The sequence below is a fragment of the Streptomyces sp. NPDC001889 genome (genome assembly GCF_053594535.1).
This window is the reverse complement of sequence record NZ_JBSFER010000018.1, coordinates 1,499-115,310: the sequence shown is the minus strand read 5'-3', so window position 1 is coordinate 115,310 and position 113,812 is coordinate 1,499. Positions and strand designations below refer to the sequence as shown.

Annotated in this window: 99 protein-coding genes and 2 pseudogenes (1 of these 101 only partly in view); 34 read left to right on the top strand and 67 right to left on the bottom strand. The window is 73.5% G+C overall.

Features of this window, described 5'->3' with window-relative positions; all coding sequences use genetic code 11:
• The 17 genes from ACWCRA_RS21960 to ACWCRA_RS21880 all read right to left on the bottom strand — a co-directional run.
• Nucleotides 1–580, bottom strand: the start of a protein-coding gene (locus ACWCRA_RS21960; RefSeq protein WP_351553657.1) for an MFS transporter. Its footprint begins 977 nt before the window's first position; only the first 580 of its 1,557 coding nucleotides appear in the window; the start codon lies at nt 578–580; the stop codon falls past the left edge of the window.
• Nucleotides 581–834: 254 nt separating this feature from the next.
• Entirely contained in the window at nt 835–1,326 is a 492-nt protein-coding gene (locus ACWCRA_RS21955) for a hypothetical protein (RefSeq protein ID WP_451068381.1), read from the bottom strand.
• 795 nt (nt 1,327–2,121) lie between these two features.
• Complete coding sequence (gene hypE, locus ACWCRA_RS21950; RefSeq protein ID WP_451068421.1) at nt 2,122–3,111, bottom strand: hydrogenase expression/formation protein HypE; 990 nt, start codon at nt 3,109–3,111, stop codon at nt 2,122–2,124.
• An 88-nt stretch (nt 3,112–3,199) separates the two neighbouring features.
• Entirely contained in the window at nt 3,200–4,324 is a 1,125-nt protein-coding gene (gene hypD, locus ACWCRA_RS21945; RefSeq protein WP_351553666.1) for a hydrogenase formation protein HypD, read from the bottom strand.
• Nucleotides 4,321–4,584 (bottom strand): HypC/HybG/HupF family hydrogenase formation chaperone, encoded by a 264-nt coding sequence (locus ACWCRA_RS21940; protein ID WP_351553669.1) that lies wholly within the window; start codon nt 4,582–4,584, stop codon nt 4,321–4,323. The genes hypD and ACWCRA_RS21940 overlap by 4 nt, the downstream gene beginning before the upstream one ends.
• Before the next feature lie 14 nt (nt 4,585–4,598).
• Nucleotides 4,599–6,935, bottom strand: a complete 2,337-nt coding sequence (hypF, locus tag ACWCRA_RS21935; RefSeq protein WP_451068380.1) for a carbamoyltransferase HypF — start codon at nt 6,933–6,935, stop codon at nt 4,599–4,601.
• Nucleotides 6,932–7,858: a hydrogenase nickel incorporation protein HypB gene (gene hypB, locus ACWCRA_RS21930; protein WP_451068379.1), complete on the bottom strand. Its 927-nt coding sequence runs from the start codon at nt 7,856–7,858 to the stop codon at nt 6,932–6,934. The genes hypF and hypB overlap by 4 nt, the downstream gene beginning before the upstream one ends.
• Nucleotides 7,859–7,876: 18 nt before the next feature.
• Complete coding sequence (hypA, locus tag ACWCRA_RS21925) at nt 7,877–8,245, bottom strand: hydrogenase maturation nickel metallochaperone HypA (RefSeq protein WP_351553677.1); 369 nt, start codon at nt 8,243–8,245, stop codon at nt 7,877–7,879.
• A gap of 174 nt (nt 8,246–8,419) precedes the next feature.
• Nucleotides 8,420–8,524, bottom strand: a complete 105-nt coding sequence (locus tag ACWCRA_RS21920) for a DUF6893 family small protein (protein ID WP_451068378.1) — start codon at nt 8,522–8,524, stop codon at nt 8,420–8,422.
• Nucleotides 8,518–9,081 (bottom strand): hydrogenase maturation protease, encoded by a 564-nt coding sequence (locus tag ACWCRA_RS21915; protein ID WP_451068377.1) that lies wholly within the window; start codon nt 9,079–9,081, stop codon nt 8,518–8,520. The genes ACWCRA_RS21920 and ACWCRA_RS21915 overlap by 7 nt, the downstream gene beginning before the upstream one ends.
• Nucleotides 9,078–10,508 (bottom strand): hypothetical protein, encoded by a 1,431-nt coding sequence (locus ACWCRA_RS21910; protein WP_451068420.1) that lies wholly within the window; start codon nt 10,506–10,508, stop codon nt 9,078–9,080. The genes ACWCRA_RS21915 and ACWCRA_RS21910 overlap by 4 nt, the downstream gene beginning before the upstream one ends.
• Before the next feature lie 128 nt (nt 10,509–10,636).
• Nucleotides 10,637–11,290, bottom strand: coding sequence for a DUF6084 family protein (locus ACWCRA_RS21905; protein WP_351553684.1), 654 nt, complete (start codon nt 11,288–11,290; stop codon nt 10,637–10,639).
• On the bottom strand, nt 11,287–11,934 hold the full coding sequence (locus ACWCRA_RS21900) for a DUF5947 family protein (RefSeq protein WP_351553686.1): 648 nt from the start codon (nt 11,932–11,934) through the stop codon (nt 11,287–11,289). Before ACWCRA_RS21900 ends, ACWCRA_RS21905 begins: the two co-directional genes overlap by 4 nt.
• On the bottom strand, nt 11,931–12,419 hold the full coding sequence (locus ACWCRA_RS21895; protein ID WP_351553689.1) for a thioredoxin: 489 nt from the start codon (nt 12,417–12,419) through the stop codon (nt 11,931–11,933). Before ACWCRA_RS21895 ends, ACWCRA_RS21900 begins: the two co-directional genes overlap by 4 nt.
• Complete coding sequence (locus ACWCRA_RS21890) at nt 12,416–14,200, bottom strand: nickel-dependent hydrogenase large subunit (RefSeq protein ID WP_351553691.1); 1,785 nt, start codon at nt 14,198–14,200, stop codon at nt 12,416–12,418. The genes ACWCRA_RS21895 and ACWCRA_RS21890 overlap by 4 nt, the downstream gene beginning before the upstream one ends.
• Before the next feature lie 6 nt (nt 14,201–14,206).
• Nucleotides 14,207–15,286, bottom strand: a complete 1,080-nt coding sequence (locus ACWCRA_RS21885) for an NADH-quinone oxidoreductase subunit B family protein (RefSeq protein ID WP_351553694.1) — start codon at nt 15,284–15,286, stop codon at nt 14,207–14,209.
• A gap of 179 nt (nt 15,287–15,465) precedes the next feature.
• Nucleotides 15,466–15,789: a DUF427 domain-containing protein gene (locus ACWCRA_RS21880; RefSeq protein ID WP_351553697.1), complete on the bottom strand. Its 324-nt coding sequence runs from the start codon at nt 15,787–15,789 to the stop codon at nt 15,466–15,468.
• An 88-nt stretch (nt 15,790–15,877) separates the two neighbouring features.
• Here ACWCRA_RS21880 and ACWCRA_RS21875 point away from each other — a divergent pair, with 88 nt between their 5' ends.
• Entirely contained in the window at nt 15,878–16,792 is a 915-nt protein-coding gene (locus tag ACWCRA_RS21875) for an oxidoreductase (RefSeq protein WP_451068376.1), read from the top strand.
• A 95-nt stretch (nt 16,793–16,887) separates the two neighbouring features.
• A complete protein-coding gene (locus tag ACWCRA_RS21870) occupies nt 16,888–17,364 on the top strand; it encodes a hypothetical protein (protein ID WP_451068375.1) in 477 nt (158 codons plus the stop codon).
• Here the strand turns inward: ACWCRA_RS21870 and ACWCRA_RS21865 are convergent.
• Nucleotides 17,355–17,912 carry a MarR family winged helix-turn-helix transcriptional regulator gene (locus ACWCRA_RS21865; RefSeq protein ID WP_451068419.1) on the bottom strand — a complete coding sequence of 186 codons (558 nt, stop codon included), beginning with the start codon at nt 17,910–17,912 and terminating at the stop codon, nt 17,355–17,357. The two genes, ACWCRA_RS21870 and ACWCRA_RS21865, sit on opposite strands and share 10 nt — an antisense overlap.
• A gap of 130 nt (nt 17,913–18,042) precedes the next feature.
• Here ACWCRA_RS21865 and ACWCRA_RS21860 point away from each other — a divergent pair, with 130 nt between their 5' ends.
• Nucleotides 18,043–19,689, top strand: coding sequence for an MFS transporter (locus ACWCRA_RS21860; RefSeq protein ID WP_451068374.1), 1,647 nt, complete (start codon nt 18,043–18,045; stop codon nt 19,687–19,689).
• A gap of 95 nt (nt 19,690–19,784) precedes the next feature.
• Here ACWCRA_RS21860 and ACWCRA_RS21855 read toward each other — a convergent pair whose 3' ends face one another.
• On the bottom strand, nt 19,785–20,555 hold the full coding sequence (locus ACWCRA_RS21855; RefSeq protein ID WP_351553712.1) for a class I SAM-dependent methyltransferase: 771 nt from the start codon (nt 20,553–20,555) through the stop codon (nt 19,785–19,787).
• A gap of 429 nt (nt 20,556–20,984) precedes the next feature.
• Between ACWCRA_RS21855 and ACWCRA_RS21850 the strand changes: the two genes are divergently transcribed.
• Nucleotides 20,985–21,365, top strand: coding sequence for a VOC family protein (locus tag ACWCRA_RS21850; protein ID WP_351553715.1), 381 nt, complete (start codon nt 20,985–20,987; stop codon nt 21,363–21,365).
• A 60-nt stretch (nt 21,366–21,425) separates the two neighbouring features.
• On the opposite strand, the gene ACWCRA_RS21845 is transcribed toward ACWCRA_RS21850, so the two are convergent.
• From ACWCRA_RS21845 to ACWCRA_RS21815, 7 genes are all read right to left on the bottom strand, one after another.
• Nucleotides 21,426–22,253 carry an AAA family ATPase gene (locus ACWCRA_RS21845; RefSeq protein ID WP_451068373.1) on the bottom strand — a complete coding sequence of 276 codons (828 nt, stop codon included), beginning with the start codon at nt 22,251–22,253 and terminating at the stop codon, nt 21,426–21,428.
• 95 nt (nt 22,254–22,348) lie between these two features.
• On the bottom strand, nt 22,349–23,053 hold the full coding sequence (fabG, locus tag ACWCRA_RS21840) for a 3-oxoacyl-ACP reductase FabG (protein ID WP_451068372.1): 705 nt from the start codon (nt 23,051–23,053) through the stop codon (nt 22,349–22,351).
• Nucleotides 23,053–23,298: a hypothetical protein gene (locus ACWCRA_RS21835; RefSeq protein WP_451068371.1), complete on the bottom strand. Its 246-nt coding sequence runs from the start codon at nt 23,296–23,298 to the stop codon at nt 23,053–23,055. Before ACWCRA_RS21835 ends, fabG begins: the two co-directional genes overlap by 1 nt.
• A complete protein-coding gene (locus ACWCRA_RS21830; protein ID WP_451068370.1) occupies nt 23,298–23,855 on the bottom strand; it encodes a hypothetical protein in 558 nt (185 codons plus the stop codon). Before ACWCRA_RS21830 ends, ACWCRA_RS21835 begins: the two co-directional genes overlap by 1 nt.
• A 210-nt stretch (nt 23,856–24,065) precedes the next feature.
• Nucleotides 24,066–25,082: an AvrD family protein gene (locus tag ACWCRA_RS21825; protein ID WP_451068369.1), complete on the bottom strand. Its 1,017-nt coding sequence runs from the start codon at nt 25,080–25,082 to the stop codon at nt 24,066–24,068.
• A gap of 234 nt (nt 25,083–25,316) precedes the next feature.
• Entirely contained in the window at nt 25,317–25,802 is a 486-nt protein-coding gene (locus ACWCRA_RS21820) for a MarR family winged helix-turn-helix transcriptional regulator (protein ID WP_451068368.1), read from the bottom strand.
• Between the two features lie 173 nt (nt 25,803–25,975).
• Nucleotides 25,976–27,643, bottom strand: coding sequence for an MFS transporter (locus tag ACWCRA_RS21815; protein WP_451068367.1), 1,668 nt, complete (start codon nt 27,641–27,643; stop codon nt 25,976–25,978).
• A 603-nt stretch (nt 27,644–28,246) separates the two neighbouring features.
• On the opposite strand from ACWCRA_RS21815, the gene ACWCRA_RS21810 reads away from it, so the two are divergent.
• From ACWCRA_RS21810 to ACWCRA_RS21795, 4 genes are all read left to right on the top strand, one after another.
• Nucleotides 28,247–28,834: a DUF6506 family protein gene (locus tag ACWCRA_RS21810; protein WP_351559690.1), complete on the top strand. Its 588-nt coding sequence runs from the start codon at nt 28,247–28,249 to the stop codon at nt 28,832–28,834.
• Between the two features lie 197 nt (nt 28,835–29,031).
• Nucleotides 29,032–29,295 (top strand): DUF6225 family protein, encoded by a 264-nt coding sequence (locus tag ACWCRA_RS21805; protein WP_351559688.1) that lies wholly within the window; start codon nt 29,032–29,034, stop codon nt 29,293–29,295.
• Nucleotides 29,296–29,812: 517 nt separating this feature from the next.
• Complete coding sequence (locus ACWCRA_RS21800) at nt 29,813–30,391, top strand: hypothetical protein (protein ID WP_351559686.1); 579 nt, start codon at nt 29,813–29,815, stop codon at nt 30,389–30,391.
• Between the two features lie 203 nt (nt 30,392–30,594).
• A complete protein-coding gene (locus ACWCRA_RS21795) occupies nt 30,595–33,399 on the top strand; it encodes a hypothetical protein (RefSeq protein WP_451068366.1) in 2,805 nt (934 codons plus the stop codon).
• Between the two features lie 270 nt (nt 33,400–33,669).
• Here the strand turns inward: ACWCRA_RS21795 and ACWCRA_RS21790 are convergent, their stop codons facing one another.
• The 3 genes from ACWCRA_RS21790 to ACWCRA_RS21780 form a co-directional block, all read right to left on the bottom strand.
• Nucleotides 33,670–34,944: a sugar ABC transporter permease gene (locus ACWCRA_RS21790; RefSeq protein ID WP_451068365.1), complete on the bottom strand. Its 1,275-nt coding sequence runs from the start codon at nt 34,942–34,944 to the stop codon at nt 33,670–33,672.
• Nucleotides 34,941–35,840, bottom strand: coding sequence for an ATP-binding cassette domain-containing protein (locus ACWCRA_RS21785; RefSeq protein WP_451068364.1), 900 nt, complete (start codon nt 35,838–35,840; stop codon nt 34,941–34,943). The genes ACWCRA_RS21790 and ACWCRA_RS21785 overlap by 4 nt, the downstream gene beginning before the upstream one ends.
• A gap of 73 nt (nt 35,841–35,913) precedes the next feature.
• Nucleotides 35,914–36,855 (bottom strand): substrate-binding domain-containing protein, encoded by a 942-nt coding sequence (locus tag ACWCRA_RS21780; protein WP_451068363.1) that lies wholly within the window; start codon nt 36,853–36,855, stop codon nt 35,914–35,916.
• 514 nt (nt 36,856–37,369) lie between these two features.
• Here ACWCRA_RS21780 and ACWCRA_RS21775 point away from each other — a divergent pair.
• Nucleotides 37,370–38,149 carry a DeoR/GlpR family DNA-binding transcription regulator gene (locus tag ACWCRA_RS21775; protein ID WP_351552075.1) on the top strand — a complete coding sequence of 260 codons (780 nt, stop codon included), beginning with the start codon at nt 37,370–37,372 and terminating at the stop codon, nt 38,147–38,149.
• A 136-nt stretch (nt 38,150–38,285) separates the two neighbouring features.
• Nucleotides 38,286–39,530: a hypothetical protein gene (locus ACWCRA_RS21770; protein WP_351552074.1), complete on the top strand. Its 1,245-nt coding sequence runs from the start codon at nt 38,286–38,288 to the stop codon at nt 39,528–39,530.
• A gap of 38 nt (nt 39,531–39,568) precedes the next feature.
• Here ACWCRA_RS21770 and ACWCRA_RS21765 read toward each other — a convergent pair whose 3' ends face one another.
• The 5 genes and pseudogenes from ACWCRA_RS21765 to ACWCRA_RS21745 all read right to left on the bottom strand — a co-directional run.
• Nucleotides 39,569–39,832, bottom strand: a complete 264-nt coding sequence (locus tag ACWCRA_RS21765) for a UBP-type zinc finger domain-containing protein (RefSeq protein ID WP_351552071.1) — start codon at nt 39,830–39,832, stop codon at nt 39,569–39,571.
• Nucleotides 39,832–40,272 carry a Clp protease N-terminal domain-containing protein gene (locus ACWCRA_RS21760; RefSeq protein WP_451068362.1) on the bottom strand — a complete coding sequence of 147 codons (441 nt, stop codon included), beginning with the start codon at nt 40,270–40,272 and terminating at the stop codon, nt 39,832–39,834. Before ACWCRA_RS21760 ends, ACWCRA_RS21765 begins: the two co-directional genes overlap by 1 nt.
• Nucleotides 40,269–40,604: pseudogene (locus ACWCRA_RS21755) on the bottom strand (DnaJ C-terminal domain-containing protein); the annotation flags it as partial. The gene ACWCRA_RS21760 and the pseudogene ACWCRA_RS21755, both read right to left, overlap by 4 nt.
• Nucleotides 40,605–40,614: 10 nt before the next feature.
• Nucleotides 40,615–41,394 (bottom strand): nucleotide exchange factor GrpE, encoded by a 780-nt coding sequence (locus ACWCRA_RS21750; protein WP_451068361.1) that lies wholly within the window; start codon nt 41,392–41,394, stop codon nt 40,615–40,617.
• A 144-nt stretch (nt 41,395–41,538) separates the two neighbouring features.
• Nucleotides 41,539–41,841: pseudogene (locus tag ACWCRA_RS21745) on the bottom strand (Hsp70 family protein); the annotation flags it as partial.
• 283 nt (nt 41,842–42,124) lie between these two features.
• On the opposite strand from ACWCRA_RS21745, the gene ACWCRA_RS21740 reads away from it, so the two are divergent.
• Nucleotides 42,125–43,789, top strand: coding sequence for a PucR family transcriptional regulator (locus ACWCRA_RS21740; protein ID WP_451068360.1), 1,665 nt, complete (start codon nt 42,125–42,127; stop codon nt 43,787–43,789).
• A gap of 439 nt (nt 43,790–44,228) precedes the next feature.
• On the opposite strand, the gene ACWCRA_RS21735 is transcribed toward ACWCRA_RS21740, so the two are convergent.
• Entirely contained in the window at nt 44,229–44,693 is a 465-nt protein-coding gene (locus ACWCRA_RS21735; protein ID WP_351552061.1) for an RrF2 family transcriptional regulator, read from the bottom strand.
• A 170-nt stretch (nt 44,694–44,863) separates the two neighbouring features.
• On the opposite strand from ACWCRA_RS21735, the gene ACWCRA_RS21730 reads away from it, so the two are divergent.
• From ACWCRA_RS21730 to ACWCRA_RS21720, 3 genes are all read left to right on the top strand, one after another.
• Complete coding sequence (locus ACWCRA_RS21730; RefSeq protein ID WP_451068359.1) at nt 44,864–47,587, top strand: FAD/NAD(P)-binding protein; 2,724 nt, start codon at nt 44,864–44,866, stop codon at nt 47,585–47,587.
• A gap of 85 nt (nt 47,588–47,672) precedes the next feature.
• Nucleotides 47,673–47,903, top strand: a complete 231-nt coding sequence (locus tag ACWCRA_RS21725; RefSeq protein WP_351552055.1) for a DUF5133 domain-containing protein — start codon at nt 47,673–47,675, stop codon at nt 47,901–47,903.
• Nucleotides 47,904–48,208: 305 nt separating this feature from the next.
• A complete protein-coding gene (locus ACWCRA_RS21720; RefSeq protein ID WP_451068358.1) occupies nt 48,209–49,096 on the top strand; it encodes an NAD(P)-dependent oxidoreductase in 888 nt (295 codons plus the stop codon).
• A 13-nt stretch (nt 49,097–49,109) separates the two neighbouring features.
• Here ACWCRA_RS21720 and ACWCRA_RS21715 read toward each other — a convergent pair whose 3' ends face one another.
• Together ACWCRA_RS21715 and ACWCRA_RS21710 are read right to left on the bottom strand one after the other, a co-directional pair.
• A complete protein-coding gene (locus ACWCRA_RS21715; protein WP_451068357.1) occupies nt 49,110–50,693 on the bottom strand; it encodes an SMI1/KNR4 family protein in 1,584 nt (527 codons plus the stop codon).
• A 140-nt stretch (nt 50,694–50,833) separates the two neighbouring features.
• Entirely contained in the window at nt 50,834–51,478 is a 645-nt protein-coding gene (locus ACWCRA_RS21710; protein ID WP_351552046.1) for a flavin reductase family protein, read from the bottom strand.
• A 68-nt stretch (nt 51,479–51,546) separates the two neighbouring features.
• Here ACWCRA_RS21710 and ACWCRA_RS21705 point away from each other — a divergent pair, with 68 nt between their 5' ends.
• A complete protein-coding gene (locus tag ACWCRA_RS21705) occupies nt 51,547–52,275 on the top strand; it encodes an ArsR/SmtB family transcription factor (protein WP_351552176.1) in 729 nt (242 codons plus the stop codon).
• Nucleotides 52,276–52,496: 221 nt separating this feature from the next.
• Here ACWCRA_RS21705 and ACWCRA_RS21700 read toward each other — a convergent pair whose 3' ends face one another.
• The 3 genes from ACWCRA_RS21700 to ACWCRA_RS21690 form a co-directional block, all read right to left on the bottom strand.
• A complete protein-coding gene (locus tag ACWCRA_RS21700; RefSeq protein ID WP_451068356.1) occupies nt 52,497–54,146 on the bottom strand; it encodes an FAD-dependent monooxygenase in 1,650 nt (549 codons plus the stop codon).
• Nucleotides 54,147–54,210: 64 nt separating this feature from the next.
• The gene (locus ACWCRA_RS21695; protein WP_351552040.1) at nt 54,211–54,834 is read right to left on the bottom strand and encodes an acyl-CoA-like ligand-binding transcription factor; all 624 of its coding nucleotides are present in this window, start codon (nt 54,832–54,834) and stop codon (nt 54,211–54,213) included.
• Between the two features lie 129 nt (nt 54,835–54,963).
• Complete coding sequence (locus tag ACWCRA_RS21690) at nt 54,964–55,827, bottom strand: FadR/GntR family transcriptional regulator (protein WP_351552037.1); 864 nt, start codon at nt 55,825–55,827, stop codon at nt 54,964–54,966.
• A 159-nt stretch (nt 55,828–55,986) separates the two neighbouring features.
• Between ACWCRA_RS21690 and ACWCRA_RS21685 the strand changes: the two genes are divergently transcribed.
• Nucleotides 55,987–57,441 carry an NAD-dependent succinate-semialdehyde dehydrogenase gene (locus ACWCRA_RS21685; RefSeq protein WP_451068418.1) on the top strand — a complete coding sequence of 485 codons (1,455 nt, stop codon included), beginning with the start codon at nt 55,987–55,989 and terminating at the stop codon, nt 57,439–57,441.
• Nucleotides 57,442–57,679: 238 nt separating this feature from the next.
• Here the strand turns inward: ACWCRA_RS21685 and ACWCRA_RS21680 are convergent, their stop codons facing one another.
• From ACWCRA_RS21680 to ACWCRA_RS21635, 10 genes are all read right to left on the bottom strand, one after another.
• Nucleotides 57,680–58,654, bottom strand: coding sequence for an NAD(P)-dependent oxidoreductase (locus ACWCRA_RS21680; RefSeq protein ID WP_451068355.1), 975 nt, complete (start codon nt 58,652–58,654; stop codon nt 57,680–57,682).
• Nucleotides 58,655–58,670: 16 nt separating this feature from the next.
• Nucleotides 58,671–59,657, bottom strand: coding sequence for an alpha-ketoacid dehydrogenase subunit beta (locus tag ACWCRA_RS21675; protein ID WP_351552033.1), 987 nt, complete (start codon nt 59,655–59,657; stop codon nt 58,671–58,673).
• A 108-nt stretch (nt 59,658–59,765) separates the two neighbouring features.
• Entirely contained in the window at nt 59,766–60,773 is a 1,008-nt protein-coding gene (locus tag ACWCRA_RS21670; RefSeq protein WP_351552030.1) for a thiamine pyrophosphate-dependent dehydrogenase E1 component subunit alpha, read from the bottom strand.
• Nucleotides 60,774–60,786: 13 nt separating this feature from the next.
• Nucleotides 60,787–62,049, bottom strand: a complete 1,263-nt coding sequence (locus ACWCRA_RS21665) for a M24 family metallopeptidase (protein ID WP_351552027.1) — start codon at nt 62,047–62,049, stop codon at nt 60,787–60,789.
• A 75-nt stretch (nt 62,050–62,124) separates the two neighbouring features.
• Nucleotides 62,125–63,021 (bottom strand): ATP-binding cassette domain-containing protein, encoded by an 897-nt coding sequence (locus ACWCRA_RS21660; RefSeq protein WP_451068354.1) that lies wholly within the window; start codon nt 63,019–63,021, stop codon nt 62,125–62,127.
• Nucleotides 63,018–65,018, bottom strand: coding sequence for a dipeptide/oligopeptide/nickel ABC transporter permease/ATP-binding protein (locus ACWCRA_RS21655; RefSeq protein WP_451068353.1), 2,001 nt, complete (start codon nt 65,016–65,018; stop codon nt 63,018–63,020). Before ACWCRA_RS21655 ends, ACWCRA_RS21660 begins: the two co-directional genes overlap by 4 nt.
• Complete coding sequence (locus ACWCRA_RS21650) at nt 65,015–65,959, bottom strand: ABC transporter permease (RefSeq protein ID WP_351552018.1); 945 nt, start codon at nt 65,957–65,959, stop codon at nt 65,015–65,017. The genes ACWCRA_RS21655 and ACWCRA_RS21650 overlap by 4 nt, the downstream gene beginning before the upstream one ends.
• Nucleotides 65,956–67,308 (bottom strand): amidohydrolase family protein, encoded by a 1,353-nt coding sequence (locus tag ACWCRA_RS21645; protein ID WP_351552015.1) that lies wholly within the window; start codon nt 67,306–67,308, stop codon nt 65,956–65,958. Before ACWCRA_RS21645 ends, ACWCRA_RS21650 begins: the two co-directional genes overlap by 4 nt.
• The gene (locus ACWCRA_RS21640; RefSeq protein WP_451068352.1) at nt 67,301–68,995 is read right to left on the bottom strand and encodes an amidohydrolase; all 1,695 of its coding nucleotides are present in this window, start codon (nt 68,993–68,995) and stop codon (nt 67,301–67,303) included. The genes ACWCRA_RS21645 and ACWCRA_RS21640 overlap by 8 nt, the downstream gene beginning before the upstream one ends.
• A 112-nt stretch (nt 68,996–69,107) precedes the next feature.
• On the bottom strand, nt 69,108–70,694 hold the full coding sequence (locus tag ACWCRA_RS21635; RefSeq protein WP_451068351.1) for an ABC transporter substrate-binding protein: 1,587 nt from the start codon (nt 70,692–70,694) through the stop codon (nt 69,108–69,110).
• A gap of 319 nt (nt 70,695–71,013) precedes the next feature.
• Between ACWCRA_RS21635 and ACWCRA_RS21630 the strand changes: the two genes are divergently transcribed.
• Complete coding sequence (locus ACWCRA_RS21630) at nt 71,014–71,793, top strand: helix-turn-helix domain-containing protein (RefSeq protein WP_351552006.1); 780 nt, start codon at nt 71,014–71,016, stop codon at nt 71,791–71,793.
• Between the two features lie 28 nt (nt 71,794–71,821).
• On the opposite strand, the gene ACWCRA_RS21625 is transcribed toward ACWCRA_RS21630, so the two are convergent.
• Complete coding sequence (locus tag ACWCRA_RS21625; protein WP_451068350.1) at nt 71,822–73,429, bottom strand: MFS transporter; 1,608 nt, start codon at nt 73,427–73,429, stop codon at nt 71,822–71,824.
• A 159-nt stretch (nt 73,430–73,588) separates the two neighbouring features.
• Between ACWCRA_RS21625 and ACWCRA_RS21620 the strand changes: the two genes are divergently transcribed.
• On the top strand, nt 73,589–74,350 hold the full coding sequence (locus ACWCRA_RS21620) for a TetR/AcrR family transcriptional regulator (protein WP_351552000.1): 762 nt from the start codon (nt 73,589–73,591) through the stop codon (nt 74,348–74,350).
• Between the two features lie 73 nt (nt 74,351–74,423).
• Here the strand turns inward: ACWCRA_RS21620 and ACWCRA_RS21615 are convergent, their stop codons facing one another.
• From ACWCRA_RS21615 to ACWCRA_RS21585, 7 genes are all read right to left on the bottom strand, one after another.
• Nucleotides 74,424–75,143 (bottom strand): 3-keto-5-aminohexanoate cleavage protein, encoded by a 720-nt coding sequence (locus ACWCRA_RS21615; protein ID WP_351558544.1) that lies wholly within the window; start codon nt 75,141–75,143, stop codon nt 74,424–74,426.
• A 58-nt stretch (nt 75,144–75,201) separates the two neighbouring features.
• A complete protein-coding gene (locus ACWCRA_RS21610) occupies nt 75,202–75,867 on the bottom strand; it encodes an RraA family protein (RefSeq protein ID WP_351558546.1) in 666 nt (221 codons plus the stop codon).
• A 6-nt stretch (nt 75,868–75,873) separates the two neighbouring features.
• Nucleotides 75,874–76,674, bottom strand: coding sequence for a carbon-nitrogen hydrolase family protein (locus ACWCRA_RS21605; protein WP_351558548.1), 801 nt, complete (start codon nt 76,672–76,674; stop codon nt 75,874–75,876).
• A gap of 67 nt (nt 76,675–76,741) precedes the next feature.
• On the bottom strand, nt 76,742–77,857 hold the full coding sequence (locus ACWCRA_RS21600) for an ABC transporter ATP-binding protein (protein WP_351558550.1): 1,116 nt from the start codon (nt 77,855–77,857) through the stop codon (nt 76,742–76,744).
• A gap of 1 nt (nt 77,858) precedes the next feature.
• Nucleotides 77,859–78,935 (bottom strand): ABC transporter substrate-binding protein, encoded by a 1,077-nt coding sequence (locus tag ACWCRA_RS21595; protein ID WP_351558552.1) that lies wholly within the window; start codon nt 78,933–78,935, stop codon nt 77,859–77,861.
• Nucleotides 78,936–79,053: 118 nt separating this feature from the next.
• Complete coding sequence (locus ACWCRA_RS21590; RefSeq protein ID WP_351558554.1) at nt 79,054–79,851, bottom strand: ABC transporter permease; 798 nt, start codon at nt 79,849–79,851, stop codon at nt 79,054–79,056.
• Entirely contained in the window at nt 79,848–80,720 is an 873-nt protein-coding gene (locus ACWCRA_RS21585; protein ID WP_351558556.1) for an ABC transporter permease, read from the bottom strand. Before ACWCRA_RS21585 ends, ACWCRA_RS21590 begins: the two co-directional genes overlap by 4 nt.
• A gap of 254 nt (nt 80,721–80,974) precedes the next feature.
• On the opposite strand from ACWCRA_RS21585, the gene ACWCRA_RS21580 reads away from it, so the two are divergent.
• On the top strand, nt 80,975–81,460 hold the full coding sequence (locus tag ACWCRA_RS21580; RefSeq protein WP_351558558.1) for an Lrp/AsnC family transcriptional regulator: 486 nt from the start codon (nt 80,975–80,977) through the stop codon (nt 81,458–81,460).
• 111 nt (nt 81,461–81,571) lie between these two features.
• On the opposite strand, the gene ACWCRA_RS21575 is transcribed toward ACWCRA_RS21580, so the two are convergent.
• Both ACWCRA_RS21575 and ACWCRA_RS21570 read right to left on the bottom strand, forming a co-directional pair.
• Entirely contained in the window at nt 81,572–82,063 is a 492-nt protein-coding gene (locus tag ACWCRA_RS21575; RefSeq protein WP_351558560.1) for an Lrp/AsnC family transcriptional regulator, read from the bottom strand.
• Nucleotides 82,064–82,194: 131 nt separating this feature from the next.
• On the bottom strand, nt 82,195–82,575 hold the full coding sequence (locus ACWCRA_RS21570; RefSeq protein WP_351558562.1) for a winged helix-turn-helix transcriptional regulator: 381 nt from the start codon (nt 82,573–82,575) through the stop codon (nt 82,195–82,197).
• A gap of 99 nt (nt 82,576–82,674) precedes the next feature.
• Between ACWCRA_RS21570 and ACWCRA_RS21565 the strand changes: the two genes are divergently transcribed.
• Nucleotides 82,675–83,076 (top strand): RidA family protein, encoded by a 402-nt coding sequence (locus ACWCRA_RS21565; protein WP_451068349.1) that lies wholly within the window; start codon nt 82,675–82,677, stop codon nt 83,074–83,076.
• Nucleotides 83,077–83,109: 33 nt separating this feature from the next.
• On the opposite strand, the gene ACWCRA_RS21560 is transcribed toward ACWCRA_RS21565, so the two are convergent.
• The 5 genes from ACWCRA_RS21560 to ACWCRA_RS21540 all read right to left on the bottom strand — a co-directional run bounded on the left by ACWCRA_RS21560 (nt 83,110) and on the right by ACWCRA_RS21540 (nt 91,748).
• Nucleotides 83,110–84,378, bottom strand: coding sequence for an eCIS core domain-containing protein (locus ACWCRA_RS21560; protein WP_451068348.1), 1,269 nt, complete (start codon nt 84,376–84,378; stop codon nt 83,110–83,112).
• A 333-nt stretch (nt 84,379–84,711) separates the two neighbouring features.
• Nucleotides 84,712–86,925, bottom strand: a complete 2,214-nt coding sequence (locus ACWCRA_RS21555; protein ID WP_451068347.1) for an ATP-binding protein — start codon at nt 86,923–86,925, stop codon at nt 84,712–84,714.
• Nucleotides 86,922–87,626 (bottom strand): DUF4255 domain-containing protein, encoded by a 705-nt coding sequence (locus ACWCRA_RS21550; RefSeq protein ID WP_351558569.1) that lies wholly within the window; start codon nt 87,624–87,626, stop codon nt 86,922–86,924. The genes ACWCRA_RS21555 and ACWCRA_RS21550 overlap by 4 nt, the downstream gene beginning before the upstream one ends.
• Nucleotides 87,623–90,880, bottom strand: coding sequence for a hypothetical protein (locus ACWCRA_RS21545; protein WP_451068346.1), 3,258 nt, complete (start codon nt 90,878–90,880; stop codon nt 87,623–87,625). Before ACWCRA_RS21545 ends, ACWCRA_RS21550 begins: the two co-directional genes overlap by 4 nt.
• Before the next feature lie 142 nt (nt 90,881–91,022).
• Nucleotides 91,023–91,748, bottom strand: a complete 726-nt coding sequence (locus tag ACWCRA_RS21540; RefSeq protein WP_351558573.1) for a helix-turn-helix transcriptional regulator — start codon at nt 91,746–91,748, stop codon at nt 91,023–91,025.
• Between the two features lie 201 nt (nt 91,749–91,949).
• Here ACWCRA_RS21540 and ACWCRA_RS21535 point away from each other — a divergent pair, with 201 nt between their 5' ends.
• The 14 genes from ACWCRA_RS21535 (at nt 91,950) to ACWCRA_RS21470 (ending at nt 107,404) form a co-directional block, all read left to right on the top strand.
• Nucleotides 91,950–93,389, top strand: a complete 1,440-nt coding sequence (locus tag ACWCRA_RS21535) for a COG1470 family protein (protein ID WP_451068345.1) — start codon at nt 91,950–91,952, stop codon at nt 93,387–93,389.
• 485 nt (nt 93,390–93,874) lie between these two features.
• A complete protein-coding gene (locus ACWCRA_RS21530; RefSeq protein WP_351558577.1) occupies nt 93,875–95,407 on the top strand; it encodes a phage tail sheath family protein in 1,533 nt (510 codons plus the stop codon).
• A gap of 39 nt (nt 95,408–95,446) precedes the next feature.
• Nucleotides 95,447–95,887 carry a phage tail protein gene (locus tag ACWCRA_RS21525; protein ID WP_153485378.1) on the top strand — a complete coding sequence of 147 codons (441 nt, stop codon included), beginning with the start codon at nt 95,447–95,449 and terminating at the stop codon, nt 95,885–95,887.
• The gene (locus ACWCRA_RS21520; RefSeq protein ID WP_451068344.1) at nt 95,884–96,378 is read left to right on the top strand and encodes a hypothetical protein; all 495 of its coding nucleotides are present in this window, start codon (nt 95,884–95,886) and stop codon (nt 96,376–96,378) included. The genes ACWCRA_RS21525 and ACWCRA_RS21520 overlap by 4 nt, the downstream gene beginning before the upstream one ends.
• Nucleotides 96,375–96,533, top strand: a complete 159-nt coding sequence (locus ACWCRA_RS21515; RefSeq protein ID WP_351558581.1) for a DUF6760 family protein — start codon at nt 96,375–96,377, stop codon at nt 96,531–96,533. The genes ACWCRA_RS21520 and ACWCRA_RS21515 overlap by 4 nt, the downstream gene beginning before the upstream one ends.
• A gap of 2,839 nt (nt 96,534–99,372) precedes the next feature.
• On the top strand, nt 99,373–99,849 hold the full coding sequence (locus ACWCRA_RS21510) for a hypothetical protein (RefSeq protein WP_451068343.1): 477 nt from the start codon (nt 99,373–99,375) through the stop codon (nt 99,847–99,849).
• Nucleotides 99,850–99,939: 90 nt separating this feature from the next.
• Complete coding sequence (locus tag ACWCRA_RS21505; protein ID WP_351559130.1) at nt 99,940–100,365, top strand: phage tail protein; 426 nt, start codon at nt 99,940–99,942, stop codon at nt 100,363–100,365.
• Between the two features lie 64 nt (nt 100,366–100,429).
• Nucleotides 100,430–101,152, top strand: a complete 723-nt coding sequence (locus tag ACWCRA_RS21500) for a CIS tube protein (protein WP_451068342.1) — start codon at nt 100,430–100,432, stop codon at nt 101,150–101,152.
• On the top strand, nt 101,149–102,918 hold the full coding sequence (locus ACWCRA_RS21495) for a VgrG-related protein (RefSeq protein WP_351559127.1): 1,770 nt from the start codon (nt 101,149–101,151) through the stop codon (nt 102,916–102,918). The genes ACWCRA_RS21500 and ACWCRA_RS21495 overlap by 4 nt, the downstream gene beginning before the upstream one ends.
• Before the next feature lie 81 nt (nt 102,919–102,999).
• Nucleotides 103,000–103,314, top strand: coding sequence for a PAAR domain-containing protein (locus tag ACWCRA_RS21490; RefSeq protein WP_451068341.1), 315 nt, complete (start codon nt 103,000–103,002; stop codon nt 103,312–103,314).
• Nucleotides 103,311–103,736: a GPW/gp25 family protein gene (locus tag ACWCRA_RS21485; RefSeq protein WP_351559123.1), complete on the top strand. Its 426-nt coding sequence runs from the start codon at nt 103,311–103,313 to the stop codon at nt 103,734–103,736. The genes ACWCRA_RS21490 and ACWCRA_RS21485 overlap by 4 nt, the downstream gene beginning before the upstream one ends.
• Nucleotides 103,736–105,697: a putative baseplate assembly protein gene (locus ACWCRA_RS21480; RefSeq protein ID WP_451068340.1), complete on the top strand. Its 1,962-nt coding sequence runs from the start codon at nt 103,736–103,738 to the stop codon at nt 105,695–105,697. The genes ACWCRA_RS21485 and ACWCRA_RS21480 overlap by 1 nt, the downstream gene beginning before the upstream one ends.
• The gene (locus ACWCRA_RS21475; RefSeq protein ID WP_351559119.1) at nt 105,694–106,257 is read left to right on the top strand and encodes a phage tail protein; all 564 of its coding nucleotides are present in this window, start codon (nt 105,694–105,696) and stop codon (nt 106,255–106,257) included. Before ACWCRA_RS21480 ends, ACWCRA_RS21475 begins: the two co-directional genes overlap by 4 nt.
• Before the next feature lie 433 nt (nt 106,258–106,690).
• Complete coding sequence (locus ACWCRA_RS21470) at nt 106,691–107,404, top strand: zinc ribbon domain-containing protein (RefSeq protein WP_351559117.1); 714 nt, start codon at nt 106,691–106,693, stop codon at nt 107,402–107,404.
• A 39-nt stretch (nt 107,405–107,443) separates the two neighbouring features.
• Here the strand turns inward: ACWCRA_RS21470 and ACWCRA_RS21465 are convergent, their stop codons facing one another.
• Nucleotides 107,444–109,882, bottom strand: a complete 2,439-nt coding sequence (locus ACWCRA_RS21465) for a GAF domain-containing SpoIIE family protein phosphatase (RefSeq protein ID WP_451068339.1) — start codon at nt 109,880–109,882, stop codon at nt 107,444–107,446.
• 71 nt (nt 109,883–109,953) lie between these two features.
• The coding region (locus ACWCRA_RS21460) for a HAMP domain-containing protein (protein ID WP_451068338.1) at nt 109,954–113,812 on the bottom strand (3,859 nt) is incomplete at its 5' end.

Genomic DNA, 113,812 nt, shown 5'->3' with positions numbered 1-113,812 from the left:
ACTCGGGGACCAGCTTGAGCGTCCCGAACAGCGCCACCGCCACCATCGGCAGGTTGATCAGAAACACCCCGGCCCAGCTCCACCAGTCCACCAGGATGCCGCCGAGCAGCGGCCCGAGGCCCATCGCCGCCGAGGCCACCGCCGCCCACACCGCGAACGCCCGGGGGCGTTCGCGCGCGGGGAAGACCTGCACGATCACGGCGAGGGTCGCGGGCATCACCAGCGCCGCGCCCACACCCATGGCCGCCCGCATGCCGATCAGCCACCACACCGACTGGGCGGCGATGGCGCCGAGCGAGGTGACCGCGAAGACGATCAGCCCGATGACCATCGTCCGCCGGCGCCCGTAGCGGTCGGACGCCACCCCCGCCGCCACCAGCAGTCCGCCGAAGACCACCACATAGGAGTCGAGTACGGCCTGGAGTTCACCGGTGGAGGCGTTGAAGGCCCGGCCGATCGAGGGCATGGCCACATTGAGGACCGTGTTGTCGATGACGATCACCAGGAGCGCCGAGCAGAGCGCCACCAGGATCAGCCAGCGCCGGGGGTGCCCCTCGGCCCCCGTCTGTTCTTCCGTCACTGAGCACCTCTCCACGGCCTGTTGGCCCTACGGCCAAGGGTTGCGTCCAACGCTGATCCAGTAATCCAACACTGTATGAGCGAGTCGTCGCAGTGTACAGAGGTGCGGGGGGTCGGGTCATGCGCCGGGGCCGCCGCCGGCGGATGAACGGGCCCTTCGTTCCGTGTGGTTGGCGGCGCGGGCCGGTACCGCCGAGGGCGCTCGCACCGCGCGGGCGCGGGTCGGGTGACCGCCCCCGGGCCCGCGCGCCCCGGTCACCCGGCCCGTCGGGCGACGGAGGAGGGAGCCCGGAGCGCGGGTGCCTCCCGGGCGCGGCCCAGTTCGCGGTCGGCCCGGGCGATCAGGGCCCGTACCGCCGAGATGTCGGAACCCATCAGCGCGGCCGTGCGGTCGAGCGGGAGGCCGAGTCCGCGGTGGAGCAGCAGGGCGTCGGCGGGTGGCGCGGGCAGAATCCGGTGAGCCGGGGAGCGGGTGCCGGGGACGCCGGACGCGTGGCGCGTCACGGTGTCCCCGAGCAGCAGCCAGGCCGCCGCGGCGGTCGACGGGCTGCTGAGCATGCGCGCCCAGGCGTGGGCTATCGCGGTGAACGCCTCATCGACGGCGGCCGATGCCACCGGCTCCAGCCCTATGCGGGCCCGCGCGTACACGGCGTAGTCGCTCCGGACGAGCTGGCGGAAGGCCTGGTAGTCGAGGCGGTGGAGGGCGGGCGGGGAATGGCGGTGCTGCGGGGCTGACGGCTTCTGCACGGCCCCGGACCTCCTCGGGTGTGCGAGGTCCACGGACCCGCCGGCCCGGTGAGGGCCCCGGCGGGGGTGGAGTGGAGGCGGGCCGCGCGGTACGGGACGGGGTGCGGCGGCCCGGGTCCGCGGCCGGCCGGCCGCCGGGGACCCTTCCACCCGGTGGCGGCTCCTGCCCGCCGCGGATCGTGTGAGCGTACGGTCCGTCAGCCGCCCTGGCCGGCGGCGGTGCCGGGCCCGGCGCACGGGCCGCCGGCGCGGGGACCTGTTTGCGGTGGTGCCGGGTGCGGGATACTTCCGGCACGGGACGCCGGGAACGGGAGTGAGCACTCTCGGCGGAACGGGTCAAGCATCGACGGCAGACTCCTTGCTTGATCATTTGGCCCTGGAGCGGTGGCAGCCGCCCAGGGCCTTCTCGCTGCGTCGGACCGGCCTCCCGGGCCGACTTTCCCGATGACCGTACCGCCTTGCCGGGCTGTTGGTGGGCCCTCGGACCGGCGGCGAATCCGCCGCCGGTGGACGGCGGCACCGCTCTCCGGAACTGTTGACGATTAGTCAAGGCGACGCAGAACCGGATGCCTTGGTCACCTTGATGGAAACTGATCGATGACTGCGCTTACTCGGCTTTTTTGTGCAGCATTCTGATCAAGTGCGACAGAGTTGCCGTTTCGGAACTATCGCATTGGCATATGACATCACGTGCAGTCGATCGGTGGTCGCCCAACGGCAGTTGACTGAATTCACCCGTGAGAGTGAAGTGAGTGCTGGGACACCCCGGAACCGGGATGTGAGTGGTAAGCGCTCTCAGCAGATGCGGGGCAACTGCTCGCCCAGCGGCAGATCGACCACCCGGGTTCCGCCGAACGCCGTACGGGCGACCACCATCCCCGGATGCTCCGGCACACACTCCCCGATCACCGCGGCACCGGCGCCCAGCGGATGCGCCCGCATCGCGGCGAGCACCGCCTCCGCGTGCTCACGCGGCACGAAGGCGACGAGCTTGCCCTCATTGGCCACGTACATCGGGTCCAGACCCAGGATGGCGCAGGCGCTGGCGACCTCCGGGGGCACCGGCACGGCCCGCTCCCGCACCACCACACCGACGCCCGCGGCGGCGGCGATCTCGTTGAGCGCCGCCGCGAGACCGCCCCGGGTGGGATCGCGCAGCACATGCAGATCCGGGGTGACGGCGAGCATCGCCCCGACCAGCCCGCCCAGGGCCGCGCAGTCGCTCTCGATCCCCACCCCGAACTCCAGGCCCTCGCGCACGCTCATGACCGCCACACCGTGGAGCCCGATCCCGCCGCTGACGATCACCACATCGCCCGGCTCGGCCCGCTCCGCCCTGATGTCCACCCCGGGCGGGATCAGCCCGATCCCCGAGGTGTTGATGTAGACGCCGTCCCCGTGGCCCGCCTCCACCACCTTGGTGTCCCCGGTGACCACCTCGGCCCCCGCCGCGCGGGCCGCGTCGCCCAGCGCCCGGGCGACCCTGCCCACCAGTTCGATCTCCACCCCCTCCTCCAGGATGAAACCGCAGGAGAGATACGCGGCCCGCGCCCCGCTCATGGCGAGATCGTTCACCGTGCCGTTGACCGCGAGATCCCCGATGCTGCCCCCGGGGAAGAACAGCGGCCGGACCACGAACGAATCCGTGGAGAACGCGAGCCGTGCCCCGCCGAGACCGATCGCGGCACTGTCGCCGAGGGCCGCGGCCGGCGGACCGCCGAAGGCCGGCAGGAAGAGGTGCTCCACCAGCTCGGCGGACATCGCACCGCCCCCGCCGTGCCCCATGACGACCCGGGGATGATCCCGCAGCGGCAGCGGACAGCTCCAGCCGCAGAGATCGGGTGCCGTGGGGGACTGGGTGCCGGAGAGGGTGTCAGCCAACGGGGTTCGCCTCCAGAGGAGTGGCCTGGGTGCCGAGACGGCGGTAGAGGTAGTACGCGGCGCACGCGCCCTCACTGGACACCATCGTGGCGCCCAGCGGTGTGCGCGGTGTGCAGGTGGTGCCGAAGGCCGCGCACTCGTTCGGCTTCAGCAGCCCCTGGAGCACCTCCCCGCTGCGGCACTCGGCGGGTTCGCTGGTGGTGATGGACGCGACGTCGAAACGGTGCTCCGCGTCGTGGTCGCGGTAGCGGGGCGAGAGCCGCCAGCCGCTCAGCGGGATCGTCCCGATCCCCCGCCACGCGCGGTCGGTGACCTCGAATACATCCGCCAGCATGGCGCGGGCCGCGGGATTCCCCTCCGGCCGCACCGCGCGCGGATAGGCGTTCTCCACCGTGTGCTCACCGCGCTCCAGCTGCCGCACGGTGCGCCGGATGCCCTCCAGGATGTCCAGCGGCTCGAATCCCGTGACCACGATCGGCACCCGGTGGCGCGCCGCCAGCTCGGGGTACTCGTCCGTCCCCATCACGCTGCACACATGACCGGCCGCCAGAAAGCCCTGCACCCGGCAGTGCGGTGAGTTCATGACGGCGTCGATGGCGGGCGGCACCCGGACGTGCGAGACCAGCATGCTGAAGTTGCGGACACCGCGTCCGCGGGCCTGGTGCACGGCCATCGCGTTGGGCGGGGCGGTGGTCTCGAAGCCGATGCCGAAGAACACCACCTCGCGGTCCGGGTTCTCCACCGCGATCCGCAGCGCGTCCAGCGGCGAGTACACCACCCGGACATCGCCCCCCTCGCCCCGCACCCGGAAGAGATCGCGCCCGGTTCCGGGCACCCGCAGCATGTCCCCGAACGAACAGAAGATCACCCCGGGCCTGGAGGCGATCTCCAGGGCCTTGTCGATGACCTCCAGCGGGGTGACGCACACCGGACACCCCGGGCCGTGGATCAGCTCCACCCCCTCGGGCAGCAACTGGTCGATGCCGTGCCGGATGATGGTGTGGGTCTGTCCGCCGCACACCTCCATCAGCGCCCACGGCCGGGTCACCGCCGCCCTGATGTCGTCGAGCAGGCCGCCGGCCAGCTCCGGATTCTGGAACTCCGCCAGATACCTCACCGCTGCTCCTCCCAGGGATCTCCGAACTCCTCCTGCAACAGACCGAGTTCGGCGAAGAGATCGAGCGTTCTGCGCGCCGACTCCTCGTCCAGCCGTTGCAGCGCGAAACCGACGTGCACGATGGCGTACTCGCCGACCTTCAGATCCGGCAGATACTCCAGACACACGTCCTTGACCACTCCGCCGAAGTCCACCACGGCCATCCGGGCACCGTCGCGCTCCGCGATCTCCATCACCCTGCCGGGCACCGCCAGACACATGGAGCCGTCTCCTCTCAGGCCGCGACCCGCGCGGCCACCATGAGCTGGCCGAGGGCCAGTCCTCCGTCGTTGGGCGGTACGCGGCGGTGCCGCAGCACCCGGAAGCCGTCCGCCGCCAGCCCGCGCGCGCACTCCGACAGCAGCAGGGCGTTCCCGAACACCCCGCCGGTCAGGGCCACCGTCCCCAGCCCGTGCCGCTCCCGTGCCGCCGCGCAGATCCGCCGTACCAGCTCCGCGACCGCCGCGTGGAAACGGGCCGCCACCAGCCCCGCCGGAGCACCCGCCCGCAGCTCGGCCACCGCCGCGCGCAGCACCGGCGCGGGGTCGGCGAGCCACCGGCCGTCGCCGCGGCGCAGCGCGAAGCGGTAGCCCTGCGCCGGGCCGTGGGCATGGGCCGCGCCCTCCAGCTCGATGGCCGCCTGGGCCTCGTACCCGGCCCGGTGGCAGATGCCGGCCAGGGACGACACCGCGTCGAAGAGCCGGCCCATGCTGGAGGTGGGGACGGAGTGCAGCCCGGACTCCAGCTGCCGCTCCAGCACCCGGAGTTCACCGTCCGGACAGGCCGCGACCGGCGCCAGCTCCGCCGCCCACCCGATCCCCGCGGCCCGCAGATGCGCCAGCGCCATCCGGTACGGACGGGCCACCGCCGCGTCACCGCCCGGCAGCGGCACATAGGCGAGCTGGGCGAAGCGGCGGAAGCCCGCGTAGTCCGCGATCAGGATCTCGCCGCCCCAGACGGCGCCGTCGTCGCCGTACCCGGTGCCGTCGAAGGCGACCCCGATCACCGGCTGTTCGCCGTCGAGGCCGTGTTCCGCCATCGCCGCCGCGACATGGGCGTGGTGGTGCTGGACCCGGACCAGCGGCCGGCCGGCCGCCCGGTGCGCGGCGCGGCGGGCGGAGCGGTAGCCCGGGTGACGGTCCGCCACCAGCACCGAGGGCGCCACACCCGTCAGCGCCGTGAGATGGTCCGCCGCCCGCCCGAAGGCGTCCAGGGTCGCCAGATCGTCCATGTCGCCGATGTGCCCGGAGAGCCAGGCGCGCCGGCCGGCGGCGACCGCGAGGGTGTTCTTGAGGTCACCGCCCGCCGCGAGGACCGGCCGGACCTCCAGCGGCAGGTCGACCGGCGCGGGGACACAGCCGCGCGAGCGGCGCAGCGACAGCGGCACCGAGTCCACGACCCGTACCACCGAGTCGTCGCACGGCACATGGATCGGCCGGTCGTGCGCCAGCCAGGCGTCCACCAGCGGGGCGAGCCGCTCCAGTGCCTCCCCGTCGTCCGTGACGATGGGCTCGCCGGCCAGGTTGGCGCTCGTCATCACCAGCAGCCGGGGGCCCTCCGGGTCGCCCGGCAGCCCCAGCAGCAGATGGTGCAGCGGGGTGTACGGCAGCATCACCCCGAGGTCGGGCCCGCGCGGGGCGACGGCGTCGAGCACCGGCGCCGCGCCCGGACCGGCCGGGCGGCGGCGCAGCAGGACGACCGGCCGGACCGGCCCGGTCAGCAGCGACCGCTCCACCGCCCCCAGCTCCACCAGCGGTTCGACCTCCCGGAGATCGCGCGCCATCACGGCGAAGGGTTTGTCGCCCCGGTTCTTCCGGCGCCGCAGCAGGGCGACGGCCTCCGCGTTCCGCGCGTCGCACGCCAGGTGGTAGCCGCCGATGCCCTTGACCGCCACCACCGCCCCCTCCGCGAGCAGCAGGCGGGCCCGCCCCAGCGCGGCCTCGCCGTCGAGGGCGGGCGCGCCCGGCGCGATCAGCGCGAGCCGGGGGCCGCAGTCGTGACAGGAGATGGGCTGGGCGTGGAAGCGCCGATCGGCCGGATCGCGGTACTCGCGGGCGCACGCGGCGCACATCGGAAAGCCCGCCATCGTGGTGGCCGCGCGGTCGTAGGGGAGCGCGGTGACGATGGTGAAGCGGGGGCCGCAGGCGGTGCAGGTGAGGAACGGGTGCCGGTGGCGGCGGTCGGCGGGGTCGGTGAGTTCGGCCAGGCAGTCGGCGCAGGTCGCCGTGTCCGGGGGGATGAGCGCGGACCCGGTGGGCCCGTCGTCCGCGCGTGTGGCGGCGATGGCGAAGCCCGCCGTGCCGGCGACCGCGATGGGCTCGTGCCGCACGGACGCCACCCGGGCCGCCGCCGGGGCGTCGGCCGCCACCCGGCGGCAGAAGGAGTCCACGGCGTCCGCCGGGCCCTCCACCTCGGCGAGCACACCGTCGCCGGTGTTGCCGACATGGCCGGAGAGCCCCAGCCCGGCGGCGAGGGTGTAGACGAACGGGCGGAAGCCGACGCCCTGGACGAGCCCCTGGACGGTGACCCTCACCCGCAGCGGAGCGGTGTCCGCTTCCGGGGCGGGGGTCACCGCTGGTCCGCGACCGGGTGCCCGTGGCGGGGGACGGCGGGGGAGCGGGGTGCGGCCGGCGGGTCCGGGGCGGTGCGCGGCGGAGGGCCGGAGACGGAGAGCGCCGGAGCGGCGGCGGGCTCCGTGCCGCCGGCGGGGTGCGGCTCCGGGTGCGCGTGCGGACGCGCGTACGGCTGTGTGTGCCGCACCGGGTCCTGCTCCGGGTGCGGGTGCGGATGCGGGTGCGGGTGGTCCGGCGTACGGGCCATCACCGGCTCATGGGCCCGCGCTCCCTCGCACACGGCCAGCGCCCGCTCCAGCAGCGCCCCGGCCCCCTGCCCCCGGCGGGCCGAGGTGAACACCACCTCCACCCCCGGGTTGACCCGGGCCACATTCGCCAGAAAGGTGTCCCGGTCGAACTCCACGGCCTCCGCGAGATCGGCCTTGGTGACCAGGACCAGCTGCGCCAGCCCGAACGCCCCCGGATACTTGAGCGGCTTGTCCTCGCCCTCGGTCACCGACGCCAGCGTCACCCGCAGCGACTCGCCGAGGTCGTAGGAGGCCGGACAGACCAGATTGCCGACGTTCTCGACGAAGAGCACCCGGGCCTCGGCGGGCAGCCAGCCGGCCAGATAGCCGCGCAGTGTCGCGGCCTCCAGATGACAGAGCCCGTCGGTGTACACCTGCTGGACCGGCACCCCCGTACGGGCCAGCCGCCGGGCGTCGTTCTCGGTGGCGAGATCCGCGGTCAGCGCCGCCACCGGCACGCCGCGCTCCCGGGCCAGCGCGAGCTCGACCTCCAGCAGCGCCGTCTTGCCGCTGCCCGGACTGGAGAGCAGATTGACGGCGATGGCCCCCCGGCCGGCCAGCTCGGCGCGCAGCGCCCGCGCGCTGTCGTCGTTGCGGGCGAGGACCGCCTGCCGGAGATCGGCCGTACGGCACATGGGAATCCGCCTTCCTCGTCAGCCGTGGGCACGCAGCGGGCCATCGGCCCACGCGACATCCCTGATCTGGAGTTCACGCCCCGTCAGCAGCTCGGCCCGTGCCCCGCCGCAGCGGGGACAGACCAGGTCCGGGGGGACACCCGGAGGCCACTCGACCCCGCAGGGACCGCACCGGGCGAGCGCCGGGACGCTCCGGATCTCCAGCCGGGCACCCTCCAGGACCGTCCCCTCGCAGACCAGCGCGAAGCAGAAGTCCAGAGCGTCCGGCACCACTCCGGCGAGTTCGCCGACCTCCAGGCGCACCGATGCCACCGAGGCGGCGCCGTGCCGGCCGGCGGCCCGGACCACCTGCTCGACAACGGCCTCCGCGATCGACATCTCGTGCATCGGTGCGCCTCGCTCCCACTCCACTGTGCCGGCGGCCGGCCCCGGCCGGCCGCGCGGTGTGACAGCGGCTCCATTGCACGGCGGAGCCGCCGCCCCGCGGGTGCGCCACGCCGCGGCCGGCCCCGGCGGGACCCATTCGCAGCAGTGCGGCCCGGGAGGACGGCGCGCGGCGGCTCACATACGGGAGATGCGGACGTACCGCTTGAGGTCGGGCAGGGTCTGCCAGAGGACCGCACCGACGGCGGCCCCCAGGGCCGCAGCGAACACAGCTTTCACCATGGTGACGCCTTTCTTCCGGACAGCTCGGCCCCCACGCTCTCCCCGCCCGCGTCCATGCCCCCGTCCGTCTCCCCGTCCCGGCCCACGACGTCGAGAATCAGCCGTACGGCCCCGTCCACCGCGGCGGCCACCGGCGCGCTCAGCCCGATGCCCTCCTCCAGCGACGCGGGCTCGCACCCGACCACGAGCACCCGCCCGGGCGGTACGCCCCCGGTGCCCGCGCTGAGCGCCGCCAGCAGCGCCAGCACGGCGTCCGGGCCCATCCGGTGCCCGTCCAGCACCGCCGGCCCCCCGGGCTCCACCGCCCCGGTGCCGGCGTCGATCAGATACACGGTTCCGGGCGCGCCCCCGCGCGCGGCGGCGTCCACCAGCACCACCGTCCGGTAGCCGTCGAGGAGCTGATACGCGAGATGGACGCCCCGCACCCCGGCGTCGACCACCTCCACGCCGTCCGGCACCCCGGCGAGCCCGAGCCGGCGGACGGCCTCGACGCCGAAGCCGTCGTCGCCGAGGAAGACATTGCCCACCCCCGCGACGAGCACCCGCCCGGCGGTCACGGCCCCTCCAGCGGGGTGACCTCGTCGGGCTGGAAGTAGCGGAACCGGCCCTGCGCGCGCCAGAGATCCGCGCCCGGGTCGCCGTCGACCGTGACCGCCAGGTGGACCGAGCCGTCGACATCGTGCAGCACCGCCTCCACCAGGGCGGTGCGCCCGTGCAGGAACTGGTCCTGGGCGTCGGTGCGGCGGTGCCCGGGGCCCAGCACGACCCGGCTGCCCGCGCCGACCGCGTGACCGTCGATCAGCACCCGGTCCCGGGCGGGGTCCACGTCCCGGTCGCCGCCCGGGTCCCACCACGGCTGCGGCTCGCCGTCCGCTCCGGGACCGGGGCCGGTGACCCCGCGCAGCGCCCGTACCGCACCGTGCAGCCGCTCCAGCACCTCGGGCGGGAGGGAGTCGGCCAGATCGATCACCGCGCCCGCCCGCTCGTCGGTGCCGCGCGCCTCACGCTTCTCCCGGTCGGTCAGGGCCGCCGTGCGCAGGGCCAGGATCTCGTCGATCTCGGTGGAGTCGTAGAGCGCGCCCGGGCTCTCCGGGGCGATCCGCGGATGGTCCTCCAGGATGATCGGCGACGACAGCACCACCCGGTCGGGCCCCGCCGGGCCGGCCAGCACCGGCCAGGTGTGCTCGTTGCGGCACTCGGCCACCGCGGCCTCGGCCCACCGGGGCGGGTCCGTCACCGACAGGAAGCAGCCGCGGTCCAGGGCGAGCAGCAGATGCGCCGAGACCAGCGAGTGCGGCAGCGCGTCCTCCCGGCGGGCCCCGGCCGCGGCCTCCCAGCGGCCGGTGTTCTCCACGACGGCGGTCAGCCGCACCGCTCCGTACGGGCCGGGGATCTCGCGCGTGCTCAGCCGGATCTCCCCGGCGACCGGCTCCCGGGCGCGCAGCAGCCGTCCCACGGGCGCCCCCGACGCGTGGAGCACCTCCTCCTCGTGGTGCGCGGGGAGCCGGAAGCCATGGGTGATCCCGCCGGCGGACGCCAGGTCGGCGACCGGTACACGGAGCCTGATCCGCTCCTCCACTCCCTCGTCCCAGCAGACGAGCACCCGGTCGGCCAGCTCCAGTTCCGGGACCGTCTCCCAGCCGCCGTCCGCCGCCCGCTGGACGGTTCTGCGCTGGGTCCGCAGGAAGCGCAGTTCGACGGAGAGCAGTGCGCCGCTCCGGGGCTCCAGCAGACACTCCGTCCGCTGATGCACCTGCTCGGCCCGGCCCCGGCCGTAGCCGGGCGGCACCAGGACGCCGAACTGCCAGCGCAGCCGGTTCTTCGCTGCCGAGGCCCGGTAGGGGTAGAGGACGTATCCCTCGAAGAGCACCGCGTCGGCGATCTGCCGCACCGCGCCGAACTGGTCCTCCACCTCGGGCGGGAAGACATCGGCGGCCTCGGCCGGGACGGCGCCGGTCACCTCGGCCGGGATGGCGCCGGTCAGGTCGGGCGGGCGGATGCCTGCCGTCTCCGCCGGGACGGCGCCGGTCACCTCGGGCGGGACGGCGCCGGCCGTCTCCGCCCGGCGGGTGCCGGTCACCTCCGCGGGGACGGCCGCCGGCTCCGGTGCCGTCATCGCGCGCCCTCTCCGATCTCCGCGGGCTCGGCCGCGCTGAGCAGGGTGCGCACGGTCGCCTCCCAGGAGGGCAGCGCCCGCCGGGTGCGGAAGGCGAGCAGCCCGTCGATGAGATCCCCCGGCAGCCGCAGCCAGCCGCAGCCGGGGAAGTGCTGCTCGATCATCTCCCGCCACACCCGCACCGGCAGGCGCACCGATGCCTCCCGGTCCCAGGACACCGGGGTGACCTGGAAGCCGGCGGGCCCGCTGAACACGGTCCCGGAGAAGAGCAGCAGCAGCGGCACGTCCCCGCCGTCCAGCGCGCGGAAGTACCGGGTCGCGGCGATGTCCAGGTCGTAGGTGCACGGGACCGCGACATCGATCTCGGTCTCGCCGGTGAATCCGGGCACCATCAGGGAGACCTGGGCGAACTGGATCGGATGGAGGGTGCTGCCCCAGCGGGACCGCTCGCCGAACAGATCGGTCAGCCGCCCGCCCTCGTCCTCGCCGTAGTCCCGGCGCGCGGGTTCGATCCGGAGCTGGCAGCGGAGCGCGAGGGCGTGCACCCGGGTCTCGGCGGGTGCGGTGATCCGCAGCCGGAAGACCAGGGTGGGTCCGGCGGCGTGCCGGTCGGCCCGCACCTCGGTGCAGTGGAAGTCGAGTTCGGTCATGCCGGGGTCTCCTTCGGCAGGGCGCGGGCCCGGCCGCTCAGTGCGGTGAGGAAGGCGTCGAGTTCGGCGTGCGCCTCGGCCCCGCCGTCGAAGCCCCGCCAGCACAGCCGCAGCCGGCCGACCAGCTCGTAGCAGCGGTCGACCGGCACCAGGAAGCAGTGGGCACGGCCCCGCGACCGGTGCAGCAGCAGGGCCTCCACATCGGGTTCCAGCGCCGCCGCGAGCCGGCTGCGCGCCGACACCGCCCGCCAGGCGGCCTCGTCCACCTCGCTCTCGGTGGCCCCGGCCGGGCCGGGATAGCAGACCACCGGGCGGCCCAGCGCCGAGTTGAGCATCAGGAACGCGGTGCCGACCGGGATGCGCAGCGCCGTCCAGGTGGCCTCGTCCGGCTCGCCGCCGGGGTCGGTCAGGGTGCGGTCGGGCACCGGCCGGTAGCGTCCGCCGGCCGCTCCGGGCCGCTGGAACAGCAGGGAGCAGGCGGTGCAGACACAGACGAGGGAGCGCTCGGCGGTGTCCGCGAGATGGCGGTGACCGGGGGTCAGACCCGTGCCGCAGAAGGTGCAGCGCTCCGGCTTCGGCGGCGCCGGGGCACGCAGACGGCGCAGCAGGTCCGTACCGGGGCGGGGGAGTTCGCGGACGGTCACCGGGCCTCCGCCGCCGCCGGGGGACGGCTGCCGATCTGGAGCAGCGCGGGCTCCTGCCGCCAGACGATCGCGGTCACCTCCGGGGCATGGCAGGCCAGCGCGCTCTCCACCGCCTGCTCGCCGCCCGCCGTCCCGCGGCCGCAGCCACCGCCGGACGGGGCGCGCCGCAGGGTCAGGGTGCCGCTGCCGGGTTCCCAGCCGACCAGGGCGGGCGGAGCCGGTGACAGGGAGTCCAGGGCCCGGGCGATCCGGGCCCCGGTGTCCTCCGGGTGCAGCTCGTGCAGGACCAGCAGCCCGGCCGCCGCCGGGTGGTCCAGGGCCGGCGCCAGCGCGCCCGGGGGCAGCGCGTCCACGAGCGCCGCCAGCCCCTCGCCGTAGAACGCCATCAGCTCGCGGACCAGTTCCTCGCCCGCCTCCTGGGCCCCGCTGCCCGTCAGCCGGTCCAGCGCCTCCTGGACCCGTGCGCCGGTCGCCTCCGCAGTCATCCGCTCAGGCCGCTCAGCCCGGTGGGGACATGCATCTCCCGCAGGGTGCGGCCGCCGCCCACATACATGTGCACTCCGCAGGGCAGACACGGGTCGAAGCTGCGCACGGCCCGCATGATGTCGATGCCCTTGAAGTTCTCCGGTGAGTTCTCCTCGAAGATCGGGGTGTTCTGCACCGCGTCCTCGTACGGCCCCGGGGTGCCGTAGCTGTCCCGGACGCTGGCGTTCCAGGGGGTCGGCGGATACGGATGGTAGTTGGCGATCTTCCCGTCGCGGATCACCATGTGGTGGGAGAGGACGCCGCGCACCGCCTCGGTGAAGCCGCAGCCGATGCTCTCGTCGGGCACCTCGAACCTCTCCCAGGTCTGGGTGCGTCCGGCCCGTACCTCCTCCAGCGCCTTCTCGGCGAAGTGGAGCGCGGCGGCGGCGGCGTACGCCTGGAAGTAGGTCCGGGCCCGGTTGCGTTCCAGCGCGTTGCTCCACCGGGGGATCTTCCACTCGAAGGTGGTCTCGGGTCTGGTCATCGAGCGGGGCAGATTGATCCGGACGCTGTGCCCGGTGGCCTTGATGTAGCCGATGTCGACCAGACCGGAGAGCGCGGTGGACCAGAGCCGGGCGATCGGGCCGCCGCCGGTGTCCAGCGCCAGATGGTCCTTGCCGTCGAACCAGCGCGGGGACATCACCCAGCTGTACTTGTCGTCGAAGTTCCGCTTCTGCGGGGAGGGGATGGTGTGCTGGTTCCACGGGTGGCGGGGGTCGACCGGGTTGCCCAGCGGGTCGTGGGTGACGAAGAGGTCCTTGCCCTGCCAGTCCTCGTAGTAGGAGCTGCCGAGCAGAATCCGGATACCGAGATTGATCTCGGTGAGGTCGTTGGTGACCAGCTTGCCGTCGACCACGATCCCCGGGGTGACGAACATCCGCCGGCCCCAGTCCGTCATGTTGCGGTACGTGAAGTCGCAGTGGTCGGGGTCGTTGAGACTGCCCCAGCAGCCGAGCAGCACCCGGCGGCGGCCGACCTCCTCGTAGCCGGGCAGGGCCTCGTAGAAGAAGTCGAAGAGATCGTCGTGGAGCGGCACGACCTTCTTCATGAACTCCACATAGCGCATCAGCCGGGTCAGATAGTCGGTGAACAGCTGCACGGTCGCCACCGTGCCGACGCCCCCCGGGTAGAGCGTGGAGGGGTGGACGTGCCGGCCCTCCATCAGACAGAACATCTCCCGGGTGTACCGGCTGACCTGGAGCGCCTCCCGGTAGAACTCGCCCTCGATGGGGTTGAGGGAGCGCATGATGTCGGCGATGGTCCGATAGCCGTGGTCGCCCGCGTGCGGGGCCTCGGTGCGCTCGGCCAGCTCCAGCACCCCGGGGTTGGTCTCGCGCACCATCCGCTCGCAGTAGTCGACCCCGACCAGGTTCTCCTGGAAGATGTTGTGGTCGAACATGTACTCGGCCGCCTCGCCGAGGTTGATGATCCACTCACCCAGGTGCGGAGGCTTCACCCCGTACGCCATGTTCTGGGCGTAGACCGAACAGGTGGCGTGGTTGTCGCCGCAGATGCCGCAGATCCGGCTGGTGATGAAGTGGGCGTCGCGCGGGTCCTTGCCGCGCATGAAGACGCTGTAGCCGCGGAAGACGGAGGAGGTGCTGTAGCACTCCGCCACCCGCTTCTGCTTGAAGTCGATCTTTGTGTGGATACCCAGGCTGCCCACGATCCGGGTGATCGGGTCCCAGGACATCTCCGTCAGACCACCGCCGTCACCGGCGACTTCGGTCGTTGCTGCCATGGTGTCTCATGTGCCCTTCCGCGAGCGGTACCCGGTCGTCAGCAGACGGCCGGTCCGGCGCCACTTGGGTTCCTTGTCGAGGGTCTTCGCCGTGATGGTGCGCAGCCGCCGGATCACCGCGCCGTACGCGGAGCTGGCGTCGCTGGAGAGGTGCGATCCGGGCGGGGCGTCCATGAAGGGCATGAACTTGTCGGGGAATCCGGGCATGGTGCAGCCGATGCAGATGCCGCCGACGTTGGGGCAGCCGCCGACGCCGTTGATCCAGCCGCGCTTGGCGACATTGCACTTGACGACCGGGCCCCAGCAGCCGAGGCGCACCAGGCACTCGGGCGTCCCGTAGTCGGAGGCGAACTGGCCCTGCTCGTAGTAGCCGCCCCGGTCGCACCCCTCGTGCACGGTCGCCCCGAACAGCCAGGCGGGCCGGAGCTTGTCGTCCAGCGGAATCATGGGCGCGGAGCCGGCCAGCTGGTAGAGCAGATAGGTGAGGGTCTCGGCGAAGTTGTCCGGCTGGATGGGGCACCCGGGCACACAGACGATCGGCAGTCCGGCCTTGGACGTCCAGTCCCAGCCGAGGTAGTCGGGAACGCCCATCGCTCCGGTCGGGTTGCCCTCCATGGCGTGGATGCCGCCGTAGGTGGCGCAGGTGCCGATCGCGACGATGCCGGTGGCCTTGGGCGCGAGCCGGTCCAGCCACTCGCTGGTGGTGATGGGCTGGCCGGTCTCGGGGTCGTCGCCGAAGCCCGACCAGTACCCCTCCGCCTTGATCTGCTCATTGGGGATCGACCCCTCCACGACCAGCACGAACGGGTCCAGCTCGCCGCGGTCCGCCTTGAAGAACCACTCGACGAAGTTGTCCGCGCCCTGGACCGGGCCGCACTCGAAGTCGATGAGCGGCCAGTGCACGGCGATCCTCGGCAGCCCGGGCAGCGCACCGGTCACGATCTCCTCGATGCTGGGCTGCATGGCGGCGGTCAGGGCGACCGAGTCGCCGTCGCAGCTCAGGCCCGCGTTGATCCAGAGGATGTGCACCACATCGGTGGCGGCGCCGGTGCCGGTCCCGGTGTCCGCGGTGGCTGTTCCGCTCATGAGGATGCCTCCCCGATAAAGGGATGAACGATGTCAAAGCGCTCAATAAGGTCTTAGCATCCTGGTACGGAAAACGCCCGGCGGTGGACCGCCGGGCGGGTCGGGTGAATCCGTGTCCGGGGCGCCGGACGGGCCGGACGGCCCCGGTGTCCGGATCGCGGGGCGGTGCGCCGGACGGGTCAGACCACCTCGGTGTCGTAGAAGCAGAAGTGGTCCTTGATCTCCGCCACTCCCGGCTCCGGGTCCGGATAGGCCCACACGAGATCGTCGGCGCCGGCCGCCGACCAGTAGTCGGCGTCGCCCTTGAAGGGACAGTGGGTGTGGGTGTCGGAGCGGGTCAGCAGTTCGGTCCTGACGTCCTCGGGCGGCAGGTAGTACCGGACCGGACAGCCCGTCTCGCGCAGCTCCAGGGGCCGCCGGCTCTCGGCGAGCACGTCGCCGTTCCGTACGACCCGCACATGGGCGCTGCTCTGTTCGATGGTGATGCGGTGTCCTGGGCTCATACCCCATCACAGCGCGCGGCGCGGGAAGTCTGTTCCCGCGCCGCGCGGGATAGAGTCACCGCACCGGTAAAGGATGAGAGAGGCTGATATGTCCAGCACGGCTCCCGGCGGCACGCTCACCCCCGCACCCGGCCTCACCCTCAGCCGGATGGGTTACGGCGCGATGCGGCTCGCCGGCCCCGGTGTCCTCGGTCCGCCCCGGGACCGCGCGGAGGCCGTCGCGGTGCTGCGGGAGGCCGTCGGCCTGGGGATCACCCATATCGACACCAGCGACTTCTACGGCCCCACCGTGGTGAACGAGATCATCAGGGAGGCCCTGCACCCCTACCCGCCCGATCTCCGCATCGTCACCAAGGTCGGCGCCCGCCGGGGCTCCGACGGCTCGTGGATCATGTCGCGCGAACCGGACGACCTCCGGGCCCAGGTCCGGGAGAATCTGGACCACCTCGGCCTCGACACCCTTGACGCGGTCAATCTCCGCCTCGGCGTCCCCGAGGGCCCCGCACCCGAGCCGCGCCTCGCCGAGCAGTTCGGCGCCCTGGCCGAGCTCCGGGAGCAGGGCCTCGTCCGCCACCTCGGACTCAGCTCCGTCTCCTCCGCCCAGGTGACCGAGGCGCGGGCCATCGCGCCCGTCGTCACCGTGCAGAACCTCTACAACCTCGCCGACCGGCGGGACGACCGGCTCGTGGACCGGTGCGCGGCCGAGAACATCGCCTTCGCCCCCTTCTTCCCGCTCGGCGGCTTCACCCCGCTCCAGTCCCGCACCCTGACCGGCGTCGCGGCCCGGCTGGACGCCTCCCCCCAGCAGGTGGCCCTCGCCTGGCTGCTCCAGCGGTCGCCGGCGATCGTCCTCATCCCCGGCACCTCCTCCGTGGCCCACCTCCGGGAGAACGTGGCCGCGGCCCGGCTCGATCTGCCGCCCGACGCCGTCGCGGAACTCGACGCGATCGGCGGGGAGAGGGAGACCGAGGCGGAGACGGGGGAATCCGGGCCGGACCGCTGACCCGCGTGGCAGCGTCCGTCCGCCGTTTCACTCGTGCCGGTGGCTTCGGGCGTGTGCGCGGACCCGTGGGGCCGGCCCCGCGCCACGATGGGCGGATGCACCAGCGCACCACGCTTCTCGCCCTGACCCTCTCCGCGCTCCTCGGTCTGACCGGCTGTGTGTCGGTGCCGGCCGAACCCCTGAGGGGGCCGCGTGTCCCCAGCGGCCTCCCGGACCACGACCGCACGGCCCTTCCGGCCGGGCCGGCCGGCCGTCAGGAACCGGCGCTCGCCAGCCGGGGGCCGGGGCGCGGCGCGGAGGGGAGCGGGCGGCAGACGCCGAGGGGCACCGCGCGCCCGGGGCCGGGCGGTGCGCCCGCCGCCCGCGCCACCATCGCCGTACCGCTGCCGCGGCCGCCCCGGACACCGGCCCCGGATCCGCGGGATCTGCCGCCCCGCGCGCCCGTGCCGGTCCCCCCGGTGCCGGGGCCGCCCGAGCCGCGCGAGACCTACGACATGAAGAGCCTGTGCGACAGCTCCGCCGGGATCACCGACCCGTCCGTCACGGGAATGTGCCGCGACAGCTACCGCTGAGCCCGGCCCGGCGGGGACGTCCCGGGACGGCCGCCGTCCGGTGCGCGACGGGTGCCCGGGCGGCTCTCCCGGTACTCCTCGGCGAGCAGTCCGTCCATGGTCCGGCCGAGGTGGCGGACGAAGTCCTCGAACTGCTGGAGCCGCTCCGGCGTGTACCGCGCCATCTCGGCGGTCATGCGCGCGGCGTAGGGGCCGAAGAACTCCTCGGCGCGCGGCCGGATGGCGGGGCTGCTGCGGAGGGTCACCACCCTGCGGTCGGTGTGTTCCCGGGTGCGGACGATGTGCCCGGCCTGTTCGAGCCGGTTGAGCAGGATCGTCGTCGCCCCGGACGAGAGGGAGACGCGCTCGCTCAGCCGGGCGGGCGACATGGGCGTGCCCTGGTCCTCGGCGTAGAGGATCTCGGTCAGGGCCGCGGCGTCGGTGGAGTGCAGTCCCAGCCAGTCGGCGAAGCGCCGGGTGAACTCGGTGTAGTTGGCGCCGAACGCGCGCAGACCGTCCATGAGGCGGTCCCACTGCTCCTCCGGGCTGACGGGCTCCGGCGTCTCCATCGACATGCTCCACCTTCCGATTCCACGCGACTGCCGCGCTCCACCACTGCGTTTGACAACCTACCCCGACCTGTTTAGCTTTGCGGCAAAGGTAATTGCCTTTATGGCAAAGGTATCTCGGAGTGGAGTCATGGTGCACCGCCCAGCGGAATCCCCCACCTCACGCCAGTGGTTCGGCCTGGTCGCCGTGTCCCTCGGTGTGGCACTGATCGTCGTGGACATCACCATCGTCAATGTGATCCTCGCCCCGGTCATCGACGATCTCGCGATCACCGCGGTCGAGGCGCAGTGGATACAGGAGTCCTACGCGATCGTCTTCGCCGCCCTGCTTCTGGTCACCGGGCGCCTGACCGACCTGTACGGCGCGCGCAGGATGTTCCTCATCGGGCTCGGCGTGTTCGGCCTGACGAGCGTGGGCGCCGCACTGGCGCCCGGCGGAGGGACGCTGATCCTCTCGCGGTTCCTCCAGGGCGTCGGCGGCGCGATGATCCTGCCCGCCTCGCTGGCCCTGGTGAACGCGACCTTCACCGGGAGGGCGCGGGGCCAGGCCTTCGCCGTCTGGGGCTCCACCATCGGAGCCGCCGCGGCCGTGGGGCCGCTGCTGGGCGGCTGGCTCGCGGACTTCTCCTGGCGATGGGCCTTCGGCATCAACATCCCGCTCGTCGCCGTGATCGCCGCCGCGGCCCTGCTCCATCTGCCCGCGTCACCGCGGACCGAGGGACGGATCGACGGCATCGGCGGCGCCCTGTCGGCGGCCGGCCTCGGCCTGCTGGCGTTCGCCCTCATCGAGGGGCGCACCCACGGCTGGCTGACCACCACCGAGCCGCTGACCCTCGGGGGCCTCTCGTGGAGCGCGGGCCCGTCCCCCGTCCTCGTGGCGTTCGTCCTCTCCGCCCTCGCCCTCGGCGCGTTCTGGCGCTGGCAGGCGGCACTCGCGCGCCGGAACGACGAACCCCTCATGGACGTCCGGCTCTTCGCCATCCCCTCGTTCCGCAACGGCAACGCCGTGACCCTGATCGTGGGCCTCGGCGAGTTCGGCATCATCGCGGTGATGCCGCTCTGGCTCCAGTTCGCCCTGGACTACAGCGCCTTCGAGGCGGGACTCGCCCTGGTCGCCCTCGCGGCGGGCAGTTTCTGCGCGAGCGGCGCCAGCTTCTCGATGACCGCGTCGGCGACGGCCCTGGTACGGGTCGGACTGCTGCTGGAGGCCGCCGGCCTGGTGGCGCTGGGACTCGTCGCCGACACCGACACCGCCTGGTGGCCCATCGCCCTGGCGCTCTTCGTCTACGGCGTCGGCGTCGGATTCGCCACCGCGCAGGTCACCAATGTCGTCCTGGTGGATGTGCCCGCCGACAGCGCGGGCGCGGGCGCCGGGGTCCAGAGCGCCGCCCGTGAACTGGGCGCCGCGCTCGGTATCGCCGTCCTCACCACACTGTTCTTCAGCAGGCTCGGCTCCGGTCTGGAGGACCGCATCGCCGGGACCGGTCTCACGGACCGGGACGCCGAGCGGCTCGGCGCGGAGGTGACGGAGAGCGCCGGGTCGGTGATCCCCGCGCTCGCGGCGGAACCGGGGACGGCCGCGGCGGCGGGGGTCGCGCGCGAGGCGATGACCGGCGCCCTGGCCCTCTCCAGCCATGTCTGTGCCGGGCTCCTGCTGCTGGCGCTCGCGGCCACCGCGTTCATCGCCCCCAGGGACGCGGGCCCCTCCGCCCGGCCCGACCCCGGCACCGGACCCGGGACGGAGCCGCTGCCGGAGCCGGAGCCGAGCCCGCGCTGACCCGCCCCGGGGCCCGGTGCGCCCGGCGGGTGTCCGGCCACCCGGCCGGCCACCCGCCGTCTCCGCCGTCCGCCCCGCCCCGGCCGCCGGCCGGGTCAGCGCACGGCGACGAGAACGCTGTCGTCACCGCACTGCCAGACCGTGGTGACGGTGCTGAACCCGGCCGCGAGCAGCATCTCCGTCTGCTGCGGAGTGGTCAGATCCAGCGGCGGCGCGAAGGCGTGCCGTCCGACCGCCGTCCGTGCGCGGGCCTCGGCGAGTTCGGCCAGTTCGGGGGCGGCCAGGAACGCCTTCCACCAGGAGGCCCAGTCCTCCCGGTCGGCCTTGCCCGCCCGGCCGGCCCGGGCGTCGCGTATGTGGCGGGCCAGGGTGCGCGCCGTCTCCGAGCCCTCGGGCGCACGGTTGTTGGCATCGACGAACACCCCGCCCGGCGCCAGTCTGCCGGCCAGCACCCGGTACACCTCGGCGAGCGTCTCCGAGGTCAGCCAGTGCAGGGCCGTCGAGGAGACCGCCGCGTGCCAGGGCGCGCCCGGGGCGGCCCGCTCCGCCCAGCCGGGGGAGTTGAGGTCGTCGAGCACCACCCGCGCGCCGGTGCCGGAGACGGCCTCCTCGGCCAGCCCCAGCATCATCGGGTCGCCGTCGACACCCACGACATCGGCGTGCGGCAGGGCGCGGGCGAGCCGGGTGGTGAGCGAGCCGGTGCCGCACCCCAGATCGACGATCCGGGGCCGCTCGGGAGAGGTCCCCTCCAGGGACCACCGGGTCACATCGACGATCACCCGGAACCGCTCGTCACGGTCGGGGCTGTAGCGCTCCTGCTGCTCGTCCCATCGTTCCAGCCACTTGCGCGCTGTCTCACCGAGCATCGCTGCCTCTTTCCGTACATCCGTTGAGTGGCATGGTCGCCTGCCCCGGACCGGTCCGCTCCGACGCGGGCCGCGCGGGTGGCGGACCCCGGTGGCGGCGGACGGCGGCTGCTGGACCGACCGCCCGCCCGGCCCGGTCCGGCCGGACGGCGGGGCAGGGCGGCACGGGGCCGGAGGGGACCCCTCATACGCGGCACTCCTCGCCTGACGGTCGTGGACGGGGGCGTGTTCGGTCACCGGGCCGGGGTCCTGGTACAAGATCGATGCTAGCCGGGAGGTCCCGGGAGCTCAAGAGGCCGATCATGCACCGCACCGCCGCCGGCCGGCGGGCTCCCCGAGTCGCCCGGAGCCGTGCCCGGAGGGACGATGGGAGGGAGCGAGCGGGCCGGGCGGACCGGGAGACCGGCGCGGGAAGCGGAGGTGCGGCACATGTTCCGGGACACCAGGGCATTCAGCGGATTCGCCGTCGACGACATCCCGGCGGCCGGACGCTTCTACGGCGAGACCCTCGGCCTGGAGGTCTCCGAGGAGCACGGGCTCCTCACCCTGACGCTCGGCGGCGGCACCACCGTCCTCGTCTACCCCAAACCCGACCACACCCCGGCGGGCTTCACCCTGCTCAACTTCCCGGTGGACGACATCGAGGCCGCCGTGGACCAACTGGTCTCCAGGGGAGTCGTGTTCGAGCGCTACGAGGGCTTCACCCAGGACGGGAAGGGCATCGCGAGGGACCCGAGGGGCCCGGCCATCGCCTGGTTCAGGGACCCCGCGGGCAATGTCCTCAGCGTCCTCCAGGAGGACGGGGGCTGACCGCGCTCCCGGAGCCCGGCCGGGCGCCGCGCGCACCGCCCGCGCGGCGCCCGGGGCGGGTCAGAAGCGCATCGCGTACGTGACGCGCCGGCGCAGCGACTTGGTGCGCTGGGCCTCGTGGAACCGGTCGTCGTCCTCCAGCACCTCGATCGCGCTCCGGACCCTGTCGTGAGCCGCGGCGATGGCCTCGTCCAGCGGCATCACCAGGGGCAGACCGAAGATCTCCACGATCCGCTCCACCCGCTCCCGGACGGTCCCGCCGACGACGTGGTACGGAATCCCCAACTCCTCCAGGGTTTCGATCAGCAGGTCGTCCGACAGCCTCCGGAACTCCTCCGACACCGGCCGGTGACCGTCCGCCGTCAGCCCGAACTCCACCGGCAGATGGACGTAGGCGTCGTAGATCCGCCGGGCGCGGGACTTGACGACCGCGCCGTACGCGTCCATGTAGTCGCGGTAGAACCGCTTCACCGGGAGCCCGGCGATGTTCTTCACCGTCCTGAGGAGAAGATTCGCCCCCGGATTGATGCCGACCCGCATCCGCGCCTCCCCGTAGATCCATTCATGGATCACCGAACCGTCGGACAGGAACGCCCCGGTGCCGGACTCGTGGTGGATGCGCTCCTCCAGCCGCCGCAGCCCGAGCATCGTCAGCTCCGACGCGTTCAGCTCCTGGACCTGCTTGCCCGGGATCAGCTCCAGCAGGATCTCCCGGGAGGTCATGGCGTGGGTGCGCGGGATGCCGGTCGCCAGTGACAGCGCCTCGGTCGTGGTGCTCTTGCCGCTGGAGTAGGTGCCGGAGATGGCGAGGTGCAGGCCCCGTTCCCCCTCGGCGGCGGCTCCCCGGTGTCCGGGGCGTACGGCCGGAGCCGCGTCGGTGTCCCCCATGATGTGTCCTTCCCTCGTCGTCGTACCGGCCGGAGCCGGGGTGCGGGGCGGCGCGCCCGCCGCCGGGCCGGGCGGGGCGGTGGCCCGCGCGGGGTTCATCCGCCCAGCCCCAGACCGCCGCTGACCGGGAGGACGGCACCGGTGACGAACCGGCCCGACTCGCCCGTCAGATAGCGCACGGCGGCGGCGACGTCCTCCACGTCCCCGGCCCGGCCCAGCGGGGTGATGCGCAGCAGGTGCTCGCGCCGGCGGCCGGTGATCTCCCGGCTCATGTCCGTGTCGATCAGCCCCGGCGCGACCAGGTTGACCGTGATGCCGCGCGGGCCCAGCTCCCACGCCAGCGAGCGGGCCATACCGAACAGTCCGGCCTTCGCGGCGCCGTAGTTGACCTGCCCCGGCGCCCCGTAGGCGTAGGTCATCGAGGACATCAGCACGATCCGGCCCCAGCGGGCGCGCACCATGGAGCGCGCGGCGCGCCGGACCGTGCGGAAGGCCCCGTACAGATTGACGTCCAGGACATCGGCGAAGTCCCGCTCGTCCATGCGGAGCAGCGGGGTGTCCCGGGTGATGCCCGCGTTGACCACCAGCACCTCCACCGGGCCGTGCTCCGCCTCCACCCTGGCGAAGGCGGTGTCGACGCTTGTGGTGTCCGTCATCTCGGCGTGCACCCCGAACAGGCCGTCCGGGGGTCCGGAGCCTCGGTGGGTGACGGCCACCCGGTCGCCGCCGGCGGCCAGCGCGCGTGCCACCGCGAGCCCGATACCGCGGTTGCCGCCGGTGACCAGGACCGAACGCCCCATCAGCCGTCCCTCCCCCCGGCGGTGCCGTCCGCGCCCCGCGCGGGGCGGCTCTCCAGGGCCCGCCGGGTGGCGCGCGCCAGATTCAGGGACGCGGCCCGGGCGATCACCGAGCGCAGCTCGCCCAGGGTGGGTATGGGGAGCAGCCCGTCCGGAGGCCCGCCGGCCGGCTCCCGGAGCGCGCCGCCCGCGTCGCCGCTCGGCGGGGAGCGGTGGGCACCCCGCCCGGCCGCTCCGGGGGCGCCCATCACCGCACCGCCCCCGCGGCACAGACCCGCCCGGCCCCTTCGCCCGCCAGGAGATGGTCGACGGCCGCGGTGAGCCGGGCGGGAGTCAGGGTTCCCGGCAGCAGCCGGCGGGCGAAACGCGGATTGCGCGGAGCGCCGTCGGGCCGCCCCTCGATCATCAGCGGCGGCAGCAGCGCCACGGGTGTACGGGAGAGTGTCTCGTCGCTCTCCGCGAGGAACCGGGCCGCCCGCTCCCGGTCGCGGCCGGGGAGCCAGTCGAGGAACGGCAGCCGGAACTCGGCCACCTCGTCGTCGCCCCCCGGCTCCCGGAGCAGCCGGCAGGACGCCGAAGGCCACTCCTCGCGCAGCACGGGCACCCGGCTGCGGGCCTCGTCCAGCAGGACGAGCAGTGGCCGTTCGCTGTCCAGGTGCTCGCGCACCGCCGCCAGCTGCCCCGCGTCGGGCCACACCCCGACAGGGGTCCGGCGATCCGTTCCGGGGCCCTGCCAGCGGACCCGGGCCGGGCCCTCCAGAACGACCAGCACTTCTCCGATGTAGAGCGTCGGTGAAAATTGCATGAGTGATTCCCCCGTTGTTTGCCTGGCCGTCTTCCGTACGCTTTCGGGCATGGTCGGTTACCCGGTGGGATGTCATTTCCCTGGTCGGCGCGATCGGTGAACGGCGCGAGCGGACACCTGAATGGTGCGCCCGTGGAATGCGTAGTGGTGGAAGAATGCGGGCGACCGGAAAAAGAGATCATCCGGTCACCCGGTGCGTGTGCCGTGCGGTCAGGCGGCGGCGGGCAGCCGGTGCGCGAGAGAGCACTGGCCCCTGATTCCCGAGAAATCGTCGACGGCCAGCTCGGCGGCGCGCCAGCTCTCTCCCGCGAGATCGATCAGCCGGGACTTGGCGATGTGCACCGTGGGGGTGAAGCTGCGCCCCAGCGGCCGTGCGGGGTTCTCCGTGCGGATGACGAACCGCCGCATCCAGAGCGTGTTGCTGCTGCCCCGGCTGAGCCCGTCCTGCGCGTACAGCAGAACCTGGGCGAGCTGGGCCACTCCCACGAGGGCGTCGATCAGCGAGACCGAGGGGCCGTAGGCCGTCTCGGCGCCGAGGTTCTCCCCGTCCGTCTCCCCGGGCGCGACCACCCGCTGGCGCCCCCGGACCCGGTTCCGGTCGAGGTCGACATGGACGCGGTCCGCGTGCTGATCGCGGTTCTTGTACCCCTCGCCGTAGTGCCGGGCCCCGGGCGGGCCGAGGGCGGAGGCCGTGTCGGTGTACGCGGCGGGGCCGGTCACCCGGCCGGAACCGGCCTCGTGCGCCAGGGTGACGCGCACCCGCAGCCCGCCGATGCGGCAGTCGAAGGTGCTGGACCGGGCGGACCGGGCCCCGGTGGGGCCGTCGACGGACAGAAGTCTGCCCTCCACCGGGAAGTCGTCCAGGTCCTCGTGCGGACTGCTTCCGGCGCGCACATCCGCCTGCCGCAGCCAGGTGCGGCGCGCTTCGCCGGCCGTCAGGCCGAAGGCCCGGTTCACCTGGACCTCGGCCAGGGTCGCGGCCAGCACCAGGGCGTCGATGCTGCTGAGGTGCGGGCGCAGTTCCCCCGCGCCCGACTTGCGGGACCAGTCCCGCGGATAGGTCAGGGTGCCGCGTGCGGTGATCAGCGCGCCGGGCTCCGCGGAACCGTCGCTGATGATCGCGCTCAGATTCTGGACGACCCGTTTGTAGCCGCTGCCGAAAAACCGTGTCGTTCCCGGGCCGAGGCAACTGTCCAGAGATCCGTAGAACAAATTATTGCCATTCATTCCCCCGTGATCCTTCCCCCGTGTAGCAGACCGTGGTCCGCCTGTCGGTGCCGCGCTTCAGCGGGCGGCACCTTACAGGAGAGAAAGTAACACGCGCGGTCATCGGATGACCGGGAAATACGGGAATGTGTGATGGCTTCCACAAGGGGCACGGTCCCGGAAATCCGTAAGTGGAATTGACGGATTCCGGAATCCTGGGAACGGAAAGCCGGAATCCGTCGATGCGGAGCGGGATCATTCGCAGGAGATCACACGCGGCCAGCGGTCGGCGAGCAGCTCGCCGAGAACCGCGCGCAGCCGCTCGCGGTCGGCCTCGGGCACACCGGCGAGGAAGTCGCGCTCGACCTCGTCGACGGCGCGCCCGGCCCGCTCCAGGGCCTCGCGCCCGCCGCCGGTCAGGCTCAGGATGTACCGGCGGCGGTCCGAGGGGTTGCGGCGGCGCTCCACATGGCCCGCGCCCTCCATCTCGTCGATCAGCGCGACCATCGTCGTGGGGTCCAGGTTCAGCAGTCTGCTGAGATCCTGCTGGGAGAGGCTCAGCCCGCTCTCCAGGGCCGCGAGCACATAGAAGTACCGCATGCGCATCCCCTGCGCGGCGAGGGCCTGTTCCGCGTCCTCCATCAGGAGCGTGCCGGCCTTGTGCAGCAGATAGCCGGTCCTGCGGACGAGGGGGAAGTCGAGTCCGGCGGGCTCCGCCGGGGTGGGCATCGCCTGTGTCATCCTGGCCACTCCCGTTGTCGCTGAGGTGACAGGGCCCGGGATGCCGCTCCCGCGGGCGATACCGGGCGTCCCGTGCGCCGTTCGTCGGCTTTTCGAGGGTACCGGCGCGGTGACCCGTCCCCGAGGCCGGGTCACCGCGCCGTCGCGGACGCCCCCCTGGGGGCGCCCGCTGTTCAGGGGGAGACGGCGGCCGGGATCTGCTCGGCGCTCCCGTCGCCGCCGGGGGCCGGGCCGGCGGCGGTGCGCGCGGGCGGCTCCCCGCCGTGCGGTGCGGCCGTGCGGGCGCTCTCATGGAGGTCCCGGCCGCGGATGAAGGCGTACCCCACCACCGCGCCGACCGCGGAGACGGCCGCGCACATGATCATGACATCCGTCAGACCGTCCACGAAGGCGGTGCGCGCCGCCGCGTCGAGGGCGGCGGCCAGCCCTTCCGGTGCCCGGCCGACGGCCTCGGCCGCACCGCCCGCCGCGACCGCCTCGCCGAACTCCTCAGCGTTGGGCCCCAGTTGGCGCCCCGCCTCGGACTCGGTGAACAGACGGGTCACCCGGCTCTGGAAGACCGCCCCGAACCCCGCGATACCGACGGCGACGCCCACCTGCTGGAAGGTCTCGCTGATACCCGAGGCCATGCCCGCCTTGGACGGCTCCGCCACCGCGATGGAGAGGGAGGCGCGCGGGGGGTTGAACAGCCCCATGCCCAGGCCGATGCCGACCATGGCGGGCAGCAGCGCGGTCCAGGTGGTGTCCGGGCCGGTGAGCGCGACGAGGGTCAGCCCGGCCGAGATGAGCGCGAGCGAGGTTCCCACCAGCAGCCGCTGCGGCACCCGGGTCGTCAGCGATCCGGCGACGGCGGCCGCGAGGAACAGCGTCAGGGTGAGCGGCAGGAAGCGCAGCCCCGTCTCCCACGGGGAGAAGGCCAGCATGTTCTGCACATACGAGACCAGCAGGAAGAGCGCCGACATGGTGGCGGCGGCACAGAGCAGGGTCACCACCGACAGCCCGTTGAACGTGACGTTCCGGAAGAGCGAGAGATCGAGCATGGCCCGGTCGCCGAGCCGGCGCTCGACGGCGCAGAACACCCCGAACAGCACGACGGACACCAGGAACAGGGAGACGATCGGCGCGCTGCCCCAGCCGTCGGCCTCGCCCCGCAGCAGTCCGAGGACCAGCAGGGTCAGCGCGCTGGAGAAGAGGACCAGGCCCCACCAGTCGACCCCGGGCGCCGACTCCGCGCGGGACTCGCGCATCCGGAGGGCGCTGATGGCCAGTGCCGCCAGCCCGACCGGAACATTGACCAGGAAGATCCAGCGCCAGTTGATCCCGTCGGTGAGGGCGCCGCCGATCAGCGGCCCGAAGGCGATGGAGAGGCCGACCACTCCGCCGAAGATCCCGAAGGCCCTGCCCCGGTCCCTGCCCTGGTACTCCTGTCCGATCAGCGCCGGGCCGATGGCGAAGAGCACGGCGCCGCCGAGGCCCTGGAGGCCGCGGGCGACGGAGAGGGAGGTGGTGTCCGGAGCGAGCCCGCAGGCGAGCGAGGCGAGCAGGAAGACGACGAAGCCGACGTTGAACACCCGCTTGCGCCCCAGCCGGTCCGCCAGCGAACCGGCCGTCAGCAGCACCGCGGCGAGCCCCAGCGCATAGGCGTCGAGCACCCACTGGAGGGAGGTGAAGTCGGCATCGAAGGTCTCCCGGATGTCCGGGAGCGCGACGTTCACCACGGTCAGGTCGAGCAGCAGCATGAACGTGGCCACACACACCACGGCCAGTGTCCATCCCCGCCCCGCGCCGACGGCGCCGGGTGGTTCCGCCCGGCGTGCCGTCCGGTTCGTTCGTTCCGACATCGTTCCCCCGTTGTTCGGATGATCAGTAATCTCAATCGTTGGTAATCTCTACGATCCAAGAAGCTATGAATCCATCGGTCAACTGTCAATGAGTACAAGGGGTGTGCCGCGACTTCGGCCGAAAACCGCCCGGCAGTGGACCGCTCGGCCTTGGACCGCCCGGCAGTACCGCTCCACGGGGCCGGCACGGCGGCTTGCGTCCGGCGCGGACTCCGGGTTCCGAGGAGCGGGGCCTCCTCTCACCGGGGCGCGCCCCGTCCGGCCACCGGACCCGTGCCCCCGAGGACATCGGCCGGCTCCGCCCAGGGTCCTCGATCCCGCACCGGCCGGCCCGGGCGACGGCCCCACCGGGTCCTCGCGCGGCCGGCGCGGCGGCGGATCGGCGACCGGACGAGCGCATCGAGCGGCTGTCGAGGCCGCGGGCGCGTCTCATGGCCCCGTTGACGGGCCCTTTCGGCGGCCTCTTCGACGAGCCGCCACCGCCGCCCGTGCCACCGGCCCGTCGGTACGCCGGTGGAGTGCCCGCCGCCGGGAACACGGTCCGGGGCCAGGGCGTTGGCCGGGAGGGAAGGACATGGGCGGGACTGGAGGGTGGTGGGAGTCATGGCCGGTGACAGGGCGATCCTGTACGTGGCGGAGCCCGACGGGCCGGTACGGACCGGGCCCGAGGGCGGGGGGACGGTCATCCGGGCCGTACCGACGGAGGACGCCGCGGTGGAGACCGCGGTCGCCCTGGTGGAGGGCGGCGTGGAGACGATCGAGCTGTGCGGGGCGACGGGGTTCCCCTGGGCGGCGCGGGTCGGGGCGGCCGTGCGGGGCCGGGCGCGCGTGGGCACGGTGGCCTTCGGCTTCGAGTCGCTGATCGATGCGGCCCGCTTCAAGGAGCGCGCCACCGCCGGTGAGGCGCTGACGACCCTGTTCCTCTACCTCCAGGAGGGCGCCGACCCCGCCGCGGACCGGCTGGAGCGCCCGGACGGCTCCTCCCGCGCGCTCTTCGTCGCCGTCCCCGACCCGGCGGCGGGCGCCGCAGTGGCGGCGGAACTGGCGGCGGAGGTGCAGCTGATCGAGGTGTACGGAGGGTTCGGTCCCGCCGGCACCGCCGCGGTGATCGAGGCCGTGGGCGGGCGCGTCCCGGTGGGTGCCGCCGTCCACTCGGAGCCCGCGCCGACCGCTGTGCCCGCCGGGCGGTAGCGGGGGATCGGCCGCGCGGCCGGCGACGGGGACAGGAAGTCGTGGCCGATGCCCGCCCGGCACCCGTTCGGCGCCCGGCCGCTGGGCCTCCCGGAAGGGCGGGGCCGCACAGGGCCGGTGAGGTGAGATCGCGGATTGTCCGCGCGGCCCGGCGCGGGAACCGTCCTCCGCGCCGGGGGTGTGGATAGCCTCGGGCCATGGCTGACACTTTCGACCACGCCCCGGCGGTGTGGACTGCGGCGCGGCTCCGGGAGGCCCTCGCGGCCCTGCCGGACGACACCCCCCTCCACATCGGAGTCGCCGACGACCCCGGCGACTTCGACGGCTACAGCGAGTACGCCCTCGTGAATCTCGAACCGGTGGAGAAGGACTCCGCCGGGCGGGCCGGTTCGCCCGCGACCGTCGAGTACACCCTCTTCGCGGACTTCAAGGCGGGGCAGTACCACCGCGACCCCGTCTGACCCGCCGTCCGGGGCCGGTGTTCCACCGCGACCACCGGCCCGGGTGCGGAGACGGGCCGTGACCGGCGCGGCTGTGGTGAGTGCCGCCGGGAAGCGGCCCGCCAGCTGTCGGTACCGGGTCCGGGCGGTCCGCCCCGACATCCGGAAGCACTCCGGAGCCCGGAGCACCCGCCGCCCGCCGGACGGACCGGACCCTCCCCCCGCGCCCCGCTCTCGCGCCGCCCCCCGGGCGCCCGTGCGGTGCGCCGCAGCGCGCCGAGGCCCTCCTCCCGTACCGGCGGCTGATCACCGGACCGGGCCGGACCGGGCCGGACCGGGGTACGCGCCCTTGACCCCCGGGCGATTCGCCCCGCCCAACCCCCGTTCCGCCCCTTCCCGTACATCCGTCCACCCCTGCCCCCGCTCCCACTCTGTCGAAGAGGCTCCGAGGCACCCGGCCGGAGGACGGATCTCCCGTTCCCCGGTCACCGGCCCGCCGGCTCGGGCATCCTCGGACCGTCGACACGAAGGAGGAGACATGACGTGGCAGACCGACGAGTTCGGGACGTCCCACGAGGGCAGCGCGGGGGCGCTCCTGGCCGACGGCAGTGAGCCCGATCCGGTGTACCTGGACACCGGGAGCGGCTCCACCGTCCACAGCACCCGTGAGTGGTGGGCGTACGACGGCACACGGGGCACGCCCCGGGCGGCCGAGGTCCGGGGTTCGTGCTCGTGCGGCTGGCGCGGCACCGGCCGCTATCCCATCGACTGGTCCCACACGATCGAGGACCGCCCCCATCTGTTCGGCACCTCCGGGCCCCGGCACGACTGGGACCGCCACATCGGCGAGGTCGAGGCCCGCTCGGTGCCCCTGCCCGCCGAACTGGCGGGCCTGCTGGAACGCGTGGACGGGCACCTCGCCTCCCTGGCCGAGGAGGAACCGCTCGCCGCGCTGCGGGCCGTGGCCGCGCTGGAGCGCACCACCTGGCGTGCCGGCCGGAGCGCCGCCCGCAACACCGAGGTGGACGAGGTGCCGTGGGACGCGGTGGGAACGGCGCTCGGGCTGACCGAGTCGGCCGCCCGCTCCCGGCTGACGGGCTATCTGCTCCGGCACTGATCCGGCGGGCAGGCGCACGGCCCGGCCCCCGCCGGTGAGCGCACGGCACCGGGCAGCGCCCGGCGGAGCCGTGCCGGCGCCGCGCGCACCCCCGGTTCACGGCCCGAGGCAACCCTGGGCCATCAGCGGGCATCTCCCTGGAACAGGGGAGCAATCCGGGATTCCCGGGATGCCTGAGCAAGCTGATGACAAGGAGAGCAGCCTTGATCCGTGTCTCGCGCATGGTGACCGCCGCCACGGTGGTCCTCGCGCTGGCAGTGGGGTCGGCGGAGCCGGCGCACGCGTCGCCGGGGGCGCTGCCCGCCGGGCCGTCCGCCGGCACCCGGCCGCCCGCACCCGATGGCCCCGGTGGCAGCGGACTTCCGGCCGGGTGGCAGCTCACCGGTGCGGGGGCCGGGAAGCAGTTGGTCTGGGTCGCCGCCGAACCGGTGCCCATGGGCGACGCCCGGGTCGAGTTCCACACCGGACAGCGGCTCATCGGCCGCCCGGTGGCGGACGAGGACCGGCGCACCTTCCGGCTGCGGCTCGACGGCGCGTCCCCCGGGGAGCCGGACGAGCTCCGCGTGATGGCCGGCGGGCGCCGCCTCGACGGCCCCGGGGCCGCTTCCGCCCCGGACGCCCGGCTCCCCGCGGCCCCGGTGAAGCCGGCGGCCCCGCTGCCCGTGAACCAGGTCGACCCCGGTGTCCCGGGCAAGTACCGCACCGTCAGCGGTGAGTACACCCTCGACGCGGTACGCCTGCCCGGCTACCCCGCGCCGGTGGAGATGCGGGGGGTGGTGGTGGCACCGGCCGGCGCGCCGGGACCCCGCCCGCTGGCGCTGTTCCTGCACGGCCGTCACTACACCTGCTTCAGCGCCCGGGGCAACGAGGGCTCCGCCTGGCCCTGTGAGAAGGGAACCCGGCCGGTCCCGAGCCACCGCGGCTATCTGCACGACCAGAAGCTCCTCGCCTCCCAGGGCCATGTGACGGTGTCCATAGCCGCCAACGGGATAAACGCCCAGGACGAGGGCGCGGAGGACGGCGGCGCACAGGCCCGTTCGTCCCTGGTCCGGCTCCATCTCGCCCGGTGGGCCGAGTGGGCCGCCGATCCGGCCGGGGCGCCGGCGGAGGTGCGCGCGGCGGCGGCCGCGGCCGACCTGTCCCGGGTGCTGCTGGTCGGTCACTCCCGGGGCGGCGAGGGTGTCAACCGCGCCGCGCTCGACAGCCGTTTCCGGCCACCCGCCGCCCAGGACGGCTACCGGGGAGCGGTGCGCTGGCGCATCCGCGGCACCGTCCTCGTGGGTCCCACGATCTTCGGGCACAACCCCGCCCCCGACACACCGTCGATGACCATCCTGCCCGGCTGCGACGGAGACGTCTCCGACCTCCAGGGCGAGATGTATCTCGACAACAGCCGTGGCCTGGGCAGCGGCACCGCCCTGAACAGCGCGGTCTACATGGTCGGTGCCAACCACAACTTCTTCAACAGCGAGTGGACACCGGGACAGGCCGAGGCGCCCGCCGATGACGACTTCTGGCCCGACGACGAGAACCCCGACGCGGTGTGCGCACCCGGCACCGGCACCCGGCTGACCGCGCGGCAGCAGCAGACCGCGGGCTCCACCTACATAGCCGCGGCGGCCCGGCTCTTCGTCGCGGGCGACGACCGGGTGCGCCCCCTGCTGGACGGCTCGGACCGGCGCGCCCCCTCGGCCGGCCCCGCGCGGGTGCTCAGCCACGCCGTCGGCGGCAACCGCACCCCGGCCCTGCTGCCCGGCACCTCGGTCTCCGTGACCGGCGGCCGGCTGTGCGAGCAGGTGACCGACAAGCCCCGGCAGGCGTGCCTGCCCTCCCGGTGGGACGGCAGATCACCGCACTTCGCCGGCTGGGACGCCTACCCCGAGCCCGGCCGCCACGCGGTCGCGATGCGCTGGTCGGAGGCCGGTGCACCGGTACGGGTCACTCCCGCCCGGCCGTTCTCCGTCTCGGGCGCCGAGGCGCTGGCCCTGCGGGTGATCGTGCCGCCCAACACCACCGGCACCCGGCTGGACATCGCCCTCACCGACGCCTCGGGCCGCCGCGCCACGCTCGGCCGGGTCCGGGCCGACGGACTGCCGGGCACCGGGCGGACCGCCTCCCACTGGGCCCGTGAGGTCCGTGTGCCGCTGGCCGCCGCCGTCAGGGCCGGACTGAACCTCAAGCAGGTGAAGGCGGTGGAGCTGATCCCGCGCACCACCTCCGGGCAGGCCTGGCTGATGGACGCGTGGGGCTGGCGCCCCGGCACACCGGCGGTGCGGACGGTGGACATGCCGCGCGTGGACGTCGGACGGCTGACGGTCAAGGAGGGGAACTCGGGCGTCCGGGTCCACCATGTCCCCGTACGGGTCTCCGGGAGGGGCACCGGCCAGGTCCGGGCGTTCGCCTCCCGGCCGCGCGCGGACGACACCGCCGTCTCCACGGTGACGGTCGGCGAGCGCGGCCGTGCCGTCAAGGCCGCCATGAGGGTCACGGGCGACACCCGCTACGGCTACGCCTCCGGACAGACCCTGTACGTCAAGGCGGTGCGCGGTGCGGTGGTCGGGTCCCACTCCGGCGGGACGACCGTGGAGGACGACGATCCGTTGCCCCGGATCACCGTGAAACCGGTCACCGACCACGTCACCGAGGGCGGAAGCCTGACCTGGCGCGTGTCGCTGTCCGCGCCCACCGAGACGGAGTTCGGGGCGGCGGGATTCGCCTTCCTGCCGGCCGGCGACGGGACGGAGCTCTCCACCCTGGACGTCGACGGGCGGTGGCTGGAGGAGAACCTCTGGGAGCCGCGGAACCCGGAGCGGCCCCTGTCCGAGCTGCGGGCGCATCTGACACCCGCGATCCCCGCCGGAGAGCTGAGCGCGGAAGTGAGCGTTCCCACCGTCAGGGACCGGGTGAGTGAACCGGAGGAGTCCCTGCGGATGCAGCTCATGGTCCACGGCGACAAACCGGAGCCCCAGGGTCCGGTGATCACCGCCACGGTGAAGGACGCGCCGTGACCCGCCGTCCGTGACCCATGTCCCGCCGCCGCACCGGTGCCTGCCCGCACCGGTGCGGCGGCCGGCGGGGGAGGGGGTTCGAGGTCACCGACCGCCCCGGGCCGTGGCGGGCGACCGCGAACCGGGCGAGGGTCCGGCCGCTCCGGCCGGCCGGCACCGCGTACGCCCGCGCCGGCCACTCCGCCCCGGCCGTCCCCTCGCCGGCCACGGCACGGCCCGCGTTTTCAGCACGGTCCGCGCCGTTCGTACCCGGAGGCCGGGCGGAAGGGGTCAGGCCCGTCCATGGGCGACCCGCGAGCGCCGAGCCACCGAGTCCAGGGCCACCGCCAGCAGCAGCACCGCTCCGGTCACCATGAAACGGTAGGCGGAGTCCAGGTTCAGCAGGGTGAGCCCGCTGGAGATCGACTGAATCACCAGGACACCGAGGAGCGCCGCGAACGCGCTGCCCCGGCCGCCGAAGAGGCTCGTACCGCCGATGACCGCCGCCGCGATGGCGTTGAGGTTCACATCGCCGCCGCCACTGCTCTGATTGGCGGCGGCGAGCCGTGCGGCGGCCAGGATTCCGCCGAGGGCGGCGAGGGTGGCGCACAGCACGAACGCGGCCGTCAGCACCGCTGTGACGTCGATGCCCGCCCGCCGGGCCGCCTCGGCGTTGCCCCCCACCGCGTACATCGCCTTGCCGAACCGGGTCCGCGCCAGGACGTAGTGCAGCGCGAGCACCAGGGCCAGGAAGAGCACGAACATCCATCCCACGCCCCGGTCGCGGTTGAGATACCAGACCGCCGTGCCGAGGCCCGCGAGCAGCCCCAGACTCCGCAGCACCAGCATGCGCCGCGACACGGCGGGCAGCCCGGCGCGCCGCCGCTCGCCCGCCCGCGTGTGGCCCGTCGCGTACAGCGCGAGCGCCCCCAGGGCGACCAGGGTGTAGGCCAGCCAGGGCGGGACGAAGGAGAGCTGGGCGAAGGTCACCAGGCCCGAGTCGAAGGGGAGGTTGATCGAGCCCTTGGCCCCGAGGACCCACAACTGGAGCCCGAGGAAGCCGAGGAGCCCGGCGAGGGTGGTCACAAAGCTGGGCACCCCCAGCCGGTTGTGGACCTGGGCGTAGAACCAGCCGATCGCCACGGCGATGAGCACCGCCGCCAGGACCGCGACCCAGGCCGGGAGCCCCCGGTCGACCAGGAGCACGGCGAGGACCGCGGCGCTGAGCCCGCTGATCGAACCCACGGAGAGATCGATCTGCCCGACGAGGAGCACACAGACCACGCCGAGGGCGATCACTCCGACCGGAACGCTCTCCAGGGCCAGATTGGTGAGGTTGGCGCTCGACAGGAAGATCGGGTTGAGGATCTGCATCACGGTCCAGATCACGATCAGCCCCGCGAGCACGGGGGCGATCCCCAGATCGCCGCCGCGCAGCCGGTCCGTGACCGCGCTGAGCGCGCCCCGCGGCCCCGGGGGGAGCACCGACTCCCGCACCGGCTCCCCGGGCCCCGCCGCCCCGGCCCTCCTGCGGTCCCGCTCCCTGTCCCCGGCCGTACGCGTCATGACCGGGGGCTCCCGTCCGGATCGGCCGCCGCTTCGGCGTGCCCGGTTCCGCCGGGCACCGCACCGCCGCCGTGCGGTGGACCGGTCGTGCCGGGGCGGGTGTCCCGGCCGGCGCGCCGGCTGACGACGTTGTCCGACGCGCCGGTGATCGCGGCCACCAGATCCGAGGCCGTCGCGTCGGAGCCGTCGAACACGCCGTTGTTGCGGCCGAGCCGGAGCACGGTCACGGTGTCGGCGACGGCCTTCACATCGGCCATGCTGTGACTGACCATGATGACGCCGAGCCCCCGCTCCCTGAGCCGCTCGATCAGATTGAGCACCTCGGCGGTCTGCGCCACTCCCAGCGCCGCCGTGGGCTCGTCGAGAATGATCACCTTGGGGTCGCCGAGCAGCGACCGCGCGATCGCCACCGTCTGGCGCTGGCCCCCGGACAGGGCCGCCACCGGCACCCGCACGGAGGGGATTCTCGCCGACAGCTCCTGGAGCAGCGCCCGCGCGTTGACCTCCATCGCCACGTCGTCGAGGCGCAGCGCGCGCAGTTCCCGGCCGAGGTAGAGGTTCTCCACCACATTCAGGTTCTCGCAGAGGGCGAGGTCCTGGAAGACCGTCGCGATGCCGAGCTGCTGGGCCGAGGCCGGCGAGGGGATGGCCACGGTCCGCGCGCCGAACCCGATGGTGCCGGAATCCGGCGGGTGGACGCCGGAGAGCACCTTCACCAGCGTGGACTTCCCCGCGCCGTTGTCCCCGACGAGGGCGACGACCTGTCCGGCCGCGACATCGAGAGAGACATCGGTGAGCGCGGCGACCGCTCCGAAGGACTTGCTGATGCCGCGCAGGGAGAGCAGGGGGGAACCCCGCCCCTGCTGGGGCGGCGGGAACGGCGGAGGGGAGGGCAAGGCGAACCTCCGAGGCAGGGAAGGGAGTCTCGTACCGCGCGGAGCGCAGGGGCGGGCCGCCCGCCCGGCCGGGTTACTCGATGCCGAGTTCGGCGCAGTCGGCCGCGTAGGTCCGGGTGCAGACATTGGCGACGGTGAGCGGCTTTCCGGAGCCCACCAGCACATCGGCGATGTTCTCCCGGGTGACCACCGTCGGGGTGAACAGCTCCGACGGGGTATCGAAGAGGGTGGCGTTCGCCTTCGGCTTCTCGCCCTCCAGGAGGGCGAACGCCGCGTTCGCCGCCGACCGGGCGACGGTTCTGATGGGTTTGGAGATGGTGTTGTACTGATCGCCGCTCACGATCCGCTGCGCGGCGGCGGCTTCCGCGTCGTTTCCGGTCACGGGCGGCACTTTCGCGCCGGCGGCGCGGAAAGCGGCGATGGAGCCGCCGCCGGTGCCGTCATTGGCCGCGACCACACCGGCGATCCGCCCGGGGAATTTCCTGATCTGCCCGCTGACCCAGTCCTGTGCCTTGCTCGGTTCCCACGCCGGGGTGTCGTACTCGGCGAGGAGATCGAATCCGCTGGGGTCGACGGCCCGGTGAATGCCTTTCTTGATCAGACCGGCGGCCGCGTCGGTGGGAGAGCCGTTGACCTGGAGAATGCCGCCCTTGGCTGAGGTCTTCCTCAGATGATCGACCAGGGACTGGCCGATCATGGCGCCGATCTTCTCGTTGTCGAAGGAGACATAGAAGTCGGCCCTGGCCGCGGGTATCGGACGGTCGTAGGCGATCACCGGAACGTCGCGCGCCTGGGCGGTACGGACCGTGGTGGCCGCCGCCGCGGAGTCCACCGGGTCGATCACGATCACCTTGGCCCCCTGGGCCAGGGCCGAGTTCGTCTGTTGCTGCTGCTTGGCGGCGTCACCGCCGGCGTTCTGGTAGAGGACGGCGCAGCCACCGCAGAGTTCTTTCATCCTGGCCTTGAAAAGCGGGGCGTCGTACAGCTCGTACCGGGTCGACGCGAGATCGGGCATCAGGAATGCGATCTTCGCGGTGTCGTTTCCCGAACCCCTGGTCGAGTTGTCCGCCGAGCAGGCCGCGGTGGACGCGAGTACGGCTGTGACGGATAACGCCGCAGCAAGCGTTCTGAGAGAGGAGTGCTTCACTGGGATCTCCTTGGAATTCCGCCCGCGACACCCGGCAGTTGGCCGGTGGAGTGGCTGCCACCAGTCGAGATGCCCGGATACCGCTCGGTAGACCTTCGGCCTGATTCCGCGCGATACACTTAACATCGATTTCTTTAATACTGTCAATGCGTCTGTCCGACTTCATGATGGACGCCTCGCGCGGCGGGCCATGTGCCGGGCGGCGGGGGCCGGTTCGGGCCGGACGGCAGGGGTTCGGGCTGTGGAAAGTTTGTTAGATTCAACGGCGCGAACGTGAAGTGGCGCTTCCCGGGCGCTCCCCTGAACGCGCCCGGCCGGTGATCCGGCCCGTTCCGCCCGCGTCCACCCCACCGTCAACCCGCGATGCGTGAGGCTGAGGCCCATGAAGAGAACATCCGGCGACGCGCGCCGACGGCGCATCGCCGACCACGTGGTCGAGCACGGCACGGTCACCGGAGCGGATCTGGCACAGCTCACGGGCGTCAGCCTGATGACCGTCCACCGCGACCTGGACGACCTGGAGCGCCGAGGAGTGCTGCGGCGCTTCCGCGGCGGTGCGTCGGCGCTGCCGTCCACGGTGTTCGAGTCCAGCCTCGACTACCGGCTCGGGGTCAACACCGCGGAGAAGAGCGCGATAGCCCGCACCGCCGCCGCGCTGGTGGAGCCCGGTATGTCGGTGATGCTGGACGACTCCACCTCCGTCCTGGCCATGGCGCTGCTCCTCGTCGACAAGGCGCCCCTCACGGTGGTCACCAACGCCCGGCGGGTGGTCGATGTCTTCACCGAACGGGAGGGCATCCGGCTGATCGCCCTGGGCGGTGAGTACTCCCGCACCCATGACTCCTTCCTCGGTGTGCCCTGTGTCGAGGCCATCGAGGCGCTCTCCGTCGACCTCGTCGCGGTGTCGACCTCCGCGCTGGACTCCAGGATGGCGTACCACCAGGAGCAGGACGTGGTGCTGGTCAAGCGGGCGATGCTGAAGTCGTCCGCCGCGCGCGTCATGCTCATGGACCACAGCAAACTCGCGCGCACCGCGCTGCACCGCCTGGCACCGGTGGGCGAGGTCGGCCACCTCGTCGTGGACGACGGTGTGGAGCCGGAGCTGGTCGGCAGACTGCGGGAACAGACCCGGGTGACGGTCGCCGCCACCGGCGCCCCCTGACCCGGTCCGATCCCGGAGCCGCGCTGCCGTGGCCGGTACGCGCCTTCCCTCCCCGGCCCGGGAGAGCGCTGCCCGTACGGCGTAGCGGCGGCCCCGCCCGCGGGCGCCGGATGGCGGCGGCCTCTACCGTCGGGGCATGGTGATCGCACGACACGAGGTCGGCACGGCCGAGGAGCTGGTCTCGGCGCTCCACGATCCCGGTGGTCCCGCCGAGGTACTGGTCGCGGGGCGGCTGGAGGACGTACCCACGCTGGTGCTGCCACCGGGAACGGTGCTGGCGGGCGGCGGCCCGGACGCGGCCCTGGCGTTCCGCGGGGACGGGGTGTGCCTCACCCGCGACAACCGGGTGACGGGGCTGCGGCTGGAGACCCGGCCGGCCGCCAGAGCGGTGTACAACGACACCTCCGTACCCGACCTGGGAACGCTGGTCCTGGAACGGGTCTCGACCGTCGGCCGGGTGGAGCTGCTGGCCAGGGACCGGGTCGGCGCCGGGCACATCCGCGTCGACGGGCTCGACATCGAGGCGGCGGACGCCCGGGAGCGCACCCCGCGCCCCCGGGGGTACCACGTCGAGGTCCTCCAGGGCGCGTTCACCCTCTACAACCAGCAGTCCGACCCCCGGACCCTGCTCACCTGCGATCTCGTCGGCCTGTCCGCCGGACGGGAGGGCGCCCCGGTGCGCGGCGGCGGGATCTTCGTCTCCGGCACCGAACGGGGCGGCCGGGTGACGGGCGAACGCCTCCACACGGACGCCGTCTTCAGCGACGGCGGCATCCCCGCCGGAACGCCCGGGCAGATCACCGGCGGGGTCTTCGTCGTCCGCGCCTCCGTGCGCGAGGTGGTCAACCACGGGCCGGTGACCACCTACGGGGTCAACGACATGGTGCTCGACCTGTGGGGCGAGGTGGAGAGCTGGACGGCCCGCGCCCCGGTCACCTCCCACGGCCCCAGCGCCATCGGGTTCGTCAACTTCGGCACCATCCGGCGGCTCACCCTCACCGCGCCCGTGGAGACCTTCGGCCTCGGCGCCCGGGGCTTCAACATCTACGACGGCACCGTCGAGAGCGCCGAGTTCGACCGGATCGTCACCCACGCCGACGCGGCCGTCGGCATCCAGATCAGCAAGTCCTTCGGGACCCTGACCGTCCACCGGGGCATCGAGACCCGCGGCGCGGAGGGCGAGAGCCTCGTCGAGGGCGAACTCCGGAAGCTGACCGCCACCGCGCTGAGCCTGAAGCCCGGCGCCCACGCCCGGCGTATCCGCGTCGACGGCGGCATCACCGTCCACGGCCCCGGCGTCCCCGCCGTGGAACTCATCGGCTCGGTCGACGAACTCGTCCTCAACGGCCCCATCCGCACCCACCGGCCGGCCGCCGGCTGACCTCCCGTACCACCGCGCGGCCACGGCCGCCGAGGGGCTCAGACCATGGCCTCGTGGACGAAGCACCAGCGCCAGTCCTCGCCGGGCTCGAAGGACTGGACGATGGGGTGCCCGGCGGACGCGGCATGGGCCCGGGCGTGCCGTCCCGGTGACGAGTCGCAGCAGCCGACCCGGCCACAGGTGAGACAGAGCCGCAGATGGACCCAGACGGTGCCTTCGCGCAGACAGTCCTCACAGCCGTCGGGGGTCCGGGGGGCGACGGGCCGGACCATGGAGAGATGCGGATCGGGTTCACTGGTCATCACGGGCTCCCGGGGTGCGGGGTGTCGACGGGCACCGGCTCCGGCGGCCCGTCCTGGAAGGCGACGGTCAGTTCACCGCCGGCGGTGCCGAGCACGGCGGTCACGTCCTCGCGCGCCTCGCCGCTGAGCAGGGCCCGCCCGATCCGGGGCTCCACCTCGTGCGCGATGAAGCGCCGCGGCGGGCGGGCACCGTGGACCGGGTCGTACCCCTCGCTCGCGACGAGCGGCCGGGCCGGTTCCGTCAGCACCGGGCCGGCGCGCTGCTCGGCGAGGCGCAGGCCCGAGGCGCCGGCCGGGCTCTCGTCCGGCATCGCCAGGACCAGGTGCTCGGTCGAGACGTACCCGTCCTGGAGCCGCCTCGCCTCCCGCAGGGGACGGACACGGTCGGCCGGTCGCGCCCCGGCGCGCTCCCGGGGCCCCGGAGGCTCATGGGCTCTCATGTCCGCTCCCTCGGGTCGGACGCCGAGACGGCGGCCGGTTCCCCGAACAGCCCGCGCTCACGCGCGCCCGGCGCGGGCGGCACCATCACCCGGATCTCCGCGTGGAGGTCACCGGTCGCCCCCCTGGGGTGAGGCATCCCCTCGCCGCGCGGCCGCGGCCGCAGCCGCCGGCCCGTGGAGGTGCCCGGTGGCACCCGCACCGTGAGGGTTCCCCCGGGCCCGGTGACCGGCACCGCCGTGCCCGGGGCCGCCTCCCAGGGGGTGGCCGGCAGAGCGACGTGGACGTCGCGGCCGGTGAGCCGGCAGCGGGGGAGCGGGGCGATCCGGACGGCCACGGCGGTCTCACTCGGGCTCTCGGCTGACGGTCACCGCCGCCGGGCGCAGTTGGCGGCCCGGGTCGCCGTAGCCGGGGCGCAGCACCTGGACGACGGTGCCCGGAGCGGTCTCCGTGCCGGTGGTGTCCACCACGGACACCACATCGTGCCGCTGGGGGTCGAAGGGGACACCGGTCTCGTCGTGGCGCGGATAGCCGAGCCCCCTCAGCACCTCCACCGCCTGGTCGCGCACGGCCCGGACCCCGCGCACGATCGCGTCTGCGTCTGCGTCTGCGTCTGCGTTTGCGTCCGCGTCGGCGTGGGCGAGGGCGAGTTCGAGGTGGTCGAGGACCGGGAGCCAGGCGGCGGCCACCCGGGCCCGTTCGGCCTCCAGCTCCCGGGGCCGGTCGCGGGCGTACCGCTTGCGGAGGTTGTCGAGATCGGCGAGGGCCCGCTTCCACCGGTCGGTCAGCTCGTCGGGGTCCTGCCCGGCGGCCGGCGCCGCTCGGCCGGGCGCCTCCCGGGGCTGCGGGGCGTCGTCCCGCCACAGCTCGGGCGGCGACTCGGGTGGTGGCCCGTCGGAGGATGCGCCGGGCTCGGGTTCGGGTGGTGGCCCGTCGGGGGATGCGCCGGGCTCGGGTTCGGGTGGTGGCCCGTCGGGGGATGCGCCGGGCGGTGGTCCGGTGGGCGCCTGGTCGGGCGGTGATCCGCCGGGTGATCCGGTGGGCGGCGGCTCGGGCGGGGTGCCCTCGGCGGGGCGGTCCCGGCCCCCGCTCCGGTCCTGACTCTGCTGACCCTGCTCCGGCATGACCCCACCTCAGCTCCGGTCGAAGTCGGCGTCGATGACATCGTCCCCGTCCGGGGAGCCGCCCCGCGCGTCCCCCGGCCGGGCCCCACCGGGCGTCCCGGCCGCCGCGCCCGCTGCCGTACCCGACGGGCCCCCGGGTCCCGTGGCACCTCCGCCCGGCCCATCCACCACATCGGAGACGACCGCCCCGGCCTCGTCGGAGACCTCGCCGCAGCGGCGGCCGATGAACCGCTTGGCGGAGGCGATCGTGCCCTGGGGGCTGAGGATCGGCTGCCGGCGCGCGAACCGGCCGACCAGCGGCTCCCCGTTGCCGGTGAAGGCGACCACCGAGGGGGCGGTCCTGGCTCCCCCGGCGTTCGGGATCACGGCGGGCTCACCGCCCTCCCGGGCCGCGATGACCGAGCCGGTGGTGCCGAGGCCGAGGCCGATACCGACTGCCTTCGCCATGGGACTCTCCTCCCTCGCGGTACCCGCCGGACCCGGGCCGGACGGGCTGCGCGGCCGGGGTACGGGGCGCGGCCACCGGCGGCGGGCGTCACGGCCCGGGAGCGGCCACACCTCCGGCAAGGGTCGCGCGGGCCCCGCCCCCGTTCCTCGGCCCGGCGAGACCAATCCGCACGGCTCCGCCGGTCCGCCAGGACAGGCGGACGGCGGAGCTTCCTGGTGAGAGCCCGTGCCGGGCGGCGTAGCGTGGAGGCGGAGTCATGTATCGAGCCCCGAATGGAACCCGATGGACGACGCCCCCCTCGGAACGGCCCCGCCCGCCGGCCCGGTCCGGCGGCCCGCTCCGCGCCGTGCCGCCGAGCCGCCCCACCGCTCGGACGAGCGCGAGCTGCTGTGGAGCGCCCTGGCGGCCACCGCCGCCACCGGCCCGTTCGCCGCCGAGGCCGCGTATCTGCTCGACCAGGGCACACCACGCCGCTGTCCGCCGCCCGGCCCCCTCGGCCCTGCTGTCCCGGCGGGTCCCGCTGAGGGGCATCTGGACCGGCTGATCGGCGCCCTGGACGGCCACAGCCGACAGCTGGAGACCCCCGGCGGCGCTCCGATACGGGCCATCGCGCTCCGTCACCGGACCCGCTGTCTCGGCTATCTCGTCGTCCGGGAGCTGGCCACTCCCTCGGACCGGCAGAGCGCCGCCGCCGAGGCGCTCGCCCGCGACACCGGTGCGGCGCTGGCCGGCTCCGTCCCTCCCGCTCCCGCTCCCGACCCCGGTCCCGCTCCCGACCTCGCCCTTCTGCGCCTCACCGCCCGGAACGCCCTGCACGAGGCGCTCGCCCGTGCCGCCGCCTCCGGCGGGGGAGAGGAGGGCATTCTCCGGACCCTGCACGAGCACACCGGATTCCCCGTCCTCACCGAGGACCCGTTCGGCAACCCCCGGGCCCGCGCCGGCGGCGGACCGCGCCCCGCGCCGGAGGGGCGGCGCGGGGACGCGGACGGAGCACCGGGTGGCGCGGGGCCCGGCCCCGGCGCGATCCGCGACCGGGACCTGCTGATCGCCCCGATCACCATGGCCGGCGCCCGGCTCGGAGCCGTCGCCCTGGTCGACCCGGACCGCCGGGCCACGGAGACGGACACAGCCGCCCTCGAACAGACCGCGCTCGTCCTCGCCCCGCAGCTCGCCCACGAACGGCGGCTCGCCGAGCTGGAACCCGGTCTCCGCCGTGAACTGGTGGAGAAGCTGATCGCGGGCACGGCCGACGACGATGTACTGGTCCGCGCGGCCGGACTGGGCCATGATCTGCGCCGGCCGCACCGGGTGGCCGTACTCGAATGGCCCGGCACGGTCGGCCCGGCCCGGGTGGGGGACGCGGTGGAACGCGCGGCGGGCCGGCTGCGGCTGGAGCTGCTCACCGGGTCCCGGGGAGCGCGCACCGTCGCCCTGCTGACCGGACGGGACATCGAGCCCGGCACGCTCCACCGGGCCGTCTCGGCGGAACTCGGCACCGGCGCGGGCGCCCTCGGCGTCGGCGGTCCCCGTGAGGCCCACACGGAGCTGCCGCACTCCTACGAGGAGGCGGTCCGGGCGCTGACCGTACGGCGCGGATCCCATGCGCCCCACGGCGGCACCGGTTTCGAGGAGCTGGGCCTCTGCCGCATGATGGGCGCGGGCGACGGCGAACGGGAGGCCGACCGCTTCGTACGGGAGTGGCTCGGCCCGCTGCTCGACTACGACGCCGGCCACCGCACCGAACTGACCGCCACCCTCTCCCACTACCTGGAGAGCGGCGGCAGCTACGACACCACCGCCGGGCTGCTCCACATCCACCGGAGCACGGTGCGTTACCGGCTCCAGCGCATCCGGGAGGTCACGGGCCTCGACCTCGGCGATGTCGACACCCGGCTCAACCTGCATGTCGCCAGCCGTATCCACCATGTCCTGGACCGCCCCCGCTGAGCCCGATGCGGCTCCCGGGTGGTGTGTGTCCGGCCCGCCTGCCGACCGTGGCCTGCACTGTGCGCGGTCCGGTGGCACGCAATTCCAGCCTCGCCGGTGTTTGAGGCGCGGGGGTTCGGGGGCTGGTTCCCGATGTGTGTCCGGCGGGTGCGGGTGGCCTGTGGCGCGGGGGCCGACCTCAAGCTTCCCCTGGCGGGTGCCCTCAGACGGGCTGGGTTTGCTCGGTCTTGCCGGTGTGCCGGGTAATTTCAGCCTCGCCGGCGTTTGAGGCGCGGGGGTTCGGGGGCTGGTCCCCGACCTGTGCCCGGCGGGTGCGGGTGGCCTGTGGCGCGGGGGCCGACCTCAAGCTCCCCCCGGCGGGTGCCCCCGGACTGGCCGAGGTCGCCCGGGCCATGGGCCGGATGGGCCGTCGCCCGGGCCGGGCCGCGGGAGCCACCCGTCAGGACGGGTAGCTCCGGGTGTCCTCCCGGTACACCCGGGCCCGCTCCCGGACCAGAGGAGGCAGCACCCCCGCCGCCAGGTCCGCCAGCGTCGTCCCCTCCAGCACCTCCCGCAGACTCGTCCGCACCGCGCGCCACACATCGGGCAGCACCGCCGCCGCGCCGGGATACTCCAGATCCGTCAGTTTCAGGTCACGCACACTCGCCAGCGGCCCGTCCATGGCACGGATGATGTCGGCCAGGGTGATCTCCCCGGCCGGCCGGGCCAGTTCGTAGCCCCCCTCCGGCCCCCGGATGCTGCGCACGAGCCGGGCCTGCCGCAGATCCCTGAGCACGGTGAAGAGAAAGCGGACGGGGATGTCCTGACCGCTCGCGATGTCCTCCGACGTGAGCGGCCGGTCCGGGCGGCCGGCCAGCTCCGCCATGGCCCTGACGGCGTAGTCCGTTCTCGCTGAAATCCTCACGGGATCAATGTCTCACGGCTCGCGCGCACCCGGACAACCCCACCGGGATGGCCGGAACTCGCCCCGGTGTCAGCGCCGTTCGGCGGAGTGGGTGTTGTACGGCGCAATGTTCATCGGGATAGTGGAGTACTTCCGAGCGCTTCCCTGGCAGACCCCAGTCGGAGGTATGTGTGTCCCCGTCCCACCCGGATCGAGCCCACCCGGAGCCCCGCCCCGCCCGCCCCGCCCTCGCCGTCGTCGGAGCCGGAGCTGCGGGCGCGCTGACCACCCTTCAGCTCTGTACCACCGCCGCCAGACGGCGTGTCCCCCTCGATCTCTGGCTCGTCGACCCCGCGGGGGAGGCCGGCCGGGGGACCGCGTATGCTGTCCAGGACCCGCGCTGTCTGCTCAATGTGCCGGCCGGGAACATGAGCTGCTACCCGGACGATCCCGGCCACTTCGTCCGCTGGCTCTGCCGCCACGGGGACCCGTCCGTCACGGCGGCCGACTTCGTCGCCCGGCACCGCTACGGCTCCTACCTGGCCGACACCCTCGGCCAGGCGATCATGTCGGCGCACGGCACCGTCACGGTGCGCAGGCTGCGCACCACCGCCACCGGGATCTCCTGGCCCGCCGGACACCCCGCCGAGGTGCGGCTCTCGGACGGCGGGACCCTGAACGCGGACGGAGTCGTTCTCGCCACGGGGCCGACCGCGGGAACCAGCGGCTGGGCGCCGGCCGGACTGCGCGCCTCCGAACGGTTCATCGCCCGGCCCTGGGAGCCCGGCGCCCTCGACGCCGTCCGCGACGACGAGGACGTGCTGCTGGTCGGCACCGGGCTGACCGCCGTCGACCTCGCCGTGCTCCTGGACCGGCCCCACCGGGTGGTGTTCGCCGTCTCGCGCCACGGGCTGCTGCCCCAGCGGCACGCCCTGACCCCGCTCCCGCCGCTCGCCCCGCCCACAGGTCTCGCCGGGCTGCCGCTCGGCCGGCTGCGCACGGCGGTCCGGCGCCATCTGCTCGCCTCGCAGCGCGCCCACGGCGACTGGCGCCCCGCCCTGGACGGGCTGCGCCCGGTCACCTCCCTGCTCTGGCAGGGTCTCGACGACGAGGAACGGGCCGCTTTCCTCGGCTCGGACGCCGCCTGGTGGAACACCCACCGGCACCGGATGGCACCCGCCGGCGCCGAGACCATCGACCGCGCCCTGGCCGCCCGCCGGCTCCGGGTGAGCGCCGGCCGGGTCGCCTCGGCGCGCGACGCGGGCGACGGCCGCCTCACCGTCTCCCTCACCGACGGGCGTACGGTACGGGTCGGCCGGGTCGTGGACTGCACCGGCCCGGGGCTCCGCGCCGACGACCCCTCCGACCCGCTCTGGCACGGGCTCGTCGCGGACGGGCTGGCGGTGCCCGGCCCCCTGGGCATGGGGGTCGTCACCGACGCCGGCCGGCTGCGCGACAGCGGCGGCCGGACCAACCGGCCGCTGTACACCCTGGGGTCGGCCCGGCGCGGTGAGGCCTGGGAGACCACGGCGATCCCCGAGATCCGGGTCCAGGCCGAGGAGGTCGCGCTCGCCCTGCTGGCCCCGCTCACCCCCCGTACCCGAGCGCCCCGGCGCCGTCCCTCCGATCAGTTCGGGCTGGCGCTCTCCACCCACAAGGCCGCGGCGGCCGCGTACCGTCAGGCCCTCCACCGGATCGTCACCGTACGGGGCGGGGCCGAGGCCGCCCTGAACCGCGCCGTGGAACTGGACCCCGGGTTCGCCCTGGCCCACGCCGCCCTCGCCCTTCTCGGGCAGGAGTGCGGCGCGGACGTCGACGTGCCCCAGGCCCTCGCCCTCGCGGGGCGCAGTGTCCGCGAACGGGGCGACGAGCGCGAGCGCTCGTTCGTCGAAGCGCTCACCCGGCGGGTCCGCGCCGCCGACGACCGGCCCCTCGTCGCCCATCTCGGCCGCTTCCCCCGCGACGCCCTGGCGCTCGGCATGGCCGTCCCCACCATCGCCTTCTCCGGCGTCGGCGACCTGGAGGAAGGGCTGGCCGGACGGCTCCTCGACACCACCGCGCCCGCCCACGGGGACCACTGGTTCCACCTGTCGCTGCGGGCCTTCATCCGCCAGGAGCAGGGCGGGTACGAGGAGGCCGGCGAACTCGCCCGGCGGGCCCTGGCGGCCCAGCCGGACTCCGGTCACGCCGCGCACGCCCTCGCCCATGTCCACTACGAGTCCGGCCGGCACGGCCCGGGCCGCGACTGGCTCGACGGCTGGATCGCGGGGCGGGGCCGCGGAGCCGTGCACCGGGCCCACTTCTCCTGGCACGCGGCCCTGCACGAACTGGCGCTCGACGATCCCGGCGCCGTGCGCAGACGGTGGTTCGCCCAGCTCGCCCCGGACCGGGTGCACGGCGTACGGGTCCTGGTCGACTCCGGCTCGCTGCTGTGGCGCGCCCGGATGGCGCGCAGCTGGACGGGCCCGCTGCCCGCCGCGGACGTGCGCTCCGCGGTGGCCTGCGCGGAACTGGAGAGCCCCGCAACCCCGTTCACCGCGCTGCACAGCGCGGTCGCGCTCGCCGCCTGCGCCGACCTTCCCGCTCTGCGCCGGCTGCGTACCCACGCCCAGCGGGCCGATCCGGTGCAACGGGAGGTCGTCGCACCCCTCTGCGAGGCGCTCGCCGCCGTACTGGAGGAACGCTGGACCGCCGCCGCCCGGACTCTGCGCGAGGTCCTGCCGGTTCTGTACCGGGTCGGCGGCAGCGCCGCCCAGCGCGAGATCGTCGAGGAGACCCTGCTGTACGTCCTGGTGGAGGCGGGCCACTGCGACGGAGCCCGGCGGCTGCTGGAGCGGCGCCTCGACCGCCGCGCCTACCCGCTCGACCGGCGGCGGCTCGCGGGACTGCCCGGAACGGCGGAGTCCGCGGCCTGAGTCCGGCCGGGGAGGAGGTGTGCGGGGGGCCGGGGCGGGTAGCCGGGCCCCAGGAAGATCTGTGTAGGCGACAGGAGAGTTTGTCATGCTGATGGCTCACCCCGTGGTGCTGTCCCGGCTGGTGGCGGAGTACCGGACCCTGCGTTCGCTCGGCGCGCAGGACAGCGCCGGCTCCGATGTGCGGCGGCGGATGGACGATGTCGTCTACACGCTCTGCGTCTCCACTGGTACACGGGACATCGACGCCGCGCTGATCGCCGCCCGCCACCAACTCCCCGGCGCCCGCCCCCAGGACGACTCCCTCCTCTCCGGCTGACCGGGCGGGGCTCCCGGCAGCCGGGCGCTCCGGGCCGCGCACCCCGCTCCGGCCCGTGCCCGGCACCCTCGGACCGGGACCGTGGAGGCAGTCACTCCGCGATGCCCGCCGTGCTTCTCGCGGTCCGGCTTCCGCGGCCACTGACGAAAAGGTGAGTACCGCACCGAAAGGTAGGTACTTGAGGGTTCATCAGTCAGAGGCCACGATGAGGAGGGTCGGGCCGTGATCACCACGACCGGTGCCGACTCCCCCTCTTTCGGTGTCCGCCGCCGTTCCGGCGCGCGGACTGTGGACTGGAGCGACACATGGCCGGGAACGACCGCACACCCGTGACCGTCATCGGGCTGGGTTCGATGGGCCGAGCGCTGGCCGGGGCGTTCCTCGGTGCCGGGCATCCGACGACGGTCTGGAACCGCACACCGGGGAAGGCCGCGCCGCTGGTGGCCAAGGGAGCGGTACACACCGGGCGGGTGGAGGACGCGGTCGCCGCGAGCCCGCTGGTCATCACCTGTCTGACCACCTTCGAGGACACCCGCCAGGCCCTGGAACCGGCCGCCGCCGTGCTGTCCGGTCGCGCACTCGTCACCCTGAACAGCGGCTCCCCGGCGGGCGCCCGCGCGATGGGCTCCTGGGCCGGCGGCCACGGTGCCCGGTTGCTCGCCGGGGCCGTCAAGAACGTGCCATCGGCCGTGGGAGCGCCCGACACCCTGCTGTACTACAGCGGCGACAGGACCGTCTTCGACGAGTACGGCACGGTTCTGAGGGTGCTCGGCGGCGACACGGTCCACCTCGGCGACGAGATCGATCTCGCCGCCCTGTACGAGATGGCGGTGGGTGCCATGCTGCTGCCGGCCCTCGTCGGCTTCTTCCAGGGGGCGGCAGCCGTCCAGGCGCGCGGGCTGGAGGCCGGCTCCCTGGTGCGGTTCGCCGGCAAGTGGCTGGACATGATCAATGGCCTGCTGCCGGTCTACGCCGAGGAGATCGACACCGGGGACTACACCGCCGGGGCCTCCTCGGTGAATCTCTTTCTCGCGGGAGCCGCCCACGACCAGGAGCTGACCGGGGAGACGGGCGTCGACACGGCCTGGCTCGCCCCGCTGAACGACCTGCTCCGGCGGGCTGCCGACGCGGGCCACGGCGACCACAGCGTCGCCGCCCTGACCGAGGTGCTCAGGAGGCCCCGGGAGCGCTGACACCACCGCACGCTCACCCGCCGCCGAGGGTGCCATGGGCACGCACCGCGTCCGCCGTGCGCAGACCGAGACGGGCCGCCCAGGTCAGGGCCTCCTCCAAGGAGGCGTCCCCGTCGGCCAGCCGGGCCGCGGCGAGGGTGGGCGGCGCCTTGCCCTCGTCCAGCAGGGCACTCCACTGCCGGGCGGTGAGGGAGAGATACCGCAGATCGCCCAGGTCCGCCAGCAGGCTCAGATCGTGGACCCCGGCCCGTGAGAGGTCCAGCCCGCGCAGCTGGGGGACGGTGCGCAGGGGTGCGAGATCGACGGGCGCGGTGGTCCCCAGATCGAGCGAGACGAGGTCGCGGTGGCCGTCGAGCGGGGCCAGGTCGCCACCGTCCAGGGTGACGCGGAGGGACTCCACCGGCAGCGCCCGTATCGGCGTCAAGTCGGTGGTGGCACACCGGTTGAGACGCACGCGCCGCAGATCCGGGCAGACGGCGAGCCGGGAGAGATCGACCGGCCCGGAGGCATCGTTGACGTGGATGGCCTGGAGGCCGGAGGGGAGCTCGTCGGGGATCTCCCCGACGATCTTCTCGGGGCCGGGGCCGGGGCCGGGGCCGGAGCCGGAGCCGGAGCCGTGCCGGCGGACGGGTTCGCGCAGGGTGATGTGGTCGCCCCGCCGCTCGTAGGCCCCCTGCTCCAGAAGCCGCAGCTGGTGGCCGAGCAGCGAGGTGACCGAATCGGCGACCCGGCTCGGCCCGCCGTCGTGGTCCCGGCCGATGCGGATGATCTGGCCGGGGCGGCCGTCCCGGGCCGGGGCCAGGTCCACCGCCAGATAGTTGCCGTCCTCGCTGCTGGCGAAGGGCAGCCAGGCCGGGTGCCCGCCGCAGCGGCGCACGGTGCGGGGCGGGTCGGCGTCGAGGACCACCGCGTCCCACGCCAGGTCCCAGCCGAACCAGACCGGTTCGCGGTGATCGGCGTGGGCGGCGACGAGATCCTCCAGCGGCAGCCAGGCGCTGTCCCCGAGCAGACAGCGGTGGTCGTCGTCGATGCCGTCCCCGTCGGAGATCAGATACAGCGCCCGGAGATCTGCGGGCAGGGACCGGCCGATGCGGCGCTCCGCCTCGTTCAGCGCGGCGGCGGAGACGGGCGGCGGCAGTGGCTCGGGCCGCCCCAGGATCGCGGCACGCCGTTCCAGATACGCGTGGAACCGCGCCACCGCCAGCCGGGGGTCGCCCGCCGGGGCTGCCGTGCCCCCCTCCTGCGCCGAACCGGGCTGGGGCGGCCGGTATCCGGGGTCCAGGACGGCCTGGAACCCGCCGCCCGGGCCGCGCAGGCCGGTGATCGCGTCCGCGGTGGCGACCAGCCGGTACTCCCCGGACGGCCGGCACACCATCTCCAGGCAGGTGCGCTCCCACCCCCGGACCTCGCGCACGGCGTCCGCGACATCGCCCAGCTCGGCGAAGAGGCTGGGCACCTGACGGCGCGACGGGTCCGCACCGGGAACGGTGTAGTGGCCCGACACCGAGACACCGCCCCGCCCCGCCTCGCTGCCCAGTACGGCCCGTGTCCAGCCCGTCGGCGCACTGGCGACGATCCGCTCGGCGATCCGTCGCACGGCCCGCTCCACCATGGTGTGTCTCCCGTCTGTCGGTACGGCCGTCATCATCGCAGCGGGCACCGACAGAACGGAGGGATCGCCTCCGCATCCGCCGCGGTCGACCCCGGCGGCCTGACGGAGCGCCGGGCCGGGCGGCTTCAGCGGGGTGTCGTGGAACGGAAGCTGTGACCGAGTTCGGAGCCGAGTCCGAAGTAGTGGCGGAAGTTGTAGACCAGCGGACTCCACATCGCCGGGTCGATGTGCTGGGAGCCGGGAACGACGATGCGTGCGTCGGCGTGGACCGTGAGCACATGGGCCTCGGCGATGAGGAACTCGCCGGAGACATCGGGCTGGACCCGGGCGGCCCGGGCCTCCAGCTGGAGGGGGCACGAGGCGACCCGGGGCGGTCGGACCAGCTCGGAGTCGTCGGGCCGCAGACCCGCGGCGGCGAACTTGTCCCGTTCGAACCGGAACCCCGCTCGCTTGCGCTCGGGCACGGGCGTGCGCCCGGTGAGCGGCGCGAGCCGTTCCACGGCGGGCCACTGATGCGGGGAGGGCAGGTTGATCACCAGCTCGGGTCTGCTGCGGAGATTGTGCGCGGTCTGCCCGTCGGCCCCCAGCCCCAGGACGACCACCTGCCCCAGGGCCCAGGCCGAGGACATCGGCGCCAGGTTGAAGGAGCCGTCCTCGTTCTCGGTGGACAGCAGCACCACCGGTGTCCCGAAGTACAGAACGCTCGGTGTGATGGTCATATGACGCGGGGAGGTGTCGGCGGACGCGCCGCCGGGTGTCATGGTGTTCATGGGACCGGACGGTAGAACGGGGATGTTTCGGCGCCCGCCGAAGTGTCCCCGAGGGAGGGTGGACGATGATGAACAGCCGAGACACGCATGCCGAGGGCCCGGACCTGGCCGCCCTGGCGGGCCTGCTGGCCGACAGCACCCGGGCGGGATTCTGCCTCGCGCTGCTGGACGGCCGGGCCTGGACCGCGGCCGAGCTGGCCCGCCACGCCGGGGTGGCCGCCTCGACCGCGACCGAGCACCTCAACCGCCTGGTCGCCGGGGGACTGCTGACGCAGGAGCGCCAGGGCCGTCACCGCTATGTGCGGCTGGCCGACGCCGCCACGGCGGAACTGATCGAGAACCTCGCCGCCATGGCACCTCCGCGCACCGAGCCGCCCCGCTCGCTGCCGGGCGTCAACCGCAGCCGGGCGCTGGCCCGCGCCCGCACCTGCTACGACCATCTCGCGGGCGCCCTCGGCGTCGAGATCACCAGGGCCATGACGCACCGGGGCCTGCTGGACTGGGAGCGGGGACTGACGCTCACCGGGGACGGGATCGCGTGGCTGGACGAGCTCGGCATCACGCTCCCGCCCGGCCGGCGCCCGCCGGTCCGCTCCTGTCTGGACTGGACGGAGCGCCGCCCGCATCTGGCCGGCACGGCCGGTGCCGCCCTGTGCGCCCACGGCTTCGGCTCCGGCTGGTTCACCCGGATCGGCACCAGCCGCGCCGTCGCCCTCACCGGTACCGGCCGGACCGCGCTCCGGGACCACCTGGGCCTGTCCGGTGAAGCGTTCGTCAACGGCCCGCGCTCCCGGTGACCACACGCTCGGCCCCGCCACAGAAGGGCCACTGCTGCCCCGGCGGCCACCGGAGCGCCGCACGCTGTCCTCCCGCTCCATCGACTGCGCCCCGCGAAGACCGTGTATAGCGGGACGGGATGTACGGGCCACTCCGCGCCGAACAGGGGAACGGGTGACCGCCGGCCTGTTTCCCGGAGGGCCGGGGTCCCCCGCCGTGGAGACCGTCTGAAAGGCGCCTCCTATCCCCGCTGCTCTCGACGGCCGCTCCCGGGGAGTGATGGCGACAGGGCCGCCGCTCCGCGCTCCCCGGGGCGATCCGGCTCGTCACGGGCGGGGCTCGTGACACCGAACCACCGCCGGGCGGCAGCCCGGAGGGCGTCCAGCTCGGCCGGTTCGGGGCGCGGTGAGGACGACGCCCAGGCGACATGGCAGTCGGGCCGCAGCAGCAGGGCGGTGGCCACGGGGGCGGGGGAGTGGGGCCGGGCCGTGACGATCTCCACCCGGTCCTGGCCGCTCCCGAGCGCCCCGGCGGCCGAGCCGTCCTCGGTGAGGTCGAGCAGCAGGGGCCGTGCCGCGTGGGTGAGCTCCGCCAGCCGGACGGTCCCCGCGGGGGTGATCAGCTCCAGCTCCGGTGCGAACCGGCCGGTCAGGGGGTGGGTTTCGGGGCCGCCCATCGCGTAGCGGATATCGGTGCCCGCGGTGAGGCCGGCGAGGAGCCGGACGGTCTCCGGCTCGCCGAGGAGCTCGGTGAACAGCGCGCGCAGCGCGGTGACATCACCGCCGGGCGCGGTGAGCGCGCTCTGTGACCGGGCGTTGACGACCATGCGGTCGGCGGCCTGCCGGCGCTCGGTCCCGTAACTGTCGAGCAGGCCGGGCGGGGCGCCGCCGTGGATCTCGGCGGCGAGCTTCCAGCCGAGGTTGACCGCGTCCTGGAGGCCGAGATTGAGCCCGGGGCCGCCGCCCGAGGCGTAGACATGGGCCGCGTCCCCGACGAGGAACACCCGGCGGTCCCGGAACCGCTCGGCCACGCGGGTGTGTCCGCCGGTCAGCCGGCGCAGCACACGCGGCCCCTCCCCGGCGGGCGGGGCCAGTGGCAGATCCGCGCCGAGCACGCGGCGGACGCTGGCCCGGATCTCGTCGAGGCTCACCGGCGCCCCGGACCCGGCCTGGTCCCACTCGGTGGTGCTGACGAGCGGCGGGTGGCCGGGGAACGGTGCCCAGGAGAAGCCCCCGTGCTCGGTGCGCAGCGGCAGGAACGGCAGGACGGGGCCGTGACCGGGCACGTCCAGCGCGCCGGTCGCCGCGTCCACCCACTCCTCCGGCACCGCGACATGCGCCGTGCGGGTGGTCGTGCGGTCGTAGCCGACACCGGGGAAGGCTATTCCGGACTGTTTGCGGATGGTGCTGTGCGCCCCGTCGGCGCCGACGACGTAGCGGGCCCGCAGCCGGTGGACGCCGTCCGTCCCCGCCACATCCAAGGTGACCGCCCGGTCGTCCTGCGCGAGCCCCGTGACCCGGTGCCCGCGCCGGATCTCCACACCGAGTTCCGCCGCGCGCTCCTCCAGAACCCGGACGACGCGCTGCTGCGGCACCGGCAGGGTGTGGACCGGGCTCTCCCGCAGCAGGCTCAGGTCCAGGGGCAGCGCGGCGAACATGAAGTACGCGGTGTTCGGCCTCGGCGGCCCCGGCGCACCGCCGAGCCGCTCGTGCAGCCCCCGGTGGTCGACCATGCGCACGACCTGGCCGAGGAGCCCGTTCGCCTTCGGCTCCCCGCTGGGCGCGGGCAGGCTCTCCAGGACGACCGGCCGGACCCCGGCCAGGGCGAGTTCGCACGCGAGCATCAGCCCGTTCGGACCGCCTCCGGCGATGACGACATCCGTGGACAGCATTGTCTCCCCCTCGTGTGTGGACGGGAACGCCCCGGCGGCGACCGGGGCGGGATCGGTTCGTGCGTTACGGGGCGGGCAGGCCCCGGGTGACCCGGTCGAACACCTCGCGCAGCACCGCTTCGAGCGGCACCGGCCGCTCCGCGCGCAGACAGTGCTCCACGGCCACGGCGGTACCGGAGCAGACCACCGCCGCGACCAGCCGCGGGTGGATGTCGCGGGCGGCGTCGGCGCCGGTGCGCTCGGCGACGGCCCGCGCCAGCTCCTCCTCCGCGACGGCGTTGGCCTTCACGATCTCGCCCTGGAGCGCCGGCTCGGCCAGCATCAGCCGGAGCCCGTCGGTCCAGCGCCGGTCGTGAGGGGCGCCGGTCCCGCCCGGCGGTGCGAAGCGGGTCAGCACGGCGTGGACGATCGAGTCCCACAGGGGCTCGGCCGCCGGCCGGGAGCGCAGTTCGCCGGCGATCCCGCGCATGCGCTCCACATGGCTCGCGGCGATGGCCTCCGCCTTGCCGGAGAAGTAGTTGCGGAAGGTCCGCACGGACACATGCGCCTCGGCGGCGATGTCCTCCACCGTGACATTGCTCCACCCCCGCTGGACACAGAGCCGGATCGTGGCCCGGCTCAGCGCGACGCGGGTCTCCCGCTTCTTGCGCTCCCGCAGCCCGGCGGGGGCCTCGTCTCCCTGGGTCATGCGACCATGGTGCACAGAACTTGCCGGAAAGGCAAGATTGCCGATCCGGCAAGAATATGCGCCGCTGCCCCGTACGCGACCCCGATCCGCGACCCCCGATCCGGTACGCGGTGTCCGGTGACGCGCCGGTCAGCGCGTGCCCAGGTTGGCCATCACGGTGTCGTGGTGGCGGCGGACCGCTTCCAGCGCCGCCGTCTCATCGGCGGCCTCGACCGCCTCCAGGATCGGCTCGTGGACGGCGAGCAGCCGCTCCGCCTCGCCCGGGGCCAGCCACGGCGGCGTGCTCTGGGTCCTGATCCAGGGCTCGTACTCGTAACGGATGACGGCCGTGTGCACCGATTCGTAGATCGACGAGAGGAAGGGGTTACCGGAGCGGCGCACGATCGTGGCGTGGAAGACGGTATCGGCGGCGATCCACGCCGAGACATTGCCCGCGCTCTCCCTCAGCCGCTCGAACGCGGCGCGCACATCGGGGAGGCCGGCGGCCTCGTCCCGGGGGGCGGCCCCCACCGCGCGCACCGCCTCCTGGACTCCCGTGGTCTCCAGCCACAGCCGCAGCCGCGCCAGATGCCGCACCGAATCCCTGTCGAGATCCAGCATCAGCCCCACGGTGGCGGTCAGCACCCGGTCCGGCCGGTGGACGACATAGGCACCCGACCCGGGGCGGATCTCGACCAGCCCCATGAGGGAGAGGGTGCGCAGGGCCTGGCTGACGGTGGGGCGGCTGGTGCCGAAACGGACGGCGAGTTCGCGCTCGGCCGGCAGCCGGGTGTTCTCGGCGAGGTCCTCGGCGACGATGAACTCACGAATGCGGTCGGCGACCCGGTCGGAGAGCCTGCTGACGGCCAGCGGCCGGGTGGGCCGGAGACCGGCGACCTCCGGAGCTGCCGTCCGCCGCCCCGGTGCCGGCGGGCGGTCCGCCCCGGCGTCCCGGCCCCCGGCGCGGACGGGCGGCTTCCCGCGCTCCGGCCCCGGCCCCGTGGTTCCTGTCATCGGCACGCCTCTTTCTCCCGAGCGAGTGGCCAGGCCACTTTGCCACACCTCGCCGGGTCCGGCGCCACCATGGACCGGAGGGACTCCCGTCCGTATATTGGCATATTGGCTAAGCCAATTTTACCCACCCTCAGCGAGATCACCGAGAAGCGAGCACCCATGAAGCTGCGCGACGCCCTGGACCGCTGTCCCACCGAACTCCTCATCGACGGCGCCTGGCGCCCGGCCTCCGATGGCCGCCGCATCGATGTCCACGACCCCGCCACCGCCGGCCACCTCGCCGATGTCGCGTCCGCGAGCGAGCGCGACGCCGTCGACGCGGTGGCCGCCGCCTCGCGGGCCCTGCCCGGCTGGGCCGCCACCCCCGCGCGGCAGCGCTCCGCCGTCCTGCGCCGCGCGTACGAGCTGATGACCGAGCGCGCCGATCTCCTCGCGACCCTCATCACCGCCGAGAACGGCAAGGCGCTCCCCGACGCACGGGCCGAGGTCGCCTACGCGGCGGAGTTCTTCCGCTGGTACTCCGAGGAGGCCGTCCGTCTGTCCGGCACCGTCCAGCACGCTCCCGCCGGCGGCTACCGCATCCTGGTGGATCACGCGCCCATCGGGGTCGCCGTCCTGATCACCCCCTGGAACTACCCCGCGGCCATGGCCACCCGGAAGATCGGCCCCGCGCTCGCCGCGGGCTGCTCCGTCGTGCTCAAGCCCGCCAGCGACACCCCGCTCACCGCCCTCGCCGTCGGCGCGCTGATGGAGGAGGCGGGCGCACCCGCCGGAGTGGTCAATGTGCTCCCCGCCGACCGCTCCGGAGCCGTGGTCACCGCCATGCTCGGCCTGCCCGCCGTGCGGAAGCTCTCCTTCACCGGCTCCACCGAGGTCGGCCGCCGGCTGCTGCACGGCGCCGCCGACCGGGTCCTGTCCACCTCCATGGAACTCGGCGGGAACGCCCCCTTCCTGGTGCTGGAGGACGCCGACCTCGACGCCGCCGTCCGGGGCGCGATGCTCGCCAAGATGCGCAACGGCGGCGAGGCGTGCACCGCCGCCAACCGCTTCTACGTCCACGAGTCGGTCGCCGACGCGTTCGCCGGCCGGCTCGCCGAGGCCATGGCCTCCCTGCGGGTCGGACCGGGACTCGACGAGGACACCGAGGTCGGACCCCTGGTGAACGCCGCCGCCCAGGCCAAGGTGGACGAGCTGGTCCAGGACGCCGTGGCGCGCGGCGCGGTGGTGCTGACCGGCGGCCGGATACCGGACCGGGCCGGCCACTACTACCCGCCGACCGTGCTCGACCGGGTCGCCCCCGGCTCCGCCGTCCTCGCCGAGGAGATCTTCGGACCCGTGGCGCCGCTGGTCCGGTTCCGGGACGAGGCCGAGGCGGTCCGTCTCGCCAACGCCACCGAGTACGGCCTCGTCTCCTACCTCTACACCCGCGACCTGCGCCGCGGACTCGCGCTCGCCGACACCCTGGAGACCGGCATGGTCGGCCTCAACCGGGGCATCGTCTCGGACCCGGCCGCCCCCTTCGGCGGGGTCAAGCAGAGCGGACTCGGCCGGGAAGGCGGCCACGAGGGCATCCTGGAGTACACGGAGACGAAGTACATCGCCACGGACTGGTGAACAGAACCCCGGGGCGGGTCCGTTCGGGTGGGAACGGGCCCGCCCCGGGGCGGACCGCCGTGCGCGCGCCATCGCAGGACAGGGGAGCAGTGGCACACACACGGCGGGGTCTCGGGAGGCGGCCGATGGCGCATCGGCCGCACGGCTGTCGTACGGCTGTCGCACGGCGGTCAGCGGCAGCCGCACGGCGGTCGTACGGGGGGCGGACGGCTCAGACGCCTCAGACGGCTCAGACGGCTCAGACGGCGAAGTCTTCGGGACGCATACCCGCCGCGCGGGCCTCCACCTCGTACAGCGCCGCGTAGTCCTGCTCCGCGAAGCCATGGCCGATCGCCGTCTGGATGAGCTGGTGCACCAGGGCGCTCACCGGCATCGGCACCTCCAGCGCCCGTGACGCGCCGAGCCCCAGATCGAAGTCCTTGCGGAGCATCCTGTTGTTGAAAGTGGGGGTGTAATCGCGCTCCACCAGCGCCCGGCCCTTGTGCCGGATGAAGGTGGAGCCGAGCACCGAGCCGTTGATGAAGTCGACGAAGGCCGCGCGCGGCACCCCGCCCTTCTCCGCCAGCGCGGTGACCTCCGCCAGCGCCTGAGTGATCATGCCGAGCATCAGGTTGTGACAGATCTTCACCAGCCGGCTCTGCTCGCCCGGGCCCGCGTGCACCACGGTGGGCGCGATCAGACGCAGATACGGCAGCACCAGATTGTAGGTCTCGCGCGGACCCGAGGCCACGATCGCCCCCGCTCCGTCGGCGACCATCTGCGGATTGCCGCTGATCGGAGCGGCCAGGAAGGCCACCCCGGCGGCCTCGGCCGCCGCGCGGACCTCCGCCGACGCCTCGGCCGAGACGGTCGAGCAGTCCACGACGACCCGCGGGGGACGCGCGGCGCGCAGCAGCCCGCCCTCGCCCGTGGTGACGGCGATCAGATCCGCGCCGGCGGAGACCATCACGAAGACGATGTCCGCGTCCGCCAGTTCATCGATGGTTCCGACGGCTCTGGCGCCCTGCTCCACCAGCGGTACCGTCTTGGCGGCCGTGCGGTTCCACACGGACACCTCGGCGCCGCCGTCCAGCAGGCTCCGCGCCATGACCGTGCCCATCCGCCCGGTACCGAGCCAGCCGAGCCGCTCGCTGTGGGTTCCACTCATCGTACGCACCTCTCGTCGGTGGTTGATCGTTCTTCGTTGACGGCCGGAATCGCCCTGGGCGACCACTCCATGGCCGTGCGGGTCAGGAGTCCAGCGCGACGCGGATCGTGTCCGTGATCCGGTCCACCGAGGGAATCGCCAGATCCTCCAGGGAGTCCGCCGACGGCAGCGGGATGTGCGGCGTGGTGATCCGCACCGGCGCGCCGGTGAGCGCACCCCAGCACTCCTCGGTGGCGATGGAGACGATCTCCGCGCCCCAGCCGCAGAGCCGCGGATTCTCCTCGACCGTGAAGAGCCGTCCGGTACGGGCGGTGTGCGCCAGGATCGTCGCGGTGTCCAGCGGCACCAGGCTGCGGACATCGACGACCGTGCACTCGATGCCCCGCTCGAAGCTCAGCCGGTCGGCGGCGGCGAGCGCCCGGGGCACCATCGCCGCCAGCGCCACGATGGTGGCGTCCTCGCCCTCCCGGCGCACCACGGCCCGGCCCAGCTCCTCCACGATCTCCCCGTCGAGATCGGGAACCTCCTCCTTCGCGGAGTAGAGCGCCTTGTGGTTGAAGAAGATCACCGGGTCGTCGTCGCGGACCGCCGCCGCCATCAGCCCGACGACATCCCGTGCCGTCGCCGGGGCCACCACCTTCAGTCCGGGGATCGCCATCGCCCAGTTCTCGATCGACTGGGAGTGCTGGGCGCCGAACCGCAGCCCCGCGCCGTTGCCGCACTGGACGACCAGCGGGAAGGAGACCTGACCGTCGGACATGTAGCGGCTCTTGGAGATCTCGTTGGCGACCAGGTCCCAGCAGACCGCGAAGAAGTCGCTGTACATGATCTCCGCGATCGGGCGCAGCCCGGTCATGGCGGCCCCCATGGCCGCTCCGAGGATGGCCTGCTCACTGATCGGGGTGTCCCGCACCCGCCGGGGGCCGAACTCCTCCAGCAGACCGGCCGTGGTCTTGAACACCCCGCCGGCCGCGGCCACGTCCTCGCCGAGGAAGACCACCCGGGGATCGCGGCGCATCTCCTGGGCGATGCCGTGCGCGACTGCTCTGCGATAGGTCAGCACACCCATGGGGCGGGCCCCCCTTTCCGTTCGATGAGGGCGCCCGCGGGGGCGCCGGGGAGGGTGCGACGGCCGGAGGCGCCGGACGGGGCCGGGCGCGGGGCACCGGTGGCGGTGTCAGTTGCGCCAGGCATGGCCACCGTCGCTCCAGACATTGGTGTAGAGCCGTGCCGCGTCCGGCCAGTCGCCCGCGACGGCCTCCTCGGTCGCCTCGTCGATCCGTACCGCGATCTCGGCGTCGATCCCGTCCAGCAGTGCCTCGGGGACACCCCGGGAGAGCAGCCGCGCCCGATAGGTGACCAGCGGGTCCTTCTCCAGCCAGGCCCGGACCTCGCCCGGGTCGCGGTACTTCGCCGGATCGGCCCGGGAGTGGCCCCCGTGCCGGTAGGTGACCGCCTCGATCAGCGAGGGCCCACCGCCCGCGCGGGCCTGCGCGATCGCGCCGGCGGCGGTGAGATACACCTCGTCGGCGTCGTTGCCGTCGATGACGAGGGACGGCAGCCCGTACGCCGCGGCCCGGTCGGCGGCCGGGTTCGCCACGGCGGTGACACTGTCGATCCGGGTGTACTCCATGTACAGGTTGTTCTCACAGACGAACACCACCGGCAGATTCCAGATCACGGCGAAGTTCAGGGCCTCGTGGAACGCCCCGATGTTGGTCGCGCCGTCCCCGAAGAAACAGACCGTGACCTGGCCGCTGCCCCGGTACTGCGCGGACCAGGCGGCGCCGTTGGCGATGACGAGCTGGGCGCCGATGATCGCGTACGAGCCGAGAATGCCGCGCTCGGCGTCGATGAGGTGCATCGAGCCGCCCTTGCCGTGCATCAGCCCGTTGTCCCGGCCGAGCAGCTCCGCCATCAGCGGGGCGAGCGGGGTGCCGCGCGCGATCAGGTGGTTGTGGCCCCGGTAGGTGACGTAGGAGTAGTCGTCCTCGCGCATCGCGGCGGCCACACCGGCGGCGATGGCCTCCTGTCCGATCCCGAGATGGGTGGTGCCCTTCACCAGGTTCTTCAGAAAGAGGTCGTACGCCCGCTTCTCGAACCTGCGGGCACAGCTCATGGTCCGGTAGAGGCCGAGCGCGGTCTGCTCGGACACCTCGCCGGGGAGGGTCGCTTCGACGGACATGGGTGTCTCCCCGTCAGTACTGGTTGGCGATGAACAGTTCGTCCGCCGGGAAGCGGGTGAGGATCTCCACCCCGGTGGCGGTGACGACGACCTCCTCCTCGATCCGGGCGGCCGAGACCCCGTCGCCGGCCGGGCAGTAGGTCTCCAGCGCGAAGACCATGCCCTCCTCGATGAGCATCGGGCTCTCCAGCGAGGTCAGCCGGCTGATGATGGGCCGCTCGTGCAGGGCGAGCCCCAGACCGTGGCCGAAGAGCAGACCGAAGGCGGTCTTCTCGTCCTCGACCCCGATCTCCTGGGCGGTCGGCCAGAGCCGGGCCACATCGGCGGTGGAGACCCCGGGCCTGATGGCCGTGATCGCGGTGTCCATCCACTCCCGGGCACGGACATAGGCATCGCGCTGCGCGGTGGTGGCCCGGCCCACGTTGAAGGTGCGGTAGTAGCACGTCCGGTAGCCGTTGTAGGAGTGCATGATGTCGAAGAACGCCTGGTCACCCGGGCGGATGAGACGGTCCGAGAAATTGTGCGGATGCGGGTTGCACCGCTCGCCCGACACCGCGTTGATGGACTCGACATCGTCCGAACCCATCTCGTACAGACGCTTGTTGGCCAGCGCCACGATCTCGTTCTCGCGGACGCCCGGCTTCAGGGCCTCGGTGATGTCGTGGTAGACACCGTCGACCATGGCGGCGGCCATCGACAGCAGGGTGATCTCGTCCCGGTTCTTGATCTGCCGGGCGTCCAGCATCACCTGCTGGCCGTCGCGCACGTCGAGGGCCTGGCGGGTCAGCTCGGAGTGCAGCGGGAGGTCCAGGATGTCCACACCGATGGGCATGCCGCCCACCCCGGCGTCGGCCAGCCGTCCCTTGATCTCGGTGACCGCCCGCTCCATCAGCCCCGCGTCCGGCGGAACCGCGCCGCGCATGGTGGTCCAGGAGGAGAGACAGTTCTCGGGCTTCATCCACGGCGCGTACATCCGGTTGTGCACGGCCGCCGAGCCGAAGTCCCACAGGATCAGCTCACCGGTGCGGGTGTAGACCGCGTACCGCGAGAGCTTCTCCCGGGTCCACTCGCCGATCGAGATACCGGTCAGATAGCGGATGTTGTTGTTGTCGAAGACGAGGACCGCGCCCAGCTCGCTCTCCTCCAGCGCCCGCTGGATGCGGGAGAGGCGGTAGGAGCGGAGCCGGCCGAAGTTGACCCGCTCCTCGAAGTCGACCATCGCGTGGCCGTGGGCGGGGGCGACGGGGAGTGCGGGGGTGGGAGGAACACCGCTCATGGGGAACTCCGATGCTGGGGAGTGGAGGGAGGAAGAAGGGGTGGGACGGGCGTGCGCGGGCCCTGAGGAGACGGCCTAGGCATCGGCGCCGAGCCGGCGCCGCCGGGCGGTGCGCTCCGCCTGCCGGGCCGGATTGGCGACCAGGGTGGAGGCGAGCAGGGTCTGGGTGTAGGGGTGCTCGGGGGTGCGGTACACCCGCTCCGCCGGGCCCGACTCGACCAGCCGGCCGTGGTGGAGCACCCCGATCTCGTCACTGATGTGACGCACCACCTCCAGGTCGTGCGCGATGAACAGATAGCTGACACCCAGCTCGCGCTGGAGCTCCATCAGCAGATTGATCACCTGGCTCTGGGTGCTCACATCGAGCGCGCTGACGGGCTCGTCGCAGACGATCAGCCGGGGCCGGGGCGCCAGCGCGCGGGCGATCGCGACGCGCTGGCGCTGGCCTCCGGAGAGTTCGTGCGGATACCGGTCGGAGTGGTACCCGGAGAGCCCCACCCGGTCCAGCGCGTGGGTGACCTCGCGGTCCCGCTCGAGACCGGAGAGCGGGCGGTGCCGCGTGAGCGCCTGACCGATGGTGGCCGCGATCGTCTGGCGCGGGTTGAGGGAGGACATGGGGTCCTGGAAGACCACCTGCACATCCCGGTTGAAGGAGAGCGGGGTACGCCGGCCGAACGCCGCCGTGTCCTGCCCGTCGAAGACGATCCGGCCCTCGGAGACGGGGGCCAGCCGCAGGATCGCCCGGCCGATGGTGCTCTTGCCCGAGCCGGACTCGCCGACCAGGCCGAGGGTCCGGCCGCCGCCGATGGTGAAACCGACATCCCGTACGGCGGTGAGCGTTCTGGCCCGTCCGGTCATCCCGCGTCCCAGCCGGTAGCGGACGGTGAGATGCTCCACCGACAGCAGCGCCGGCGCGGTCCGCGGCCCGGACCCGGTGACCACCGGCCGGGGTGTGGAGGTCTGCTCGCTCATCGGGCACCCGCCAGGTCGAGTTCGGAGGCCCGCAGACAGCGCGCCCCGCCGGAGTCCATCGGTACGGTCCCGGTGCGGCAGCCGTCCGTGGCGTACGGGCAGCGCGGATGGAACCGGCAGCCCCGCGGCCACGCCCAGGCCGGCGGCACCCGGCCGGGGATGGTGGCCAGCGGCTCACCGTCGGTTCCGCCGTGCGGAACGGCGGCCAACAGGGCCTCCGTGTAGGGGTGCCGGGGGGCGGCGAAGGCGTCCGCGACGGTGCGCTCCTCGACGATCTGGCCCGCGTACATCACCGCGATCCGGTCGCAGCTGTCGGCGACCACGCCCAGATCGTGGGTGATCAGCAGCAGCGACATGCCGAGCCGCTCCCGCAGGGAGGCCAGCAGATCGAGCACCTGGGCCTGGATGGTGACATCCAGCGCGGTCGTCGGCTCGTCGGCGATCAGCAGCTCCGGGTCGCAGGCCAGCGCCCCGGCGATCACCACCCGCTGGGCCATGCCGCCGGAGAACTGGTGGGGGTAGTCCTTCAGCCGCTCCCTCGGGTTCGGCACACCGACCAGCGCGAGCAGCTCGGCCGCGCGTTCACCGGCCGCTGCCCGGGAGAGCCCGGAGTGCGCCCGGACGGCGTCGGTGAGCTGCCGGCCCACGGTGTGGACCGGGGAGAGCGCGGAGCCCGGGTCCTGGAACACCATGCCGATCCGCCGCCCGCGCACCTGGCGCAGCGCCTCGCCGCCGAGCCCGGCGAGTTCGGTCTCCCCGAGCCGGATGGAGCCGGACTCCACGGCCACGCCCCGGGGGAGCAGTCCGAGGATCGCGGAGGCGGTGATGGACTTCCCGCACCCGGACTCACCGACCAGGCCAAACGTTTCTCCTGGGTTGATGTGGAAGGAGACACCGGAGACCAGCTGGGCCCCGTTGGCATCGGTGACGGTCACTCCGTCGACCCGCAGCAGCGCGTCCGACGGGGCCGGGGCGCGGTCCGCCCGCACCATCGCCGGCGCGGCGGCGACCGCCCCGCGGGCCCGCTTCCCGCCGCTGGAGCGGGGCGACCCCGCGTCCCGCAGCCCGTCCCCGAGGAGGTTGAAGACCAGCACGCTCAGGGTGATCGCCGCGCCCGGCAGGATCGCCAGCAGCGGATGCTCGGAGACATGCTGGCGCGAGGCGTCGAGCATGGCGCCCCAGCTCACCTGACTGGCGTCGATCCCGACGCCCAGGAAGCTCAGGGTGGCCTCGATGAGCAGGGCCGTACCGAGCGCGATCGACGCCTGGACGATGAGCGGCGGCGACACATTGGGCAGCACCTGCCGCAGCATGATGCCCGACGAGCGCAGCCCGAGGACCCGCGCCGCGTCCACGTAGAGCTTCTCGCGCTCCGCCAGCACCACGGCGCGGGTGATCCGCATGAAGCTGACGGCGAAGATCAGCCCGACGGCGAGCATCGCGTTGCCGAGACCGTTGCCGAGGACCGCGACCAGGGCGAGCGCCAGCAGCAGCGCCGGGATGGACTGCATGACATCGGCGATCCGCATCCCGATCCGGTCCCACCAGCCGCCCCGGTAGCCGACGAGGACACCGAGCCCGACGCCCAGCACCAGACCGATCACCACGCTCTCGGCGGAGGCCAGCAGCGCCGTCCGGGTGCCGTACAGCAGCCGCGAGAGCGTGTCCCGGCCCAGGTCGTCGGTGCCGAGCCAGTGCTCGGCGCCCGGACCCTGGAGCTTGTTCGCGACATCCGGGGCGGCGGGGTCGTAGGGGGCGATCAGCGGAGCGGCGAGCGCCACGGCGATCTGGAGCAGCAGCAGGGCCAGACAGATCAGGGTGATGGGCTGCCGCACCATCCGGCGCAGCGTCCGGGCACGGACCCGGGGCCCCGCCCCGCTGTCCTCGGCCCCGGTGGCGGGACCGGCCTGTCCGGTGAGGGCGGCGGCGGAGGCGAGCACGGGGGAAGCGGGGGCGCCGCCCGGGGCGGCGGCCGTACCGCGCGGAGTGTCGGTCATTGGGGCCTCACCTTGGGGTTGATCACGCCGTACAGCAGATCGGCGGCCAGATTGACCAGCAGCACGATCACCGCCACCAGGACGATCGAGCCCTGGAGCACCGGATAGTCGGCGCGTACGACGCTGTCGATGAGCAGGGTGCCGAGACCCGGGACCGCGAAGATCCGCTCGATGACGAAGCTGGCGGCGACCAGGACCGACATCTGAATGGCGATCACCGCGAGCACCGGGACCATGGCGTTCTTGACGGCGTACCGCAGCACGATCCGCCGTCTGCGGATGCCCCGGGCCAGCAGCGTCTGGACGTACGGGGACTCCAGCGCGTCGATCATGGCGCTGCGGGTCTGCCGGGCGATGACCGCCGCCGTGTGGGAGCCCAGCGCGATCGCGGGGAGGATCATCCCGGTCGCCCAGGCCCCCGGGTCGTCGGCGAACGGGGTGTAGCCGACCACCGGCAGCCAGCCGAGGTTGACCGCGAAGACCAGCACCAGCAGCAGTCCCAGCCAGAAGCTGGGGACGGCGAGACCGAGGGCGACGACGCCGGTCAGCAGCCGGTCGGCGGGCGTGCCCGGGCGCAGCGCCCCCAGCACTCCGAGCGGAACCCCGGCCAGCAGGGCGACCGCCATGCCGGCGAGGGCGAGCGAGAGGGTGATGCCGATGCCGGTGGAGATGGACTCGGAGACGGGCACGCTCGTGTAGAGGGAGGTGCCCAGATCCCCCGTCACGGCACCGCCGAGCCAGTCGGTGTACTGCTCCAGCACCGGCCGGCCGAGCCCCAACTGCTCGCGCAGGGCGTCCTTGTCGGCGGCCGGCGCGCCCTCGCCGAGGATCTGGGCCACCGGATCGGTGGGCGTCAGATGGACCAGGGCGAAGACGAAGACCGAGACCAGCAGCAGCGTGGGCAGCGCCGAGAAGAGCCGCTGGAGGACGAACTTCGTCATGTCGCCGCGCCCTGCGGTGTCACTCCGGCGCTCGCGAAGATCCGCTCGCGCACCCGCCGGGTGGCGGCCCCCGCCTCGGCGGGGTCGAGATCCGTGAGCTTCCCGTGGCGCTTGCGGACGGTGCCGCCGACCACCACGGTGTCCACATCGCGCGGCCCCGCCTGGAGCACCACGTGCGCCGCCGGGTCGCCCAGCGAGATGCCGTACGGCTCGGTGCCGATCAGCACGAGGTCGGCGAGCTGCCCGGGGGCGAGCCGGCCGAGGTCGTCGCCGAGCCCGATGGCGCGCGCGGCGTTGACCGTGGCGTACTCCAGCATGTGGCGCGGCGCGACGAGCGGCGTCCCCGGGCGGCGCTCCAGCGGATAGCGGCCGGCCTCGCGCTCCTCGGCGGCGTCGACGTTGCGCATCAGCAGGAAGGTGAGGCGCATCGCGGCGAAGAGGTCGATGGGCACCCGGGACGCCGTGTCGATGCCGAGGCTGGAGGAGACCCCGGCCCGGTGGGCGCGGTTGAGGACGGTCATGGAACGGCCGCCGCCGAACTCTCCCTCGGGAGTGAAGGAGATACCGCCCCCGCAGCCGGCGAGCAGCTCCAGCTCGCCGTCGTCGGCGGCGTTGGCGTGGGCCGGCACGATGTCGGCGCCGAGCAGCCCGGCCTCGTGCAGGGCACGGATCTGACCGGCCGGATTCTGGTGGACGGTCATCCGCAGCCCCAGCTCCCGCGCCAGACCGATCTCGGTCGCGGTCCGTTCCATGCTGCCGAACTCGATGGAGGAGAGCGCCATGCCGACCCGCAGCAGCGCGTCGTCCGCGCTCCGCTCGCCGAGCGCCCTGATGTGTTCGAGACGCCAGAGATGGTCCTCCGGCGGAGCGTCGAAGCTGCCGAGCATGCCGTACGCCCACAGGGTCCGCTGACCGGTCCCGCGGTGGGCCCGCAGCCCCGCCTCGGCGTGCTCGGGCGACATGACGTTGTGGCAGAAGTCCAGCACTCCCGTCACCCCGCTGTCGAGCATCTGCACCGAGCCGGCCAGGGTGGCGTCGTGGATGTCCTCGACCCCGAAGTGCTCGCGCAGGTGGAAGACCCGGGACTGGTAGTCGTCGAAGGTCCAGCCGTCCGCGTGCAGCCCCTTCAGCGGGGTCTGCCAGGCGTGCGTATGGGTGTCGATCAGCCCCGGGATGGCGATCGTGCCCCGGGCGTCGATCAGCTCGGCCTCCGGGTCGTCGAGGCCGGTGCCGACCGCGGCTATCCGGTCGCCGGCGATGAGCACATCGCCGGGGGTGAGATCGCCGAGCACCGGGTCCATGGTGAGGACGGTGGCGCCCTTGATCAGCAGCTTGCGGGTCTCAGACACGGGTCACTCCCTGGGTCCTGGGGCCGGCGAGGGGCAGCGCGGCGAACGGCCCGGCCCGGTGGACCACCCGCCCGCCGACGAGGGTGAGCACCGACTCGATGTGCGGGACCCGCTCCTCGGCGACGGTGAAGTAGTCCTCGCTGAGGACGGCGAGATCGGCGAGCAGCCCGGGCTCCAGCCTCCCGCGCTCGCTCTCCTCGAAGCTGAACCAGGCACCGGAGGCCGTGTAGCCGCGCAGCGCCTCCTCGCGGGAGAGCAGATGGCGCTCGGCGAGGGTCTCGTTGCCCTGCACGGTGCGCCCGTTGAGGAACCAGGCGAGGGTGGCGAAGGGGTTGTACGAGGCCACACGCATCGCGTCCGAGCCGAGCCCGAGCGGTATCCCGCGCTCGATCAGCTCGCGCAGCGGCGGCGCCTGGGCGACGGTCTCGGCGCCCCAGATGGCGAGGGCCTCCTCGCCCTGGAAGCGGTAGAGCCCCTGGGCGAGCACGCCCGCGCCGAGCGCGGCGATCCGGTCCACATCCCTCGGGGTGAGCGGCTCGGCGTGCACCAGCGACCAGCGGAGTCCGCTGATGCCGTGCTCCGCGTGCGCCTCCTCCCAGGCGGTGAGGACGGCGTCGATGGTGGCGTGCTGATGCGCGTGGGCGTGCACGGTCCAGCGGTTGCGGGCGAGTTCGCCGAAGATCTCCCGGAACTGGTCGCGGATCTCGTCGCCGATCTCGACCGGATGGGCGATCTTGTCGACGGTCCGGTAGAGGATGACCTCGCCGACGCCGATCACCCGCAGCATGGTGTCGCCGACGTCGAGTGCCGTGTAGCGCTGGTACCCGGCGAGATCCTCCCGCTCGGTCCCGGCGCGTTCGGCGTGGACGGCGAGGCGGGTGCGGACGGTGAGCTGTCCGCGCCGCCAGGTCTCCCGGATCGCCGGGTAGGCGTCGGGGCCGCTGTTGAATCCGCCGCCGTCGATGGCCCCGGTGATGCCGAGCCGGTTCAGCTCGCGGGACATCTCGGCGGTGGAGGCGATCTGCTCCTCCAGGGTGGGCGCCGGCATCCGCCGGTAGAACCACTCCATCAGCGCGGTGCCGTTGACCTTGCCGGTCAGCTCCCCCCGGGCGTCGGTCTCGAAGGACGCGGTGTCGAAACCCTCCTCGCCCAGCGTGCGGACCAGGGCGTGATGGACCCCCAGTTCGCGCATCGCCGCGCTGTTGAGCACGGCCCAGTCGTAGAGGAACTGCACATAGACGGGGTTGTCGGGGGCGGCGCGGTCCAGCTCCGCACGGCTCGGGCCGCGGTTCTCCGGGAACTGCGCGGGGTGCCAGCCGCCGATCACCCTGATCCAGCTCCCGGCCGGGCGCTCGGCGGCCCGGCGGGTGAGGGCGGTGAGCCCGCTCTCCAGGGTCGGCTCGTCCTCCCAGCGGACCTCGTCCCGCCAGGTGCGTCCGGCGCGCACGATGTGCACATGGGAGTCGATCAGGCCGGGGACGACCCGCCGCCCCGCCAGGTCCACCACGGTGGTGCCGGGGCCGGCCAGGTCCCGTATCTCCCCGCTGGAGCCGGTGGCGGCGATCCGTTCGCCGGTGATGGCGACCGCTTCCACCTCCGCGTCGCGGCCGGGGGCGGCCATGGTGGTCACACGCCCGTTGAGGAGGATCAGATCGGGGACCGGGGGGTGGGGCGGAACAGTGCTCATGGGTGGGTTCTCCATCCGGAGGGTGCGGAACGGAAGACGAGGGGCGCGCGCCGGGCGCCGGCCCCGGTGGCTGCCGGGGCGCCGGGAAGCGGGCGGGGGCCCGGTCCGGCGATCAGCCCTTGACCCTGGCGTCCTTGTAGCGGAAGACCGCGACGTCGTTGGTGGTCGAGACGATGTTGTCGACCTTCTTGGGGTTGTAGGCCCAGAAGCCGCTGTAGTCGAAGTAGCCGCAGTCCAGCGCCTCGTCATTGACGATCTTCGACATCTTCTGCCAGGCCGCGTCCCGTGCCTCGGGCGTTGTGGCGGCCAGGCCCGCGCGGGCGGCGGCGTCCAGCTCCGGATACGCGACCTTCAGCGGGTTGCCCGGGGCGTCGGGGGCGAACTTCCGGTTGTAGTAGTCGTGCGCGCCGGAGCGTGAGCCGTCGGAGAGGATCGCGGCCGCGTACGAACCGTTCTGGTAGGTGCTGAGGAACTGCGGGAAGTTGGGCAGTTCGAGGGTGACGTCCACACCGATCTCCGCCATCTGGCTGCGGAACAGCTCGGCGATGGTCCGCTGGGTGTCATAGCTGATGAGGGTGAACCGGTGCTTGCCGCCCACCTCCTTCATCAGCTCCCTGGCCTTCTCCAGGTCGAAGGGGTGGCCACGCAGCGACGGGTTGTGGCCGGGCTGGCCCTCGGGGAAGCGCTGGAGCGGCACCTCGCCCTTGCCGCCGAGCGCCGCGTCGATGTAGTCCTGCGGGTTCATGGCGTGGCAGACGGCCTGCCGGAACCTCTTGTCCTTGAAGGTGCCCTCGATGTCGTACATCTGGAGGTGCCAGAGGACGGAGGGGAACCAGGTGGACTTGAGCCCCTCCTTCTCCGCCCGTTCCGCCAGCGGGGGAGTGGACCACACCACGTCGAGCTGGCCGGCGCGCAGCGCGTTGTAGAGGCTGTCGGGGTCGTTGATCTGGGTGATCTCGACCCGGTCCGGGCCGACCGACTTCTTGTCGTAGTACCGGTCGAAGGCGGTGACGACCGTGCGCAGTCCCTTGGTGGAGGCCTTGGGGTCGTACTTCCAGGGGCCGGTGCCGACCCCGGTGGTCTTCCAGTTCCCGGCGTCCAGGGCTCTGGGGGAGACCATGTACATCCCGAGCCGGGCGAGATTGGTGACCAGGCTGGGGGCCGGCTCCTTGAGGTCGATCCAGACGTGTGCGGCGTCGACCGCGGTGATCTTGTCGATGGCGGCCAGCTGGCTCCGGTACTGGCTCGGGGTGTTCCGTATCCGCTCCAGGTTCTTGACCACGGCGGCGGCGTCGAAGCGGGTGCCGTCGTGGAAGAGGACGCCCTCGCGGAGGGTGAAGTCGATCCGCGACGGGGTCTCCTTCCACTCCGTGGCCAGCTGCGGCTGGAGGGTGAAGCCGTCCGGGGCGACGCTGAGCAGCGACTCGTACACCAGCGAGGTGAAGGTGCTGTTCTGCTTGGTGACGGTCTCCCAGTCCTCGAACTGCTGGTTGGTGCCCACCTTCATGGTTCCGCCCCGGCCGTTCCCGGCCCCCTTCCCGGACGAACCGGTGGCGGACGAGGTGCTGTCGGTGCCGCTGCACGCGGCGAGGGTGACGGTCAGAGCGGTGGTGAGGAGTATCCCGCCCGCCCGCCGGGCCACTGCGGAGCGGGGTCCGCGGGCCCGGCCTCCGGGGTTGGGCAATCCGTTGTCTGTCACAGCGAGAACCTCCACGCGGCTGCCTGAGCCGCCAGTGCTGTCCGAGGAGCCGATCGGCTGAGGTGATGTGCGTTATAGTGGACGACTGTGCAGCATCCTTGTCAAGGGTTGTTCAGGAAGTCAGGAAAACTCCTCCGAAGTGGACTACCGGAGGGGGCGAGGCAGACAAGCCGCCCATTTCTTCTGTACGGCTGTACAGGGCCACCCCCGCGACGATCTGCTGATGTTCAATATCCTGTGCGTTGATGTGCAGTACTGTGCAGTCATATACAGTTGTCCAGTGCGCGCACATGCCGGATTACAGCGATCGGGAGGCCCGATGAAGTCCGAGGGGGAGAGCCCTGGTCTCGGTGGACGACTCAGGAGGGTCCGTACCGAGCGAGGGCTGTCACTGCGGGAGCTGGGCAGGCTCGCGGGCTGCTCGGCGAGTCTCATCTCGCAGGTCGAACGCGGCCAGACGGCCCCTTCGGCGGGGGTGATCTACGGGATAGCGAACGCGCTGGAGATCTCCCTGGACTATCTCTTCGGGGTGGGCGAGACGGCGGAACCCGTTCCCGCTCCGGCCGGCGGGCCGAGGGCTCCGCAGGTCGCCCCGCCGCCGCGGGCCGGCGGGCCGGGGTTCCCCGGCGCGACGGCGGGAGCGCCCGCCGGGCGCGCGGTCCGCGTCGCCGCGGCGGAGAACACGATCGGCGAGCCGGACGGCGAGCCGTCCGCCAACGGAGCCGCGCCCGCGCCCGGCCCGGGGCTGGCGCCGGCGGCGGAGACCATCGTCCAGCGCGGGGACCGGCGCCGCACCATCGACCTCGCCAGCGGAGTCCGCTGGGAGCGGCTCACCCCGCAGCAGGACGCCCGGGTCGACTTCCTGGAGGTCGTCTACGCGCCCTTCGGCCGCTCCACCGACACCCGCTGTCCGATCCGGCACGACGGCCGCGAGTACCAGCTCGTCCTCCAGGGGACCCTCCACGCCGATGTCGGCTTCGAGACCTATGTCCTGGAGGCCGGGGACTCACTCGCCTTCGATCCCGCCACCCCGCACCAGTACCGGAACATGACGGGCGACGAGGTCCGCTGTGTCTCGGTGGTCGTCCACGCGGACTGAGCCCCGCCGCCCCCGCGCGCCGGGCGGATCACCCGGCTCCCCGGCGCCGGCGGGGCGCGCTCCCGGGCGCCGGGCGGCGTGTCCGCGCCACGAGCAGCCGGCCGCAGGACCAGCACACGTCCACGAGCACGACGAAGGTCCAGATCCTGCCGGCGCCGTGGAGCAGCCCCTCGAAGCCGGGCCCGTGGCCGCCACCGCCGGCCGGCGCGGTGGTGAACCCCTCGGTGAACAGGTCCTCGATCCAGGACAGCCCGAGGAGCAGCAGCACCAGCTGGGCGGCGGCGAACACGGCCAGCCGGGCCCCCAGCTCCCGGACCCGCCGGCGCGGTGTCCTCGGGCGCGCACCGGGGACCGGCTCCGGAGCGGTTCGCGCGGGATGCCCGGTTGTCGCGGGATGCCCGGTTGCCCCGGCCAGGGGCGCCTTCGGCGGGGGCGGGGGCGGCAGGTCGGCGACGCCGAGGCTCCGTACGGCGCGGGGCATGATCACGGCACCGGCCAGCAGCGCCGCCGCCCCGGCCAGACACGCGACGGCCCACTCCGCGCCGTCGTAGAGCGCGCCCGCCGCCAGGGAGCCGGCCAGCGCGCCCAGCAGACTCGCCGACTCGTACACCCCCATGCCGCGGCCGGTCCGTGCGCCGGACGCCTCGGCGATCACGGCCTGCTGGATCGGCATCACGGCCGCCGAGGCGAGTCCGCAGAGAATCCAGAGCGCCGCGATCACCACCGGATGCGGTGCCCACACCAGGCCGGCGGCGAACGCCGCGCCGGCGAGCGAGGCGCACCTCAGCACCCGGGCCCGGCCGAAGCGCACCACGAAGGTGTGCAGCCGCTCGGCTGCCCAGGTCTTCGCGATGGCGCCGGGCAGGAACACGAGGGCGACCTCCAGGACCTCCAGGCCGAAGCCGCGCTGGAGATGGAGCACCAGGAGCAGGGAGATCGCCGCCTCGGCCGTCATGGTGAAGGCCACGGCGACGAGCATCGGCCGCAGCCTCCGGCCCACGGCGCCCAGTCCAGCCGCCGCCGCGCCCGCGTCGGCGCGTCTCCCGGGAGCCGCCCGGCGGGGGGAGGCCAGCAGCAGGACCGAGGCGGCGGCACAGGCGGCGGCGCAGGCCAGGAAGACCCCCCGGTAGTCGATCGCGCTGATCAGGGTCATGCCGGCGAGGAACGCGATCCACGAGCCGTTCTCCTGCGCGGCGAGCAGCCGGGGGAAGACGCCGGAGTCCTCCGCGAGCCGCTCGCTGATGATCGCCCGGACGGCGACCCAGAGCAGCGCGCCGCCCGCGCCGCCGGCCGCCGCCGCCGCGTAGGCGGGGGGCGCGCTCTCCGCGAGCGCGTAGCCCAGGGCGGAGAGCGCGTGGAGCGCGGCACCGGCCGCGGCCACACGGCGGCGCTCGCAGGCGTCGGCGAGGACGCCGGCGACGGGCCGCATGACCACCGACACGGCCATGCCGACGGCGAGCAGCAGGCCGACCTCGGTGGCGCCGAGGCCGATGGCGGCCCCGGCCCAGAGAGGGAGCAGGAAATCGGTCAGCTCGGTGGGCCCGTTGGCCAGGGTGGCGGCCAGGAGGGTGTTCTTCTCGCGGCGGCGGCGGGCGCGCGCCCGCTTCGTCACCGGCACCGGGATGTCCCCGATCATGCGCAGACCCCATAACTCCGAACGGCGTTCGACTTACTCCGAACGGTATACGGAGTTATTCGGCCGGGTAAAGTGCCGATGCCGGAGGCCGGTGCGAGGAGCCGTCCCCGGAGCGGCCGCGCGGGAGAGACGGCCGAGCGACAGGGCAGGGGCACATCCATGGCACAGGCGCCCACCGGGGCCACCGCGCAGGAGCGCGCTCTGGAACTGCTCTGGAGGGACGGGCGGCGCGGGGCCCGCGGCCCCGAGCGGGGACTCACCCTGACCCGGATCGTCGAGATCGCGATCGAACTGGTGGAGGCCGAGGGGCCCGCCGCGCTGTCGATGCGCCGGGTGGCGGCCCGGCTCGGCATCGGTACCGCCTCCCTCTACACGTATCTGCCGGGCAAGGCGGAACTGGAGGCGCTGATGCTCGACGCCGTCGCCACCGGGCCCGTACTGCCGCACGAATGGCCGGGGGACTGGCGCGCCAAGCTGGAGTCCTGGGCGCACGCCGACTGGCGGGCGATCCAGCTCCGCCCCTGGGTGCTGCGGCTGCGCGCGTCCGAGCAGGTGCCCGGCCCCAATATGCTGCGCTGGCTCGACTCGGCGCTGCGGGTCTTCGACGGGACGGGGCTGAGCGAACCGGAGAAGCTGGCCGCCGTGGAGTCGGTGGACGCCTATGTGCGGGGGCTCGCGCGGCTGCGGCTGGACAGCGGTGCGCCGCCCGGGGGCGCCGGTGAGGCGGGGGCCGAGGAGACCCGCCGGCGCGACAGCGCCCTCGGCCGGCTGGTCGACTTCGACCGCTATCCGGCTCTTCAGCGGGCTCTGTCGCAGGGCGCCAGGCCGTACGCGGGCGACCAGTTCGACTTCGGGCTCCAGCGGCTGCTCGACGGTGTCGAGCGGCTGATCGAGAGCCGCGCCGACCGGGCCGGCGGCTGACCCGGCGGCGGCTCCCCGGACCGGCGCGGTACCGCGCCGGTCCGGGGAGCGCGCTCCGGCACGGGCAGCGGCGTCAGCCGGCGGCCAGGGCGCGCGCGGCGCGGATCAGCGACGCGTTGTCGGGGGCGTCCGTTCCGTCGGGAAGGTCCGTGCCGTCCTCGAAGCCGACGCGGGTCTCGTGACCGTCCTCGATCGCGGCCCGCACCAGCGGCCACACCGTCGGCCCGTCCCCGTGGTACAGGATCGGGCAGACCACCCCCGCCTCCCGGATGCGCGCGGCCATCGCCCGGGCCGCCGCGACCGCCGCCCCCGGCTCCTCCTCCACGGGTTCGATCAGAACCCGCACATTGTCGTGCAGCGTCGGCGACTCCAGCAGCCGGGGGACGTCGTCCATCGTCCACACCGCGCTCTCCAGGACCATGCCGCGCGCCACGACCAGCTCCGCCGTCCGTGCCGCGTCCTCCTCGCTGAAGGCCACCGACGCGAAGTCGGGCAGCACCTCCCACGACTCGACGAGCCGGTACCGCTCCTCCGGTCCCGAACAGGTCCACAGCCCCGTGGTGGTGCCGACGACGGCGTCCGGGGCGACGGCGCGGATCGCGGACAGCACCTCGGCGAGGGCGTCGGGCCGGATGGTCTGTCCGCCGTCCGGGGTGCGGACATGGAAATGGACGACATCCGCCCCGGCGGTGAGCACGGCGAGGGTGTCGGCGGCGATCTCCGCCGCGGTGACCGGGACGGTGGGCCGTTCGGTCTGCGAACGCCCGCCGTTGACGGCGGCTTTGAGCAACACGGGATGGTCCTTTCGGCAAGCGGATGGGGGAGAGGGGGAGTCCGGGACGGGAGGCGGTTCAGCCCAGCCGCCGGAGCGCCCGGGTGGCACCGGTCAGCGAGCCCAGCGGCTCGCCCCGCCAGACCTCCGCGACGAGGGCGGGTTCCTCCGCGTCGTCGGCGAGGGCCTCGTCGACGACGGCCGCGAGCCGCGCGGCGGGGGCGATGATCACACCATTGGCATCGCCGAGGACGAGGTCACCGGCGTGGACCGGGACACCGCCGCAGACGACCGGCGCGCACAGCGAACCGTCCGCGATCCCGTGCAGCTTGGTGGTCAGGGCGGTGCGCCCGTACGCGTACACCGGCAGCCCGAGGGCGCGCAGCGCGTCGATGTCGGTGCACAGGCCGTCCACCACGGCGCCCGCGGCGCCGCGGGAGGCCAGCGCGTTGGCGACGACCTCGCCCAGCGGCGCGTGCCGCCGGTCGCCGCCGCAGTCGACCACGACCACGTCACCGGGTTCGACCAGCCCGGCGGCGTGGTGCAGCACCGTGGAGTCCGTCGCGGTGATCCGCACGGTCACGGCCCGGCCGACGATCCGCTCGGTTCCGGCCTGCCGCTGGAGCAGGGGGTCGCAGAAGCCCTCCTCCAGATAGTGGCCGAGGGTGGGGAAGTCCACCCTCCGGAGTTTCCCGGCGAGTTCCCCGTCGAGAGGGGCGGGCAGTTCACGCAGGTCGAGCGGCATGACGGGTCACCTCGGTCCGATGATGATGCGGCGGTTGCGGAGCACGGGCAGAACCGTGCGGGCCCGGTCGATCCGGTCCTTGTCGGCGTCCACGACGAGCAGCGAGCGCTCCTCCTCGCCGAGGGCGGCCCGGACCACGCCGAGCGGGTCGACGGCCATGCTCATCCCGATGCAGTCGGGGGTGGTCAGCGAGGACGCCACGACCCAGCAGGTGTTCTCGATGGCCCGGGTGCGCAGCAGCGTCGCCCAGTGGTCCTCCTTGAGAGGGCCCTTGACCCACGCCGCCGAGACCGACAGCAGATCCGCGCCCATCTCCACCAGCGACCGGGTGAACTCCGGGAAGCGGACGTCGTAGCAGTTCACCAGGCCGACGTTGAAGTCGCCGATCCGCACCACGACCGGTCCGGTGTCACCGCGCTGGACCCTGCGGGACTCCCGGTAGTCGAAGGCGTCGTACAGATGCATCTTGCGGTAGAGACCGAGGATCTCCCCGCTCGCGGCCACGGCGGCCATGGTGTTGTACGGCAGCGCCTCACCGCTGTCCTCGAAGCCGGCGGCGATGACCGCGATGCCGTGGGTGGACGCGATCCGGGTGAGCCCGTCGAGGAAGGCGGGCCAGTGCCGTTCGGCGAGTTCGCGGAGCGGCACCTCCTCGGAGCCGTCGGTGTCCGACGGGACCATCGACTCCTCGGGGAAGACGACGAGTTCGGCGCCCGCCGCGGCGGCCTCCCGGGTCATCTCCTCGATGACGGTGAGGTTGGCCGCCGCGTCGGCGGTCGGGGCGAACTGGGCTGCGGCGACCTTCACGGTCGTGTCTCCTCGCTGTGGGGGTTGCGGTGGGGGCAGGACGCGGATTCGGGCCGGGGGTTCGCGCTCATCCGGCCAGCACCCGTGAGTGCCGGGGGTGCCAGCCGGCGGCGACACGGTCGCCGATCGCCGGTCCGCCCGCGTCCGTACCGCGCACCTCGGCGACGAAGTCCCCGCCGTTCGTGAGGGTGAGGTGGTAGCGGGTGGCGTTGCCGAGGTAGACGATCTGCTGGAGGACCCCGTCCACGAGGACGGGGCAGCCCTCCGGCTCCACGCCCGCGCGGCCGAGCCGGACGTTCTCCGGGCGGACGGCCAGATGCACGTGGGTGCCGTCGGCCAGGCCATGGCCGTCGGGGACCGCGAGATTCCCGAGCCCGTCCACCCCGAGGCGCCCGCCGGCGAGTGTCCCGGCCAGAAAGTTGGAGGTGCCGATGAAGTCGGCGACGAACCGGGTCGCCGGGCGTTCGTAGACGGCTTCCGGGGTGTCGATCTGGAGCACCCGGCCGCCGTCCATGACCGCGATGCGGTCGGACATGGTCAGCGCCTCCTCCTGGTCGTGGGTGACGGTGACGAAGGTGACGCCGACCTCGCGCTGGATCTTCTTCAGCTCCAGTTGCATCTCGGCGCGCAGCTTCTGGTCGAGGGCGCCCAGCGGCTCGTCGAGGAGGAGCAGCGAGGGGCGGCCGATCAGGGCCCGTGCGATGGCGACGCGCTGCCGCTGCCCGCCGGAGAGCCGGCCGATGGCCCGGTCGCCGTAGCCGTCGAGGCGCACCAGCGCGAGCGCCTCCCGCACGGCTTCCGCGATCTCCGCCTTCGGCCGGGATCCGCGGACCTTCAGCTCGAAGGCGACGTTCCCGGCGACGTCGAGATGAGGGAACAGGGCGTAGCTCTGGAAGAGCATGTTGAGGTCCCGCTTGTGCGGCGGTACGCCGGTCGAGGGGACCCCGCCCAGCTCGACGGTGCCCTCGGTGGGCGTCTCGAAGCCGGTGATCATCCGCATCAGGGTCGTCTTGCCGCACCCCGAGGGGCCGAGGATGGAGAAGAACTCACCCGCCCGGATGTCGAGGGTCACGTCCGAGACGGCCGGGGTGGTGCCGAAGGTCTTGCCGACTCCGGTCAGCCGGACGGCGGGCGGGCCCGCCGGTGCGCCCGGCCCCGGGTCCTTCAGGATCGCTGTGGTCATGTCAGGACGCCTTCACCTTGGTCCAGCCCCGCTGGAAGTGCTTCATCGCGGTGCCCGGGTCGAGCAGGAAGTCCGCGTTCTCGATGGCCTCGTCGGACGCGTAGATCGCCGGGTTCTCCAGCGCCTTCTTGTCCTTGACGAACGCGCGCGCCTTGGCGTTGGTGCTGGCGCTGCCGCCGTCGTCGGTGGCCATCGCGGCGATCTCGGGGCGCAGTGTGAAGTTGATGAACCGGTAGGCGGCGTCCGTGTTCTTCGCGCCCTTCGGGATGGAGAGGCCGTCCGTCCAGATCGAGCCGCCCTCCTCGGGGATGACGTAGTGGACGTTCTCGTTGGCGGCGACGACCTTCGCCATCGCCGTGCCGCTCCACGCCTGGACCGCGCACGCCTGCCCGCTGGAGAGCAGTTGCGGGTAGTTGGTGGAGTTGTAGCCCGCGAGGATCTTCTTCTGGTTCTCCAGCGCCTTCGTCGCCGCCTCGATCTCGCCCTCGTCGGTGCTGGTGGCGCGGGCGCCGGTGACCTGGAGGCCCGCGATATAGGCCGCCAGCATGTTGTCCAGCATGTAGACCTTGCCCCGGTGCTCCGTGTCGAACAGGGTCTTCCAGCTGGTCGCCGAGGGGATACAGGTGTCGTTGTAGGCGAAGCCCGTGGTGCCCCAGATCCACGGGACGCTGTACTTGTTCCCCTTGTCGTACGAGGGGTCGCGGAACTTCTCCGCGAGGTTCTCCAGGCCCTTGATCCGGGAGTGGTCGAGCGGCTGGATCAGCTGCTGGCCGATGAGCTGCTGCACGGTGTACTGGCTGGGCTCCACCAGGTCGTAGCCGGCCGAGCCGGAACTGAGCTTGGCGGTCATGGTCTCGTTGCTGTCGAAGGTGTCGAGGGTGACCTCGATCCCGGTCTCCGCCTCGAACTTCTTCACCACGGACTCGGGGATCTCCCCGGCCCAGGCGTAGATGTTCAGCTTCTTCCCGCCGCCGGAGCCCGCGTCGGAGCCGGAGCCGCCGCAGCCGGCGAGGAGCAGTGCGGAGACGGTGGCGATGGAGACGGCGAGGACGGTTCTGGGGACTCTTCTCGTACGCATGGGGGTGTGCCTTTCACGGGTTCAGCGGGTCCGGGGGTGCGCGGTGCGGGGGTGCGCGGGCGCGGGGATGCTTCGGGTCGTCGGGGGACGGGCGGCGCGCGGCGCCGGTCGGGGCCGGCTAGCCCTGCTTGCCGCCGAGGAGCACCTGCCGCATCTGGCGCAGCCCGACGCCGAGGATGATCAGCAGCGTGAACAGCACCAGCAGCGTGCCCAGGGCGTTGATCTCGGGTGTCAGACCGCCCTTGAGCATCGAGTACACCCGCAGCGGCAGGGTGGTGGAGCCGATGCCGTTGGTGAAGGTCGACATCACGATGTTGCCGAACGAGATGGTGAAGCAGAGCAGCCAGGCGGCGAGCAGCGGCTGCCGCAGCAGCGGCAGGGTCACCCGCCGAAACGCCTGCCAGGGGTTGCAGCCGAGATCGGTCGCGGCCTCCCCGAGCGAGGAGTCCAGCGCGTTGTACGCGCCGAGGACGATCAGCGCCGCGTAGGGCAGGGTCACCACCAGATGCCCGAGGACGAGGGTCGTCATCCCGAGGTCGGCGCTCAGCGCCCCGAAGACCGACAACAGGGCCACCCCCAGCACGATCTCGGGAATGATCAGCGGCAGGAACAGCCCGCCGGAGAAGACGGCCCGCCGGCGCCTGGTCAGCCGGGCCATGCCCATCGCGGAGAGCAGCCCGCACACGGTGGCGAGGGTCGCGGAGATCAGGGCGACCTCCGCGCTGACCCGCAGCGCGGCCAGCAGTTCGGTGTTGTCGGCGAGCGTGCCGTACCAGCGGGTGGAGAATCCGGCCCACTTGTACGTGACCTCGGAGTCGTTGAACGACAGCACCACCACGACGACGATCGGGATGTAGAGGAAGGCGATGACGCCCCGGGCCAGCCAGGCCGTCACGGTGTCGAGGACGTGCTTCATGCCGTCTTCCTCCTCAGCCGCCGGGCGGCCACTCCGAAGACCGCCATCGAGGCCACCATCAGCACCAGCAGGACCACGGAGGCCGCGGCGCCCATCGGCTGGTTGCGGAACTCGGTGTATAGGGTCACGATCAGATTGCCGACGAGCTGGTCCCGGCCGCCGCCGAGCAGCACGGGGATGACGAAGACGCCGAGGGTCGGGATGAAGGTGAGCAGCGCCGCCGCGAGCATCCCGGGGCGGGCGATCGGCAGCAGGACCCGGGTGTGCACCCGCCACCAGCCGCAGCCGAGGTCGCGGGCGGCCTCGCCGAGCGAGTTGTCCACCCCGCGCAGGGAGGCGTAGATCGGGAAGATCGCCGTCGGCAGGAAGGCGTACACCAGGCCGATGAACGAGGCCCCCTGGCTCGGTATCCACTGGGTGGGCCCGTCGGTGAAGCCGAGGGCGTCGGTGAGGCTGTTGACCGGGCCGCCGGGGCTCAGCAGGTTGATCCAGGCGAACGTCCGGACCAGGAAGTCCGTCCAGAACGGCACGATGATCAGCAGCAGAAGCAGCATCTGGCGCTGCGGGGAGCGTCCGGCGAGGTAGTACGAGACGACATAGCCGAGGACCAGGCAGACCAGGGTGTTCAGGGCCGCCATGCCGAGGCTGTAGCCGAAGACCTTGAGGTAGATCGGCTCGAACAGGTCCTGGTAGTTGGTGAGGGTGTACCCGCCCCGCACCCCGCCGTACGCGTCGGCGGAGGCGAAGCTGTTGCGCACCACCAGGAGCAGCGGCACGAGCACCAGACCGAGCACGGTGATCCCGGCAGGCGCGAGAAGCGCCGTGGTCACCGCCGCCCGGCGCGCGGAGCGCGGCGCTGCTGCCGTCACCGGGACGTCCGGCGCGGGCGTCGGTCGGGCGGAGGGGTTCTGTGCATGCGCTCTTCTCCTTGGCTCCGGGGCGGGGCGTCGATGGAGAACAGCGTCGGTCATCAGCCAGTGGCCGGAAAGATGTAGATGAGACGAATCCCGTGGAAAGTCGAGGTAATTTCCACGGATATCGCAGCCGGAGGTCGGTGTGATGGTCGACTCTTGACGTATGGGTGATGATGGCTGTCAGTACCATCCACCTTTGGAGGCGCCTTATGATCGATGACCTGGACCGGCAGATCATCGACCAGCTCCGGGTGGACGGCCGCCGCTCCTTCGCCGAGATCGGCCGCGCCGTCGGTCTCTCCGAGGCCTCCGTGCGCGCCCGCTACCAGCGGCTCCAGCGCAAGGGGGTGCTCCAGGTGGTGGGCATGACGGACGCGATACGGATGGGCGAGATGGAGGTCCACCTCGCGGTCCGCGTCCACCATGTGCCCGTCGCCCTGGTCGCCCGCGAGCTGTCCCGGATGCCCGAGATGCGGTACGTGGCGTCCTGCGTCGGGCCCTACGACCTCATCGTGGATGTGCGCTGCCGCGACCTCGAACACCTCGCGGAGCTGCTCACCGAGCGGGTGCGCCGGGTCAACGGCGTCGCGCACGCCGAGGCGCTGACCGTGCTGGAGGTCATCAAGGACTCGTATCTCTGGGCCGGCTTCCGCGAGGTCCCGGTGCGCCCGGGGGAGCGGATCATCCCCGGCTGAAACCGGCGCGGCCGGTGGCCGCGCCGTGGTCGGGGCCCGTCCGCGGTGGTGGCCCGTCCGCGGTGGTGGCCCCGCCCGGAGCGGTGGGCCCGCCCGCGGCGCCGGCCCCGCTCAGACCGCCGGCCGCCGGCCCGGCTCCTCGGTGACGCCCTGCCCCACGGCGCTCGCCAGCCCGCTCCACGAGTAGTCCTTGAAGTGTTCGAGCAGCAGCAGCACCTGGACCCGGGAGACGCCCGGCAGCATCCGGATGTCGTCCAGCAGCTGCACCAGCTGCGCCTGATCACGGCAGGTGCCGTCCAGGAAGATGTCCTGGCTGCCCGCGCAGAGCGCCACATGGTTGATCATCGGCATCCCGGAGAGCGACTTCGCCACCGCGCGCGGGGTGAGGTCCCGGACCCGGATCATCAGCCGTACCGACTGATGGCCCAGTGTCAGCGGGTCGCACAGCGCGACGATCCGCAGCACACCGCTCTCCTGGAGCCGGGACACCCGCTGCCGCACGGTCGCCTCGGAGACGCCGAGATCCCGGGCGAGCCCCGTGTAGGGGGTCCGGCCGTCCCGGGTCAGCGTCTGCACGATCCTGCGGTCCATGTCGTCGAGCACGCCCCCACCATGGCATACGCCCGTCCCGGGGCGACAGGCCCGCCGGGCCGCCCGCTCGGCCCGCGACGACGGCCCGGTGCCGGCGGGCCCGCGCACCCGGGGCGTGCCGGCCTCACCCGCGCACCGGGGCCTCAGGCGTCGAAACGCCGGCGGGCGGCCTCGATGTCGCCGAGATACCGGTGGGTCCAGCCGCACATGCCGTCGACGGTGGCCCGCAGGGCCTGGCCCGGCTCGGTGAGGGTGTACTCGACCCGTGGGGGCACGGTGGGGTGCACCTTCCGCGCGACCAGGCCGTACCGCTCCAGCATGCGCAGATTCTGGGTGAGCATCTTGTGGCTGACGCCCTCGACCTCGTTCCTCAGCTCGCTGAAGCGCAGGGTGCGTTCGCCGAGCGCCTCGATGATCAGGAACGCCCACTTGTTGGCCACATCCGAGAAGATCTCCCGCGCCAGCGAGTCCGCGCGCCGCAGATCCGCGTCCTCGGGCGAGCCGGTGAACTTCTTGGTCACCATCGGGTTCCCCGGTTTCTGAGAAGTGCGTTCTTCCGGACCGGAGGACACTCTCCTACAGTTTCCCAGTAACCACAAGAGAGCAAAGGGAGTGCGCGGAACATGAGCGACCTCGATGTCTTCCACCACAACGTCCCGGCCGAGAGCGCCTTCGGCTACGCGCAGGCGATCAGGTCCGGCGCGCTGATCCATGTCTCCGGACAGCTCTCCCTCGACGAGACGGGAGCCTTCCGCCACCCGGACGACTTCGAAGCCCAGATGCGGCGGACCCACGCCAACATCGACAAGGTCCTGGACCACTACGGCGCCACCCGCGCCCGGATCGTCTCGCAGACCCTCTACCTGGTGGACTTCGGGCGCCACGCCGAGGCGATGGCGCGGGGCAACCGGGCGTACTTCGGCGGCCACCGCCCGGTCAGCACCGCCGTCGGTGTCACCGGACTGACCTTCCCCGGCCAGCTCATCGAGATCAGCGCGATCGTCGACACCGGACTGCCCGGCTGAACCCGGCCGGGCCCCGGCCCTCCGGACGGCGGCTCACTGGCCGCCGTCCACGGTGGACAGATCGATGTCCCAGCTGTGCTCGTCCGCGGCGTTGGCCGTGATCGGCGCGGGTGCGTCCGGGTTCTCGGGGTCGAAGGTGGAGGTCAGCGTGTGGGTGACGACCGGACTGGTCCACGCGGCGGCGCCGGCGTTGAAGGCGCCCGTGTTCCTCGCGACCTTCCAGCGGAAGCTGACGCTGTAGGACGCCAGCCAGTACCCCTGGGTCATGCTCCGGTCGGTGGAGAACCCGGGGTCGTCGTTGAAGGTGATGCGGTCCTTCGAGTTGTCGATCACCGCGTTGTTGTAGAGCGGCCGGTACGGGCCGTCCTGCACCCAGTCCCGGAAGGTCTCCTGGCCCGGCGCGGGGTTGTCGGGGGTGATCTGGACGCTGCGGTCGGTGACCTGCTGCCAGAAGTGGTAGTTGGTGGCGACCGAGAGCGGCGCCCCGTCCGGGTTCCTCAAGGACGCGGCCTGGGTGAAGCCGATGCTCTGGTTGGCGTTGAGCCGCTGCGAGGCCGGGCCGTCGTACTGGGAGGTGAAGACCAGTCTCGGCTTGTTGAGGTCGAAGTTCTTGCTGCTTCCCCGGGTGTTGCGGCGCTGCGGCGGAGGGCTGTTGCCGCTGGCCACTTCCTCCTTCTTCCGCTTCGGGGGCATCCGCTGCACCGGAGCCCCGGCACCGTGCCCGCCACGCCCGGGCCCGTGTTCGTGACCATGGCCGCTCCGCCCGCTCTCACCGGACCTCCCGCCCCCGGCCGCGCTCCGGGACGGCGCGGCCATCGCGCGCCTCGCGCCGGCCTCCGCCTCGCGTTCGAAACGGTCCGACGGATCGGAGATCCTGAGGCCGTCACCGGTGTCGGTGCCGGCGACCGGTCCCTGGCGCTGCTGGACGACATGGGTGAGTTCATGGGCCAGGGTGTGCGGGTCGGCCCCACCCGCACCGATCACGACATGGTTGCCCGAGGTGTAGGCACGGGCGCCCACCTCCGCCGCGGAGGCACGGGCCGCGCTGTCGTCGTGCACCCGGACATCGGAGAAGTCCGCCCCCAGCCGGGCCTCCATGTCGGTGCGGACGGAGTCGTCCAGGGCCCGCCCCGGGGAGCGGAGCACGGCGTGCACCGTGGCGCGCTGCACCGGCCGCCGGCTCTCCGGCCCGGGCGCCTCCCCTCCGGCCCCGGCCTCCCGCTGGGCCTCCGCCTCGACCATGCGCGCCACGGCGGCGTTGCCGATGGTGCGCTGGAGGGTCGCCGCCCCCTCGGGTGTCATACGGCGGACACCGGACCCGGCACCGGACACCGGCCCCGCACGCCCCGCCGCTCGCGCCGGGGATGCCGGGCGCGCCGCCCTCGCCGGCCGTTCGTGTGCATGCACAGCTCTGGACCCTTCCGCCCGGGATCGGACGCCGCTCGCCCCGCGGACGCATCCGTACGAGACTATCGGCGCGCTCGGCGGAGGGAAGTACCCGGCGGGGCAGGGGTGCTGTCCCCCGGGGCAGCGTCATCCGCCCTCCCGGACGCAGGCCCCGGCCCCTCGCGCCCGCCCCCCACTCGCCTCCCCCCGCTCCTCTCGGCCCTCGGCCCTCCGCCCTCCGCCGGACGGTCATCCGCCGTCGGCCGGCGCACGGTCCAGCCAGGGGCCGAACTCGCTCTCCAGAACCAGCCGGCCGAGTTTGCGGTACTCCTGGAGCACCGCCGACACCACCTGCTCCATCCGGAGCGGCTGCCCCGACTCCGCCGCCAGATAGGCGGCGGTGACCGCACAGGCGCGGATCGACCCGCCCGCCAGCTCGAACCGCGCCGCGCAGAAATCCAGATCCAGATCCGCGCCGCGCGGGATGGCCGGCCCGAGACAGCGGTCCCACAGCGCCCGTCGCCCCCGGGCGTCCGGCACGGGGAACTCCGCGATCACATCGAGGCGCCGGGTGAAGGCCTCATCGAGATGGGCCCGCAGATTGGTGGTGAGCACCGCGATCCCGTCGAAGGACTCCATCCGCTGGAGCAGATACGCCGACTCCACATTGGCGTGCCGGTCGTGCGCGTCCCTGACCTGAGAGCGCTTCCCGAAGATCGCGTCCGCCTCGTCGAACAGCAGGATGCCGTTGACATCGGATGCCTCGGTGAAGATCCTTTCGAGGTTCTTCTCGGTCTCACCGATGTACTTGTCCACCACGGTGGAGAGGTCCACCACATACAGCTCCATGCCCAGGTCGGCGGCGACCACCTCGGCGGACATGGTCTTGCCCGTGCCGGACTCACCGGCGAACAGGGCGACGACCCCCCGGCCCCGGCCGCCTCCCGGCCTCATCCGCCACTGCCCGAGCACCTGTCCCCGGTGGCGGGCGCGCAGCGCGAGTTCCGTCAGCCGGCCACGGGTCCCGGCGGGCAGCACGAGGTCGTCCCAGCCGACCGAGGGCTCCACGCGGCGGGCGAGCCGCTCCAGACCCGCGCCGTTCTGCGCCCGGACCGCCGTGCGCAGATCCCGCGCGTCCACCGGCCGCTCCTCCAGGGCAGCGAGCCGGGAGGCGACGGCGGCGGCCTTCCGTATCTGCTCGGAGTCGAGCCGGTGGGCGGCGGCCGTCCCGATGAGCCGCTCGTCGGCCCCCGCGTCGCGAGCGGCCGGGCCGGCCGCCGCGAGCGCCCTGCGCCACTGCCGGGCCACGCCATCGGGGCCGGGCGGCAGGACCCGGACCGGGACCGGGCTGTCCCGGGTCCACAGCGGGTCCCAGGTCCGCTTCCCATGGGCGATCAAGGGAGTCCCGCCGACCGCCGCGCAGAGACCGGCGAGCAGCCGCGCCCCCTCCGGCCGTTCGGGGGCGAGTGCTTCGAGCGGACCGAGCACGACCCCGCCGCGGCTCAGCCGGGCCTCGGCCGCCAGCGCCCGCACGAAGGAGCCCGGTTCGGGAGCGGTGGCGAGCGCCGCGGTGTCCACGACCAGCGGACGGAGCCCAGCGGCGCGCACCGCCTCGACCGCCAGCCCGCCCGGATCGCCTCCCCGGTCCAGCAGATGCACCAGACCGCTGCCCGTGCCCAGCGCCGCCGCCACCCGCAGGGCCTCGGGCCCCGGGTCGTCCGGCGCGCGCCCGGGCGCGGCGGCGTGGACCAGGCCCCGCAGCCTCCCGTCGATCTCGTCGTCGCCGAGCAGATGGGCGGTGATCCGGTCCGGCACCCGCAGCACTCGTGAGAGCAGGGGGCGCTCGGCCTCCAGGATCTCCAGCAGCCCGCCCGCGACCAGCGGGGCGGACGGCGAGAACCGGAACCGGCCGGGGCTCGCGGCCGGCAGTCCGCACAGCTCCAGCGCCAGCCCGACGGTCGCCCGGCGGCGGGTCAGATCGTCGTGGAGATACCCGTAGAGCCGCTCGAAACGGTGGTCGATGTCCGGGGCCATCGCGACCAGCAGGAGGTCCAGGTCGAGCGGGGCCAGACCGAAACCGTCGACGAGCCGCCGGAGCCGGCTCCCCGGCGGAAGGTGCGGCGGCTGTGCGTCTCCGAGCGCCGGGACCTGGTCCGGTTCCGGTTCCGGTTCCGGGTCCTGGCTCTGGTCCTGGTCCCGGCTCTGGTCCGGGTTCTGGACCTGGTCCGGGTTCGGGACCGGCGCGAACGCGTCGCGGGAGTCCATGATCCGTTCCGCCGCCTCGGGGGTGAGGTACTGCCCCCGGTACGGATCGTCCGGTTCCGGATCGTCGGCCCGACGGGCCGTCACCGCGATCCTGACCCGCCGTTCGACGAGGGCCAGCCGTTCCCAGAGCTGCCCGGCGTCCGCCGCCGGGGTGCCGGGCGGTGGGGCGGTGGCGCGGACACCCTGTGCCGTGGTCACCGGGCCGCGCCCCGGCGCCTGCGCCGGCCGGGCGGCGACGGCTGTTCACGTATCCCGGCGAACCCCTGCTCGCCGGGGCCGGGGATGTCCCCGTACCGCAGCCGGCGCCCCGGCTCCACCGCTTCGCCGTCCCGCGCGGCGACCGCCCGCACCACCAGCCCCTCGGTGACGGGCGGGCCCGCGGAACCGCGTTCACCGGCCAGCGGCGCCCGGACGCGCAGATCGATCGCGGCCTTCAGCTCGCCGCCCAGCGCGGACCACACATCCGCCGCGGACGGCCCGTCGGCGCCCGGGCCCGCCGCCTCGATCTCCACGGCCAGCCCCAGCTCGGCGAGGCTGCCCGTGCGCATCCGGGCGGGCAGCACATCCGACCGCACGAGCGCGCGCAGCACATCGGAGAGCAGCCGGTGTTCGTCCTGGGGCCGGTTGGTCCAGGCGGTGACCAGATAGGTCAGCTCGAACCAGCGCGGCGGGGTCCACCGCCCGGTCACCATCCCCTGGTCGTCGTACTCCTCGGCGGCGCCGGTGCGGCGCCGGCTCGCGTCCTCCCGGATGCCGTGGAGGAAGACACTGACCGTGGGGGCGTTCCGCCGGGCGGCCCAGTCCTTGGTCGGCGCGTCGAAGACCAGATCGACACCGCTCTCCTGGACACCGGCCTCGACCAGCAGCAGCCGCAGCCCCTCGTCCACCTCGTGGATCACCGCCGCCCCACCTCGTCCGGCGGGACCATCGTGCCGCTGACCACCAGGAAGTCCGTGGTCACCGGGCTGAACCCCGACCCCCTGGCGGTGATCACCCGCGGCCCCGTCCCGTCCTTGGCCAGGATCAGCAACTGGGCGATGAAGGTGCGGTTCCCGCGTACGGCGGTGGGCGGCGCGGTCGCCGTGATCCCGGGCTTCCAGCTCAGCGCGACGGAGGCCCCGGGCGGGAAGTCCCTGCCGCGCACGGAGGTGACGAAGCCCGGCTTGCCGACGGCCGGCACCGCGACGATTCTGGGCTGGAGGATGCGCAGCGCCGTCCTGGAGACATTGTCGCGGGGGTTGGCGTCGGTACCGGTCGTGGTCAGCGTCCCGGTGACGGACGTCCTCAGCGCCCGGTTCGGCGAGAGCACGACCCGGATGACGGTGGATTCCCCCGGTTCCAGGTCGGGCAGGGCGCACACCCCGGCGGCGCAGCCCGCCGGGAGCGAGCCCGCCGGGACGCGCGCGGGCAGTCCGAGCCTCAGCCGCAGTCCGGTGGCGAGCGCGTTCCGCCCGTTGCGCACGGTGTACGTCACCACCACCCGGCCCCCGACGAAGCCGGGGTTGGGCCGCGCCCGCACGGTGACGGCGGGTCCCGCCTCGGGCTCGGGCGCCTCGGGGGAGGAGGACGGGGGCCGCGTCGGTTCCGCACTCGAAGGCGAGGGCGACGGGGTGGGGGTGGGGGTGGGAGTGGAAGGGGGACGGGGTGATGTGGTCGGTGTCGGTGTGGGGCTCGGTGTGGGGCTCGGCGTGGGCGTCGGCGTCGGGCTCGGAGTCGGGGTGGGGCTCGGAGTCACCTCCCGGACCGGGACCGTCGTACCGGCCGCGTTGTCCGAAGGGTTCGGATCGAGCACGGCTCCACCGACCGACCAGCCGACCCGCTGATCCCCCGGCGTCACCCCGGTCAGCCGGGCGGTGACCTCCACGGCGGCCCCGGGCCGCAGCACTCCGAGATCACACTGCGGCGACCCGGCGGCGCAGGTCCCGGCCGGGGTGGTGAGCCGCTCCAGCCGCACCCCCACCGGGGCGTCGACGGTCAGCGTGGTGCCGGGCGAGAGCGCGGGGCCCCGGTTGGTGACGGTGACCGTCACCGACACGGCGGAACCCACCTCCACCGAGGGCCCGGTGGGCGGTGCGCTCAGCGACAGATCGACCGACTGCTGGAAGCCGGGCTCCTTCTGCCGCCCGGGCAGTCCGGTGCCGAACGGCGTCAGATCGCCCGACGCGAGGTCGAGCACGGAGAGCTGCTCGGGGGAGTTCGCCGCGAGCGCCCTGCGCGAACTGAGCACCAGCCGCTCCGCCTCCGGCGACCAGGCAACGTCGCGCGGCTGGAAGGGCCCGGTCTCCGAGGTGTCGGGGATGTCCTGGCGACAGGCGTCCGGGTTGTCCCGCTGGACGGACGGGAGCACGACCTGGCACGCCCCGCCGGAGAGCGAGGCCAGCACGATCCCGGCCCGCTCGTTGACCCGGCCGCCGCCGTCCTTGCGGTTGAAGGCGACCCGGCCGCCGTCGGGGGAGAACGCGGGGCTGTCGTCGATCACCTCGCAGTCACCGGGACAGATGGTGGCACTGAGGTTCCGCTGCTGGTCCAGCGCCCGCACCGGCACGGTCCAGATGTGCTTGTTGCCGCCGACGCCCTGGATCACCCGGTTGCGGGTGAAGGCGAGGGTGGTTCCGTCCGACGACCAGGTCGGCTGCGCGTCGCCGCCGGCCGGCTCCCCGGCGGGCGGCACGACCTCACCGACGATCGCCCCCGTGGCGGCCTCCGCGATGAGCACCCTGCTCGGCCCGGCGGCCCCGCCGACCCCGCCGGGCGAGGTCCTGGTGAACGCCAGCCGGGAGCCGTCCGGCGAGAAGGCGGGGTCGGTGTCCCAGTCGCGCGGGCCGCGCCCGGCGAGCGGCATCGGCGCCGCGTTCGCCCCGTCGGCGTCGGCCAGCCAGATCCGTTCGACGCGCCCGGCGTCCGAGTCCTCGAACCGGGTGACGACGATGCGCCTGCCGTCCGGTGTGTAGTTCTGCCGCTCGGTCCACGGGTCGAAGCCCGGGGCCGGGTTGAACAGCGGATCGGCGGCGGGGTCGGTGTTCGTGGCCGCCGCCGGGTCCTCCTTGAGCAGGGTCAGCCCGAGGTCCCGGGGGTCCGACCCGTCCTGTCGGACGTCCTGGAGCGTCACGACGTTCGCCGCCGACGCGCTCGTCCGCGCGACCACGACGGACCCCGAGTCCAGCGGGCCGAGCCACCCCGGCGAGTCGACCGCACGGTCCTCGCTGAGCACGGTCCTCGGCGCGGTGCCGGTGAAGGCGGTCGCCCGGTGGACATGGTCGAAGTCATCGCAGCCGCAGCTCAGATCGGGGCTGAGGAAGAGCAGATCGTTTCCGTCCGGGAGCCAGCTCGCCGAGTGCGTGCGCCAGCTCGCCGGCCCGTCGGCCAGCAGCGGACGGTCGGTTCCGGGGCCCTCGGTCGCCCGGAGCCGGGGCCCGCTCCCGTCGTCCCCTTCGAGGGTGTACGCGACCAGCGCCCGGTGCGCCGCGTCGTCCACCGGGTTCCACACCGGCTCGGTCGCGTCGCCCGCCGGGCCGTCGCTGATCCGGGTCGCCGCGCCGCCCGACACGGCCCGTTCGTAGATCTGCCGGCCCCGCGCGGGGCCGCCGTCACCGGAGTACGCGATCCGGGAACCGTCCGGGGAGAACGTCGGTGCGCTCTCGTCGCCCCCGGTGTCCGTCAGCCGCCGCAGTCCGGAGCCGTCGGCACCGACCGTCCACAGATCGCGCTGGAGCCCCCCGCCCGGTGCGGGCTCGCCCGAGTCGAACACCACGGTCCGCCCGTCCGGGGAGAGTTCCGGGTGGGCCGCGTCGCGGTCGGTGGTGAGTCTGCGCACCGCCCCGTCCGCGCCCCGCACATAGACCTGCGGGCGCGCGGTGTCGCGCCGGCTGGTGAAGACCAGCACGTCACCGCGGGCGGAGGGGTCCTGGTCGTAGTGGGCCGGGCCGGGCCCGAACAGCGGATCGCTGCGCCCGGGGTCGGCGACCCGGCCGAGACTGCGGTGCTCGGTGCCCGCGTAGACGATGCGCCCGCCGTCCACCGCCTCGGCGGTGAGCCTCGGCGCGCCCTGCGGGGCGGACGCGGACCCCACCACGAGCAGCGGCGCCAGCAGCACCACGGCACCGGTCAGTCGGCCCAGCCGGGAATGCCCCACCGGGCCAGCAGCGCCGCTCACGGCCCACCTCACAGTCTGGATCGTCGGCTCTCCGCCCTCAGCATCGCGCTCGCACGGGGCCGAGGACAGGCCGGGAGCACCCCGAGCGGGGGAAGGAGCCACTGCCCTTTGCGGCGCGGCACCCTCCCCGGTCCGCTCCGTCTCAGATGAGCCCGTGCCGCATCGCGTAGCCCACCGCGTGGGCCCGGTTGCGCAGTTCGAGCCGGGTCGCCACCTCGTGCAGCACGTTCTTGACGGTGCGTTCGGAGTACGAGGTCCGCTGGGCGATCTCCGCGGTGTCCAGCCCCTCCGACACCAGCCTGATCATCTCCGCCTCCCGTGTCGTGAGGGTGGAGAGCGAGAGCCCCCGGGGGTCGAGGACCGTGCGCTGGAGGCTGCTGACATGGTCGAGGAGCTTGCCGAGCAGATCGCCCGGCAGCACACCCTCCCCGTTGGCCATCGCCGTCACCAGATGGACCAGCCGGTCCTGATCGGCCTCGGCCCGCCGCAGCACGGCGGCGACACCGCACTCGATCATGGTCTGGAGCGCGCCCGATTCGAAGGAGCCGACGACGAGTCCGGTCCGGGTCGCGGTGTTGCGCTGGAGACGGTGAAGGAGCTGAACGCTGGGCTCCCCCAGGGTGTCCACGACCACTAAGGAGACCTGGGCCCGGTCGGCCTCGGAGTCCGCCAGCAACTCTATCTCCGGCCGGAGCCGCAGCTGGTGGACCATGCCGGTCTGGAGGATCAGATCCTCCGCGTACACGGCTACGGAGACCCGGTCCCCCGGGGCCCTCTCGGTACCGGACCCGGTGGGGCGCTCGGCTCCCGCGGGCCCCTGGTACGGGCCGCGCCGGGCTGGTCTGTTCGTCATGTCCGTCGTCGTCATCGTTCCGTGCCCGTCTTCCTCAATGACATCCAGCCGATAGGTCGTCGCCGCTGTCGCACCGCACCGCCGCCGGCAGGGCGCGCGGGCCCGGCGCGCGGGCGCCGGGGCGCCGTGCGGGGGTGCCTCCGGGGCACCGCCCGTGCCCGCTTGTTGCCCTCGCGTCTCTGCTGCGGAACCCGGACGGCGGCCTAGCGTCGCACCGTGACCACATCTGCCGAACTCGACCGGCCCACGGTGACGGTGTCGCCGGGCGCCGAGGCGACGATGCCCCTGACCGTGCGCAACGACAGCGACATCGTCGAGGCCTACACACTCGAAGTGGTCGGCGACTGCGCCGCGTGGAGCACCGTCCTGCCGGCGCGGGTCTCCCTCTACCCCGGCACCTCCGAGGTGGTGACCGTACGGCTCGCGCCGCCCAGATCCCACGAGGTCCGGGCCGGGGAGACACCTCTCGGAGTCCGCGTTCTGCCGGCGGAGCGCCCCGGCACGGTGGTGGTTCCCGAGGCCACTGTGATCATCGAGCCCTTCCACGAACTGCGGGCGGATCTGGACCCGCGCCGGCGCCGGGGCTGGCTGGGAGCCCGGTTCCGCACTTCGGTGCGGAACCGCGGGAACACCCCGGTCGGTGTCGCCCTCACCGGCAGGCAGCCCGGGGAGGAACTCCGGCTCTCCTTCACCCCGGACGTGCTGCGCCTGGAACCGGGGGAGTCCGCCGAGGCGCGGCTGCGCGTGCGGGCCCAGCCGATCTGGTTCGGTGAGCCGGTCGATCGGCCGTTCGAGTTCGAGGCCGCAGAGAGCGCCGAGAGCGCCCAGAGCGCCGGGGACGCCGGGGACGGCGTGAGCCCCGGGGACGCGGGGACCTCCGGGCCGGAGACCGGCGGCGAGCCGCCCGGCCTGTCCGAGACGCTGCCGGGCGAGTTCGCGCAGATGCCCCTGCTGCCCCGGTGGCTGCTGATCGTCCTGGCGGCGCTGCTCGCCCTGCTCATCGCGTGGTTCGCGCTGGTGCGGCCGGCGGTGCGGAGCACAGCGAAGCAGGCGGCGACCGTGGCCGCCAAGGAGGAGACGGCCCGCGGCGAGCAGTCGGGTCAGCCGGCACCGGGTGGAACGGAGAACCCGGCCGGCGGTCCCGGCCAGAGCCAGGGGCCCGGGCAGGGGCCGGGCCAGGGACAGGGGACGACCGCTCCGGGCGGTTCGGCCGCCCCCGGAGGCGCCTCCACCGGCGGCACCGGTACGGGCACCGGCAGCGGCACCGGGACCGGCACAGGCCAGGGCACCGGGGGCACTCAGCAGAGTTCGGCGACCATCGACGTGCAGACCGGGTCGGGTGCCGAGAAGCAGGGCACTTACCGGGTACCGGAGGGGAAGGTGTTCGGCATCACGGACATCGTGGTGGCGAACTTCCAGGGGGACGAGGGAACGCTCACCATCTCCTTCGGGGAGCGGAAGATCACCACCATCGCGCTGGAGACCTTCCGCAATCAGGACTACCACTGGGTCACCCCCATCCAGATTCCGGCGAACGCCGCTGTGACCGCTTCCGTGACCTGCGCCAAACCGGGGACGCCGGCAACGGGGACCCAGGCTTCCGAATGTCACCAGGTACTCAATGTCAGCGGCATAATGAGCGATGTCGCCCCGTAGAGACAACAGCGCCGGGCCACCCGCCTTCCCCGCAGGGGGCGAGAACAGCGGAGAACACGACCGGGGAACACCCGGAGTGCCCGTCGTCGGCAGATTCTTTCCCCTGCGGACGCCCAAAGTCCACGCCTTGGGAATTTCCCGCCACTTCCGGGGCCGGGCGAAGGACATCCGGCCGGAGATCCCCGGAGGGCCCGCGAGCGCTGATCCGGTCACCGGGAACCGTACGGCCGGTCCGTCACCGACAGCGAACTCTGGCCGATTCCCGACAGCCCCGCCCCGCCCCCGCCGCCGCCCCGGGCGTCCGTGAGCGGTGCCGGGGACGCGCCGGACGGGACATCCGGTCCGCGAGGGGCAGCGATTCCGCCCGTCGGGGTGCCCGGAAAGGCAGCGTCGTTGCCCCGCGTCCAGGACTCTGGGGCCTACTGCCCGCCACGGCCGCCGGACAAGACTGAGCGGCGAACGAATGACCACGACAAGGAGCGAGCATGCCGTCGTACCTCACCCCCGGTGTTTACGTGGAGGAGGTGCAGTCGGGAGCGCGGCCCATCGAGGGAGTCGGCACCGCGGTCGCAGCCTTCGTCGGCTTCTCGGGGACCGGCCCCTTCCACCAGCCGACCCTGGTGACCAACTGGGACCAGTACGTCCAGACGTTCGGCACCTTCACCGCCGACACCTGTCTGGCCTCCGCCGTCCACGGCTACTTCGCCAACGGAGGCGGCGCGGCCTATGTGGTGCGCGTCGGCGGCCCCGCGCAGGGCGAGGAGCGGGAGTCCGCGCCCGAGGCGGTCCCGCCCGTCGCCATCGGCGGCTTCCTGGTCTCCGCCCGGCCCGGCGCGCGTGGCGACCTCTCCGTGGAGATCGCCGACGCCGAGGGCGAGAACCCGCCGGAGGACCGCTTCCGGCTCCTGGTGCGCCAGTCGGGCAAGGTCGTGGAGAGCTATGACGTCTCCACCCGCAAGAACGTCAAGGGCTATGTGGTCACCCAGACCCGCGAGTCCCGGCTCATCGAGGTCACCGAACAGCCCGGTGCGGCGCAGAGCCGCCCCGACCGGCAGAGCCTGACCCTCGCGCCCGCCGCGCCCGCCCCCGGCACCGGGGTGGTGACCCGGCTCGACGCGGCCGAGTACGTCGGCGACACCGCCGCCCGGACCGGGTTCGCGGGCCTGGAGGCGATCGACGAGGTCACCATGGTCGCCGTACCGGATCTGATGAGCGCCCACCGGCGCGGCGACATCGACGCCGAGGGCGTCAAGACCGTGCAGCTGGCGGTCATCTCGCACTGCGAACAGATGGGCGACCGGGTCGCCATTCTGGACACACCGCCCGGGCTGTCCGCCCAGCGCGCCCGTACCTGGCGCAACGACGACGCCGGATTCGACTCGCGCTACGCGACCGTGTACTACCCGTGGCTCAAGGTCTTCGACCCGGCGACCGGCCGCAACACCCTGGTGCCGCCGAGCGGACACGTCGCCGGGGTCTGGGCGCGCAGCGACAGCGAGCGCGGAGTGCACAAGGCCCCCGCCAACGAGGTCATCCGGGGCGCGGTGGATCTGGAGATCCGCCTCAGCAAGGGCGAACAGGACCTGCTCAACCCCATCGGTGTGAACTGTGTGCGCGCCTTCCCCGGGCGGGGCATCCGGATCTGGGGGGCGCGCACGCTCTCGTCCGACCCGGCCTGGCGCTATCTCAATGTGCGCCGGCTCTTCAACTACCTGGAGGAGTCGATCCTCCTGGGCACCCAGTGGGTGGTGTTCGAGCCGAACGACGACCGCCTGTGGTCGAGCATCCGGCGCAACGTCACCGCTTTCCTCATCGAGGAGTGGCGCCGGGGCGCCCTCTTCGGCCGCACGGCCGAGGAGGCGTTCTACGTCAAGTGCGACCGTGACAACAACCCGCAGGAGTCGATCGACCTCGGGCGGGTCGTGTGCGAGATCGGCGTGGCGCCGGTGAAGCCCGCGGAATTCGTGGTCTTCCGCCTCGCGCAGTTCTCCGACAGCACCAGCCTCGTCGACGAGTGATCCGGCAGCAACCGCGAACGGAGTAGGTGACACAGACCCATGGCAGAGGGCGACGCTCTTTCCACCCATGTCTTCGGCGTGCAGCTCGGCGGCTATCTCGTCGAGTCGATCCAGGAGGTCAGCGGTATGACCGTCGAGGAGGAAGTCGTCGAGGTCCGCCAAGTGACCGCCGAGGGCAAACAGATCATCCGCAAACAGCCCGGCGCGCGTCAGGCGGGCGAGGTGACGATCACCCGAGGGCTCGACCAGAGCAGTGAGTTCACCAACTGGATCAAGGAGACGCTCAACAACGGCGCCGTCGACACCGCCCGCCAGAACCTCACCATCGAGATCAAGGACTCGACGGGTGCCACGGTCCGGCGCATCCAGCTGATGCAGGGGTGGGCCAGCAAGTGGGAGGGTCCCTCGCTGAAGGCCGGAGAGTCCAGCGCCGCCACGGAGACGGTGACCATCACCTTCGAGGAGATCGTGGTCGAATGAGGCGCAGGACCGTCAGGTCGGGCGGGCTCGACGAGATCATCGACGGCCTCGCGCCGGCGCCGTCCACCGACCGCGAGGAGGGTTCCGCGCCGGCTCCGGGACGGGACCGCGACCGCGAGGAGTCGCGTACGGAGTTCGCGTTCGAACTCCCGCGCGGGTACGTCGACGACGAGGGCCGGGCGCACCGGCACGGCACCATGCGGCTCGCGACGGCACGGGACGAACTGCGCCCGCAGATCGATCTGCGGGTGAAGGAGAACCCGGCGTATCTGAGCGTGGTGCTGCTGAGCCAGGTGATCACCCGGCTCGGCACCGTCACCGATGTGCACGCCGGGGTGGTGGAGCGGATGTACGCCACCGATGTGGCGTTCCTCCAGGACTTCTACCGCCGGATCAACAGCGAGGGACACACCCACGCCGCGGTGACCTGTCCGCTGTGCCACGGATCGTTCGAGGTGGACCTCTCGGGTGGGCGCCTGGGGGAATCGTGACGTACGCGATTCCCCGGCTGCGGGAGGAGATCGCGTACATCGCCTACCACTTCCACTGGCAGCGAGAGGACATCCTCGACCTCACCCACGGCGAGCGTCAGCAGTGGGTGCGGGAGATAGCGCGGATCAACACCCGCGTCAACGAAGGCGGTTGATTCTGTGGGATACGGGGACTGGTTCCGCCGGCGCGGCCCGCGGCGGCCGGACGCGGCCTCGGGCGCCGGGGACGGCGACGGAGGCGGAACGGCACCGGAGGCGGGCCGGGGGACGGGGGAGCGGGGCGGGGGCGAGGGCTGGGACGGCGGCTGGCGGCGGGTCGCGCCGCCGCGGACGACGGTCGCCCGGTCCGCGATCGCGGTGAGCGACGGGCTGCGCTTCAGATCCGGCCTCGCCTCATGGCAGAACCCCGCGTTCGGCGGCGAACTCGGCCACGCGGTGCTGCCGTCCGCGCCGGTGGGGCTGATCCACGGAGTCGCCCGCCCGGCCCGCGCCCGGTCCTCCCCGGCCGGCGGGCCCCTGCTTCTGCGGGCCGTCAGACCCGGCGCGGACGCCGGGGCCAAACCGGTGGAGGAGCCTGTGACGGGGGCGCCGGGCGGCCGTACGGCCGGTGCGAAGCCGGCACCGCACCGGCGGACGAGCCGTACGACACCCCCCGGGGACGGCCCGGCCACCCCGGATACGAGTCCGGGTTCGGGTTCGGGTGGTGGGGAGCGGGGTGCGGTGTCCGGGCCGTTGGTGGTGCCGGGTTCGCGTCGGTCCGGGGGTGCGGTGCCCGGGCCTTCTTCGGCGGATACCGGTTCGGGTTCGGGTGGTGGGGAGCGGGGTGCGGTGTCCGGGCCGTTGGTGGTGCCGGGTTCGCGTCGGTCCGGGGGTGCGGTATCCGGGCCTTCTTCGGCGGATACCGGTTCGGGTTCGGGTGATGGGGAGCGGGGTGCGGTGTCCGGGCCGTTGGTGGTGCCGGGTTCGCGTCGGTCCGGGGGTGCGGTATCCGGGCCTTCCTCGGCGGATACGGGTGCGGGTTCGGGTGGTGGTGGGGGACAGCGGGCGGTGTCCGGGCCGTCCGTCGTGCCGGGATTCCCCCCGTCCGCGGACAGCGCACCCGCGCCCGTGCCGGTGGTGGCGGCTCCGCTCCGGCGGACTCTCCCCGCCGCCGTGCGTCCCCGGCCGAGCGGGCCGTCCCTGACCGTCGCCCGCCGCCCGGCGATGCCCCTCCGGCGCGTCGCCGCGCTGCCACCGGCCACCCCTTCCGCCCTCACCCCCGCACCGGCGGCCGTGCCCGGGCCACCGGCCGGCTCCGGCGGGCCGGCTCCCGCCGCACCCTCCGAACCCGTACCCCCGGGGGATCGCGCTTCCCGCCGACCCACCGCCGCAGCCGTGCGCCCCGCCCTGGGGCAGCCCCCGCCGGAACCGCCCGCCGGGGCCGTCCTCTCCGGGGACACGTCCTCCGGCCCGGCCGGGCGACCGTCCACGGTCGCTCCCGTGCTCCAGCGACGGACTCCGGACGCGGTGACCCCCGAGGCGACCACGCCCCCACCGGAGCCGATGAAGCCGGTGGTACGCCGGGAACCGCCCCGGCCGGACCGGCCGGCTCCCGCCCCCGGGCCGGCCCCGGCACCGGAACGCCCGCCGTCGCCGCCCGCCGCGCACCGTACGGAACCGGCCGGCGGAACCACGGGACCGCACACCCCGCGAACCCCGCCGGCCCGGCCCGCCCGGCGATCGCGAACGGAGCCCGAGCCCCCGAATCCTTCCGGCGCTCCCCGGCCGCCCGCGCGATCGGCACCGCCGGACGGGCCCTCCGGGACAGGGGCCCGCACCCGTGGCGGGATCGGCCTCCCCCTGCCGTCCCTGCCGTCGACGGCCAGGATCGAGGGCGGCGCTCCGCTGCTCGGTGACGGCCGCCGGAGCCGGCCGGGAACCGCGGGTCCCCGGCAGCGCCCGCCGGTTCCAGGGGCCGCGCCCGCACTCCCCGCACCGGCCGAGCCGGCCCCCGGGCCCCCGCGCATGCCGGTGCGTCAGAACTCCGCGCCGGCCCCGGAAACCGCCGCTGTCCGCAGCGCGGCCGGGACCGCCCGTACGGAACCGTCCCCTCCCGCACCGGTGCGTGTCCGGAAGGTCGCCCCGGAGCGGGGGAAGGGCCGGCCGGCCCCGCTCGCCACCGCCGGTGCCGGGGGACCAGCGCCCGTCGCGCGGCGGTCGCGGGGGCTGCTCGCGGGCAGAGCCCTCACGGTGGGCACCGGCTCCGGCATGGGCTCCGCCGCACCGGCGGCGACGGCGGGCGGCGGGTCCCGGCCGGTCGTGACACCCGTCTGGCGCCGTGGGGCACGGCAGCCGGGACCCGCCGAGCCGCCGTCGGAGCGGGACGCCTCGCGGCCGGAGCGGCACCGTCCGTCCCCTCCACCGGGAACGGCGCCCCGGCGGCCCCGGCGGCCCACCGAGCCGGTCCCGCCCGGCCGGACCGGAACGGCCGGCGCGGGGCCCGCGCCCGGCAGTCCGGCCACCGGGCGCACCACCCGGACCACCCGTACCGGCCTGGGCGGGACCTCCTCGCCCCGCCCGCCCGTCGACGGGCCCCGGCGCCCACCGGAGTCCGCTGCTGTGCCGGCGGACCCCGCGCGGGAGCCCCGGCCGGACCGGGCTGACCGGCCGCACCGGACCCCCGCGCAACGGCCCGACCGCCCAGCGCGCGACCGGGCGGCCGGCGGCTTCCTCCCGCGGCTCGTCCAGCGCGCCGTGCGCGGCGGGACGACCGGGAGAACGTCAGCGCGAGCGCGGCCGACTCCGCCCCCGGCTCCGAGCGCGAGCGGGACAGCGCGGCCGTCCCCTCCCACCACCCGCCCCCGCCCGCAGGACCTCCGCCCCCAGGACCCCTCGGGCCCGAATCCCCTCGCGCGGAAGCCGGGCGCGGAGCCGCGCCCCGCCCGCCCGCCGGGACCTCCGCCCGGGGAGCCCGCCCCTTCCCCCGCTCCTCCGGCGGCTCCCGCCGTCCCGGTCGTGCGACCGCACCCACCCGCGCCCGGCGGGACGGGAGCCGCGGCCGCCGTCCCCGTACAGCGGACGGCGATGCCGGTGGTGCCCGAATCCGCCGGTCCCACCGGCACCCCGCCCCCCGCTCGGGGCGGTGCGCGCCCGCCGCCGCTGCCGGTACGGGTCCCGCGCCGTGGGCCCGCCCCGGCCGCCGGCTCCGGCGGCGCCCGGGCCGTCGAGCGGGCGGTCGCGGTCCAGCGCGCGGCGGAGGACGCGGGAGTCACCGGTGTCCCGGTGCGGGCGTCCCCGGTGAAGCCCCCCGAACCCTCGGCGATGACCGGGCCCGGCACACCCGGCACACCCACCCCGGCCCCGGCCCGGGTCACCTCGGCGGAGATCGAGGAGCTGGCCCGCCGGCTGCTCGATCCGGTGAGCCGGCTGATCCGCGCTGATCTGCGCAGAGGGCGGGAGCGCGCCGGACGGCCGTACGACGGGCGCCGCTGACGGCGGCCCCCGTACCCCGGCGCCCGGGAACAGCGGGGGACGAGCTGAGAAGAAGAGAAAGCGGAGGAAGAGAAGGCACATGGACGGCACATGACGGACAACATCTTCGCGACGAGCGTGTTCTTCAAGCTCGTGATCGGAGGCAGCGAGCTGGGCGCCTTCCACACCTGCTCCGGACTGGGGGCCGAGGTCGAGATGGAGCAGTACGCCGAGGGCGGCAACAACGGCTTCACCTGGCAGCTGCCCGGGCGGATCACCTGGACCAACATCACCCTGACCCGCCCGGTCACCGCCGACACGCTCAAGATCGCGCGATGGCTGAACGAACTGATCCGGCAGGTCGAGCCCAAGGACGGCGAGATCGTCGCCCTCCGGCCCGACCTCAGCCGCATCATCAGCTGGCAGGTGCACGGCATCGTGCCGGTGCGCTGGCAGGGGCCGTCCTTCGACCCCGCCAGCTCCCAGGCGGCGATCGAGACGCTGGAGATCGCCCACGAGGGGCTGGAGCCCTCATGACGGACTGCTGCCGTGCGCCCCGGCGGGGAACGGGCGGCGGGGACCACCGGGAGGGAGGAGCGCCATGGCACCCACGGGCCGCGCGAGCCGCGCTCGCGCCCAGCTGACCATCATGGAACCGCCGGCGACCGTCGGCGCCAGACCGGGCGGCAGCCTCGCCCGGCTCACCCTCCAGTTCAACCCCGCGACCCTGTCGCTGAGCAAGAGCACCGAGTGGCGGCGCACCCCCTCCCGGATGGCCGGGCAGTCCGCACTGCCCGAATTCGTCGGCAGCGGACCCCGGACACTCTCCCTGGAGGTCTTCCTGGACGCCACGGCCACCCATGACAACTCCGTGGAGAAGGCGGTGGAGCAACTGATGCGGGCCTGTGTGCCGACCCCGAGGAGCCTGGCCCGCAAGACACCCGCCAGTCCCTGGGTCCGCTTCGACTGGGGCGCGTCGAAGACGACCTCGTTCGACGGCGTACTGGCCGGCCTCTCCGTCTCGTACACCCTCTTCGACGTCGACGGGAAGCCGCTGCGCGCCACCTGCTCCCTGACCATCGAGGAGGCGAGCGTCGACCCGCCCGGGCAGAACCCCACATCGGGCTCCCGGGAGGCCCGCCGCACCCACCGGGTGGTCGCCGGTGACAGCCTGCCGCTGCTCGCCTGGCGGGAGTACGGCGACGCCACCGCGTGGCGTGTGATCGCGGAGGCCAACGGCATCGACGACCCGACGCGGCTGACACCCGGCCGGGAACTGCTCGTGCCCGGACTCGACGACCACACCGGGGAGGAGGGCCGATGAGCGCCCCCGGCCGCTCCTTCGCCGCCGATCCGATCGTCGAGGCCCCCGGCGAGCTGCCACCGGCCTGGGCGACCCAGTTGGTGAGCTGTGTGGTCGACGAGAACCTCGGTCTGCCGGACACCGCCGTGCTGAGCTACCGGGACCCCGACCACAAACTGCTCACCGCCACCGGACTCACCATCGGCACCCCGCTGAAGATCTCCGTGGTCACCGTGCAGGAGCGGGTGCGCGAGCGGCTGTTCACCGGCGAGGTCACGGCGGTCGAGCTGGACAGCGACACCACCGGTTCGTTCACGGTCGTCCGGGCCTTCTCCCGGGCCCACCGGCTCCAGCGCGGACGGAAGGTGGTGGCCTTCCGCAACATGAGGACCGCGGACATCGTCCGCAAGGTCGCCGCGGGTGCCGGTCTCGCCTGCGGACGGATCGAGGCCGCGCCCATCATGTACAAGCAGCTCACCCAGCCCAATGTCTCGGACTGGGAGTTCCTCCAGTACCTCGCGGGCGAGAGCGGCGCGCATGTGCGCGTGGACGAGAAGGGACTGCTGGAGTTCGTGAGGCCCAGACCCGCCGCTTCGGCGCCCTCGCCCGCGACCTCCGCCACCCGCAGCCCCATGGTCCTGGAGTACGGGCGGAATCTGCTGGCCCTGCGGGCCGTGCTGACCGGCGCGGACGGGGCGGCCAGTGTGGAGGTGCGCGGCTGGAACGTGGACACCAAGACCCGGCTGGTCGCCCGTGAGCAGTCCATCCGCAGTACGACCGTCGCCCCGGGGATGAGCCCGTCCCTGGCGGCCGGCGCGTTCGGCGCGAACGCCCGGATGACGGTGGCGGACACCCCGTACCGCACCCAGGCCGAGGCCAGGGCCGTGGCGGGTTCCGTGGCCGCGTCCGTGAGCGCGGGCTTCGGCGAGATCGAGGCGGTCGCCGAGGGCAATCCCCAGCTGCGGGCGGGCAGGCCGGTCGCCCTCGGCAATGTCGGGCCGGCGTTCGCCGGGCGGTACACGGCGACCGCCGTCCACCATGTGCTCGAACCGAACGGCGGCTACCGCACCACCGTGATGGTGAGCGCGGCGCCCGACCGCTCGCTCGCGGGACTGGCCACCGGCGCCAACGCGCCCGCCCGGGGCCCGCGCATGCCCGGCCTCGCGATCGGCGTGGTCACCGACATCCGCGAGGAGGGCCGGGCCGAACGCGGCTGGGTCCGGCTGAAGTTCCCCTGGCTCGACGACACCTATGTCACCGACTGGGTCCGCACGGTGCAGTGGGGCGGCCAGGGCGGCGGCGGGGTGTTCAGCCCCGAGGTCAACGACGAGGTGCTCGTCGGGTTCGAGCAGGGGCTGCTGGACAGCCCCTATGTGCTCGGCGGCCTCTACAACGGCGTCGACAAGCCGTCGCCCCACGCGGTGCCGCTGGTCGACCGGACCAGCGGCAGGGTCAACCGCCGTTCGCTGGTGTCCCGCTCCGGCAACCGGATCGAACTGCTCGACGCCCCGCGCGGACCCTCCGGGGTCCGGCTGGCCAGCGGTGGCAAACGGCTGGAGGTCACGCTCGACGAACGGCGCAACGAGATCGCGCTGACGGTCTACGGGCCCGGCGGCACCCGGGCCCTCAGTTCCCTGACCCTCTCCGCCTCCGGCATCACACTCGACGCCGGTACGGGCGATGTGACCGTGAACGGCCGCTCGGTGACCGTCAACGGCAGAACGGGGGTCACCGTGGACGGCGGACTGCTCGCCGTCCTCAAGGCCAGGCTGATCCGTATCAACTGACGATCCGCATCAACTGACGATCCGTACCCCGGCGCGACCGTCCACCGCACGGCGGTCCTCACCACAGGGAGAACAGCGACGATGCCCCCCGCGGCCCGCACGGGCGACACCACTGTCCACGGCGGCCTCATCGGCACCCCACCACCGGGTGCCGCCGCGGCCGTCGCCACCGTGCTCATCGGCGGCCGGCCGGCCGCCGTCACCGGCAGCCTGCACGTGTGCGTGCCGCACGCGGCGCTCGGGCCGGGCAACGTCATCCTCCCCAGCCCCGCCGCCGCGGCCGGCGGGCAGGTGCTGATCGGCGGACTGCCCGCCGCCCGGATGCGGGACACCACCACCTGCGGCGCGCTCATCACGAGCGGCGCGCCGAACGTCCTGATCGGGGGCCCGCTGTGAGCGGCGGCGGATTCATCGGACGCGGCTGGGGCTTCCCGCTGCGCGTCGGCCCCACGGGCGGCATCGGCATGGTCGAGCGCGACCGGGAGATCGAGGAGGCGATCGGCCTCGTGCTCGGCACGGCGCCGGGCGAGCGGCCGATGCGCCCGGAGTTCGGCTGCGGCATCCACGACTATGTCTTCGCGCCCGGCGACGGGGCCACCGCCGGGCGCGTCGCCCAGGAGGTGCGCGCCTCGCTGGAGCGGTGGGAGCCGAGGATCGAGGTGGCCGATGTGGTGGTCGCCTTCGACACCGCCGACGAGGGCACCCTGTACATCGATGTGCACTACACCGTGCGGGCCACCAACGATCTGCGCAACCTCGTCTTCCCCTTCTACACGATCCCGTCATCCGAGCGCCCCGACGAAGCCGGAGCCCGCTGATGGCCCTGCCCTCACCCAATCTGGACGATCGGCGCTTCCAGCAGCTCGTCGACGAGGCCAAGCGGTATGTGCAGCAGCGCGCCCCCGAGTGGACCGACCACAATGTGTCGGACCCCGGGGTCACGCTCATCGAGACATTCGCCCAGATGGTCGACCAGTTGCTGTACCGGCTGAACCGGGTTCCGGACAAGAACTACTCGGCCTTCCTCGACCTGCTGGGCATCACCCTCTTCCCGCCGTCACCGGCCCGCGCTGACGTCGACTTCTGGCTCTCCGCGCCCCAGCCGGAGACCGTCCGCCTCCCGGCGGGCACCGAGGTCGCCACGGCGCGCGGCGAGGCCGACGAGGCGGTCGTCTTCTCGACCCGCGACGAGCTGCGGATCGTGCCGAGTTCGCTGATCCGGCTGGTCACCGCTCCGGTGACGGGCGACCAGACCGACCGCACCGCGCCGCTCGGCGCCGGCAAGGACGTGCCGTGCTTCCAGCCCAGGCCACAGCCCGGTGACGCCCTGCTGTTCGGGCTGCCCACCGCCGTCCCCCGGTGCGTCGTCGCGGTACGCCTGGACAGCCGGGTGGAGGGAGTGGGGGTCGACCCCCGGCAGCCCCCGCTGGTGTGGGAGGCGTGGGACGGCGCCCGCTGGGTCCTCTGCGAGACCGGCACCGACACCACCGGCGGGCTGAACAGGCCCGGCGAGATCCTGGTGTTCGTTCCCGCCGGACACACGGAGTCGGTGGTCGCGGGGACCTCGGCGGGGTGGCTGCGCTGCCGGGTCACCGCACCGGAACCCGATCAGCCGTTCTACTCCGAGTCCCCGACAATCCGGGAGGCCGAGGTCTTCACCGTCGGCGGCACGGCGGGCGTCGAACACGCCGAGACCCTCACCGGCGTACCCCTCGGCACCTCCGAGGGCGTCGCCGGGCAGCGGTTCTCGCTGAACAGGGCGCCGCTGCTGCTGGACGGGGAGCCCCCGGTCGTCGAGGTCTCCTCCGCCGAGGGCTGGCAGGTCTGGACCGCCGTGGAGCACTTCGGCGCCTCCGCCCCCGGCGACCGGCACGTGCGGATCGACGCCGTCGCCGGCGAGTTCGCCTTCCCGCCCGAGGTGCGCGAGCCGGACGGGACGGTGCGCGCCTGCGGCGCGGTGCCCGGGAAGGGCGCGGAGCTGCGGATTCCGCGCTGTCGTACGGGCGGTGGTGCGGCCGGCAATGTCGCCCGGGGCGCCATCTCCGTGCTGCGCAGCTCGGTGCCCTATGTGGCGGGTGTGGAGAACCGCGAGGCCGCGTGGGGCGGGGTCGACGGCGAGACCCTGGAGAACGCGAAGGTCCGGGCGCCCAGCGTCCTCCGGGTGCGGGACCGGGCGGTCACGGCCGAGGACCACGAGATCATCGCCCGGGAGGCCGCGCCCTCGCTGCGCAGGGTCCGCTGTCTGCCCGCCGTCGCGGGCGAGGGCGGTGCGGTACGGGTCCTGGTGGTGCCCGACGCCGTCGCCGACGAGGGCGGCCGGCTGCGGTTCGAGCAGCTCATCCCGTCGGACTCGGTGCTCTCGGCGGTCGCCGCGCGGCTCGACGCGCGGCGGCTGGTCGGCACCAGACTGGTGGTGGAACCGCCCGCGTACCAGGGCGTCACCGTGGTCGCCCGGCTGAGGGCGGCCGGGGACGATGTGGACCGCGTCCGCGCGGACGCGCTGGAGGCGCTCTTCCGCCACATCGATCCGCTGCGGGGCGGAGCGGCGGGCGACGGGTGGCCCTTCGGCAGACCGGTGCAGTACGGCGAGGTCTTCGCCGTCCTCCAGGGGGTGCCGGGGGTGGATCTGGTGGAGGAGGTGCGGCTGTTCGCGGCCGACCCGATCACCGGCCGGCGCGGGGCGGCGGCGGAGTGGATCGATGTCGTCCCGGGCGCCCTGGTCTTCTCCCACCAGCACCAGGTCGTGGTCGGCGCGAGCCCGGCCGGGGGCACCGCATGACCAGGGCGGCGGTACCGGGGCTCGCCAGCCGCCACCCGATCGGCGGACTGCTGCCCGCGCTGTACGCGGACGACGACCTGGCCCAGCGGTTCACGGCGGGCCTGGACACCGTCCTCGCCCCGGTGCTCTCCACCCTGGACAATCTGCCCGCCTACTTCGACCCGGCGCTCACCCCGGCCGACTTCCTGTCCTGGCTGTCGTCCTGGGTGGACGCGGACCTCGGCCCGGAGTGGCCCGTGGCGCTGCGCCGGGCCGTCGTCGCCCGCGCCGTCGAACTGCACCGGTGGCGCGGCACCCGACGCGGCCTGGTCGAACACCTCCGGCTCTGCTGCGGCGTGCACGCCGACATCCAGGACGGCGGAGGGGTCGCCTGGTCGTCGGAGCCGGGCACGGAGCTGCCGCCGGCGCCGACCGGGGAACTGCTGGTACGGGTCAGGCCGGCGCGCGGAGGGCCGGTGGACGCGAGCCGGGTCCTGGCGGTCGTCGCGGCCTCGTGCCCCGTACACCTCATCTGCCGGGTGGAGATCCTGCCGGGTCCGCCGGACGAGACTGGAGGCTGACGCGATGCGCCCGTGTCCCGCGTGCGGTGGCGCCAACGGCGACGACGACGACTTCTGCGGGAACTGCGGTTCCTATCTGGCCTGGTCGTCCCCCGCGTCACGGCCCCGTCCGGCCGCGGAACCCACCGCCCCCGCGGCACCTCCCGGCACCGGTGCGCCCACCGCCCCGGGACCCCGTCCCGGGGACGCGGACCCGCCCGCCCCGCGCCCCGGGCCCCCGGCGGAACCGGCACGCCCGGACCGGCCGGAGCCCACCCCGGCCGCAGAATCCTCCTCGGCGCCCGGAGCCCCCTCGGCTCCGGAGCCCGCCCCGGCCCCCGGACCGCCGCCGCGCCCGGCGTCGCCGCCCACGCCCGTACAACCGGAACCGCCCGTGGTCGCGGTGCGGCCCGCCAGGCCTGCCGCCCGGCGGCCCGCGGCCGGGCCGGGCGCGGTGGACGAGACCCAGGACGGCCCGGCGTGCCCGTCCTGCGGCACCCCGAACCTGCCGGAGCGCCAGTTCTGCCGGCGCTGCGCCGCCCCCCTCCGCACCCGCGAGCAGCCGCCGCCGCTGCCCTGGTGGCGCACGGTGTGGCCGTTCCGCCGCCGGGTGCGGGCCGGTTCGGGCCGGGCGCTGCGGCGCACCCTGCTGATCCTGGCGGTCGCCGGGCTGCTCCTCGCGGGCTCGCTGGCCCTGCCGGCCGGACGCCACCTCTTCGAGGACGTCCGCGACAAGCTCGGCGGGACGGCGGAGATCAGCCCCGACCGGGTCACCGCGAGCGCCTGGACCCGGGACCGTCCGGCGACCGCCGCCGTCGACGGGCTGACCAACCGGTACTGGGGAGCGCCCGCGCTCGGCGCCTCGCTGACGAGTGACTTCGGCAGACCGTTCCGGCTGGTCGGCGTCGTGGTGCACACCGGCGTTTCGAAGGACCCCCAGGAGTTCCGGCAGGGCGCCAGACCCACCCGGATCGATCTGGTCACCACCTCCGCCGACGGCGGGGTCCGCACCCGGACGGTGACCCTCACCGACAAGCCCGGCCCGCAGACCATCCGTACCGGCATCAGCGATGTCGTCTCCGTCCGGCTCGTGGTGCGGGCCGCTTCCGGCACCGTACGGGGGCGGCCGATCGCCCTCGCGGAGGTGGAGTTCTTCCGGCGTACCTGACGCCGGGCCGGGCCGGCCGCTCCCGGGCCGCGCCGGGCGTCAGGTGATGTGGATGCCGATGAGACAGGTGTCGTCGTCGGTGTCCGAGCGGCTGTGGGTGAGGAGATCGTCCAGGAGCCGCTCCAGGGGCCGGTCGGGGCCGCCCGCCGCGGTGAGGAGCTGGGTGAGGGAGTCGTTGAGGGCGAGATCGCGCCGCTCGACCAGACCGTCCGAGTACATCAGCAGGGTGTCGCCCTCCTCCAGCTGCATCTCCTGCTCGTCGTAGGAGACATCCGGCAGCGCGCCGAGGAGGAGCCCGCTGCCCAGAGGGAAGGTCCGGGCCTCCTGGTCGCGGATCAGCACCGGTGGCAGATGCCCCGCGCGGGCCCAGCGCAGAACCCGGGTCCGGGGGTCGTAGAGACCGCAGACGGCGGTCGCGGTGATCTGCTCGGTGAGATGGTGGGCGACGAGATTGAGCCAGGTCAGAAGCTGGCCCGGGCCCGCGCCGGTGACCGCGAGCCCGCGCAGCGCGTTCCGCAGCACCACCATGCTGGTCGCCGCTCCGATGCCGTGCCCGGCGATGTCGCCGACACAGAGCAGGATGTGCTGGGAGGGCAGGACGACACTGTCGTACCAGTCGCCGCCGACGAGCGCGCCGGTGGCCGCCGGGCGGTAGCGCACGGCCACACTCAGACCGGTGAGATCGAGCGGTCCCTGGCTGGGCGGCATGATGGCGTGCTGGAGCTGGAGGGCCAGCCGGTTGCGCTCCTCCGACTCCGCCTCGCTGTGCGCGAGCTGGTCCCGGGTGGCGTGCAGGGCGACCTCCGTCCAGTGCTGGGAGGAGATGTCCTGGTAGGCGCCGCGCACGGTGCTGATCCGCCGCCCGGCGTCGAGGACCGGTTCGGCGATGACCCGGATGTGCCGGGTGATGCCGTCGGGGCGCCGCAGCCGGAGGGTCGCCGACGCGGGGCGCTGGTACTGGAAGACCGTGTGCAGAAACCGGTCGATGGCGGCCGTGTCGTCCGGATGGGCGTGAGCGGCCAGATCCCGCAGCGACAGCGGCGCCGCGGTGGGCAGCCGGCCGTGCAGATCGAACAGCTGGCTGGTCCAGATGATGTCACCGGTGGTCAGATTCTCCTCGAATCCGCCGATGCGCCCGAGGCGCTGCGCGTGCTGCAACAGGCTCGCCAGCCGTACGGTCTCGTCCTCGACCCGCCAGACGAGCACCAGCGCCGCGCCGTGGCGGCTGACGCTGACATCGGCGACCGCGGTGAGCGGGACCTGGTCGACGAGGGCGGTGAGGCTCATGTGCCGGGTGCGGAAGGGCTCCCCGGTGGCGTGGACCCGCTCCAGCCTCTCGTACAGTCCGTGGTCCTCGGCGGCCAGCGGGTAGGCCTCCAGCAGCAGCGCCCCCCGGATCGCGGCGGACGGACGCCCCGCCGGGTCGGTGAACCGGCTGCTGACATGGCGGATACGGAAGTCGGCGAGGTTCCCCTCGGCGTCCAGGTGCGGGGTGAGCAGGAGCACCGGATCGCTGAGCCCCTCCGCGAGGTCGATCAGCTCGGCGACATCGGGCTGCGGCGCGGCACCCGGGGCGCCGTCCGCGGGCCGGGACTCCAGGGTGTGGGCGCACAGCCGGGCGAGGGCCTCGATCTGGCGGACGATCCTCGGGGGCTGCGGCGGCAGCGGGCCGGGCCAGCAGATCTCCAGCACACCGTGCAGGCGCCCCCCGGTCCCGGCGGGGACGGCCATCCTGCCGCCCCGGGGCCAGGCCGGCCTCCCCAGGGACGGAGTCGCCGTGTCCGCGAGACTGCCGAGCACGACGGGTTCGCGCTCGTCCAGGGCGCGGCGGGCGAGCGTGGCGACACCCGGCGGCACATGGTGCCAGCGGGCCGCCTCCTCGGCGGTGAACCCGGCGGAGCCGGCCAGGGCGAAGGAGCCGTCCCAGGCCGCCGTCCAGATCGCCACGGCACACGCGCCGAGGGGGCGCAGCGCGTTGTCGAGCAGCGCGTGCGCCATCGCCTCGGTGTCGCCGGCCGCGAGGACGCCGCTCTCGGCCGTCCGCAGGCGGACGGCGGCCGAGGGGCCCGTCTCACCGGGCGGGGCAGGGGCCGTGCGGTGGAGGAACTCGGCCGCGACCTGGCTGAGATGGTCCCGGGCCGCCTCGTTCACGATGTCCGCGGCCAGTTCCAGCGGGGTGAGGCCGGCCTGTTCCGCGAGAGCGGCCAACTGCTGGGCCGCCTGGACCGGGCCGCAGCCCAGCCGCTCGATGAGGATGCCCTTCGCCAGTTCCACCAGGGCCCGTCCGTCCGCGGCGGCCTGGGCGGCCCTGACCTCGCGCCGGAGCCGTTCCACCGTCGCCGCGAGCCTCCCCACGGGGGTACTCGCGGTCACCTCGTCGCCCGCCCCGGCGGTGGGTTCCGCCGGGGGAGCGGAGGGGGCGGGAATGCCCGGCTGGTCCGTCTGGCCGGGTCTGCGGGGGTTGTCTGTGGTGCTCACCGTGGATGTCTGATTCCTGGCCGGAGGTCGTCGTGGGGAACCGGGCTGCCCGTGCGGTGTGTCCGGGCGTCTCACCCGCCGGGGGAGAGCCAGCGGCGCACACAGCTGATGAGGTCGTTCGCGTCCACCGGCTTGGTCACATAGTCGCTCGCGCCCGAGGCCAGGCTCTTCTCCCGGTCGCCCGGCATCGCCTTCGCGGTCACCGCGATGATCGGCAGCTCCGCGTAGGCGGGCATCCGGCGGATCTCCGCCGTCGCCGTGTAGCCGTCCATCTCGGGCATCATCACGTCCATCAGGATGAGATCGACCCGGGGGTGGCGGAGGAGGGCCTCGATGCCCTTGCGGCCGTTCTCCGCGTGCACGACATGGATGCCGTGCAGCTCCAGGATGCCGCTGAGCGCGTAGAGGTTGCGCGCGTCGTCGTCGACGACGAGCACGGTGCGCTCGGCCAGGGACGCGTCGACGGGCTGCGCCGCCGCCAGCCGGCCCGTGTCCTCGGCGCGGACCAGCGGCAGTACGCTGCCGGGCTGCTCGGCGGCGAGGTGGAGCGCGATCCGTTCACGCAGCTCGTCCAGGCTGGACAGCAGCTCCAGCGGCCGTACACCGGCGTGGCGCTGGAGTGTCTCCTCGTGCGCGGCGCTCAGCCGCCGGTTGTTGTGGGCGAGGACGGGCAGCGCGGTCAGAGCGGGGTCGCCGTCCATGTGCTCCAGGAAGCGCAGGGCGCCCTCGTCGGGGAGCTCCAGATCGAGCACCACGCAGTGGACCGGCTCGGCCGCCAGGGCCGTGGCCGCCTCCCGTGCTCCGGCCGCGCTGACCACGGCGGCGTCGGGCTGGTGGTCGCCCCGGTCGTGCCCGGCGGTGAGATCGGCTGCGGCGCTCTCGGCGACGAGCGAGAGCAGACCGTGGGGGCGCTGCTCGATCACGAGCAGGCGCCGCTGCTGACGCGGCAGGGCGGCGGGGAGCTGGGCGCGGACCGGGGGGCCGGACAGCTCGGGGTCGCCGGCCCGGTCCTCGAAGCCCGCCCGGGTGACGGGCAGATAGAGGGTGAAGACGCTGCCCGCACCCGGGGTGCTCCGGGCGGTGACCACCCCGCCCAGTACCTGGGCGATCTCCCGGCTGATGGAGAGACCGAGCCCGGTGCCGCCGTACCGGCGGCTGGTGGTGCCGTCCGCCTGCTGGAACGCGCCGAAGATCACTTCGAGTTGCTGCTCGGCGATGCCGATGCCGGTGTCCTTCACCCGGAAGGCGATGACGGACCCGGCGCGGTCGATCCCCTGGGGCAGCTCCGTCGGCGCCGCGGGCTCGATCTGGAGTTCCACGCTGCCGTGCTCGGTGAACTTGACGGCGTTGGAGAGCAGATTGCGCAGCACCTGCCGCAGCCGGGAGTCGTCGGTGACCAGCTCACCGGGCACGCCCGGCGCAGTGGTGACGGAGAAGCTGAGGCTCTTCTGCGTGGTCATGGGACGGAAGGTCGCCTCGACGTCGTCGAGGAGCTGCCGCAGCGCGATCCGCTCCGGATGGACGTCCATCTTCCCGGCCTCGACCTTGGAGAGGTCGAGGATGTCGTTGATCAGCTGGAGCAGATCCGAGCCGGCCGAGTGGATGATCCCGGCGTACTCGACCTGCTTGGGGCTGAGGTTGCGGGTGGGGTTCTGGGCCAGCAGCTGGGCCAGGATCAGCAGGCTGTTGAGGGGGGTGCGCAGCTCATGGCTCATATTGGCCAGGAACTCCGATTTGTACTTCGAGGCGAGGGAGAGCTGCTGGGCCCGGGTCTCCAGCTCCTGCCGGGCCTGCTCGATCTCCAGGTTCTTGGTCTCGATGTCGTGGTTCTGCGTGGCGAGCAGGGCGGCCTTCTCCTCCAGTTCGGCGTTGGAGCGCTGGAGTTCGTCCTGCTGGACCTGGAGCTCCTCGGAGCGGGCCTGGAGCTCGCCGGTGAGCCGCTGCGACTCGCCGAGCAGCTCATCGGTGCGGGCGTTGGCGACGATGGTGTTGACGTTGACGCCGATGGTCTCCATCAGCTGGCCGAGGAAGTCGCGGTGGACCGGGGTGAACGCGGTGAAGGAGGCCAGCTCGATGACGCCGAGCACCTGGTCCTCGACCACGATCGGCAGGATGATGAGACTGCCGGGGGTCGTCGCGCCCAGCCCCGAGGAGATGACGTAGTCGCCCGGCACCTCGTCGGCCGCGATCGTACGGCGGCTGCGGGCGGCCTGGCCGACCAGGGACTCGCCCGAGCCGAACCGGCCGGCGACGCTCCCGGGCGGGCGGCCGTACCAGCCGACGAGCGTCAGCTCCGTGCCCGCGGTGTTCTCGTCCGCGAGGTAGAACGCCCCGTACTGGGCGGCCACCAGCGGGGTCAGCTCGTCCATCACCAGCTCCGCCACCAGCGAGAGATCGCGGTGTCCCTGCATCAGGGAGGAGATACGGGCGAGATTGGACTTGAGCCAGTCCTGCTCCTGGTTGGCCCTGGTCGTCTCGCGCAGCGAGCCCACCATCGAGTTGATGTTGTCCTTGAGCTCGGCGACCTCGCCCGAGGCGTCCACGGTGATGGAGCGGGTGAGATCGCCCTCGGCGACGGCGCTGGCCACCTCGGCGATCGCCCGCACCTGGCGGGTGAGGTTCCCGGCCAGCTCGTTGACGTTCTCCGTGAGGCGCTTCCAGGTGCCGGAGACGCCCTCCACCTCGGCCTGTCCGCCGAGCCGGCCCTCGCTGCCGACCTCCCGCGCCACGCGCGTCACCTCGGCGGCGAACGACGAGAGCTGGTCCACCATCGTGTTGATGGTCGTCTTCAGCTCCAGGATCTCGCCGCGCGCGTCGACGTCGATCTTCTTCGACAGATCCCCGTTGGCCACGGCGGTGGTCACCTGGGCGATGTTCCGGACCTGCCCGGTCAGATTGTTCGCCATCGAGTTGACGTTGTCGGTGAGGTCCTTCCAGGTGCCCGCGACATTCGGCACCCTGGCCTGTCCGCCGAGCCGGCCCTCGGTGCCGACCTCGCGCGCCACCCGGGTCACCTCGTCCGCGAACGCCGACAGGGTGTCGACCATGGTGTTGATCACCCCGGCGAGCGCCGCGACCTCGCCCTTGGCCTCGACGGTGATCTTCTGCGAGAGGTCGCCCCGGGCGACGGCGGTGGCGACCTGGGCGATGGAGCGCACCTGGCCCGTCAGATTCGACGCCATCACATTGACGTTGTCGGTGAGGTCCTTCCAGGTGCCCGAGACCCCCCGCACGGTGGCCTGGCCGCCGAGGTTGCCCTCGGTGCCGACCTCGCGGGCGACCCGGGTGACCTCGTCCGCGAAGGCGGAGAGCTGGTCGACCATCGTGTTGATGGTCTCCTTGAGCTCCAGGATCTCGCCGCGCGCGTCCACCCGGATCTTCTGCGAGAGATCCCCCTGCGCCACGGCGGTGGTGACCTCGGCGATGGAGCGCACCTGCGCGGTGAGGTTGTCGCCCATCACGTTGACCGACTCGGTGAGGTCCTTCCAGGTGCCGGAGACGCCCTTGACGTCGGCCTGTCCGCCGAGCCGGCCCTCGGTGCCCACCTCGCGGGCCACCCGGGTGACTTCGTCGGCGAAGGAGGAGAGCTGGTCGACCATGGTGTTGATGGTGTTCTTGAGTTCGAGGATCTCGCCGCGCGCGTCGACGGTGATCTTCTGGGAGAGGTCGCCCTTGGCGACCGCGGTCGCCACCTGGGCGATGGAGCGGACCTGCGCGGTGAGATTGCCCGCCATGGAGTTCACGGAGTCCGTCAGATCACGCCAGGTGCCGGAGACGCCCTTGACGTCGGCCTGTCCGCCGAGCCGGCCCTCGGTGCCCACCTCGCGCGCCATCCGGGTGACTTCGTCGGCGAAGGAGGAGAGCTGGTCGACCATGGTGTTGATGGTGTTCTTGAGTTCGAGGATCTCGCCGCGCGCGTCGACGGTGATC

What these genes read in the sequence shown, in the direction of transcription:
- hypE (WP_451068421.1), bottom strand. Translation starts at nt 3,111, where the DNA reads ATGGGGCACGGCGGGGGCGGTGCGATGTCCGCCGAGCTGGTGGAGCAC.
- ACWCRA_RS21940 (WP_351553669.1), bottom strand. Translation starts at nt 4,584, where the DNA reads ATGTGTCTGGCGGTGCCCGGCAGGGTGATGGAGATCGCGGAGCGCGAC.
- hypB (WP_451068379.1), bottom strand. Translation starts at nt 7,858, where the DNA reads ATGTGCCGTACGGCCGATCTCCGGCAGGCGGTCCTCGCCCGCAACGAC.
- hypA (WP_351553677.1), bottom strand. Translation starts at nt 8,245, where the DNA reads ATGCACGAGATGTCGATCGCGGAGGCCGTTGTCGAGCAGGTGGTCCGG.
- ACWCRA_RS21920 (WP_451068378.1), bottom strand. Translation starts at nt 8,524, where the DNA reads ATGGTGAAAGCTGTGTTCGCTGCGGCCCTGGGGGCCGCCGTCGGTGCG.
- ACWCRA_RS21905 (WP_351553684.1), bottom strand. Translation starts at nt 11,290, where the DNA reads ATGACCGAACTCGACTTCCACTGCACCGAGGTGCGGGCCGACCGGCAC.
- ACWCRA_RS21895 (WP_351553689.1), bottom strand. Translation starts at nt 12,419, where the DNA reads ATGACTGCGGAGGCGACCGGCGCACGGGTCCAGGAGGCGCTGGACCGG.
- ACWCRA_RS21890 (WP_351553691.1), bottom strand. Translation starts at nt 14,200, where the DNA reads ATGGCAGCAACGACCGAAGTCGCCGGTGACGGCGGTGGTCTGACGGAG.
- ACWCRA_RS21885 (WP_351553694.1), bottom strand. Translation starts at nt 15,286, where the DNA reads ATGAGCGGAACAGCCACCGCGGACACCGGGACCGGCACCGGCGCCGCC.
- ACWCRA_RS21880 (WP_351553697.1), bottom strand. Translation starts at nt 15,789, where the DNA reads ATGAGCCCAGGACACCGCATCACCATCGAACAGAGCAGCGCCCATGTG.
- ACWCRA_RS21875 (WP_451068376.1), top strand. Translation starts at nt 15,878, where the DNA reads ATGTCCAGCACGGCTCCCGGCGGCACGCTCACCCCCGCACCCGGCCTC.
- ACWCRA_RS21870 (WP_451068375.1), top strand. Translation starts at nt 16,888, where the DNA reads ATGCACCAGCGCACCACGCTTCTCGCCCTGACCCTCTCCGCGCTCCTC.
- ACWCRA_RS21865 (WP_451068419.1), bottom strand. Translation starts at nt 17,912, where the DNA reads ATGGAGACGCCGGAGCCCGTCAGCCCGGAGGAGCAGTGGGACCGCCTC.
- ACWCRA_RS21860 (WP_451068374.1), top strand. Translation starts at nt 18,043, where the DNA reads ATGGTGCACCGCCCAGCGGAATCCCCCACCTCACGCCAGTGGTTCGGC.
- ACWCRA_RS21855 (WP_351553712.1), bottom strand. Translation starts at nt 20,555, where the DNA reads ATGCTCGGTGAGACAGCGCGCAAGTGGCTGGAACGATGGGACGAGCAG.
- ACWCRA_RS21850 (WP_351553715.1), top strand. Translation starts at nt 20,985, where the DNA reads ATGTTCCGGGACACCAGGGCATTCAGCGGATTCGCCGTCGACGACATC.
- ACWCRA_RS21845 (WP_451068373.1), bottom strand. Translation starts at nt 22,253, where the DNA reads ATGGGGGACACCGACGCGGCTCCGGCCGTACGCCCCGGACACCGGGGA.
- fabG (WP_451068372.1), bottom strand. Translation starts at nt 23,053, where the DNA reads ATGGGGCGTTCGGTCCTGGTCACCGGCGGCAACCGCGGTATCGGGCTC.
- ACWCRA_RS21835 (WP_451068371.1), bottom strand. Translation starts at nt 23,298, where the DNA reads ATGGGCGCCCCCGGAGCGGCCGGGCGGGGTGCCCACCGCTCCCCGCCG.
- ACWCRA_RS21830 (WP_451068370.1), bottom strand. Translation starts at nt 23,855, where the DNA reads ATGCAATTTTCACCGACGCTCTACATCGGAGAAGTGCTGGTCGTTCTG.
- ACWCRA_RS21825 (WP_451068369.1), bottom strand. Translation starts at nt 25,082, where the DNA reads ATGAATGGCAATAATTTGTTCTACGGATCTCTGGACAGTTGCCTCGGC.
- ACWCRA_RS21820 (WP_451068368.1), bottom strand. Translation starts at nt 25,802, where the DNA reads ATGACACAGGCGATGCCCACCCCGGCGGAGCCCGCCGGACTCGACTTC.
- ACWCRA_RS21815 (WP_451068367.1), bottom strand. Translation starts at nt 27,643, where the DNA reads ATGTCGGAACGAACGAACCGGACGGCACGCCGGGCGGAACCACCCGGC.
- ACWCRA_RS21810 (WP_351559690.1), top strand. Translation starts at nt 28,247, where the DNA reads ATGGCCGGTGACAGGGCGATCCTGTACGTGGCGGAGCCCGACGGGCCG.
- ACWCRA_RS21805 (WP_351559688.1), top strand. Translation starts at nt 29,032, where the DNA reads ATGGCTGACACTTTCGACCACGCCCCGGCGGTGTGGACTGCGGCGCGG.
- ACWCRA_RS21800 (WP_351559686.1), top strand. Translation starts at nt 29,813, where the DNA reads ATGACGTGGCAGACCGACGAGTTCGGGACGTCCCACGAGGGCAGCGCG.
- ACWCRA_RS21790 (WP_451068365.1), bottom strand. Translation starts at nt 34,944, where the DNA reads ATGACGCGTACGGCCGGGGACAGGGAGCGGGACCGCAGGAGGGCCGGG.
- ACWCRA_RS21780 (WP_451068363.1), bottom strand. Translation starts at nt 36,855, where the DNA reads ATGCCCGATCTCGCGTCGACCCGGTACGAGCTGTACGACGCCCCGCTT.
- ACWCRA_RS21775 (WP_351552075.1), top strand. Translation starts at nt 37,370, where the DNA reads ATGAAGAGAACATCCGGCGACGCGCGCCGACGGCGCATCGCCGACCAC.
- ACWCRA_RS21770 (WP_351552074.1), top strand. Translation starts at nt 38,286, where the DNA reads ATGGTGATCGCACGACACGAGGTCGGCACGGCCGAGGAGCTGGTCTCG.
- ACWCRA_RS21765 (WP_351552071.1), bottom strand. Translation starts at nt 39,832, where the DNA reads ATGACCAGTGAACCCGATCCGCATCTCTCCATGGTCCGGCCCGTCGCC.
- ACWCRA_RS21760 (WP_451068362.1), bottom strand. Translation starts at nt 40,272, where the DNA reads ATGAGAGCCCATGAGCCTCCGGGGCCCCGGGAGCGCGCCGGGGCGCGA.
- ACWCRA_RS21750 (WP_451068361.1), bottom strand. Translation starts at nt 41,394, where the DNA reads ATGCCGGAGCAGGGTCAGCAGAGTCAGGACCGGAGCGGGGGCCGGGAC.
- ACWCRA_RS21740 (WP_451068360.1), top strand. Translation starts at nt 42,125, where the DNA reads ATGGACGACGCCCCCCTCGGAACGGCCCCGCCCGCCGGCCCGGTCCGG.
- ACWCRA_RS21725 (WP_351552055.1), top strand. Translation starts at nt 47,673, where the DNA reads ATGCTGATGGCTCACCCCGTGGTGCTGTCCCGGCTGGTGGCGGAGTAC.
- ACWCRA_RS21720 (WP_451068358.1), top strand. Translation starts at nt 48,209, where the DNA reads ATGGCCGGGAACGACCGCACACCCGTGACCGTCATCGGGCTGGGTTCG.
- ACWCRA_RS21710 (WP_351552046.1), bottom strand. Translation starts at nt 51,478, where the DNA reads ATGAACACCATGACACCCGGCGGCGCGTCCGCCGACACCTCCCCGCGT.
- ACWCRA_RS21705 (WP_351552176.1), top strand. Translation starts at nt 51,547, where the DNA reads ATGAACAGCCGAGACACGCATGCCGAGGGCCCGGACCTGGCCGCCCTG.
- ACWCRA_RS21700 (WP_451068356.1), bottom strand. Translation starts at nt 54,146, where the DNA reads ATGCTGTCCACGGATGTCGTCATCGCCGGAGGCGGTCCGAACGGGCTG.
- ACWCRA_RS21695 (WP_351552040.1), bottom strand. Translation starts at nt 54,834, where the DNA reads ATGACCCAGGGAGACGAGGCCCCCGCCGGGCTGCGGGAGCGCAAGAAG.
- ACWCRA_RS21690 (WP_351552037.1), bottom strand. Translation starts at nt 55,827, where the DNA reads ATGACAGGAACCACGGGGCCGGGGCCGGAGCGCGGGAAGCCGCCCGTC.
- ACWCRA_RS21685 (WP_451068418.1), top strand. Translation starts at nt 55,987, where the DNA reads ATGAAGCTGCGCGACGCCCTGGACCGCTGTCCCACCGAACTCCTCATC.
- ACWCRA_RS21675 (WP_351552033.1), bottom strand. Translation starts at nt 59,657, where the DNA reads ATGGGTGTGCTGACCTATCGCAGAGCAGTCGCGCACGGCATCGCCCAG.
- ACWCRA_RS21670 (WP_351552030.1), bottom strand. Translation starts at nt 60,773, where the DNA reads ATGTCCGTCGAAGCGACCCTCCCCGGCGAGGTGTCCGAGCAGACCGCG.
- ACWCRA_RS21665 (WP_351552027.1), bottom strand. Translation starts at nt 62,049, where the DNA reads ATGAGCGGTGTTCCTCCCACCCCCGCACTCCCCGTCGCCCCCGCCCAC.
- ACWCRA_RS21660 (WP_451068354.1), bottom strand. Translation starts at nt 63,021, where the DNA reads ATGAGCGAGCAGACCTCCACACCCCGGCCGGTGGTCACCGGGTCCGGG.
- ACWCRA_RS21655 (WP_451068353.1), bottom strand. Translation starts at nt 65,018, where the DNA reads ATGACCGACACTCCGCGCGGTACGGCCGCCGCCCCGGGCGGCGCCCCC.
- ACWCRA_RS21650 (WP_351552018.1), bottom strand. Translation starts at nt 65,959, where the DNA reads ATGACGAAGTTCGTCCTCCAGCGGCTCTTCTCGGCGCTGCCCACGCTG.
- ACWCRA_RS21640 (WP_451068352.1), bottom strand. Translation starts at nt 68,995, where the DNA reads ATGAGCACTGTTCCGCCCCACCCCCCGGTCCCCGATCTGATCCTCCTC.
- ACWCRA_RS21630 (WP_351552006.1), top strand. Translation starts at nt 71,014, where the DNA reads ATGAAGTCCGAGGGGGAGAGCCCTGGTCTCGGTGGACGACTCAGGAGG.
- ACWCRA_RS21625 (WP_451068350.1), bottom strand. Translation starts at nt 73,429, where the DNA reads ATGATCGGGGACATCCCGGTGCCGGTGACGAAGCGGGCGCGCGCCCGC.
- ACWCRA_RS21620 (WP_351552000.1), top strand. Translation starts at nt 73,589, where the DNA reads ATGGCACAGGCGCCCACCGGGGCCACCGCGCAGGAGCGCGCTCTGGAA.
- ACWCRA_RS21610 (WP_351558546.1), bottom strand. Translation starts at nt 75,867, where the DNA reads ATGCCGCTCGACCTGCGTGAACTGCCCGCCCCTCTCGACGGGGAACTC.
- ACWCRA_RS21600 (WP_351558550.1), bottom strand. Translation starts at nt 77,857, where the DNA reads ATGACCACAGCGATCCTGAAGGACCCGGGGCCGGGCGCACCGGCGGGC.
- ACWCRA_RS21595 (WP_351558552.1), bottom strand. Translation starts at nt 78,935, where the DNA reads ATGCGTACGAGAAGAGTCCCCAGAACCGTCCTCGCCGTCTCCATCGCC.
- ACWCRA_RS21590 (WP_351558554.1), bottom strand. Translation starts at nt 79,851, where the DNA reads ATGAAGCACGTCCTCGACACCGTGACGGCCTGGCTGGCCCGGGGCGTC.
- ACWCRA_RS21580 (WP_351558558.1), top strand. Translation starts at nt 80,975, where the DNA reads ATGATCGATGACCTGGACCGGCAGATCATCGACCAGCTCCGGGTGGAC.
- ACWCRA_RS21570 (WP_351558562.1), bottom strand. Translation starts at nt 82,575, where the DNA reads ATGGTGACCAAGAAGTTCACCGGCTCGCCCGAGGACGCGGATCTGCGG.
- ACWCRA_RS21565 (WP_451068349.1), top strand. Translation starts at nt 82,675, where the DNA reads ATGAGCGACCTCGATGTCTTCCACCACAACGTCCCGGCCGAGAGCGCC.
- ACWCRA_RS21560 (WP_451068348.1), bottom strand. Translation starts at nt 84,378, where the DNA reads ATGACACCCGAGGGGGCGGCGACCCTCCAGCGCACCATCGGCAACGCC.
- ACWCRA_RS21540 (WP_351558573.1), bottom strand. Translation starts at nt 91,748, where the DNA reads ATGACGACGACGGACATGACGAACAGACCAGCCCGGCGCGGCCCGTAC.
- ACWCRA_RS21530 (WP_351558577.1), top strand. Translation starts at nt 93,875, where the DNA reads ATGCCGTCGTACCTCACCCCCGGTGTTTACGTGGAGGAGGTGCAGTCG.
- ACWCRA_RS21525 (WP_153485378.1), top strand. Translation starts at nt 95,447, where the DNA reads ATGGCAGAGGGCGACGCTCTTTCCACCCATGTCTTCGGCGTGCAGCTC.
- ACWCRA_RS21520 (WP_451068344.1), top strand. Translation starts at nt 95,884, where the DNA reads ATGAGGCGCAGGACCGTCAGGTCGGGCGGGCTCGACGAGATCATCGAC.
- ACWCRA_RS21505 (WP_351559130.1), top strand. Translation starts at nt 99,940, where the DNA reads ATGACGGACAACATCTTCGCGACGAGCGTGTTCTTCAAGCTCGTGATC.
- ACWCRA_RS21500 (WP_451068342.1), top strand. Translation starts at nt 100,430, where the DNA reads ATGGCACCCACGGGCCGCGCGAGCCGCGCTCGCGCCCAGCTGACCATC.
- ACWCRA_RS21495 (WP_351559127.1), top strand. Translation starts at nt 101,149, where the DNA reads ATGAGCGCCCCCGGCCGCTCCTTCGCCGCCGATCCGATCGTCGAGGCC.
- ACWCRA_RS21490 (WP_451068341.1), top strand. Translation starts at nt 103,000, where the DNA reads ATGCCCCCCGCGGCCCGCACGGGCGACACCACTGTCCACGGCGGCCTC.
- ACWCRA_RS21480 (WP_451068340.1), top strand. Translation starts at nt 103,736, where the DNA reads ATGGCCCTGCCCTCACCCAATCTGGACGATCGGCGCTTCCAGCAGCTC.
- ACWCRA_RS21475 (WP_351559119.1), top strand. Translation starts at nt 105,694, where the DNA reads ATGACCAGGGCGGCGGTACCGGGGCTCGCCAGCCGCCACCCGATCGGC.